Here is a 114080-nt window from a genome sequence, read left to right on the forward strand (position 1 = left end):
GCGGAAGCGGTGGTAGTGGTCGCAGGCGACCGCTCCGTCGCTGCCGTCGGCGATGCGGCTGTGGTCCTCGCAGAAAGCGTCCCAGATGCCGGCGGTGCGCCCGTCCTCGAGGGCCGCGCCCTCAATCTGGTAGGAGGAGGTCGCGACGCCCCACTCAAAGTTCTTTGGAAAGAGATTGGTCATGTGACACCTCGCCTTTCACGGCGCTCGGCCGAACTGGTATTGTCACCCAGTAGCATTGCCATTTGGACCCTACTTATTACTATTACCGCGTATCGCATCGTGTGACGGCCGCCGCGTAAACCGCGCAAAAAAGGGACTGCCCTGCGGCAGTCCCCACTTGAATGGGAAAGAAAAACATCAGCTTCTGTGATTTTGAATGGTGATCCAGAGGTGACCGGCCGCGAAGACGGCGGCTGCCAGAGCCAGCAGCCAGTGCCGCAGCGCCAGAGCACTGAGCGAGAAGATGGCCGCTGGAAGAACGGCGAGCGCCAGAGCCCGCGGCAGTGTCTGTGCCCTGAAATAGAGCACCCAGACGACGAGGTAGGCGAGCAGCAGACCGGCGACTGCGAACAGGTAGAAAAGAAAGCCGGCCACGCTGAAAAAGCCGAATTCCCCCACGCCCAGAGGCAGAATCATCAGGGCCATACAGGCGCAGCGCCCCACCTGTTCGGCCGCGGCGGCCACCCGTGGGACACGCCGGCTCTGCGCTGTCCCCGCGCCCCTCGCGGCCCAGAGAAGATTGGGCACGAGCATCACAGCGACGACTGCAAGGCCCATCCAGCTGATCCAGTTTAACTGCATAAGTATCCTCCCGTGTCGGGGCGTCGGCGGCGCTACTCGCCGACGATGCGGCGGATCTGCTCGACGCGCTCGTCGAAATGCTCCGCGCGAAAGAGCGCCCGGCCGACGACAAACCGGTCGGCGCCGGCCTCTTTGACCAGCGGCAGCTCCTCGAGGCCGACGTTTCCGTCGACGAGGATGTGGGCGCTGTCGCCGAAGATCTCGCGCGCCTCGCGGATGCGCTCGAGCGTGTAGCGGTTGAATTCAAACTGGCCGTTGTCAGGCTCGCCCGTCATGATCTGCAGATAGTCGATCTTGCCGACGTAGTAGCGCATCTCGTGCAGAGATTCCAGCGGGAAGAGCGCGATGCCGGGGGAGGAGCCCATGGCGCGAATCTGCTGAATGAACTGGCTCGGATAGAGCACGTGGCGCGGGTGGAAGAGAACGCTGTGGATGTTGCCGATCTGTCCGAGACGGTCGATGTAGTACGAGGGATTTTGCACCATCACATGGACGTTGAAGCCGATGTCGGAGTACCGGCGCATCCCCTCGAGCACTTTCATTCCAAAGGAGATGTTCGGGAAAAAGTTGCCGTCCTGCACATCCACGTGCATGGTCTCGAAGCCGGCGCGGTCGACTTTCATCAGCTCGTCGTGCAAAAAGAGATGGTCGGCTGAATTGATGGATGGAAAGACTGTTTTCATGATGACTCCCTCTGTTTTAGACGATGATTGCTACTCGGCGAGCACATAGGGGCGCAGCATCTCGTAGACGCGCGCAGGGTCGTGCTCGGCGCGCAGCGCCGAGATGGTCTCGGGGCTCTGCACGATCTTCATGAGATTCTGCAGCATGGTCAGGTGCATCTTGCCGTTTTGCAGCACCAGAATGAACACGAGCCCCACGCCGATCTTCTGCTCCTTGTCAACCATACTTGAAAAGGGCACGAGCTCTTTGAGCGTGATGGCGAGAACGGCCGAGGCGTTTACATGGCTGCTCTCGACGTGGGGAATGGCCACATTGACCTCGCCCACCGGCACGCCGGTGGGGTAGCTCTGCTCCCTCTCGCAGATCGCGTCAAAGAAGCTGTCTTTGACAAGCCCACGTTCGCGCAGCAGCGCCGCCGCCCTCTCAAAGATCTCCGTGTCGCTCGACGCCTCCATATCACAGACGACGAGATCGCGGTCAAACAGTATCGCCTCGCCCATGGCAGTTGCCCTCCCAAACATTGATTTTGTCGGAATATTCGAGTTCAGTCCTATAGTATCATCATATGGAATCATTCGTCAATTCCATACCGGCGTATTATTACAGTTGTCTTACAAATCCCAAAAAATCTGGATTTTGGCGTGAGGGCTATTATAATAGAGACGTAGAAATCTGTTATTTTGAGGGAGCGTCTCATGCGAAGAAAACTCTGCGCGCTTGCGCTGACTGTTCTGCTGCTTGTGCTGTCTGTCTGCCCGGCCTCGGCCGACGGCGGGTGGAGAGTTCTCTTTGACGACGAATTTTATACCGTCCCGGACACCACTCCCATGGTGGTGCAGGACGGCGTGGTCTACTTTCCCATTGACGAGTTTCTCGAGAAGTTCTCGGCGACCTACATCTACGAGGTCTACTCGGGGAGCCTCACCATCTTCCGCGACAAGCAGATATTGACCATGAACATCTACAGCGGCCGTGTTGTGACCGATGACAAGCGCGTTCTCTACGCGAAGACCTTTTTCACAAACGGCACGTTCTATGTGCCGGTGGAGTTCCTCTGCGGCGAGTTCGGCGCGTCGTTTTCGCTGCTGTCGGACGGCACGCCCCGCATCGTCACCAAAAGTACGCTGACAAATCTGCAATTTGAGCTGATTCAAAGCACCATGACAAGCGAGAATCCCGGCTCGAAGAGCGAGCCGTCGGTCTATGTGTCGCTGCGCGAACTGACGCCCGCCCGCGTCAGCGAGGCCATGGGCGTTCTGGAGGACAGCGGGCTCAAGGGCGCGTTCTTCTTCAGTGAGATCACCATCAAGCGCTACCCCGCGACGGTGCGCCGCGTACTCGCGCGGGGCCACACGGTGGGGCTCACGCTGTCCGACAGCCAGCTTGCGCGCGGTCTGTCGGCCTCGTCGGTCGCCGCCGCAATCGAGAGCGCCAACGACGCCTACCAGAAGATCACAAAGCAGCGCGCCACTCTCGTCTACATCGACACGGGGGGCAGTTTCTCCGCCCAGGCGCGCAACAGACTCTACCAGAACGGCTACCGCATGTGGGGCGTGAATCTGCCTCTGCCGTCGTCGGTCGGCGGGACAAAGGCGAGCTCGGCGGACATTCTCACCGTGCTCGGCCGTGTGCGCTGGGACATCTGCATCGGCGTGACAAACAGCGCGGAGTCGGTCTCCATGCTCGATGCGGTGCTGCAGGGCGGCGGTTCCTACCGGCTGCGCCCGCTGACACAGACGGCCACTCCGATTAATTACCAGCAGGATATCAGATAGTAAAAATACTCATTGTAAAGGAGCTTCCCATGTATTGCAGAGTGTGTGGAGAACAGTATGAGACCGGCAAGCCGAACTGCCCGAGGTGCAAGGCCGCTGCGGGCGTGGGTACGAACTATTGCTACAACTGCGGCGAGAGGACGGTGCCGGGCTCGGCGGTCTGCCCGAAGTGCGGCGCGGTGCTCTATGTCAACAGCGGCTACCAGCCGGGCGCCGGGCAGAGTTACCAGAACACAAACCAGGGCCCCTGGCAGCAGCCCTACTACGGCGCGCCGAGCGGCTACAGTCAGAAGTCGAAGCTGGTCGCGGGACTGCTGGGCATCTTTCTCGGCTACATCGGCATTCACAACTTCTACCTGGGCTTTACCAGCCGCGCGGTGCTCCAGATTGTGGTGACGGTTCTCACCTGCGGCATCGGCGGGCTGTGGGGCTTCATCGAGGGAATTCTCATCATCGCGGGCAACATTCAGACCGACGCCAACGGCGTGCCGCTGAGGGATTGAAAAGAAACCGCCAAAAAGGGAGGGAACCCCCTCCTTTTTTTGCGTCTGGAGACGTTTGCGGGGTTGCGAAACGGCAAAATATTTGATATTATTTTCACGATATGGGTTTTTCCCATTCCTCTGGAAAGAATATGGAAATACTGAAATATTTTATGAGGTGAAAGAGATGTTAAACAAGAAGACCATCGAAGACATTGACGTAAAGGGCAAACGCGTATTTGTGCGCTGCGACTTCAACGTCCCGCTGAATGCCGACGGTGTCATCACCGACGACAAGAGAATCCGCGAGTCGCTCAAGACCATCAAGTATCTGATGGACCACGGCGCGAGAGTCATCCTGTCCTCCCATCTCGGCCGCCCGAAAGGCGAGTTCAACATGAAGTACTCCCTGGCGCCGGTCGCCGCCCGTCTGTCTGAGCTGCTGGGCGTCGAGGTGAAGATGGCAAAGGACGTCGTCGGCGAGAGCGCCAAGAGTCTTGCCGCCTCTCTCAAAGACGGCGAGGCAATGCTCATTGAAAACGTCCGCTTCCACAAGGAGGAGGAGAAAAACGACCCCGCATTTGCCAAGGAGCTCGCCTCCATGGCCGACATCTATGTCAACGACGCGTTCGGGACCTCCCACCGCGCCCACGCCTCCACCGAGGGCGTTGCGCAGTATCTGCCGGCTGTCTGCGGCTACCTGATCCAAAAGGAGATCGAGGTCATGGGCAAGGCCCTGTCCGATCCGGCCCGCCCGTTTGCGGCGATTCTCGGCGGCGCAAAAGTCTCCGACAAGATCGGCGTCATCAACAACCTGCTTGACAAGGTCGACATTCTCATCGTCGGCGGCGGCATGGCCTACACGTTCATCAAGGCGCAGGGCGGCGAAATCGGCACATCCCTGTGTGAGGAAGACAAGCTCGACCTCGCCCGCGAGATGATCAAAAAAGCGCAGGATAAGGGCGTGAAGTTCCTGCTGCCGGTCGACACCGTGGTTGCGCAGGAGTTCAAGGCTGACGCCGAGGCCAAGACGGTCCGCGCGGGCGAAGTTCCGGCCGGCTGGATGGGTCTTGACATCGGCGAAGAGACCATCAAGCTCTTCTCCGACGCGGTCAAATCGGCCAAGACTGTTGTCTGGAACGGACCGATGGGCGTGTTTGAGTTTGAGCGCTTCGCCAAGGGCACCAAGGAGATCGCCAAGGCCGTGGCCGAGTCCGGCGCCATCTCCATCATCGGCGGCGGCGACTCTGCCGCGGCGGTCGAGCAGCTCGGCTTTGCCGACAAGATGACCCACATCTCCACCGGCGGCGGCGCCTCTCTCGAGTTCCTCGAGGGCAGAGAGCTGCCCGGCATTGCCGCGCTCAACGACAGATAAACCACTGACACTCATTGACGGTGCGGGTTCCGCGCCGTCAATGTTCATGAGAGGAGAATATGGAATGAACAAGTCCCTGCGCCCGGCCATCATCGCCGGCAACTGGAAGATGAATAAGCTCTCGATGGACACCATGTCCTTTTTCTACGATCTCAAGCCCCTGATCAAAGAGGCCAAATGCGACGTCGTCGTCTGCGTGCCGTTCACGGACATCGCGACCGCGGCGGTCGCCTCCAAGGGCGCCAAGTGCAAGCTCGGCGCGCAGAACTGCCACTTTGAGCCCAAGGGCGCTTTCACCGGCGAGGTGTCGGTCGACATGCTGCGTGACGCCCAGGTCGAATATGTCATCATCGGCCACAGCGAGCGCCGCCAGTACTTCGCCGAGACCGACGAGACGGTCAACAAAAAGCTCAAGGCGGCTCTTGCGGGCGGCCTGATTCCGATTCTCTGCGTGGGCGAGTCGCTCGAGCAGAGGGAAAACGGCGAGACGCTGGCCCTGCTTGAGAGCCAGATCAAAAAGGCCTATGAGGGAATCGACGCGAAAGACGCGAAGAAGATAGTCGTCGCCTATGAGCCCATCTGGGCCATCGGTACGGGCAAGACCGCCACGGCCGACGAGGCGGAAGAGGCGATCGCCCACATCCGCGGCGTGCTCGCCTCGCTCTACGGCGACACAGCGCAGAACATCTCCATTCTCTACGGCGGCTCGATGAACGCGAAGAACGCGGCCGAGCTCGTCGCGAAGCCCAACATCGACGGCGGGCTCATCGGCGGCGCTTCGCTGGTCGTCGACGACTTTGTCACCATCATCAACGCTGCGAGCGCGCAGAACTGATTCGCGAAAGGACTTGCACATGAAAAGACCAGTTACGCTCATCATCATGGATGGCTTTGGCTACCCGAGAGAGGGTTACAAGTCAGCCATTCTCCCCGAGAATACGCCGAACATCACCGAGTATCTCAAAACTTACCCCCACACCACCATGTACGCTTCGGGCCTCGCGGTGGGCCTGCCTGACGGCCAGATGGGCAACAGTGAGGTCGGCCACACCAACATCGGCGCGGGCCGTGTGGTCTACCAGGAGCTCACCCGCATCACAAAATCCATTCAGGAGGGGGACTTCTTTGAAAATGAGGCGTTCCTCGGCGCGGTGGAAAACTGCAAAAAGAACGGCACCGCGCTGCATCTGATCGGGCTTCTCTCCGACGGCGGCGTGCACAGCCACAACACCCACCTCTACGCGCTTTTGGAGCTCGCGAAGAAGCAGGGACTCGAGAAAGTTTATGTCCACTGCCTGCTCGACGGGCGCGACGTCGCCCCGACTTCGGGCGCCGACTTTGTCGCCGAACTCGAGAAAAAGATGGCCGAGATCGGCGTTGGCAAAATTGCGACTGTCATGGGCCGCTACTATGCCATGGACCGCGACAACCGCTGGGAGCGCGTCGAGAAAGCCTATGCCGCAATGGTGTACGGCGAGGGCGTTGAAAACGCCGACGCGGTGGCCGCCGTACGCGAGTCGTATGAAAAAGAGGTGACCGACGAGTTCGTACTGCCGACCGTGGTCGCGAAGAACGCGCAGATCGGCCCGAACGACTCGGTGATTTTCTTCAACTTCCGCCCCGACCGGGCGCGCGAGATCACAAGAACATTCGTCGACCCCGCGTTCGAGGGTTTTGCCCGCAGAAAGGGCGTCTTCCCGCTGGCCTATGTCTGCATGACGCAGTACGACGCGACCATGCCGAACGTGACGGTCGCGTTCAAGCCGCAGTCGCTGAAGAACACGTTCGGCGAGATTCTGGCAAACCACCACATGACTCAGCTTCGCATCGCCGAGACTGAGAAGTACGCCCATGTGACGTTCTTCTTCAACGGCGGCGTCGAGCAGGTCTACGAGGGCGAGGACCGGGCGCTGATCGCGTCGCCGAAAGTGGCGACTTATGATCTGCAGCCCGAGATGAGCGCGCTCGAGGTGACCGATACCGTCATTGCGCGCATCGAGAGCGGCAAATACGACGCCATCATTTTAAACTTCGCCAACTGCGACATGGTCGGTCACACCGGTGTGTACGAGGCGGCCTACAAGGCGGTTGAGACGGTGGACAGCTGTGTGCGCCGCGTGGTCGACGCCGTGGCAAAGCAGGGCGGCGTGTCGCTGATCACCGCCGACCACGGCAACGCCGAGCAGATGGCCGAGCCCGACGGTTCGCCTTTCACGGCCCATACGACGAATCCCGTGCCTTTCATTGTGGTTGGCTGCGGCGACGTCAAGCTGCGCGAGAGCGGCAAGCTCGCTGACATCGCGCCCACCATGCTCGACATCATGGGCCTTGAGCGCCCCGCGGAAATGGACGGCGAAAGCCTGATTGTTCACTGATAGACAGCAAGAGAGCCTGTGTCTCACGACACAGGCTCTCTTTTTGTGTTCAGTTCTGCCGGGCGGCACGAACGACGGCATCGACCGCGTCGAGCAGCAGCGCGAACAGAATGAGCCCCAGAAAGAAGTACGGAAAGTTTGAAAACAGATTGACAAGAAAGGTGTTCTGCGCGCCGAAGAGGATGGGGACCTCCGCCTGAAAGGCGGGATTTACAAGGCCCGGCGTTGTCAGCCAGAGCACCGAGAGAACGGCCGACACGGCGTCGGCCGCGAGGGTGGTGAGCATGACCTTTTGGTCGTAGCGCCCGCGCATGAGCTTGACAGTCTCGCGCACGATGCCGGCCGCGCTGAAGAGCGCGATGAAATACCAGGTGGCGCGCACGGCCGCGGTGTCAAAGATGGGTACGAACCGGCCCGACGAGTAGATGCAGAAAATCTGCGGCGCCGAGAGAAACACGGCCAGAAAGAGAACCGATATGCCAATGCCGAACAGACACTCCCACCGTGAGACGCTCTGGCGCTTCTTCGGCACAGGCGGCAGATCGTCGAGGTTCAGCCCGTCGCCGAGGTCGACGTCCCTGTGATGGAACACGGCGAAGAGAACGGTCACAAAGGCAAAGGCGTACACCAGAGCAGAGATCAGAATGCCGAGCCACTCAAACAGAATCGCATACCACGGCCCGGTGGGAGAGACGAGCTGCGACACGAGGCAGGCGACCGTCATGCCAAAGACCACGCAGGCGAGCACGATGCCCAGCACCAGCCGGTAGACGGCGTAGTGGGGCGCGCCGATCAGGCAGTTCTTGCGGCCCTCGGTGTATTTTTCGCGCAGTTCGCCCGGACTGCCGAGCTCGGTGAGCACCACCCGCACATCCCGGTCGGCCGGGACGAGCTCGCCGCAGCGCTCGGCGAGCATATCGTCGATCAGGCCGTACAGCTCGCGCGACACGTCGGCGCGCAGCTTTGCGGGCAGGCGCTTTGTCACGGCGTAGACATACCGCTCAATCAGATCATTTGGCTGTTTCATCTCTCAAATCCTCCACCAGTCTGTTGACGTTTTCGGAAAAGCTGCGCCAGTGCGCCGCGACCCTTTCCAGAACAATCCGCCCGTCGGCGGTGATGACGTAGTACTTTCGCGGCTTCGGCCCGTTGGTCTCCCACTCGCTTTTCAAAAGTCCCTGCGCCTCGAGCCGCCGCATCAGCGGGTAGAGCGTGTTCGCCTCCATGGGAATGCCGTTGTCCTTGAGCTTCCTGACGAGGCTGTAACCGTACATGGGCTCTCGAAGCTGGCTGAGCACCAGAAGAATCAGCGTGCCGCGGCGCAGCTCCAGCACGAGACCGCTGACGATTTCATCGTGGTTCACGGAACTCCTCCTCATACGATATTGTGTAAAAACATTATAGTGTATGATGCACACTATGTCAAGCGAATCAGAAAAACAGCTGCCTGAAACGCAGCGCTCCCATGTCTGTGGGATTCGCAGACTGGCAGTACATCCATCGCCATATACGCCGCCTCTGAAAAATCATGGCAATTTTACTATCAAACGATAGTGTAGTTAATACTATTGTATGATAGTAAATTAAGATGCCTCTTAAGAGGTGAGCGATATGCCATATCCGCGTCTCAGAGATTTGAGAGAGGACCGGGAGTTCATGCAGAAACAGGTTGCGGCGGTCCTTGGCATTGACCAGCGCACATACAGCAACTACGAGACGGGCAAGCGGAGCATTCCGGTGAGCCTGCTCTGCCGGCTTGCCGATCTCTACGGCACAAGTACCGACTATATCCTCGGCAGAACCAATGTACTCGAGCCATACCCCAAGCGGTGAAAAAAGGAAAGACAGCCCCCGCGGCAGACGCCGCGGGGGCTGTCTTTTTTTGCGGCCACTTTGTTTTTTGAAATAATTTCCTCTCAAAGCGGCAATACTACAGATATCTGTCAGAAAATACGCGAATGGGAGTGCTTTCTTTGAAGGGAATCATCATGGCGGGCGGCGCGGGCTCGCGCCTGCGCCCGCTCACCTGTAAGCTGCCAAAGCCCATGGTGCGGGTGGTCGACCGGCCGGTCATGCAGTACAGCGTCGATCTGCTGCGCCGGGGCGGCATCACCGATATCGGTGTGACGACTCAGTATCTGCCGCGCAAGATCGAACAGTACTTTGGCAGCGGAGAGAAGTTCGGCGTGTCGCTTCGCTACTTTGAAGAGCGCTCGCCGCTCGGCACGGCAGGCAGTGTGAAAAACGCGCAGGAATTTCTCGACGAGAGCTTTCTGGTCATCAGCGGCGACGCGCTCTGCGATTTTGATTTGACGGCGGCCGTGCGCTTTCACAGGGAGCGTAAAGCCGATGTCACGCTCGTTCTCGCGCGCGTCGATACGCCGCTTGACTACGGGGTGGTCATGACCGACCGGCAGGGGCGCGTCACCCGCTTTCTGGAGAAGCCCGGCTGGGACGGCGTGTTCGCCGACACCGCTAACACCGGCATCTACCTCATGGAACCCCATGTGCTCGACGAGATTCCCGAGGGGCGCATGTTCGACTTTTCAAAGGACCTCTTCCCCAAACTTCTCGCGCGGGGCGCGAAACTCTACGGTTTTCTCGCCGACGGCTACTGGTGCGACATCGGCGACGTCGAGGTCTACCGGCGCGCAAACGCCGATGTGCTGCGCGGCGCGACCCGCTTTCCGGCGCCCGCTGCTGCGCCGTCGCCTGTCGGTGTCACGGTACACGGCCCCTGCTGCATCGCGCCGGACTGCGAGATCGGCGAGGGGGCCGTCATCGGGCCGCTCACCGTTCTCTCAGCGGGCTGCCGCGTGGGGGCCGGCTGTGTGGTCGAGAGAAGTCTGGTCGGCGCAGGCTGTGTGATCGGGGCGGACTGCGAGCTCCGGGGCGCCATTCTCTGCGACGGGGCACGTCTCGGCGAGCGCGTTGGCTTACAGCCGGGCGCGGTCGTCGGCGAGAGCTGCGCCGTGGGCGACGACGCCGTACTCCGCGAGAATGTGAAAATCTGGGCCGGGCTTACGCTCCCGCAGGGGGCCTGTGTGCGGGAAAATCTCGTCCGGGGCGGCCCGCGCGCCTGTCTGTTTGAGCAACAGTGTCCCTCGGGTCGCTTCGGCGAGGAGATCACCCCGGAGTTTGCAAGCCGCCTCGGCGCGTCCTTTGCGGGCGTCGAAAAGGGGCTGCGCCTGGCGGTGCAGCACGACGGCTCGGCTGCCTGCGCCATGCTCGCGCAGAGTCTGCTCGCGGGCATTCGGTCGGCGGGCGGCGAGGCGCTCGATCTCGAGAGTGGCTTTGACGGGGCGCTGCGCCAGAGCGTGTGCGATCTGCACTGTGACGGCGGCGTCTTCCTCGCAGCCGCCGCCGGGGAGATCCGCTTTTCCCTCTGCGACCGCTACGGTCTGACGCTGCCGCGCGAGTGGGAGCGAAAGATCGACATGGCTTTCTCACGGGAGGACTTTGAGCGCGCGGGGCTCGACGGTCTGCAGCCCGCGGCGCGCTACAGCGGCTCGGTGCAGGACTACGAGCGGGGACTTGCGGGCCTCGTGGATCCGCTGACGGGACTGTGCTGCCGGATTGAGTGCAAGAACACGGCGCTCTTCAAGAGCCTCGTGCGTGCGCTCTCCCGGCTCGGGGTGTCGATTGGCGCCCGCGGAGAGCAGGCCCCGGGCTTTGCCGTCGGGGAGGACGGCTCGCTCACCCTCACTGATGAGACCGGCCGCACGCTCTCGCCCGGCGAGCGCGACGCCGCCCTCTTTCTGGCGGCCGCCGCGCGGACGGCGGAGGTTGCGGCCTTCTACCAGGCGCCGGTCTGCCTCGACGCGCTCGCGCACGAGTGCGGCGTCACGCTGCGCCGGGTGCTCATGACGCCGGCCGACCGCGGTGACGAGGCGGCGCGCGCTCTCATGGCGGCCCAGCGCGTCTACAAGGATGCGGGCGCGGGGATCGTGGTGCTTTTGGACTATTTGCACCGGGAGGGCAAGACGCTCTCACAGCTGCGCGCGCAGCTGCCGGGCAGAGGGTATGCCGCGCGTGAGGTCCCGGTCGACGGGCGGCGTAAGTCGGCCGCCATGCGTGCGCTCATTGAGAGCTGCGCCGGTCCGTGTGAACTGGTCGAGGGGGCGCGCTTTCAGTCGGGCGACGCGGTTGTCGTGGTGGTGCCCCAGCGCGCCGGACGCTTCACTGTGCGGGTCGAGGCGCCCGACAGCGAGCTCGCCGAGGAGCTCTGCGGCTTCTACTGCGGCGAGCTTGCGCGCTTCGCCGAGGACGGTCCGCTTGACAAGGGAGGGCAACAGGGTTAAAATAAAAACAATGTATGTGATCGGATGAGGAGTCCGCCCGGGCGGACTCCTCGCTTTCAGTTTTGCGGCCGGGAACGTCCCGGCGCGGAGGACATGTCTCCCATACCGCGAAGGAACGGAATCTTCTTCGTACAGGGTGGGAACGTCAAATCGGGGGGACAACTCCCTGTTTGATGCCTTCGGAGAGAAGGCTTTCTTTTGGTGTGTAAAAACGCCGCTGTGAACGGACATACATAGAGAAAAACCATCGATTGAAATATGGAGGTACTTTTGTGGCAGAAGAAAAAAAGAATAAGACAATGAAAAAACAGGCGGGTGAGCCCAAGACGAACGATAAGGCCCAGACAAACGGCCAGCGGCGCTCCCCGAAGAAACAGGCGCAGATCACCGAGCAGCCGGCGCCGTCCGGCAGCCCGCGCGCGCCGAAGAAAAAGAAGACGGCGTCCGACGAGGCGGCCGTCTCCAGAACCAGAAGTGTGACAGAGAAACTCGCGGGCATTCTGCCCGGCGAGCGCAAGAAGAGCAAAAAGAAGAGCGAATACGACCGCGCGGTGGATGAGATGAAGCCGAAACTCAAGATCATCCCCCTCGGCGGGCTCAACGAGATCGGGAAGAACATGACCGTTCTCGAGTATGGCGACGACATCATGCTCATCGACGCGGGCATCGCGTTTCCCGACGATGAGATGCTCGGCATCGACCTTGTGATACCGGATTTCAGCTACCTGACGAAAAATGCCTCGAAATTTCGCGGCGTGGTGCTGACCCATGGCCATGAGGACCACATCGGAGCGCTCCCCTATCTGCTGCGGCAGTTCAAGGTGCCGGTCTACGGCACGCGGCTCACACTGGGGCTCGTGCGCTACCGGCTTGAGGAACACCGCATTCTCAACAGCTGCAAGCTCAACACCGTCGTGCCCGGGCAGAAAGTCAAGCTCGGCTGCTTCGAGGTGGAGTTCATCCGCAGCAACCACTCGATTCCGGACGCTGTGATGCTCGCCATCCGCACGCCGGTCGGCAACATCATCCACACCGGCGACTTCAAGATTGACACCACCCCCATCTCGGGCGAGATGGTCGATCTCGCACGGCTCGGCGACTATGCCCGCGAGGGCGTTCTGGCGCTGATGGCCGATTCCACCAACGCCGACCGGCCGGGCATGTCCATGTCGGAGCGCAAGGTGGGCGAGGCGTTTGACGCGCTCTTCAAAAAGAGCGACAGCCGCATCATCATCGCCACATTCTCGAGCAATGTCCACAGAATCCAGCAGATTCTCGACGCGGCCGAGCGCTATGGGCGCAAGGTCGCCATCTCCGGGCGCAGTATGGAGAACACGTTCAAGGTGGCCACCGAGCTCGGCGTCGTCAAGGCCAAGGACGGCCTGGTCGTCAGCCTTGACGCGATCAAGAACCTGCCCAAGGACAAGATCGTGGTCATCACCACCGGCAGCCAGGGCGAGCCGATGAGCGCGCTCTACCGCATGGCGTTCTCCGATCACCGCAAGGTCGAGATCATGCCGGGCGACATGGTCATCCTCTCGGCGACGCCGATCCCGGGCAACGAAAAGCTCGTCTCGCGGGTCGTCAACGAGCTGATCAAGCTCAAGGCTGAGGTCGTCTACAAGTCCCTCGCGGGCGTCCATGTCTCGGGCCACGCCTGCCAGGAGGAGCAGAAGCTCATGCTCGCGCTCATCAAGCCGAAGTTCTTCATCCCTGTGCACGGCGAGTACCGCCATCTCAGGGCCCACGCCGATCTGGCCGAGTCGGTCGGCATGGAGTCGAAGAACATCCTCATCCCCGACATCGGCCGGGTCATTGAGCTCACCGAAAACAGCGCGCGCTTCAACGGCACCGTGCCCTCGGGCCGCGTGCTCATCGACGGGCTCGGCGTGGGCGATGTGGGAAACATCGTGCTGCGCGACCGCAAACACCTCGCGCAGGACGGGCTGATTGTGGTGGTGGCGACCATCGACAGCATGGGCAACCTCGCGGCGGGCCCCGACATTGTCTCGCGCGGGTTCGTGTATGTGCGCGAGTCGGAAAAGCTCATGGACGAGATTCAGCATGTGGCCGAACAGTCGCTTCAGCGCTGCCGGGAGAACCACATCACCGAGTGGGGAACGCTCAAGACCAACCTGCGCGATGACCTCGCCGACTATCTTTTCAACAAGACCAGACGGCAGCCCATGATCCTGCCGGTCATCATGGAAGTTTGACAATGCAAACGGGTATGGCGTTTCCGCCATACCCGTTTTTGTGCCGGTGGACGGGTGAAATCGCGCTTTTCTCTTTTCTCTCACCGTTATTTATAGTATAATAGCCGCATGTACGGCTGTGATGCTGCGCTTGAGCGTCCCTGCGGGAGGCAAGTCCCTGCGGGACCGTAAGCTCCTGCGGGACGACCAAATGCGGCCATAGGGATACCATGCGGCTTTGCCGCATGGTATCCTGGATTCTCCCATGATATTTTCTCACAGAGTGGAGGCGTATCGATTGATCAAACGCGAGGGGACGCCGTCAAACGGCTTTCTCATCCTGATCAACATACTGGTTGTCGTCTTTTCCATGGTGATTCATGTGTCGCCGGGGCTCTCGGTTGCCGCGGTGTTCGCCGCGGCCGGCTCCTACGGCTGCCTCGTGGTGACGGCTCCTGTCTATATGGCGGTGCTCACGCCGGCTGTGGCCGGCGTCTGCGCGGCGCTTCTGACGCGGGATGTGCTCGCCGCTGCCGTGACGCTGGCGCTCTTTGTGCCGGCGGGCCTCGTGATCGGCCTTGCGCTGCGCCGGGGGCTGCCCTTTAAGACGGCGGCGCTCTATGCCTGCTCGGTGCTGGCGGTCGTATTCGCAGCGTCGCTGCTTCTGAATGCCTGGTTTGCAACCGGGACGTTCGGTGTTGAGTCAGTCATAACCTATCTTGACATGATTTTTACCGAGTTTCAGCAGGCCTATGACGAGCTCATCGAGAGCGCGCGTCAGATGCTCTCGAGCGAGCAGATTGCCTATATGCGCGACTATGTCGGGCAGATGACCCAGATGCTTCGCAATCTCATGGCGGGACTGCTGCTGGCGGCGGCAGTGGGGCTCGGCGGCCTTGCGACTCTGCTGGCGCAGAAGCTCTCTGAGCGGGGGCTAGCTCTGCCGAAGAGCTCCGTTCTCGACAGCTTTCGCGTGTCGCGCGTGGGCGGCGTGGTGTACCTTGCCGCGTCGCTTGTCGCCATGGTGGCGCCCGGTGTGCCCGGTACGGTTGCCATGAACCTCATGATGGTGCTTTTGTGCCCCTTTCTCCTCGAGGGAGTCGGCACGCTGCGCCGCCTGGGGCGCCGCATCCGCCTGAGCCCGGTCAAAGTGATGCTGATTTTGGTGCTGATGCTGTTTTTATTCTCCCCGTCGGGCATTGTGATGTTTTTGAGCTTCGCGGGGGCGTTTGACGCGGTGACCGGCGAGAAAAAACCGCCGCTGCTGCGCTAGGGGGACAACATGAAAGGTGAACACAGGGCGAAAAGAAGACGCGCCTACTTCGGAAAAAATGACAGAAAAGTGCTCTTGAGCTTTGTCGTGCTGCTCGCGGTGGCGGGCGTCACGGCGCTGTTTGACCGGCGCTTTGCCGTCGGCCAGCTCATTCTGATTGCGCTGATGTATGTGTTCACGCTCTTTTTGAGCGTGAAACGCCGGCGCCGCCTGTCGCGCTTTATCACTCTGCCGAGCGACGCCGGGCAGGTGCCGGGCATCGTCAACTTCATCAACATGCCCATTCCGGTCATGGTGGTCAAGCGCTCGGGCGAGGTCGTGTGGCACAACGACGCTTTCTCGGATCTCATTGAGGGCAAGTTTGTCTTCGGCGAGTATCTCGACGAGGCGGTGCCGACGCTCGAGATGGGCAAGGTCTCAAAGGCCGACCTCAGGCGCGGCGTGCGCATCCCGTTTCGCGAGCGGATGGTGGACGTCTACGGCTCGCAGATTCAGGAGAACCTCAAGGATGAAAACGAGCGCCTGCAGGTGCTCTACTTTATCGACGTGACCGAGGGGGCGAAGCTTGAGAGCGCCTACGTCAAGTCCCGCCCGATTGTCGCGACCATCATCATCGACAGCTATGAGGAGATCTACCAGAACGCCAGAGAGAGCGACAAGGCCGCCATCATCGCAGCCATTGACAACATGCTCACCGAGTGGGCGAGCGGAACCCACGGCATCCTGCGCATGACCGAGCGGGGCAAGTACCTGTTCGTCTTTGAGGCGCAGTATCTCGAGGGCTTCATCGGCGCCAAGTTCGACATCCTCGACCGCGTGCGCGGCATCTCCATCGGCAACCGGCTGCCCGTGACCATCTCCATCGGCATCGGCAGCGGCGGCGCGACCTACGCCGAGAACGAGGAGTACGCAAAGCAGGCCATCGACATGGCCCTCGGCCGCGGCGGCGACCAGGCGGTCATCAAGACCAAGCACAACTTTGAGTTCTTCGGCGGCAAGTCCAAGGGCGTGGAAAAGCGCACCAAGGTCAAGTCCCGCGTGATCGCCTCAGCCTTTGCTGAGCTTCTCGACGGCGCTGACAACGTGCTCGTCATGGGCCACAAATTCGCCGACTTTGACGCCGTGGGCGCCTGCGTCGGTGTGGCGCGCATGGCGATGGTGCGCGGCAAAAAGGTCAACATCATCAACAACAACAAGACGACGCTCGCGGCCCCGGTGGTCGAGAGCCTCGAAAAGCTGACCGAGTACCACAATGTCTTTGTCAACGCCCTGACCGGGCTTGACCTTGTGGGGCGAAAGACGCTGCTTGTCATCTGCGACACCCACAGCGCAACCTACGTCGAGTCGATGGACATCTACAAAAACTGCGAGACGGTGGTTGTATTCGACCACCACCGCAAGATGGCCGACTACATTGAGAACACCGCCCTCTCCTACCATGAGCCCTACGCCTCGTCGGCAAGCGAGATCGTCTCAGAGCTTCTGCAGTACATCGACGGCGCGGGCACCTGCACCAAGGAGGAGGCCGAGGCGCTGCTCGCGGGCATCGTGCTCGACACCAAGAACTTCTACTTCAAGACCGGCTCGCGCACCTTTGAGGCCGCGGCCTATCTCAAGAAGATGGGGGCCGACCCCATCGAGGTGAAAAAGCTCTTCAAGAGCGACTACGACAGCTACATCCGCCGGGTGGAGTTCATCGCCTCGGCGCAGTTCTACCGCGAGTCGGTGGCCATCTCCAAGTGGGACGGCCCGCCGCTTGAGGACGCGAAAGTCATCATGAGCCAGGCGGCCGACGAGCTTCTCAACATCGAGGGGGTCGAGGCGTCGTTCGTGCTCTACGCCTTTGGCGACAGCGTTCACATCTCGGCGCGGTCGCTGGGGCAGTACAACGTACAGGTGATACTCGAAAAGCTCGGCGGCGGCGGCCACCTCACCACAGCGGGCGCCCAGGTGGCGGCCAACATGGAGGACGCCGAGGCCCAGCTCAAAAAGGCCATAGACGAATACATGCAGGAATATATGACCGACGCGCCGCAGCAGGGCGCATAAATCAGCGAGGAGGACAGCATATGAAAGTGATTTTACAGGCCGATCTCAAGGGGACCGGCAAGAAAGGCGAGCTCATCACCGTCAGCGACGGCTACGCGAGAAACTATCTCTTCCCGCGCAAGCTCGCCGTTGAGGCAAACAAGGAGAATATGACCGTCTACACCGCGCAGGAGGCCGCCAAGGCCCGCCGTCTCGCCGAGGAGAGAAAAGCCGCCGAGGCGCTCGCGGCCGAGCTCTCGGGCGTGACGGTCAAGGTGAGCGCCAAGGGCGGCGCCTCGGGCAAGCTCTTCGGCTCGATCACCACCAAGGAGATTGCCGAGGCGCTCAAGGCCCAAAAGGGCATTGAGCTCGACAAGAAGAAAATTGTCACCGACGACATCAAGACGTTCGGCACGGTTGAGGTCGAGGCGAAAATCTACCCCGAGGTCTCGGCGAAATTCTATGTCGCGGTGTCGCAGGAGTAACGCCGCAGTATTGTAACGCGTGAGGGGAACTTCTTATGGCAGACAATCTCGATCTATTCGCCCCACAGCTTCCGCACAGCATGGAGGCCGAGCAGTCCGTGCTCGGCTCGATTCTGCTCGACCCGGAGTGCATCTCTGAGGTCGCGCAGGCCATTCGCACGGAGGACTTCTATCTCAAAAAGAACGCCGACATCTACGACGTCATGCTCGACATGTTCAACACCGCCACGCCCATCGACGCGGTGACGCTCATCGACCGCATGAAGATTGCGGGCGTCTACGACGAGGCGGAGAGCCGCGACTACATTTTGCAGCTGGTCGACTTCGTGCCCACCACGGCGAACGTTATGAAGTACGCCAAAATCATCGAAGAGAAAGCCTGTCTGCGCCGCCTGATCGAGGCCTCGCAGGAGATCAGCGAGACCTGTTACAGCGAGGCCGACGAGCTCAAGGTCATTGTCGACAGCGCCGAGCAGAAGATCTTTGACATCGCTCAGGGCCGCCGCACCAAGGAACTGACGCCCATCATCGAGGTCGTCACCGACGCCTACGAGACCCTAAACCAGCTCGCCGGCGGCAACCGGGAGGACTATCTCGGCGTGCCGACCCACTTCGACGATGTGGACAAGATCATGGGCGGGCTCAACAAGTCCGATCTCATCATACTCGCCGCGCGCCCCGGCATGGGAAAGACCAGCTTCGCGATCAACATCGCGACGAATGTGGCGCTGCTCTCAAAGAAGATGGTCGCCATCTTTTCGCTCGAGATGTCCAAAGAGCAGCTCGTGATGCGCATGCTCTCGGGCGAGGCGCTCGTCGACAGCTACCGGCTGCGCACGGGCGAGATTCACGACGACGAGTGGACAAAGCTCGCCACCGCGGCGAGCGCCCTGTCCACAAGTCCGATCAAAATTGACGACAACTCTGCGATCACGGTCACCGAGATGAAAGGCAAGCTCCGCCGCGAGAAGAATCTCGGGCTCGTGGTCATTGACTACTTGCAGCTGCTCCACTCGGGCCGCCGCACCGAAAACCGCGTGCAGGAGGTCTCGGAGATCACCCGCTCGCTTAAGATCATGGCAAAGGAACTCAACGTGCCGGTGCTCGTTTTGTCGCAGCTCTCGCGTGCGACCGAGGGGCGCAGCGAAAAGATTCCCATGCTCTCGGATCTGCGTGAGTCGGGCTCGGTCGAGCAGGACGCCGACATCGTGCTCTTTCTCTACCGCGACGACTACTACACCAAGGAGACCGAGCAGAAGAACATGGCCAAGTGCATCATCGCGAAGAACCGGCACGGCCGCACCGACACGGTCGACTTGATCTGGAACGCGCAGTACACCAAGTTCCGCACGGTCGACCGGGTACACACCTATGAACCGGGCAGCTGAGGCCATCAGGAAGTACCGTCTGCTCGACGGGGTCAGGACCGTGACGGTCGGCCTGTCGGGCGGCGCCGACTCGGTGGCGCTGCTGCACTTTCTCAAGAGCCGCGAGCGGCTCTACCGCATTGAGGTGCGCGCCGTCCATGTCGACCACGGTCTGCGCGGGGAGGAATCCGCGCGCGACGCGGCCTTTGCCGGGGAGCTCTGCGGGCGTCTCGGCGTACCCTTTGCCCTGCGCCGCGTGGAGGTGCGTGCCGAGGCGGCGCGCACGGGCGAGTCGACTGAGCTCTGTGCGCGGCGGCTGCGCTACGGGGCCTTTGCCGAATTTCTCGGGGAGGGCGCGGCGGTCGCAACGGCTCACACCGCAAGCGACAACGCTGAGACCATGCTCTTCCAGCTCGCACGCGGCAGTGGCTCACGGGGGCTCGCGGGTATTCCGCCGCGGCGCGGCGGCTACATCCGCCCGCTGATTCTCTGTCCGCGCGCCGAAATCGAGACCTACTGCGCGAGAGAGCATCTCCCCTTTGTCACCGACAGTACGAATGCCGACGAAGCGTATACCCGAAACTACATCCGCCACACGCTCATCCCGGGGCTTCGCAGCGTGAACCCGGATCTGGAGGGGGCGCTCGGCCGCCTGGCGGACAGCCTGCGCGAGGACGACGACGCGCTCACCGAAATGGCCCGCGCCGCGCTCGACGAGGCCCGCCGCGAGGACGGTTACGACCGGCGGCGGCTCGCCGCGCTGCCCGACGCTCTGCTGCACAGGGCGCTTCGCCTGGCGGCGGAGCAGGCCGATTCTCTGACGCCGCCGCGCCGGCGCATGGAGCAGATGGCAGCTCTCGTCAGAAGCCGCCGCGCTTCGGGGGAGATCGACGGAAAAAAAGGGACTGTTTTGCGCGCTGAGTATGATACAATCGCCTTTGCCCGCGGCGGCGCGGCGCAGGGCTTTGCCCCGGTTGAGCTCCACGAGGGGGAAAATCCCCTGCCGGACGGGGGAATGCTCCTGCTGCGGCGCGGCGGACCGGCAAACGTTCACGATTTATTCAACAAAATATGGCTCGATTGTGATAAAATAGCTTCCAATTTGTGGGCCCGCTCCCGGCGCGAGGGCGACGCGCTCTGTCTGCGCGAGGGCGGCGGCACCAGAAGCGTGAAGAAATGGATGATAGACAACAAGATTCCGCGGGGCAGACGCGAGAGGCTGCCGGTGATTCTGTCCGACGGGCAGGTCGCGGCGGTCATCGGCATCGGAACGGCGCTTGCTTTCCGGCCCGACAGTGGAACAAAAAAAACAGTGGAACTGGAATATCGGGAGTGACAACGATGAAAAATGATATCGAGCGCATTCTGCTCTCCAAGGAGGAAATCGACGCCAAGGTGGCCGAGCTCGGCCGGCAGATCTCGCGCGACTACGCGGATAAAAATCTGCTTCTGGTCGGCGTTCTCAAGGGCTCGGTCGTGTTTATGAGCGATCTGCTGCGCCAGATCACGGTGCCGGCGGCCATCGACTTCATGTCGGTCTCCAGCTACGGCGCGGGCACCCAGTCGAGCGGCGTGGTCAAGATCATCAAGGATCTCGACATTCCGCTGGAGAACTACGATCTTCTGATTGTGGAGGACATTCTCGACAGCGGCCTGACGCTGCACTACATCATGGAGATGATGCAGTCGAGAAACCCGCGCAGCATCCGTCTGTGCACGCTTCTCAACAAGCCCGAGCGGCGCCGCGCGCCGGTCACGGTCGACTACGAGGGCTTTCAGATTCCCGATGAATTTGTGGTCGGCTATGGGCTCGACTACGCGGAAAAGTACCGCAATCTGCCCTACATTGGCATTCTCAAGCCCGAAATCTATTCCAAATAGCGCCGGCGCCGCTCAGCGGCCCGTAAGGAGTGAAAAGAACTTTGAAGAAAAAGAGTAGTTTCAAGGGCATCGGCTTCTATCTCATCATTCTTCTGGTGCTCGTGGTGGCGGTCACGCTGCTCTACGACACCAAAAGCGAGAAGACCCTCACCTACAGCGAGGTGCTCAACTATTTTGATGAGGAAAAGGTCGAGGCCTTTGTCGTCGACAACAACCTGCTCACGCTCAAGCTGCGCGGGGAGGAACAGGAGATTCAGTTCAAGCTGCCGAGTCTCGATCTGTTCATTCTCGACATGGGCGAGAAGATCAACGAGCAGCGGCGCAGCGGTATTCTGACCACCTACAACTACGAGCCGCCCTATGTCGCGCCGTGGTGGATGAGTCTTCTGCCCTATCTGGGGCTGATCGTCGTGATGGTGCTGCTGTGGCTGTTTCTGGCGAACCAGTCGGGCGCAGGCGGCGGCGGTAAAATGGCCTCGTTCGGCAAGGCCAAGGCCAAGATGGCGACGGAGAACCAGAAAAAAGTGACCTTTGCCGACGTCGCGGGCGCCGACGAGGAGAAAGAGGAGCTCAAAGAGGTCGTCGACTTCCTCAAGGATCCGCGCAAATATGTGGCGCTCGGCGCGCGCATCCCGCGCGGCATTCTGCTGGTGGGCCCTCCCGGAACCGGTAAGACGCTGCTTGCGAAATCGGTCGCGGGCGAGGCGGGCGTGCCCTTTTTCTCCATTTCGGGCTCCGACTTTGTCGAGATGTTCGTCGGCGTCGGCGCGTCCCGCGTGAGAGATCTATTTGAACAGGCCAAAAAGAACGCGCCGGCCATCATCTTCATCGACGAGATCGACGCGGTGGGCCGCCACAGAGGCGCGGGCCTCGGCGGCGGGCACGACGAGCGCGAGCAGACCTTAAACCAGCTGCTCGTCGAAATGGACGGCTTCGGCGTCAACGAGGGCGTCATCATCATCGCGGCGACCAACCGCCCCGACATTCTCGATCCGGCGCTGCTGCGCCCGGGCCGCTTCGACCGCCAGGTGACGGTCAATGTGCCCGACATCAAGGGCCGCGAGGACATTTTGAGAGTCCACGCGCGCGGAAAGCCCCTCGACGCGGGAGTGAACCTCTCGACCATCGCCAAGAGCACGCCCGGCTTCACCGGCGCGGACCTTGCGAATCTGCTCAACGAGGCGGCGCTGCTCGCGGCGAGAAAGAACGCGCGCCAGATCACCATGGTTGACATCGAGGAGGCGACCATCAAGGTCATTGCCGGCCCCGAGAAGAAGTCGCGCGTCATCAGCGAAAAAGAGCGCAAGCTCACCGCCTATCACGAGGGCGGCCATGCCATTGTCACGCGCTTTCTGCCGACCCAGAACCCGGTGCACCAGATTTCCATCATCCCGCGCGGGCGCATGGGCGGCTACACCATGAGTCTGCCGAAAGAGGATAAGTACTACTCGAGCCGCGACGAGATGATGGATGAGATCGTCTCGCTGCTCGGCGGCCGCGCGGCGGAGCGCCTGGCGCTGACCGACATCTCGACCGGCGCGTCGAACGACATTGAGCGGGCGACCGCCATCGCCAGAAAGATGGTCACCAAATACGGCATGAGCGACAAGCTCGGCCCGATGGTCTTCGGCAACGACAACGAGGAGGTCTTCCTCGGGCGCGACTTTGCCACGTCGCGCAACTTCTCCGAGGGGGTCGCCGAGCAGATCGACGACGAGATCATGGGCATCATCGACGCCTGCTACAAAAAGGCGATTGACATTCTCACCGAGCACATGGATAAGCTGCACGAGGTCGCGCGCATCCTCTATCTCAACGAGAAGATGGACGGCGACGAGTTCGAGGCCCTGTTCGCAAAGGAGCCTGTGCCGATTGAGAGCGCGGACATCGTCGCCGACAAGCAGGCCGAGACCCGCGCCGACGAGGAGATCAAACGGGACGATATTGACGTCCCTCCCCCGAGAGACGGGCAGGAGTAATACAAACAGACACTTTACATCCGGTTACCCGCGGCGTTATAATGCTGTGAGTAACCGGATGAATACTATGGGAAAGAAATCACGGCCGCCGTACAATTTGCCGCACTACGGGTCAATTGTATTAGAGCCGCGAAGGAGGTAGCACAAATGGACGAAAAGAGCGTACAGGACGCCATCATGGACAAGAAGGAGCAGGCGATTCGCGCCCACCTCGAATGGGCGGGGAAAATCGAAATTGCGCCGCGCGTGAAAGTCGAGACCAGGGAGGATCTGGCCGTCGCCTACACGCCGGGCGTCGCGGAGCCCTGTCTGAAGATCAAAGAGGACAAGAATCTCTCCTACGCGTATACGCGCCGCCACAATCTGGTGGCGGTCATCACCGACGGCAGCGCCGTTCTGGGGCTCGGCGATATCGGCCCCGAAGCGGGTATGCCGGTCATGGAGGGCAAGTGTGTGCTCTTCAAGGAGTTTGCCGGCGTCGACGCTTTCCCGCTCTGCGTGGGCACCAAGGATGTCGAGGAGTTTGTGCGCACCGTAAAACTGCTCGAGGGCAGCTTCGGCGGCATCAACCTTGAGGACATCTCGGCGCCGCGCTGCTTTGAGATTGAGCGCGAGCTCAAAAAGGTCTGCGACATTCCGGTCTTCCACGACGACCAGCACGGCACCGCCGTGGTGGTGCTCGCGGCCGTGCTCAACGCCCTGAAAGTTGTGGGCAAGGACATCGCCGAAATCAAGGCCGTGGTCAACGGCGCGGGCGCAGCAGGCTGTGCCATCACGAATCTGCTGCTCTCCGCAGGGCTCAAAAACATTCTGCTCTGCGACAAGGTGGGCATTCTCGACGCCGACACCGAGGGCCTTGACGACGAGCGCGCCAAATACGCGGCCATGACCAATCCCGAGCACGTCAGTGGCACGCTCGCCGACGCGCTGGTCGGGGCCGACCTATTCATCGGCGTCTCCGCACCGAATATTGTCACCGGCGAGATGGTCTCCAAAATGGCGAAAGACGCCATTCTCTTCGCTATGGCAAACCCCGTGCCCGAGATCATGCCCGATGTCGCAAAGGCCGCGGGTGCGCGCGTTGTCGGCACCGGTCGCAGTGACTTCCCGAATCAGATCAACAACGTCTGCTGCTTCCCGGGGATTTTCCGCGGCGCGCTCGATGTGCGTGCGAGAGAGATCAACGATGCGATGAAGATCGCGGCCGCAAAGGCCATTGCCGGCCTGATTCCCGATGAGGAGCTGAGCGACGAGAACATCATCCCGACGCCGCTTGACAAGCGGGTCGCCAAGGCCGTCGCCGAGGCGGTGGCCGAGGCCGCGGTCATGACCGGCCAGGCCCGCGCGTAGTAGTAAAGAAGCAAAAAAGAGGTTCCCCTGGGGGAACCTCTTTTTCCATGTTGTTACTCTCCGGCAGGAGCCTCCGGTTCGGCTTCGTCCGGCTGCTCAACCGGTACGCGGCGCACCGACGCGACGGTCGTCAGCAGATAGGGCAGCAGTGCCACAAGTACCAAATGCTGGAGTCCAAACGGCTCGACAAAAATGGGCCGCTCCTGGAAGAAGAGCTGGCAGATGAGCTTCGGCACCGAAGAGGCGCAGATGAAAAAAGTCGCGCCGAACGCGGTGGCGAGAAGCGGGTTGCTGTTTGGCAGATCGGCTTTCGCCACGCCGTCATAGTAGAAGAAGAGCACCAGAAACGACAGCGCTGCCGTATCGAGCAGATACTCGGAGATGGTGGCGACCGTCGTAAAATTCAGGAATGTGACAAAGAGCGTAAAAGCCGCCCAGGCGGTGGGGGCAATGGTGAAGTAGCACAGCCCGCCCGGATTTTTGCCGGTTGCAAACGAGGGGATGTAGAGCACAAAGCAGAACGCTGAGAGCAGCGCGAGCACTGCCGTCACCCAGGAGGTGACGCCGAGAGGCCCCGTGCGCGCATGGAAGAGCGGAGCCACCGCCGCGACAAAAAAGCCCGCCGCCACGACGGCATAGGTGACGATGGCGGCCGTTTTCGGCGGGCGAACGACGGTGCGGACCTTTCTGTCCCGCACCCAGACAAAGCAGACCAGTGCCACCGCGGCGAGCATGACGATCAGCGCGGCATTGAACCAGAGCGGCGCTTTCGCCCCCGTGATATAAAAACCGGTCTGCTGCTCGACCGAGGTGAGAATGACATAGGTGCGAAAGACGGCAATGGCAACCGACGCCGCCAGAATGGACAGCATGCGTTTCATGGAACAAATCCTTTCAACGGTTATTTGATGGAGATGAGAACCTGCTGCGGCGTGCGCTTGGGGACTTTGAACGCGCCGTCTTCGTCGTAGTAGTACTTTGTGTCGCCCGCAAAGGGCACGGCCTGAGCCGTCATGGCGGGGTAGCCGAGCGCCACAATGGAGTTGAGCTTCAAATGCTCCGGCAGGCCGAACAGGGCGCTCAGAGCCTCGTAGTCAATCGCCCCGAGCTGGCAGCCGCCGACGCCCTGTTCGAGCGCGGTCAGCAGAATGTTCTGTACACTCGCGCCGACGTCCGCATTGAGCCAGGGGGTGTCGAGATTCCGGTCGGCGAGCACGGCAATGTAGGCCGTGGGAGCCTCCTGCTGCGTGGGCCGCGCGGCCGGCAGAGACCCGGCGAAGCGAATCAGGGAAAAGACCTTTTTGCACAGCTCAGGCTCCTCGATGAGAGCGTATTTGAGCGGCTGGCGGTTCATGGCGCTCGGCGCCATACAGGCCGCTTCAATGGTCCGCATCAGCAGATCATGGGGCACGGGCTCCTGGCGGAATTTGCGTATGGTGCGCCGCGCGCAGATCAGATCGAATGTACTCATGACAACGCCCCTCTCATGGATTTCTGTTACCCCCTATTATATAGAATGGGGCCGGCGGATTCAAGGGAGAAAAAGAGCGCCGCATATGCGGCGCTCTGCCTATGTAGCGGGGGTAACGGAACTTTCACCCTGCTGCGGGACCTCGGGGAGAATGGGCGCCGGCTCGGACGGCTCGGCGGAACCACTGTTGCCGCCGCCCTGGATACCGGCATCGCCGCCGGACTGAGTGGTGCCAGGATCAGCGGGTTCCGTCACTGTGCCAGGCTCTGTCACTGTGCCAGGCTCTGTCACCGTACCGGGTTCTGTCACCGTGCCGGGTTCTGTCACTGTGCCGGGATCCGAATCGTCGGGTTTTGTATCGGTGCCGGTAGCCGTGCTGCCGCCGGGGTTCTCCTCTTTGGAGGGCTCGACCGACTCGGTTTTTTCCTCCTCCTGATCGTCGGTGTCCTCATCCTTGGGCTTTGTGGTCTTTCCGATGGGAGGCGACCCGGTGGTGTCGGTGTAGACCTTTTCCGCGGGTGCGCCAGTTCCCATGAAATATGTCTCAAACAGATCGTAAGACTCGTCGTAATCGGGCAGGAAATAGGACACGCTGCCGACGTAGTCGCCAACCCCGGGGAATGTGTGGGTTGCGATGCCCTCCGCCGAGAAAGAGGTGAGAATGTCGAGGTTGTTCATCACGTCCGTGAGGGTGAAGTTGGTCTTGACGTACTCACTGAGCTCACGGAAGATATCGGGGGCTTTGAGCGCGTACTTCGCATCGAGCTTCTGCTGGAAGAGGGCGGCCATAAAGTCGCGCTGTACTTTCGTGCGGGTGATGTCGCCGAGCGGGTAGCGCCGAAAGCGCACGAGCTGTTCGGCCTTGTCGCCGTCGAGCAGCTGAAGCCCCGGCTGCAAGTCGATGTAGAGATCCTGCGCCGGGTCGGAGTACTTCATGCGCTGGGGCACGTCGAATTCCACGCCGCCGAGAATGTCAATGATGTTTTTGAAGCCCTCAAAGTTGACCAGTGCGTAGTAGTGTACCGGCGAACCAGTCAGCTCTTTGATGACGTCGATGAGTTTGTCCATATTCTTGCCGGCGTAGACGGAGTTGAGTTTGCGCCACTTGCCGTTCACCTTGATGCGGGTATCGCGCGGCAGAGAGGTCAGATTGATGGTCTTGTTCTCCTTGTTGACGTTGACGAGCATCATCACGTCGGTGCGTGTGCCGTCCTTGTCCACTCCGAGCAGAAGCACATTGTAGCTGCCCTTCTGGTAGGTCGGCTCCACCTTGGAGATATTATCCGGCGGCGGGATATCGTTCATCTTGTCAAAGGTCGGCTTGATCATGCCAAAATAGATGCCCGCAACCGCCGCTGCGAGCAGCGCCACAACGGCGATTGCAACACGCAGCGCAATCTGGCGCTTTTTGAGTTTACGCTTTCTGCTTGCCGGCTTCGCCGGTTTCTTCTGTTCCATATCCGTCCACCTTATGATTGCCCATGGCTTTTCCTATAGCTTGCGCATTTTGGCGCGCAATATTTGATGTTTAGACGCTCGAGGAGCCGCTCATGTTTCACCGTTCACAAAAAATTCACGAAAAAAGGTGACGGCGTCTGCCGTCACCTTTGTCGGTGCAACTCAGTCGAAGTCGATGCGCGCGAGCAGCTCTTTCATGGTCTTCATCTCGTCGATGGACAGTGTGATGCCCTTGCCCATTTTGGAGTGATCCGGCGACCAGTCGCGAATGTCGAACTTGGGGTCGCGGTCGTTCCAGCTGACCATGTTGAGCTCCTTGGTCCAACCGGAGCGCTCAGAGAGAATGCCGATTTCCTCGGTGATTTCATATTTGATTTCCGCCATGCCGGAGTGCCTCCTTACGAGCTTTTTTACTGAAAGAAAAACCGCAGGCCAAGCGCTGCGGTTTTATGGTGGGGAGAGATGGATTCGAACCATCGAAGCGAAACGCAACAGATTTACAGTCTGCCCCCTTTGGCCACTCGGGAATCTCCCCATAAATGGAGCTGATGAACGGAATCGAACCATCAACCTGCTGATTACAAATCAGCTGCTCTGCCAGTTGAGCTACATCAGCATGTCTGTCTTCAGGTAAATCAGCGAGTTGTAGTATACCATAGAATAGTTGTAGTGTCAACCATTTTTCCAGCGGCGAACTCAGGCCGTCAGGATCCCCGGCGGTAAGGGACGTGGAGTGCAATTCGGAGCCCCGGTGAAACCGCAGTTTCGCCGGGGAAAAGCAGGAACAAGGGAGAACAATGGGAAAGTGCCGCCCGAATGGGCGGCACTTTCGAGTGGAGCGGACTTTGCTCCGACATGGAAGGGGCGGTTAAAACCGATATTTTCTCGTGATGAGAAAAACCGCCGCGCAGCGGCGGCCCCAACTGCGAGCCCAGCGCAGCGGGTCGCGGTTGGAAAGGAGGAGCAAGGGAGCGGGCGGATGACGTCTTTTTTGCCTCGGGCATAAAAAGACGTCGGAGCAAAGCGGACTTTGCTCCGACGTGGTCCGAGTGACAGGATTTGAACCTGCGGCATCGTGGTCCCAAACCACGCGCGCTACCAGCTGCGCTACACCCGGAAATGGGCGCCTTTTGGCGCGCTAATCAGTATAGTATAGATCAAAAACCTTGTCAAGGCGGACTCACCAGGCCATCACGGGCGTAACGCCGTCAGTCGGCATTCCGTCGAGAGCCGCGCGGATGCGCGCCGCGTGAGGGTCGTTGGGGCGCAGGACCTCCGCGAGCGGGACGAGCACAAAGGCGCGCTTGAGATACTCCGGGTGGGGCAGGGTGAGCCGCTCGTCGCACAGTGTGACAGTGCCGTAGAGAATCAGATCGATGTCGAGCGTGCGCGGACCCCAGTGGATGGTGCGCTCGCGCCCGTTTTCAAGCTCGATGCGCTGGGTCTCCCGCAGCAGCTCGTGGGGCTCAAGCCCGGTCTCGAGGCGTACGGCAATGTTGTAGAACGCCCCCTGCTCAAGATAGCCGTAGGGCGCGGTCTCATAGATGCCCGAGACCGCCTCGACGCGGGTGCCGGGCAGCTCGCGCAGCGACTGCACGGCGGTGTGCAGGTAGTTTGCCCGGTCGCCGAGGTTGGAGCCGAGCGAGAGATAGCAGGTTGCCATGGTCAGCCGTCCTTTCTGCGCTGTGACAGCGTGACGCTCACATCCGAAAACTCCCCCTGCAGAGGGGCCTCGGGCTTGTGGACGGTCACGCTCACGAGCATGATGCGGGTGTCGAGCGCGAGAATCCGCTCACAGAGCAGACCCGCGAGCCGCTCAATGAGATTGCAGCACTCCTCGCGCGCCGTTTTGACCACAGTGCGAAACACGTCCGAATAGCTCACGGTATCGCGCAGATCGTCGCTGCGCCCGGCGGCTGCAAGGTCGACGCCGAGCTCCACATCGAAGACAAAGGGGTGCGCCTCGCTCTTCTCATAGTCGTGCACTCCGTGGCAGGCGCGCACGGTGATGCCGGTCAGATTGATTCTGTCCACGTCACACCTCCCGCAGCGCGGCGGCCACCTGCGCGCCCGCGCGGCCCGCGCGCACATTGTGTACCCGGATGATCGACGCGCCGTTGAGGATGGAGACCGTATCGGCTGCCACGGTGGCGTCGTCGCGCTCGGCGGGGACAAGGCCGGTCAGGTTCCCGAGAAAGGTCTTGCGCGACAGTCCCATCAGTACGGGCAGACCGAACTGGCACAGCTGCCGCAGGCCGCGGATGATGGCGATGTTCTGCTCGTGGGTCTTGGCAAAGCCGATGCCGGGGTCGAGTACAATCTGCTCGGGCGAGAGCCCGGCGGCCGAAGCGTCCTCAAGGGCTGCTTTGAAATATTCCGCCATGCGCTCCACCGCCCGCTCGGGCGCGACGGCGAGAAAGTCCGGCTCGTTGTGGGTGAGTACAAAGCCCGCCTGCGCCTCGGCGGCCACGCGGTAGAGATCTCCGTTTTCCTCCCTGGGCGCGACGGAGTTGACGATTGCGGCGCCTGCCTCGAGCGCCTTGTGGGCGACCTCGGCCTTGAGCGTGTCGATGGAGAGGGGGACCTTGAGCTCGGGCATGAGCCGCTTGATAACCGGCATCACCCGCACAATCTCAATGTAGGCGGGCACAGGCTCGTGGCCCGGCCGGGTGGACTCGCCGCCGAGATCGAGAATGTCCGCTCCCTCGCTGACAAGGCGCAGACCCTTTTCGGCCGCCTCCTCCACGCCGGTGAGCATGCCACCGTCCGAGAAGGAGTCGGGGGTGACGTTTAAAATACCCATGACAAGCGGCTCGCCGGAGCAGTCGAGCGTGTAGCCGCGGCACTTCCAGACCATCAGCGCAGCGCCCCCTTTGTGATCAGCGCGAGCGCCTCGGCGCGGGTCTTGGCGTTGGTTTTGAACGCCCCGCGCAGCGCGGAGGTCTGGGTGCGCGCGCCGGGCTTGCGGATGCCGCGCATGGTCATGCACAGATGCTCGGCCTCGACCACGACGGCGACACCGAGGGGGTCTGCCTGCTCCATGATGAAGTTTGCAATTTGGGAGGTCAGGCGCTCCTGCAGCTGGGGGCGCTTGGCGAAGCCGTCGACGATGCGCGCCACTTTCGAGAGCCCCAGCACCCGCCCGCCTTTCGGGATGTAACACACATGCGCCACGCCGAAAAAGGGCAGCAGATGGTGTTCGCAGACCGAGTAGAACGGGATGTCCTTAATCAGGATCATGTCGTCGTTCTCGTCTTCGACAAAGATTTTGACGTCGTCCGCCGGGTCGCGGTGAAGACCGGCAAATATTTCCTCATACATGCGCGCGACCCGCTGCGGCGTCTCGCGAAGCCCCTCGCGGTCGGGGTTCTCGCCGACGGCGAGGAGAAGCTCGCGCACCGCGGCCTCAGCGCGTTTTCTATCGATCATGGATACCACCTGCTTTGACTGTAATGATGTACGTTATCATTATACTGTTGGGGAAATAAAAGGTCAATTGACCATTTGTTTGGCAGATACGGCCAATATTCACAAAAATTTGATGACAAATTGACAATTATCGAATATAATAGCAATAACCATCCAAATCGGCCGATGGGATGAGACGAAAGGGGGAGGTGAGAGACCGACCGGTGAAAAAAAGGTGAATAGCTCGAAAGCGCCAGGACCGGCATGGCCGGTTGACGAGGAGAGGGACATTCGAAAGATTCGGCGGGTACCCTCCGGCTGTTAGCGTGACGGCCGTCAGATTTCTCCCAAAACCCACGGGCAACCGTGAAACAAAGGAGCAATCATGCAGCGCTATTTTTATGCCCAAAAACAGAAACTTACTGAAAATTTGAGAGCAGAGAGGAATCTTACATATGTGTGGAATTGTTGGATTTACCGGCGCGGGCAGCGCGACCGATATTCTGATCAGAGGCCTGAAAAAACTGGAGTACCGCGGCTATGACTCGGCCGGCATCGCGGTCTTTCACGACGGGGACATCCGCATCGTCAAGGCCAAGGGGCGCCTTGCGAATCTCGAGGAGAAGATCAAGGGCGACAGCACGCTCACATCGACCTGCGGCATCGGTCACACCCGCTGGGCCACCCACGGCGAGCCGAGCGATGTGAACAGCCACCCGCACGACAGCCACAGGATCACCGTCGTGCACAACGGCATCATTGAGAACTACATGCGCCTGAAAGAATTTCTCACCGGCAAGGGCTACGAGTTCAAGAGCGAGACCGACACCGAAGTCGTCGCCCACCTGATCGACTACTACTACAAGGGCGACCTGCTCGACGCGGTCATCACCGCCGCCGGCAAGCTCAGGGGCTCCTATGCGCTCGGCATCCTCTGCCGGGACGACCCGACGCGCATCGTGGCGCTGCGCAAGGACAGCCCGCTGATCGTCGGCCTCGGCAAAGACGGCAACTTCATCGCCAGCGACATCCCCGCCATTCTCGAGCACACCAAGGACTACTACCTGCTCGACGAGGGCGACATCGCCGTACTCGAGCCGGGCGGCGTGACGGTCTACAACATGGAGCGCGAGATCGTACAGAAAGAGAAGCTCACCGCGACCTGGGACGTCGCAGCGGCGGAGAAGGGCGGCTATGCCCACTTCATGCTTAAGGAGATCATGGAGACGCCGAAAGTGCTCGCGGACACCATAAACCCCCGCGTGGAAAACGGCGAAATTCACCTCGAGCACGAGGCGGAGCTCGACGAGCTGTTCCGCTCGGTGAAAAAGGTCATGATCGTGGCCTGCGGCAGCGCAAGCCACGTCGGCTACGCGGCGAAGTACGTCATCGAGCGGCTCGCGCGGGTTCCCACCGAGGTCGACATCGCCTCGGAGTACCGCTACCGCGACCCGATTGTCGAGCCGGGCGATCTGGTGCTCGTGATCTCCCAGTCAGGCGAGACGGCCGACACCCTCGCGGCGCTGCGCCTGGCGAAGTCCAGAGGCGCTAAGGTCGCCTGCATCGTCAACGTCGTCGGCTCGTCCATCGCGCGCGAGTCGGACTATGTGCTCTACACCTGGGCGGGCCCGGAGATCGCCGTTGCGACCACCAAGGCGTTCTCGGCCCAGCTTGCGGTGATCGACCTGTTCGCGGTGCGCCTGGCGCTCGTGCGCGGCGCGATTGACGAGGCCCATGCACGGGAGCTGACCGCGGCCATCGCCGCGCTGCCCGAGCAGGCAAAGGCGCTTCTCGCCCGCGAGGAGGAGTGCAAGCGCCTCGCCGCGCGGTACCAGAACGCAAAGGACCTCTTCTTCATCGGCCGCGGGCTCGACTACGCCATTGCGATGGAGGGCTCGCTCAAGCTCAAGGAGATCTCCTACATCCACAGCGAGGTCTACGCCGCCGGCGAGCTCAAGCACGGCACCATCTCGCTGGTGGTGGACGACACGCCGGTCATCGCCATTGCGACCCAGAGCCATCTCATCGAGAAGACGGTCAGCAACATCAAGGAGGTCAAGGCGCGCCACGCAAAGGTGCTCGCGGTCTGCCGCGAGGGGGCGCTCGACGGCGACGTCGCCGACGACATCTTCACCATCCCCGACGGAGAGGACCTGTTCGTGCCGTCGCTGGATGTGATTCCGCTTCAGCTTCTGAGCTACTACATCGCGGTTCTGCGCGGGTGCGACGTCGACAAGCCGAGAAACCTTGCAAAGTCGGTCACCGTGGAATAGACAACATACAAAAGAGAGCAGCGGCCGCTCGCCGCTGCTCTCTTTTTGTAAGCTCATGGGGTTTTGGAAGCGCCGCGGTACTGCCTTGGGGTGAGCTGGGTGTGGCGCTTGAACGTCTTGCCAAAGTAGGCGCTGTTGTTGAACCCCGTCTGAAAGGCGATGTCGGTGACCGGCTCCGATGTCTGTGCGAGCAGGTGCTTTGCCTGCTCGATTCGGTAGCCGACAAGGTACTCGATGGGGGTCTGGTGGAATGTGGTCTTAAAGCAGCGGATACACTCCTTTTCGCTGACGCCGACATGACGCGCCACGTCGCGCAGCGTGATCTTCTCGGCGTAGTGCTTGTGCAGAAAGTTCAAAATGTTCTTGACGGGCTCGTGCGTGTGAGGCGACTGGGTCAGGGCGCCCTGCTTCTGCGCGCGAATTTCACGCATCAGAACGAGCCACGCCTCGGAGAGCAGATTCCGAATTTGAAACTCCTGATCTGTCTCGGCGTGCAGCCGGGTGAGCGTGTGCAGAATCCTCAGAAACTCCCGGCCGGACGCTGTGCCCTCGCCGATCACGACAACCTCGATGGACTGGTTTTTCAGAATGGGGCTCAGGTACTTTGTCTCAAAGATACTCCGGTAGGAGCCCGCGAGCAGCGTGGGGTGGAACAGGTGCGCGTGCTCGATGGCGACCGGTTCGCCCTCGGCCTTGCGCTTGGTCTTCATCACGTTGGTGTTGATGAAATAGGCCTCGCCCTGGCGGATGGGGTAGGTCTTCGCCATGGTCTCGATAACCAGAGAGCCGCGGTGGGCATAGTCAAACTCCAGCTCCTCGTGCCAGTGCCACGGAACGATGAAATCGCTCAGATCCCGCTCGTGCATGGTGTAGGGGAACTCGTAGGTGATGCCATCTATGAGCTCGACCCCGTTTTCGTCCTGAATAAAGGAGAGATTCATCCCCGCACTCCCTTTCGGAAAATAATGCTAAAAAATTCTCTATTTTGTCTCTATTCTTATACTATAAGGGTAAAAACATATAGTTTCAAGACAAAAAATTTGCTATGATACGGGTGAGAGGAAAACATTGCTCCGCTCTGCCTTTGTCGGTTCTCACCAGTTTTTGATGGGATTTTTCGGCGCCGGGGCGCCCGGTTTCGCTTGCGCCCGCGCCCGGCGGCCGCTATGATAGAGGTAGACGGAGAAAAAATAAGGAGGTCACTATGGAAAACTACACGCTCAAAAACGGTTTTACCCTGCCCGCACTCGCCTACGGCACCTGGCAGGTATTCGGCGACGAGCTGAGTACCGGCGTCAACACCGCGCTTGACAGCGGCTACACGAGCATCGACACCGCTTTTGTCTACGAGAACGAAGAGCAGATCGGCAAGATTCTCGCGCAGCGCGGACAAAACCTCGATGAGATCACCATCACCACCAAGGTCTGGAACGAGGACCAGGGTTACGACAAGACCATGGCCTCCTACGAGCGCAGCCTCAAATGGCTCGGCAAGATCGACATGCTGCTCATCCACTGGCCCGGCCCGGACGCCGCGCGCTTTGCGGACACCTGGCGCGCCTTTGAAAAGCTCTATGAGGACGGAAAGCTCAAGGCCATCGGCGTTTGCAACTTCAAAAAGCACCACCTCGAGACGCTGCTCAAGACGGCGAAGATCGTCCCCATGGTCAATCAGATCGAGACCAACCCCTACATGGTCGACGAGGAGACCATCGCGTTCTGCAAGGAGCACGGCATTCTCGTGGAGGCGTGGAGCCCGCTGGCCCACGGCGCGAAAGTCTTCACCGACCCCGTGATCGGCGAGATTGCGGCCGCCCACGGCAAGACCAACGCCCAGGTGGTCATACGCTTTCTGCTCGAGATGGGGCTTCGGGTTCTGCCGAAGTCCAAGACCCCGCAGTACATCAGAGAAAATCTGGCGATCTTTGACTTCTCGCTGACGGACGACGAGACCGCAAAGCTCCGGGCGCTCAACGTCATGGAGCGCGTCGGCCCCGATCCGGATACATTTTTCTAAGGGGGACTTGAAATGGGAAAGAAGAAGTATGTGCTCTGCTACGGCGACTCGAACACCTGGGGAGTGACCCCGGACCGAAACGGCTTTTACAACTTTTTGCGCCGCGTCCCCGAGGACGAGCGCTGGACCGGTATCGCGCAGAATCTGCTCGGCGATGAATACAAGCTGCTCGTCGACGGAAACTGCGGGCGCACCACCGTCTGGGAGGACCCGATCGAGGGCGACAAGAACGGCAACCTCTATCTCAAGCCCTGCCTCTGGGCTCAGATGCCGCTCGACCTGGTCGTCATCATGCTCGGCACCAATGACCTCAAGCCCCGCTTCGCGGTGAATGCCTGGGATGTGGCGCTCGGCGTGGAGGTGCTCATCAACACGGTTCTCAAATCCGGCTGCGGCGAGGGCGGTACCACGCCGCCGATTCTGATCATGTCGCCGATTCTCGTCGGTGAGAACATCGGCGAGACCTGGCTCGACGGCATGTTCGGCGGCTGGGAGCGCGGCAAGCTGAGCCTCGACTTCGCGCGGCACTTTAAGACCGTGGCCGACAAGTACCACTGCCACTTCCTCGATGCGGCGCAGTACGCCCGCCCGTCGGATGAGGACTGCATCCACATCCGCCTGGAGGACCACAGGCCCCTCGGTGAGGCCGTGGCCGCCAAAATCAGAGAGATTCTCGGTTGATTCAGACAGGCGCCCGCAGAAAACTGCGGGCGCCTTTTTGTATAAAAGTTAGTGAAAACTACCTAAAATGAAAGAAAAATGTATCAAATGATACGATTTTTGGGGATTTTCTATTGAAATGGCCGCAGCGCTGTGCTACAATGGGCAGGCGACAGGAGGCGAGAATATGCCGGCAGCACTCACCAAGCGCCGCGAGCGCCAAAACGGAGCGCTTGCGGAAAATGAGCTCTTTCGCCGCTGCGACCCGCGCACGCTCCACTACACCGCGTGCCGCTTTCGCCGCGGGGAGAGCGTGCCGGACAGCCTCAATGGGCTGCCCTGCGTCGGCGTGGTCAGCGAGGGGAGCGTCGAGGTGTACTCAGTCGCCGGTGACGGCGGCGAACTCAACGTCAAAACACTCGTGCGCGGCGACATGTTCGGCATCTGCAACATCTTTGCGCGTTCGCCGCTGCCGACTGCTCTGCGCGCGGGGGCAAGGTGCGAGGTGCTCTACATCGCCAAGGACGAATTCGCGCGGCAGCTCACGGGCAGCCCCGAGCTCTTTCTCGAATATGCGGCGCTGCTCAATGAGAAGATCCAGTTTCTAAGCCTCAAGCTCGAGCTCGGCGCGGCCTCGACCTGCCGGGGGAGACTCGCCTGCTACCTGCTGCAGGCCGCGCAGGGGGACACGGTCCGCCTGACGGGGAGCAAGCAGCAGCTCGCAAGCCGGCTCGGCGTGAGCCGGGCAAGCCTGTTTCGCGAACTGGCTGCTCTCGAGCGGCAGGGAGCCATTGCGGTGCGCGGAGCGGAGATCACCATTTTGAACAGAGGCGCCCTTGAGCCGGACGGCTCGCCGACGCATCTTGTATAACAGCACAAAAAGGAGAAGAGAAATGAAAAAATTGCTTTCGCTGCTGCTTGCGGCAGTGTTGTGCCTCGCGATGTTCGCGGGGTGCGCCCCCAAGGAGACCACCGACCCCGATACGACTGACCCCGGTACGACCGACCCCGGGGCAGCGGATCCCGGTACGCAGGAGCCTGACGGCGAGGCGGCGCCGAAGACGACGTTTCGCATTGCATCTCTCAAGGGCCCGACGACCATGGGACTTGTCAAGCTCATGGACGACTCCGACAAGGGACAGGCGCGCCACGACTACCAGGTGACCATGCACGGCACCGCCGACGAGATTGTCCCTCTGCTCGCCAAGGGTGAGATCGATGTGGCGTTTGTGCCGTGCAACCTCGCGGCCGTCCTCTACCAGAAGACAGAGAAGGGCATTCAGATCGCGGGCATCAACTCGCTCGGCGTGCTCTACACCGTCGATACCGGCGACGAGGTGCATTCGGTGGCCGATCTCAAGGGCAAGACCATCTACACCGTCGGCAAGGGCACGACGCCCGAATTTTCGCTCAACTACATTCTGAGCCAGAACGGTCTCGAGCCGGGCAAGGATGTCACGGTGGAGTTCAAGTCCGAGGCGACGGAGGTCGCCGCCATGATCGCGCAGGGCCAGCAGGTCATCGCCATGCTGCCGCAGCCCTTTGTCGCAACGGCCATGGCCAAAAATGAGAATCTGCGCATCGCCCTTGACATGACCGAGGAGTGGGACAAAGTCGTCACCGACGGCAGCAGCCTCATCACCGGCGTCATCGTGGCGCGCCGGGAATTCATCGAGCAGAACGGGGCGGCCTTTGACGAGTTCCTCGAGGACTATGCGGCGTCGGTTTCGTTCGTCAACGGCGACGTCGATGCGGGCGCCGCGCTCGTGGGCGGATACGACATTGTGCCCGAGGCGATTGCAAAGACGGCGCTGCCGCTGTGCAACATCGTGAGCATCACAGGCAGCGAGATGAAAGACAAGGTCTCGGGCTACCTGAACGTGCTCTATGAGCAGAACGCCGAATCGGTGGGCGGAACCCTGCCGGACGACGGCTTCTACTATGTGAAATAGAAGAGTGGCGGCGCGCTCGGCGCGCCGTATGAGGTGAGGATATGAGCGCTCACGGCGCTGGCAGAGAAAAGCTCATAAAGACGGCGGCGGCCCTCTTCTGGGTCGCCGTCTGGCAGCTGGCGAGCATGGCGCTCGGAAGCGATTTGCTGCTCGCGTCGCCCGTCGCGGTGGCGCAGTCTCTCGTGCGCATGATGGGCGAGAGCGCGTTCTGGTCGGCGGTCGCCTTTTCCTCGGCGCGCATTGTGGGGGGCTTTGCCCTCGCGGTTGCGGTGGGCTGCCTCGCCGCAGTGCTCGCGGCGGCGTCGCGCGTGGCGCGCGCACTCATTGAGCCGCTGACGGCGGTGATTCAGTCGACGCCGGTCGCCTCGTTTATCATTCTGGCGCTGCTCTGGATCAGCTCGAGGAATCTCGCGGTCTTCATCGCCTTTCTGATGGTCTTTCCGGTCGTTTACCGCAATGTGCTCGAGGGCATCGTGCAGGTCGACGGCAAGCTGCTGCAGATGGCCCGTGTATTCCGGGTGCGCCCCGGCAAGCGCATGCGCTGCATCTATCTGCCGGCGGTGCTGCCCTATTTCACGTCGGCCTGCTCGGTGGGGCTTGGGCTGTGCTGGAAGTCGGGCATCGCCGCCGAGGTCATCGGTCTGCCCACGGGCTCCATCGGCGAGCGGCTCTATCAGGCGAAGATCTATCTGAGCACGGGCGAGCTCTTTGCGTGGACCGTGGCCATCATCGCGGTGAGCGTGGCCTTTGAAAAGCTCTTTTTGTACGCGCTTCGCGCAGCGGGGCGGCGCATTGTGACAGGAGGTGGCGCGCGTGGACATTGAGGTGAGAGATCTCACCAAGAGCTATGGCGGGCGCGTGGCGCTGCGCCCGGTGAGCTTTTGTCTGCCGCAGGGGGGCGTGCTCTACGTGATGGGCGCGTCCGGCGGCGGAAAGACGACGCTGCTGCACCTGATGATGGGCCTTGTGCGCCCCGACGGGGGAACGCTCACGGGCCTTTCGGGCAGACGCCTCGGCGCCGTGTTTCAGGAGAACCGCCTGTGTGAGCAGCTCGACGCGCCGGAGAATGTGGCGCTCGTACCGGGGGGAGACCGCCCGCGCAGGGAGCTGCTCGGACACTTCGCGCGAGTCGGTCTCACCGAGGCCGACTGCAAAAAGCCGGTCTCGCAGCTCTCGGGCGGCCAGAAGCGGCGCGTTGCTATTGTGCGCGCGCTTCTCTCGGACGCCGAGGTGCTCTTTTTCGACGAGCCTTTCAAGGGGCTTGACGCCGAGACCCGCCGCCGGGTCGTCTCATACACGGCGCAGGAGAGACGCGCGCGCAGCATGGTGATCGTCACCCACGACGGGGGGGACCGGGACCTGCTGCCGGGGGCGGAGCTTGTGCTCTCGGGAAATGTGAATAATCCGTGAAAAACCGCAAATTCTGTGGACAAGGCCGCCGCGCGGCGGTATAATAAGAGCCGTTACCCGGCTCTTACGGGTGATTCCGCCGGCAGGCGGACCGGTTCGCAAGTCTGCGGTTTTTTGCTGCGCGGCCGGCTGCCCGCCAAACGTTAGGAGGAAAGACCTTGAAACGCATCAAAAAGGCGCTTGCCGTACTACTCTCTGCCGGTCTGCTGCTCGGGCTCTTCGCGGGATGTTCCTCGAAAGACCCGGTGGTCGCGACCGTGCTCGGGCTCGACATCACCGCCTCGGAATACCGCTACTACCTGAATTTGCAGCGCAGCAGCTACATTGAGGCCACGGGCCTTACCTACGACCAGATCGGGAATGTCGCCATGGACGAAGAGGGAACCACTGTCGAGGAGTTCTCGCGCCAGACGGCGCTGAACCTCTGCGCGGTCAACCGTGTGCTCGACTGGAAGTTTGACGATCTCGGCCTCAAGCTCACCGATGAGGACAACAACACCGTTGAGACCCAGATTGCCAGCCTCAAGAGCTACTATGGCAGCGAGTCCAATTTCAAAAAAATGCTCAAGACCAACAATCTCACCGAGCAGGCGTTTCGCAACGTGCTGATGGCTTCAGTCAAGAGCCAGCGCATCGCGAACTATCTCTACGATGTGGACGGCCCGCAGGAGATCAGCGAGGATGAGATGCGCGAGTATTTCAACGACCAGTTTGTGCGCGTCAAGCAGATTGCCATCAAGACGGTCAACGACGCGGGCGGCGCGCTCGACGAGGAGACCATGAAAGCGCAGGAGCAGCTGTGCTACGACACCATCGACCGCATTCAGAAAAACGGCGAGGACTTTGAGACCGTCATGAGCGAGGTCAGCGAAGACACCGAGATGAAAGACGACCCGGACGGCTACATCTTTGACATCAACGCCGAATACGACGAGCAGTTCATGGAGCTTGCGTTTGGCCTGAAAGAGGGCTACGTGGGTATGGCACAGACCTCGTGGGGCTACTCGATCATCAAGAAGTATCCGCTCGACGACGAGAAGTACTTTGAGGACAACCGCGACTATGTGCTCACCATGATGAAAGGCAAGCGCATCGACGAGCTGGTCGGTCAGCTTGTCGTCGACAACCAGCCGGTGGTCGACGAGGCCGCCCTCGAGGAGGCATCGAAGCTGCCCAGCGAGCTGGCAAAGGCAAATTCATAAGCGATCAAGCCGCGTTTCGACGCGGCTTTTTCACATAATTTGACGCCCGGCGTATACAATGACATTACCCGCGTAACAGGGAGCGATACGGTTTTTCTGGGCAAAGTCAGAGCCCGGCTGTCCCGTCTGCCCTGCCAGACGCTGATTTCGCTCAGGAAAAATTTTGGCGGATCTGCAAATGTGAGAAATTGGCGCTGGCGCCGAGGCGGATTTCCTGCAGACGGACTGCCCCCTGTCCACGCGTGGCAGCGAAAAGAAGGAGTGTGTGACCATGAAACCGATTCTCTATTTCAAAATGGCGAGCTGTCCCTACTGCCGCGAGGCCGACCGCTTTCTCGAGGAACTCAAGGGTGAAAACCCCGCCTACCGGGACATCCCGATGCAGGTGGTGTTTGAGGAGCGCGAACCCGCGCTCGCCGAGCAGTACGACTACTACTATGTGCCGACGTTCTATGTCGACGGCGTCAAGCGCCATGAGGGCGCGCTGACCAGAGAAAAGCTCAAAGCCGTGCTCGACGAGGCTCTCGGCTGAGCCGACTTTTTTCCATTTGCCACTGCATAATTGTTCCAGACTTTACAAATAATATGGCAGGACGAACAAGACCGGCGGGGCGTGGCCCTCAGGGTTGTTGAGACGAAATAAGCCATTATTTGTATTGGAGGAACGACAGGGTTATGAAAGCGACAGGAATTGTCAGGAGAATTGACGATCTGGGGCGCGTCGTCATTCCCAAGGAGATCCGGCGCACCATGCGGATCCGTGAGGGAGCGCCCCTTGAGATCTACACCGACCGCGACGGCGAGGTGATCTTCAAAAAATACTCGCCCGTGGGCGAGCTCTCGGGCTTCTCGGCACAGTATGCCGAGGCCATCAACAAGACGCTGGGGCTGCCGGTGGTCATCACCGACCGCGACGCCACCATTGCGACGGCCGGCGTGCCCAAGCGCGACTACGCCGAGAAGCCGGTGACCACCGCGCTCGACAACGTCATGGAGCGCCGCGCGCTCTACTCCTACAAAAAGGAGGATCTCACCCCCATCCACGTCGTGGACGGGCAGGAGCGCGAGACCGTGCTCGTCGCGGCGCCGGTGCTCGCCGAGGGCGACGTGATCGGCTGCGTGACCATTCTCAGCGGCGAGCAGGCCGCGCGAGCGGGCGAGGTGGAGATCAAAATGGCCCAGGCGGCGGCGCTGTTTCTGGGCAAGCAGCTCGAGGAGTAGCTTTTTGCGCCGGGACACTTGCATTTTCGGCAGCGCTGTGCTATTATGATAACAATAGTTTAGGATGAAAGAGTGGGGTTTCCCACTCTTTCATTGCTGATAGGACGTTTTAGGAGGGGTGGCCTTGCCAAAGCATGCGAACATCCCCGAGCTTGTCACGGGGCTGTGCGAGCCCATCGCGCAGGAGCTCGGCGTGGAGCTGTGGGACGTGGAATTCAAAAAAGAGGGCTCGGACTACTTTCTGAGAATCTACCTCGACCGCGAGGGCGGCATCGACATCGACACCTGCGAGGCGTTCAGCCGGCGCATCAGCGACCTGCTCGACGAGGTCGACCCCATCGAGCAGGGCTACTACCTCGAGGTGTCGTCGGCCGGGCTCGACCGCACTCTCAAACGCGAGCGCGACTTCGAGCGCTTTCTCGGGGCCGTGGTCGACGTAGGGCTCTACCGCAAGTGGGAGAACAGCAAGCAGGTTCAGGGGGAGCTTGCGGCCTTTGACGCAGACAGCATCACCATCCGCCTGGACGAAAAGCCCCCGCGCGAGGTCCGCTTTGAGCGCAGGGACGTCGCGATCGTCAAACTCGCGGTGATCTTTTAAAACAACTTTTTTGACAGAATAGTAACGGAGGAGACAACCATGATTAACAGCGAGCTTTTTGAGGCTCTGGAGCTGCTGGCCAAGGAGACGGGGATCCCCAAGGACTACCTGATGTCGAAGATCGAGGCGGCGCTGCTCTCGGCCTACCGGCGCGACTACGGCGCGCAGGAGAACGTCTCGGTGACGATGAATCCCGAGAAAAACGAGATCAAGCTCATGCAGCGCCGCACGGCCGTGGAAGAGGTCACCGACCCCATCACGGAGATCCAGATCGACGAGGCGCGCAAGATCTCCAAGCGCACGCAGATCGGCGACGAGGTCGAGACCGAGCTCAAGACCAAAAACTTCGGGCGCATCTCGGCTCAGACCGCAAAGCAGGTCATCATTCAGGGCATCCGCGAGGCGGAGCGCGGGCTTGTGTACCAGGAGTTTGTCAGCAAGGAGCAGGAGATTCTCACCGGCGTCGTGCAGCGCGTCGACCCGCGCAGCGTGGTCATCGAGGTCGGCAAGACCGAGCTGTTTTTGATGAGCGGCGAGCAGATTCCCGGCGAGAGCTTCCGCGAGGGGCAGCGTGTGCGCGTGTATGTGGTGGAGGTCAAGTCCACCACCAAGGGGCCGCAGATCATCATCTCGCGCACCCACCCGGGCTTTGTCAAGCGCCTCTTTGAGCTCGAGGTGCCCGAGATCTACGACGGCGTGGTGGAGATTCGCTCCATCTCGCGCGAGGCGGGCTCGCGCACCAAGATCGCCGTCTACTCCAGCGACGAAAACGTCGATCCCATCGGCGCCTGCATCGGGCCGAAGGGCGCACGCGTGTCGAGCATCGTCAGCGAGCTCGGCGGCGAGAAGATCGACATTCTCAAATACAGCGACGACCCGACCGAGTTCATCGCCCAGGCGCTCTCCCCGGCGGAGGTCATCCAGGTGATCCCGCTCGAGGGCGAGAAGAACTGCCGCGTCATCGTGCCGGACGACCAGCTGTCGCTCGCGATCGGCAAGGAGGGGCAGAACGCCCGCCTCGCCGCCAAGCTGACCGGGTACAAAATCGACATCCGCCCGCTGTCGAACGCCGAGTTTTAAACCGCCGAGCGGGAAAGTGAGGCCATCGGATTGAAGACAAAAAAAATACCGCTGAGAATGTGTCTCGGCTGCGGCGAGATGCTCCCGAAGAGAGAGCTCATCCGCGTGGTGAAGTCCAGCGAGGGGGAGATCTCACTCGACGTCACCGGCAAGAAGCCCGGCCGCGGCGCCTACGTCTGCAAAAAGAGCGAGTGCTTCGCCAAAATGCGAAAGTCGAGGCGGCTTGAGTCCAAGCTCGCGGGCGCGATTCCACCCGAGGTCTATGAGAAGCTGGAGGAGGAATTGCAGCAGTATGAATAACCGGTTTTTGTCGCTGCTCGGGCTCGCCTACAAGGCGGGACGGGTCAAGGTCGGCATGGAGGCAGCGCGCAGCGCCCTGGGCCAGAACGAGGCCTGGCTGGTCGTGGCCGCGGCCGATATCACCGAGAAGAACAATCTGAAGCTGCACAACATGCTGCGAAGCGTGGAAGAGCCGCGGGGGGCTGTCATTCGCTGCCCCAACACGGCGGCTGAAGTCGGCGCCGCGCTCGGAAAGCCGCCGGTCATGGCGGCCGCTGTCACCGATCGGGGATTTTCCGAGGCGCTGCGCAAACTGTTGGAAACAGGCACTGGAGGAGGGGACATATGAGTAACATCATCAAATACAGGGTCCACGAGGTCGGCAAGGACTTTGAGCGGACCAGCAAGGAAATCATTGAGACCATCGCCCCGTATTACCCGGGGAACAAAAATCACATGACGTCTCTGGAGGATGCCGAACTCGACATCGTCTTTGAGAAGTTCACGCAGGACAACGCGGTGGAGAGCTTCGAGAAGTACTTTGCCGACACCGAGAAGCCGCCGGAGGAGAAGAAGCCCGCGCCGGCGGCACAAGCCGCGCCGCAGGCGCCGGCAGCCGCGCAGCCTCAGACACAGGCGGCGCCGCAGGCTCCTGCCTCGCCACAAGCGCAAGCCGTGCCGCAGGCACCGGCAGCGCCCCGCCCGCAGGCGGGGCCGCAGCGTCCTCCCATGCAGGGGGCGCCGCGCCCGGCGCAGCAGGGTCAGGGCCGCCCGATGCAGCAGGGTCAGAGACCCGGCGGCCCGCGTCCGGGTCAGCAGGGACAGCGCCCGGGTCAGCCCATGCAGGGCCAGAACCGCCCGCCGATGCGCCCGGGTCAGGCTCCCGCACAGGGGCAGCGTCCGATGGGCGGCCAGCCGCCGCGCCCGGCACAGCCCCAGCGTCCGCAGCAGCCGAGAGTTCAGACCCGCCGCGAGGGCAGCCAGATTGTCGACACCCGCGGCAGCAACGTCGATCTGTCGCGCTACGATGAGAGAATCGACGCGCTGGTACCGGACCGCGTCAAGAATGTGGGCCCGGGCAAGCAGAAGTTTAAAAAGAACAACAACCGCCGCCCGGCGGGCGTGCGCCCGAAAGTGGAGACCGAGGCGGAAAAGCTCAAGCGTCTGGAGCTTGAGAAGGCGAGAAAGGCCACGCTCAAGATCACCATTCCCGACGAGATCGTCGTCAGCGAGCTCGCGACCAGGCTCAAGAAGACCAATGCCGACGTCGTCAAAAAGCTCATGCTGCTCGGCGTGATGGCGAATGCCAACCAGGTCGTCGACTTTGACACGGCGGCGCTCGTCTGCGAGGAGTTCAAGGTTAAATACGAGAGAGAGATTGTTGTCACCATCGAGGAGAGACTGATCGACGACAGTGACGACGCCGATGAGAATCTCGAGCCGAGAAGCCCGGTCGTGGTGGTCATGGGCCACGTCGACCACGGCAAGACCTCGCTGCTCGATGCCATCCGTGACGCGCATGTCACCGCCACCGAGGCGGGCGGCATCACCCAGCACATCGGCGCATACAAGGTCAACAAAAACGGCCGCGACATCACATTCCTCGACACCCCCGGCCACGCCGCTTTCACCGCCATGCGCGCGCGCGGCGCGAACATCACCGACATTGCGATTCTGGTCGTCGCGGCGGACGACGGCATCATGCCGCAGACCGTCGAGGCCATCAACCACGCAAAGGCCGCCGGCGTGTCAATCATCGTGGCCATCAACAAGATGGATAAGCCCGAGGCGAACCCCGAGCGCGTCAAGCAGGCACTCACCGAGCACGGTCTGGTGCCGGAGGAGTGGGGCGGCGACGTGATCTGCGTGCCGGTCTCGGCGCTCAAGCACGAGGGCATTGAAGAGCTGCTCGAGATGGTGCTGCTCACCGCCGACATGCTCGACCTCAAGGCGAACCCGAACCGCGCGGCCAAGGGAACGGTCGTCGAAGCCAAGCTCGACAAGGGCCGCGGCCCGGTCGCGACTCTGCTGGTGCAAAACGGCACGCTCCATGCGGGCGACGTCATCATCGCGGGCACGGTCGTGGGCCGTGTGCGCGCCATGACCGACGACAAGGGCCGCAAGATCACCGACGCGCCGCCCTCCACGCCGGTGGAGATCATCGGTCTGTCCGACGTGCCGGCGGCGGGCGACATCTTCCACGCGGTGGCGGACGAGAAGATGGCGCGCGAGCTCGCTGAGCAGCGCCGCCAGGAGGAGAAGGAGAAACAGTTCAAGTCGACGCAGAAAGTGTCGCTCGACGATCTGTTCAGCCAGATTCAGCAGGGCGAGATCAAGGATCTCAACATCATCGTCAAGGCTGACGTACAGGGCTCGGTGGAGGCCGTGAAGACCTCGCTTGAGCGCCTGTCGAACGACGAGGTGCGCGTGCGGGTCATCCACGGCGGCGTGGGCGCCATCACCGATTCCGACCTGATGCTCGCCAACGCCTCGAACGCCATCATCGTGGGCTTCAACGTGCGCCCCGACGCGCAGACGCGTGAAAACGCCCACGCGCAGAACGTCGACATCCGCACCTACCGCGTCATCTACGAGTGCATCGAGGAGATCGAGACTGCCATGAAGGGCATGCTCGCGCCGAAGTACCGCGAGAATGTCCTCGGCCACGCCGAGGTGCGCCAGACGTTCAAGGTGTCGGGCATCGGCACCATCGCGGGCTGCTACGTCACCGACGGCAAGATCGTGCGAAACGCCAAGGTGCGCGTGCTGCGCGACAGCGTGGTCATCGCCGAGACCGAGCTCGACTCGCTCAAGCGCTTCAAGGACGACGCCAAGGAAGTGGCCCAGGGTTACGAGTGCGGTATGGGCCTTGTGCGCTACAACGACATCAAGGAGGGCGACGTGATCGAGGCCTACGTGATGGAGGAGTACCGCGAGTAACGAAAACTTTTCAAACCCGCCCGGAGAACTTCGGGCGGGTTTGGGGCATCTTAATAGAGAAATTTGATAAGGAGGTGCGCCCTATGGCAAAATACCGCAGCGGCAGGATTGACGAGGAGGTCAAACGGGAGCTTGCGGCTGTCATCCGCGAGCTCAAGGATCCGCGCATTCCGCTGATGACGAGCGTGGTCAAGGTCCATGTGACGCCCGACCTGAAATTTGCCAAGGCCTATGTCAGCATCATGGGCGACGACGAAGCCGTCCGCGAGGCTGTGAAAGGACTTCAGAGCGCGGCGGGCTTTGTGCGCCGCGAGATCGGCGCGCGGCTCGCTCTGCGCTACACGCCGCAGTTTACCTTTGTGGCGGACGATTCCATCGCGCACGGCGCACACATCGCAAAGCTCCTGCGGGAGATTGACACAGACGGAGGTGACCAGAGTGGAGAGGACAGCAGCATTCTGGAGGAATAGGCAGCTCGCGGCCGAGCTTTTGAAAGCGGCCGACGACATTCTGCTCATCACGCACCGCAGGCCGGACGGCGACACGCTCGGCTCCGCCGTCGCGCTCGCCGACGCTCTGCGTCAGAGGGGAAAGCTCGTCCAGGTAGTCTGCTCGGATGAGGTGACACCGAAGTACCGCTTTCTCACCGGCGGTGAGAGCGCTCTGCGCCAGAGCATTGCCCCGCGCTTTGTGGTGGCGGTCGATGTGGCCGACGAGAGCATGTTCGGCGGGGAGCTTGCCCGCTTTGCGGGGCAGGTGGACCTTGTGATCGACCACCACGGCTCAAATGCCGGCTACGGCAGGCGCTGCAATCTGATTGAACCGGGCTATGCCGCGACGGGCGAGCTCGTCTATGAGCTCATCGGCGAGCTCGGCGCGACGCTGACGACTGAGATGGCACGCGCTCTCTACACCGCGATTTCGACCGACACCGGCTGTTTTCGCTTTGCGAACACCACGGCGAACACCCATGCGGTGGCGGCCGCTCTCATGGAGACCGGCTTTGACCCGGGCGAGCTCAACTACGAGCTCTTCATGGTGAAGAGCCGCACCCGCATTCAGGTGGAGGCCGCCGCATATAAGACGCTTCGCTTTTACCACGGCGGGCGCGTCGCAGGCACCCATATCACAGCGCAGCAGATGGCGGCGCTCGGAGCGAACGAGGACGACGTGGACAATCTTGTGGCCATTCCGCGGGCGGTCGAGGGCGTTGTGATCGGCTTTTCGCTCAGAGAGTGCGGCCCGGACGAGTACAAGGTCTCGGTGCGCACAAATGCCCCGGTAGACGCCGCACGGCTCTGCATGCGCTTCGGCGGCGGCGGGCATCTGCGCGCCGCGGGCTGCACACTGCACGCGCCGCTCGACGAGGCGCTGCGCCTGTTTGTCGAGGCGGCGGGCGGGGAGCTTGCCGCCTGCGGGGAGTAGGTGGCGCGGTGGCGGAACTCTGCGGACTTTTAAATCTCAACAAGCCCGCCGGCATCTCCTCCTTTTTTGCCGCGCGCAAGGCGGCGAGAATCGTGGGAGCCCGGAAGTGCGGTCACACGGGCACACTCGATCCGGCGGCGGACGGCGTGCTCGTCGTGCTGCTCGGGCGGGCGACCAAATTTTCCGAATACATCATGGCGGCGCGCAAGACCTACCGCGCGGCCTTTCAGCTCGGCGTTGCGACCGATACGCTCGATTTGACGGGCGAGGTGACGGCCCGCGGGGCGTTCGCCCACCTCACGGCGGGGGACATCGAGGCGCTGCTGCCGCGCTTTCGGGGGACTATCACCCAGACGCCGCCGATGTACTCGGCCGTTCAGGTCGACGGGCGGCGGCTCTACGATCTGGCGCGGCAGGGAGTTGAAGTGGAGCGCGAGGCGCGAGAAGTCGAGGTGGAGGAGCTCACGCTTCTCAGCTACGACGCGGCCTCGGGCAGCGGAGAGCTGCGCATCGCCTGCGGCAAGGGCACCTATGTGCGCACGCTGATCGACGATCTCGGGCGTGCGCTCGGCTGCGGCGCCGCGATGGGGCGGCTGACCCGCGAGCGAAACGGCGCATTTTCTCTTGAGGACGCCGTCGGCTTTGACGAGCTTGAGGCGCTGGTCAAAGACGGCGGTCTCGGGCGGCACATTGTGAGCATTGAGAGCTATTTCTCCGAACTGCCCCGCTTCGCGCCGGACGATTTTTTCGCAAGGCTTCTGCAAAATGGCCTCTCGGTTGCGCAGCGCAAAATGGGCACCGCCGTCCCCGAGGGGGAGCTGTGCAACCTCTACGACCGCGCGGGGCGCTATTACGGCCTTGCAAAGGGCGTCGTGCGCGGGGGCGAGCTCTGCCTCTATCTCGAAAAACGGGTGTGATTATGGAGCGAATCAAACTGACTGACAACCGGGTGAGCGGCCCCGTGGTCGTGGCCCTCGGAAATTTTGACGGGCTGCACCTCGGCCACAGAGAGCTGATTGAAAGAGCCGTGGGCGAGGCGCGCCGACGGGGCGGGCGAAGCGTGGTGTACACCTTTGACCGGCACCCCGAGAATGTGCTCACCGGGCGCACGGTGACGCCCTACCTGATGACGCGCGAGCAGAAGATCGCGCGCCTGCGCGAATTCGGGGTGGACGAGGTCTGCTTTGAGCACTTCACCCGCGCGTTTGCCGATATGAGCCCCGCGGAATTTGTCGAATCGGTTCTGGTGGACGCGCTCGGAGCGGCCTGCGCCGTAGTCGGCTTCAACTACCACTTCGGCAGCCGGGGCAGCGGCGACGCGGCGGCTCTGCGGCAGCTCTGCGCGGCGCACGGGATGGACTGCGAGATCGTCGACGGACTCACCCGCGACGGCATTGTCATCAGCTCCTCGCACATCCGCACGCTGATTCTCGCGGGGGATGTGGCGGGGGCAAACGAGCTTCTGGGCTACCCTTTTACGCTGACGGGGCCTGTGCTCCACGGAAAGAAGCTCGGGCGCACGCTCGGCGCGCCGACCATCAACCAGCGCTTTCACGAGGGGTCGATCACCCCGGCCTACGGCGTCTACGTGACGACGGCCGAGATCGGCGGCGCGCTCTACCGCGGGGTCACCAACGTCGGCATCCGCCCGACGGTGGAGGACACGCAGCAACTCAACGCCGAGACCTACGTCATGGACTTTGAGCGGGAGATCTACGGCGAGAGCGTCACCGTGCGCTTTCTCGAGGCCATCCGGCCGGAGCGGCGCTTTGCGTCGATCGAGGCGCTTCGCGAACAGCTCATGCGCGACATCGAGACGGCCCGGCAGTACTTTGCGAAAAACGCTCTGTAGAAAGCGCGCCAGGGGCTTTACAAACAGCGACAGGCCTGATATAATTTATAAGCACATCTGTGCCCATAGAATACTCACGGCGCGGTCTGCGGGATATGTCCTGTCATTACAGGGTCTCCCGCCGCAGACTATGTCGCGAGCGAATGAAAACGGAGGAACGAACATGTTAAAAGAGCAGAAGACCCAGATCATCGAGCAAAACCGCATCCACGAGACCGACACCGGCTCGCCCGAGGTTCAGATCGCCATTCTCACCGAGAAGATCAACCACTTAAACGAGCACCTCAAAATCAACAAGAAAGACCATCATTCCAGAAGAGGTCTGCTCAAAATGGTCGGTAAGAGAAGAAGCCTTCTCAACTACCTCATGAAGAAGGACATCAACCGCTATCGCGCCATCATCGAGAAGCTCGGCATCAGAAAGTAATAGGTGAAAGAGGGACTTTTTGTATAAAAAGTCCCTTTCGCATATGCCCCCGCGGGCGCCGGCCGCCCGCGGGTCACTCACAAAAAAGACGGGATGACGGCACATTTAGCAATTACACAAGCCCCCGCACGGCGGGAATTTGTGTAAATGCTAACTGCGTCGGTCCCGCGCAATGGAGGGAAATTCATGTTATTTGAAAACGCAAGAAAATTTGAGACAACCATCGCCGGGCGGCCCTTTGTGGTGGAAACCGGCAAGCTCGCGCAGCTCGCAAACGGCTCCTGCCTTGTGCGCTACGGCGAGACCGTCGTGCTCGCGACGGCGACCGCCTCGGCAAAGCCGCGCGACGGCATCGACTTCTTCCCCATGTCGGTCGACTATGAGGAGAAGCTCTACGCCGCGGGCAAAATCCCCGGCTCGTTTATGAAGCGTGAGGGAAAGCCCAGCGAGAAGGCGATTCTGACCAGCCGCGTCATCGACCGCCCGATTCGCCCGCTCTTCCCGAAAGACATGAGAAACGACGTCACCATCGTGACGACCGTCATGTCGGTCGACCCCGACTGCTCGCCCGAAATCACGGCCATGATCGGCGCGTCAATTGCCATCTCCATCTCGGACATCCCGTGGAACGGCCCGATTTCCGGCGTGTCGGTGGGTCTGGTCGACGGTCAGATCGTCATCAACCCGACGGCGGAGCAGAAAGGGAAAAACGATCTGCAGATGACAGTCGCGAGCTCCGCCCAAAAGGTGGTCATGATCGAGGCGGGCGCGAACGAAGTGCCCGAGGACAAGGTCTACGAGGCCATTATGGAGGGCCACAGGGCCAACATTGAAATCGTCAAATTCATCGAGGACATCAAGGCCCAGATCGGCAAGCCGAAATTCGACTACCAGTCGATGGAAGTGCCGGCCGACATGTATGAGGAGCTCAAGGACTTTGTACTCGACGATCTGAAAAAGGCGCTCGACACCGACGACAAGGAGACCCGCGAGAACGGTCTCAAAGAGGTCTACGACAAGGTCTTTGAAGCCTTTGGCGAGAAGTACACCGACGCCGCGGTGGTCAACGAGTGCCTCTACAAGCTGCAGAAATATGTGGTGCGCCGCTGGCTGCTCGACGAGCAGAAGCGCGTCGACGGCCGCGACATGGATCAGATTCGTCCGCTCGCGGCCGAAGTGGGGCTGCTGCCCCGCGTTCACGGCTCGGGCCTGTTTACCAGAGGCCAGACCCAGGTGCTGACCATTGCGACGCTCGCGCCCCTGTCGGAGAAACAGAGAATCGACGGCATCGACGACGAGACCGAGAAGCGCTACATGCACCACTACAACTTCCCGAGCTACTCGGTCGGTGAGACCAAGCCCTCGCGCGGCCCCGGCCGCCGCGAGATCGGCCACGGCGCCCTCGCCGAGCGCGCGCTCGTGCCGGTGATTCCGTCGGACGAGGAGTTCCCCTACACCATCCGCCTGGTCAGCGAGGTGCTCTCGTCGAACGGCTCGACGTCGCAGGGCTCCATCTGCGGCTCGACGCTCGCGCTGATGGACGCCGGTGTGCCGATCAAAAAGCCGGTCGCGGGCATCTCCTGCGGCCTTGTCACCGAGGGCGAGCGCTGGCTGACTTTCACCGACATTCAGGGCATTGAGGACTTCTTCGGCGACATGGACTTCAAGGTCGCCGGTACGAAAGACGGCATCACGGCCATCCAGATGGACCTCAAGATCGACGGCCTGACGCCCGAGATCATCCAGAGCGCCTTTGAGCGCACCCACAAGGCGAGAATGTACATTCTCGACGAAGTCATGCTCAAGGCCATCGACAAGCCCCGCGAGGAGCTCTCGAAGTATGCGCCCAAGATGACCACGCTCTACATCGACCCCGAAAAGATCCGCGACGTCATCGGCTCGGGCGGCAAGGTCATTCAGAAGATCGTGGCCGACACCGGCGCGAAGATCGACATCGAGGATTCCGGCCGCGTCATGATCGCCGCCGTGGATCAGGAGAGCGGCAAGATGGCCGAGCGCATCATCCGCTCCATCGTGGACGATCCCGAGGTGGGCGCCGTCTACATGGGCAAGGTCACGCGGCTGATGACTTTCGGTGCGTTTGTGGAGATCGCCCCCGGCAAGGAGGGCCTCGTGCACATCAGCAAGCTCGACAACCACCGTGTGGAGAAAGTCGAGGACGTGGTGTCTGTGGGCGACGAGATCATGGTCAAAGTCACCGAGATCGACGACAAGGGCCGCATCAACCTCTCGCGCAAGGACGCCCTGCCGAAGAACTGAGAAAACCGAACAGATCACAAAAGCGGGTTTGGGCAACTGAACCCGCTTTTCTAAAGAGGGGCATATGATAGAGAAAATCACACTGGACAATGGACTGACGGTCGTACTCGAGCGTATGCAGAACGTGGGCAGCGCCTCGGTCGGCATCTTCGTCAAGAGCGGCTCGCTGCACGAGACCAAAGAGGAACTCGGCATCGCCCACTTCATCGAGCACATGCTCTTCAAGGGCACCGAGACCCGCTCGGCGCGCCAAATTGCCGAGGAGTTTGACGACATCGGCGGCCAGGTAAACGCCTTTACCTCGAAAGAGCTCACCTGTTTCTACGCAAAGGTGCTCGGCTACTCGCTGCCCAAGGCCATTTTGATTCTCTCGGATATGCTCACCCACTCGAAATTTGACCCCGCAAACATCAAAACCGAGCGAAACGTCGTACGCGAGGAGCTCTCGATGTACGAGGACTCGCCGGAGGACCTGGTGTGCGACAGCCTGCTCGAAAAAGTCTGGAGCGGCTCGAAGCTCGCCTACAATATCCTCGGCACGGCGGGCTCCATCCGCAGCTTCAACCGCGAGATGGCGCTCGGCTATATGCGCCGCAACTACACGCCGTCGAACATGGTGGTCTCCATCGCGGGGAGCTTTGAGCGCGACGAGGTGCTCGCGGCGCTGCGCGGGGCGCTCGGCTTCGACTGCCCGCCGCCGCCCGTTCGCGAGGAGTATGAGGTGCACTACGAGCCCTCGCTCGTGGTGCGCAAAAAGGACATTGAGCAGAATCACCTCTGCCTTGGCGTGCCGGGACTGCCGCTCGGCCACCCGAAGCGCTTTGAGTTGGCGGTGCTCAGCAACATCCTCGGTGAGGGCATGTCGAGCCGTCTCTTTCAGAGACTGCGCGAGGAGATGGGGCTTGTGTACACGGTCTACACCTTTTTGGCAAACCACGAAAAGGCGGGCTTTTTCGGCATCTACTCGGCCCAGACGGCCGAGGCCGAGAGCCAGGCGATCGAGCTGATCAGAGGGGAGCTTGAGAGCGTTGCGCGCGACGGCGTGACCGACGAGGAGGTGCGCCGCGCAAAAGAGCTTTTGAAGACCAACATCGTCATGGGCTACGAGAGCAGCTTCAACCGCATGAACCGAAACGCCCGCGACGAGATCTTCCGCGGCCGCTTTGTCAAGGCAAAGGAGATCACCGCGCTGATCGACGCGGTGGACACCGCCGCCGTCAGCGAGCGGGCGGGCGCGCTCTTTGAGCCGGACAAGTTCTCTCTCGGCGTGGTCGGCAGAACAAGGCCGCGCGAGGAGTACCGCCGGGAGCTGGCGTGAGGTCTTTTCAAAGGGCGAAACTTGCGCTATACTAAAAGGGGAAACGGAAGCTTGAAGAGGGGCGCCGGTATAAAGGGCGCCGCAGTGGTATAAGATATTGTTGACAGTCCGTGGAAAGGAGAGTCGATGGTATGAAAAACCCGATTGAGCATCCTCTGAACGACGAGAAAGTCTATGACGCAATTTTTGACGACCCGTTTGAGCTGAGCATTGAGGACGACCCGGGCGGGCCCGAGGAGAATCCCCTGCAGAGAGTGAGCTATCCAAAGCGGGCCGAGCCCTATGAGCCAAACCCCGTGATACGAAACTTCAACGCGGCCGACGATCCCGACGGGCCGCTGTGAGAACGGCATGGCCGGCGAGTGACACTCGCCGGCTTTTTTTGCGCATGAACCGACGCTTTCCCGTCCATACTCAAAAGTGAGAACAGTTTGAAGGTGGAATGAAAGCGTGAATCGATTTTCTCCCAGGGCGCAGCACGCGCTCAACGAGGCGCTCGCCTCGGCGCAGCGGGCGGGACACAGCTATGTCGGCAGCGAGCATCTGCTCTTGTCGCTCGCGCGCGAGAAAGGCTCGAGCGCGGCAGACGCACTGCGCCGTGCCGGGCTGGACGACAAGAAAATTCAGCTTCAGATCGAGCTGCTTGTCGGGCAGGGCACGCCCTCGCGGCTGCTGCCGTCGGATATGACCCCCAGTCTCAAGCAGATCATCGAGCTGTCGCTTCTGGAGTCGCGCAGTCAGGGCCAGAGTGTGATCGGCAGCGAGCATCTGCTGCTCGCCCTGCTCAAGCAGCCCGGCTGCCGGGCGCGCAGCATTCTCACGCGGCTCGGCGCGGATGTGGATCTGATCTGCGGGGAGCTGACCCACTGGACCGGCGACGGCCTGCCGCTCGAATTCGGCGGGGACGAGTCGCCGCTTTTGAAGACCCAGACGCTCAAGAACTTCGGCGTGGATCTGACGGCCCAGGCCCGCTTCGGGCGCATTGACCCGCTCATCGGCCGCGACGGGGAGATTCGCCGGCTCACCCAGATTCTCTGCCGGCGGCAGAAGAACAACCCCGTTCTCATCGGCGAGCCGGGCGTCGGCAAGACAGCCATCGCCGAGGGACTGGCGCTTCTCATCGCGAAAAACCGCGTGCCCGAGGGACTTCGCGGCAAGCGGGTGGTGATGCTCGATCTCGCGGGCATGATCGCGGGTGCCAAGTACCGCGGCGAGTTTGAGGAGCGGCTCAAGAACACGCTCGCCGAGGTCAAGAAGATCGGCAATCTCATTTTGTTCATTGACGAGATCCACATCATTGTCGGCGCGGGCGCGGCCGAGGGGGCGGTGGACGCGGCCAACATCTTAAAGCCCTCGCTCGCGCGCGGCGAGTTTCAGGTGATCGGCGCGACCACCACCGAGGAGTACCGCCGTTACATTGAAAAGGACTCGGCGCTCTCGCGGCGCTTTCAGCCGATCATGGTTGAGGAGCCGGACTGTGAGCGCAGCATCGAGATTCTCAAGGGCGTGCGACCGCGCTATGAGCAGTTTCACCGGGTGAAGATCGACGACGAGGCCATTGAGGCCGCGGTGCGGCTCTCCAAGCGCTACCTGCCCGAGCGGCGGCTGCCCGACAAGGCCATTGACCTGATCGACGAGGCGGCGGCCAAGCTGCGCATTGCAGCCGCCGACCGGCCGCCCGCGCTGCCCGCCGAGCCGCCCCGTGTGAGCGAGGAGCGCGTGCGCGCCCTGCTCGGGGAGATCACGGGCATTCCGATCAGCGAACCGGGCGGCGGGGCCGGGCGGGAATTTGTAGAGCTTGAGCAGATTCTCGAGCAGTCGGTCATCGGCCAGAGCGAGGCGGTGAAGAAAGTGGCGGGCGTCATCCGCCGCAGCAGGGCGGGGCTCGCCGACGAGCGCCGGCCGACGGGCTCGTTTCTCTTTCTCGGGCCGACGGGCGTCGGCAAGACGGAACTTGCGCGAGCTCTTGCGCGGGCGCTCTTTCAGAGTGAGGAGGCGGTTATCCGCCTCGATATGGCCGAGTACATGGAGAAGAACAGCGTCTCCAAGCTCATCGGTTCGCCGCCGGGCTATGTCGGCTACGAGGAGGGCGGCCAGCTGACCGAGAAAGTGCGCCGGCACCCCTACTCCATCATTCTGCTCGACGAGATTGAAAAGGCCCACCCCGAGGTCTTCTCCATGCTGCTGGCCGTTCTCGAGGACGGCAGGCTCACCGACTCGTCGGGTCGCACGGTGGACTTCTGCAACACCGTGATCATCATGACCTCGAACATCGGCGCGCGCAGCATGGCGGCGGGAAGCCAGCCGCTCGGCTTCGCGGCGGCGGACGGCGCGGATACGGGCCGCCGCGAGCGGGCGCTCGAGGAGCTCAAGCGGGTGTGCAGCCCGGAGTTTCTCAACCGCATCGACGAGATTGTGGTCTTCTCGCCGCTCTGTGAGCGCGACTGCGCGGTGATCGCGCGGCGGCTGCTCGGCGAGCTCAAAGACCGGCTCGCCCGCCAGCAGGTTCACCTCGAGATGGATGAGAGCCTCGCGCAGCACATCGCAAGCCGTGGCTACTCGGCGCGCTACGGTGCGCGGGCGCTGCGGCGGCTGACCCAGTCGGAGATCGCCGACGAGCTTGCGACGATGATTCTGCGCGGCGAGCTCACACCGGGCGAGCGCGGCGTGCTCGAGATGCGCGAGGGCAAACTCACCGTGCGCCGCAAGGCGCTGATTCCCTGACCGGGCGGGGCACAGGCGCTTGACATCGGCGGCCGCTTTCACTAGAATAGAACAATAGACACCCCAATGAAAGCAGGTCCCCGTGCGGGACGGATAGGAGCAGGACATGGACAACACGAACAAGACGATGGAAAAAATCGTAGGCCTCTGCAAGAACAGAGGCTTTGTATACAGCGGCTCGGAGATCTACGGCGGCCTTGCCAACACCTGGGACTACGGCCCGCTCGGGGTGGAGTTCAAAAACAACGTCAAGCGCGCCTGGTGGAAGAAGTTTGTGCAGGAGTCGAAGTACAACGTCGGACTTGACAGCGCCATTTTGATGAACCCGCAGGTCTGGGTGGCGAGCGGCCATGTAGGCGGCTTTTCCGACCCGCTGATGGACTGCAGGGACTGCAAGACCCGCCACCGCGCCGACCAGCTCATCGAGGACGCCGTGCCCGGCGTGAGCACCGCCGGCTGGTCGAACGAGCAGATGCTCGACTACATCCGCGACAACGGCATCAAGTGCCCGAACTGCGGCTCGGCGAACTTCACCGACATCCGCAAGTTCAATCTGATGTTCAAGACTTTTCAGGGTGTCACCGAGGACAGCAAAAATGAGATCTACCTGCGCCCAGAGACCGCGCAGGGCATCTTCGTCAACTTCAAAAACGTCGCGCGCACCACGCGCAAGAAGATCCCCTTCGGCATCGGTCAGGTGGGCAAGTCCTTCCGAAACGAGATCACGCCCGGCAACTTCACGTTCCGCACCCGCGAGTTTGAGCAGATGGAGCTGGAGTTCTTCTGCAAGCCCGGCACCGATCTCGAGTGGTTTCGCTACTGGAAAGACGCCTGCGAGAACTTTTTGTACTCGCTCGGCATGAAGAAGGAGAATCTGCGCCTGCGCGACCACGAGAAAGAGGAGCTGTCGCACTACTCGAACGCGACGACCGACATCGAGTATCTCTTCCCGTTCGGCTGGGGCGAGCTGTGGGGCATCGCCGACCGCACGGACTTTGATCTCAAGCAGCACCAGAACACCTCCGGCGAGTCGATGGAGTACTTTGACGCCGAGACCAATGAGAAATACATCCCCTACTGCGTCGAGCCGTCTCTCGGCGCGGACCGTGTGGCGCTCGCGTTCCTGGTCGACGCCTACGACGAGGAGGAGGTCGGCGAGGGCGACACCCGCGTGGTGCTGCGCCTACACCCCTGTCTCGCACCTTTCAAGGCGGCGGTCCTGCCGCTGTCGAAAAAGCTCGCGGGCCCGGCCGGCGAGCTCCACGAGAGCCTCGCGAAGAGATTTCCGGTCGACTACGACGACGCCGGCTCCATCGGCAAGCGCTACCGCCGCGAGGATGAGATCGGCACGCCTCTGTGCATCACCTACGACTTTGACAGCGAGACCGACGGCTGCGTGACCGTGCGCGACCGCGACACCATGCAGCAGGTGCGCATTCCGATCGCCGAGGTGGCGGACTACATCGACGCAAAGCTCACATTCTGATTTTCCGGCGGCGCGCTGTTCGGCGCGCCGCTTTTCTATTGCGAAAGCCGCGCAAATCCTGTAAGATAGACATACAAAGACAAGACCGGGGAGGAGAATGGGACTTTGAGAATCGACAAGGAGAACTACTACCTCGACATTGCCGAGACCGTTTTGGAGCGGGGCACCTGCCTGCGGCGCAACTACGGCGCCATCATTGTCAAAAACGACGAGATCATCTCGACCGGCTACTCCGGCGCGCCGCGCGGGCGAAAGAACTGCACGTCGCTGAAATTCTGCATGCGCGACAAGCTCAATATCCCGTCCGGGCAGCGCTACGAGCTCTGCCGCTCGGTGCACGCCGAGGCGAACGCCATCATTTCAGCCCCGCGCCACAACATGATCGGCGCGACGCTCTACCTCGTCGGGCGTGACGCCAAGACCGGGGAGATCAACCCGGACTCCGATTCCTGCTCCATGTGCAAGCGGCTCATCATCAACGCGGGCATCACCAAGGTGGTCATCCGCCGCACCAAAACGACCTACTCGGCCATCGACGTGCGCGACTGGATTTTCAACGACGACTCACTGCAGGAGGAATTTTGATTTTGAGGGCGGGGCCGATGCCCCGCCCTTTGACTGGGGGAACCGATATGCAGAAAGTGGCGCTTGTCACCGGAGCGTCCGGCGGCATCGGCGCGGCGGCAGCGCGCCGCCTCGCCCGGGACGGGTGCGCGGTGGCGCTGCACTACCACAGAGGGCGGGAACGCGCCGAGGCGCTCGCGGACGAGCTCTCGCGCGAGGGGCTGCGGGTGTGCGCGGCGGGAGCGGATCTTCGCGACGGCGCGCAGATCGCCGCTCTCTTTGCGCAGGTCGAACGGGAGCTCGGGCCGGTCGACATTCTCGTCAACAACGCGGGTGTCGCGCGCATCCAGATGCTCTGCGACGCGAGCGAGGGGGATTTTGACGAGCTCTTCGGCGTCAATGTGAGAGCGGCTTTCCTCTGCATCCGCGCGGCGCTTTCGCACATGGTGCACGAGAAGTGGGGGCGCATTGTCAACGTCTGTTCCATGTGGGGCGAGGTGGGCGCCTCCTGCGAGGCGCTCTACTCGGCGTCAAAGGCGGCGCTCATCGGGCTGACGAGGGCGCTTGCCAAGGAGCTCGGCCCGAGCGGCATCACGGTGAATGCCGTCTCGCCCGGCGTGATCGACACGGCGATGAACGCCTCGCTCGACGCGGCGGCGCTCGCGGCGCTGTGTGAGGAGACGCCCGTCGGCCGCCTGGGCACGCCCGACGAGGTCGCCGAAGCCATCGCCTTTCTCGCGGGGGAGGGCGCCGCCTTTGTCACGGGGCAGGTGCTCGGTGTCAACGGCGGGATGGTCGTCTAATTGTGAAAATCGCGACAATTTGCCGTTTGGCTCTTCCCCTTTGTCCCAATTTGCGGTAAAATAAAAGAAAGCTTCGCCAGTGCGGAGAATTCAATGAAGATGGGAGAGATACCAGTGCCTTTAGTCAATACAGTCGAAATGTTCAAAAAGGCCTACGAGGGCGGCTACGCCATCGGCGCGTTCAACGTCAACAATATGGAGATTGTGCAGGGCATCACCGAGGCCTGCCAGGAGCTCAAGAGCCCGGTCATTCTTCAGGTGTCGGGCGGCGCGCGCAAGTACGCGAACCACACCTACCTTACCAAGCTCGTTGAGGCGGCGGTCATCGAGACCGATGTGCCGATCGCGCTGCACCTCGACCACGGCAATTCCTTTGAGCTGTGCAAGAGCTGCATCGACGGAGGCTTTACCTCGGTCATGATCGACGGCAGCCACCTGTCCTTTGAGGAGAATGTGGCTCTCGCCAAGCAGGTCGCCGACTATGCCCACCAGTTCAATGTCACCGTTGAGGCCGAGCTCGGCCGCCTCGCCGGTATTGAGGACGCTGTCAACGTCAGCGCAGAGGATGCGTCCTACACGAACCCTGCCGAGGTGCAGGAGTTTGTCGAGCGCACGGGCGTCGACTCGCTCGCCATTGCCATCGGCACCAGCCACGGCGCCTACAAGTTCAAGCCCGGCCAGAAGCCCCAGCTGCGCTTTGACATCCTCGAGGAGGTCGCCCGGCGCCTGCCCGGCTTCCCGATCGTGCTGCACGGCGCGTCCTCGGTTGTGCCGGAGTTTGTGGAGATGATCAACAAATTCGGCGGCCAGATGCCCGACGCGATTGGCATCCCGGAGGACATGCTCCGCCAGGCGGCCAAAATGGCGGTGTGCAAGATCAACGTCGACAGCGACCTGAGACTTGCCATGACGGCCACCATCCGCAAGTACCTCGCCGAGAACCCGTCCCACTTTGATCCGCGCCAGTATCTCGCCCCGGCGCGCACCGCGATCAAGGACATGGTCGCACACAAGATCAACACGGTCATGGGCTCCGCAGGAAAGGCCTGATTACCGCAATACAGAGGAGCTCCGCCAGCGGCGGAGCTCCTTTTTTGAAAGGGAGGACGAAGATGAAAATCGGTTTTATCGGAACGGGCGTCATGGGCGCCGCCATGGCGCGAAATCTCATGCGCGCCGGCCACACGCTCGCGGTCTACAACCGCACAAAGAGCAAGGCCCTGCCTCTGGTCGAAGAGGGGGCCGAGCTCTGTGAGACGGTCGCCGCCTGCGCCGCCGGGCGGGATATGGTCATCACCATTGTCGGCATGCCGGCCGATGTGGAGCAGGTCTACTTTGCGCCGGACGGCATTCTTGAGAACGCCGACAGGGGCACGCTTCTCGTCGACATGACGACGACCGAGCCGTCGCTTTCCGTGCGCATCCATGCGGCGGCGGTGAGCCGCGGTCTGCGGGCGATCGACGCGCCGGTCTCGGGCGGCGACGTCGGCGCGCGCGAGGGCACGCTCTCCATCATGGCGGGCGGCGATGAGGAGGACTTTGAGGCCGCGCAGCCTGTTCTCGCGTGCATGGGCAGCCTCGTGGTCTACGAGGGGCCGGCGGGCAGCGGCCAGCACACCAAGATGGCGAATCAGATCGCCATTGCCGGCGCCGTCGCGGGCGTCGGTGAAGCGCTGAGCTACGCGCGGCGCATGGGGCTCGATCTCGAGCGGACGATTCAGACTCTTTCTGCGGGCGCGGCGCGCAGCTTTCAGCTCGAGAGCAACGGCGCGAAGATGGTCTCGGGCGACATGGCGCCCGGCTTCTTCATCAAGCACTTTGTCAAGGATATGGGCATCGCCGAGCGGGAGGCGTCTGACGCCGGGCTGTCGCTCGAAGTGCTCGCGCAGGTGCTCGAGATGTACCGCAGCCTCGAGGCGCGCGGACTCGGCGAGCTCGGCACGCAGGCGATCTGCAAATACTACGAGTGACGCGGGGCGTGAAGCTCTGTTACAGGGGGCTCGGCGCGGATGAGATTTGCCGCGAGCTGTTTTACGGCTTTGTCAGACGCCAGGTAGTGACCGACTGTTGGCGCCGGGAGGAGGGCCGCTGGGTCATACGGGAGGACGGCTTTGTCGACGACTGGGCAGAAGAGGACTATCGAGAGCTCATCACCTCACTCAAAAGCACGGCGGCGCGGAGTGGTCTTGTGTACGCCTGCTTCTGTGACGGGGCGCTCAAGGGCTTTGTGTCGGTCGAGCCGGAGCGCTTTGGCGCGCGGCGGGAGTATCTGGATTTGACCAATCTCCATGTCAGCGAGGACATGCGCGGCAGGGGGATTGGCACGGTGCTCTTTCGAGCCGCAAGACAGTGGGCGCGGCGCGAGGGGGCGTCAAAGCTCTATCTCTCGGCACACTCCGCGGTGGAGACTCAGGCCTTTTACCGGGCCAGGGGGTGCGTAGAGGCCCGGGAGTACAGCAGAGAGCATGTTGAGCGGGAGCCCTTTGACTGCCAGCTCGAGTGTTCCTGTGAGCCCTGACGAAGAAACAGGGGACTGCATTTTCAAAGCAGTCCCCTGTCTTTTGCCGGTTTGTGTCTCAGGCTGGGAAGAAGAGCCGCACGAACACACACGCGAGCAGAATCACAGACACGTCCGCGACGAGGGCGGCCGCCAGGGTGTGACGGGTGCGCTTGACGCCTGCCGACGCGTAGTAGAGTGTGAACGTGTAGAATGTGGTCTCGGTCGAGGCGAGCATGACGCAGGCCACCCGCCCGGCAAAGCTGTCGGGTCCGACGCTCGCGAGCAGCGTGTCGAGAAGCGAGATGGAACCGCTGCCCGACACCGGGCGCAGGATGGCGAGGGGTACGAGCTCGCTCGGGATGTGCAGCAGGTCCGTCAGCGGGCGGACAGCCGCGCCGATGATCTCGAGTGCGCCCGAGGCCTCAAAGAGGCTGACCGCCGTGAGCAGCGCGATGAGCGTGGGCAGGATACGGTAGACCACTTTGAGCCCCTCGACCGCCCCCTCGATGAAGCAGTCGAACACCGCGACACCCCGGACAAGGCCGAAGAGCACCACGCCCGCGATGATGGCGGGCGTGATGACGGCCGACAGGGCAGCCACTACCTGCGCCGCGCCGGCGAGGCGCTCTCACAGAGAAAGCAGACCGCAAGGCCGATTGCAAGCGAACAGGCCGAGGTCAGCCAGATGGCGGGCAGCAGATCAAAGGGCGCTGACGACCCGCGCGCAAGGCGCATGGCCGCGATGGTAGTCGGCACCAGCTGGAGCGACGCCGTGTTGATGAGCACAAAGCGAATCATGCTCTTCGAGGCCACGCCCTTCTCGGGGGAGAGAGCCGAGAGTTCCCGCATGGCGGCGAGCCCCATGGGGGTCGCGGCGTTGCCGAGACCGAAGAGATTGGCCGTCATGTTCATGGATATGTAGCGCTCGGCGGCGCTCTTTTTTTTGACGTCGCCGAAGAGCAGCCGGATGACCGGGCGCAGGAGTTTTGCAAAGAGCTCGATCAGGCCGCTGCGCTCGGCGATTTTCATCACGCCGCTCCAAAGGCACATCACCCCGCCGATGGACAGCACGAGCTGCACCGCCCGCGTTCCGCCCGACAGGGCGGCGGCCGAGAGCTCGGCTGTGCGGCCGGTGAGCACGCCGAAGAGCAGGGCCACAACGATCATGCCGGCCCAGAGATAGTTCAACATGGCGATCCTCTTTTCTTCTCTTCTGGAATAAAAAGACAAATTGTTTCGAGTCTATGAACAATTTGCTAAATCTAGTAGAAATTACCAATATTTATTGACTTAATTTTGTATTAATGTTATAGTGAAAAAGAAGTAAATTCGACAATTTTTGGTAATGTAAGGAGGATGGAACGTGAAATCAACAGGAATCGTCAGAAGAATTGATGAATTAGGTAGATTCGTGTTGCCGATCGAGCTTCGCAGAACGCTTGATCTCACAGAACGGGACGCAGTAGAAATTTATGTCGATGAAGATACGATTATTCTCAAAAAGTACGAACCAGCCTGCACCTTTTGCGGAAGTACCAAAGGAATCATCAGCTACAAAGGCAAAAACATCTGCTCCCAGTGCATTGAGGAGCTGAAAAAATAAACGTCTCTTCCGGGGCCGGCGAAGCAATTCGCCGGCCCTTTTTCTCTGTCATAAGAACCAAATCTGTGAAATATATTTATCTAAAATGACGTTTTTTGAAAGATTAAAATAAAAATAATTGCAAAATATTTCACATTAGCTTACAATGAATTTGGAAAGAGAGGGAAACCATATGTCACATCCTGCCATACCGGCCCAGCGCCAGAAGCAGATTTTGGAATACATCAAAGACACCGGCAGCGGCCAGATTCGCGAGCTTGCCGCCTACACCGGCGTTAGCGAGGCGACCATCCGCCGCGACCTTGACGCGCTCGACCGGGCCGGGCTCATCGAACGCAAGCACGGCGGCGCAGTGACGCAGGGGCTGAGCACCTCGTTTGAGCAGATACACAGCGAGAAGATGAAGCTGATGCTCGATGAGAAGCGCCGCATTGCCCGGCGCGCGGCCCACCGCATCAAAGACGGCGAGAGCGTCTTTCTCGACTCTGGCACGACCTCGTTTTTTGTGGGCGCCAATCTCAAACACCACCGAAATCTGACCATTGTCACCCACAATCTGCAGATCGCCGCGAACATTGAAATCGACCGGACCTCTTCGGTGATTGTCACCGGCGGCATCCGCCGCGACGAGTACAGTGTGCTCGCGGGGGCCATTGCGGAGGACTTTGTGCGCGATCTGTCGGTCGACCGGGTGATTCTCGGAGCCGACGCGGTGGACGCGGCGCTCGGCGTGTACAACAGCAACTTTGTCGAGATCGGCATGAAAAAGTTGCTTGTGCGCTGCGGCCGGCAGACCATTCTCACCTGCGACAGCAGCAAATTCACCGGGACGGCGCTGGCGAAGATCTGCGACATCGGTGAGATCGACACCATCATCACCGACACCGGTCTCGATGAGGAGAAGCGCCGGGAGCTGCTCTCATCGGGCGTGGAACTGATTCTCGTATAGGACAGACTGCAAAGTCAATATACATAACAAGTGACGGAGAGGAGAATTGTCATGCGTACACGCGAGGAACTGTACCAGAGCTGCCTGAACACCTTTGCAAACGAGGCCCACGCGGTGGCGGAGCTCGCAAACACGGTCGACCGGGAGAAACTGGTCGATCTCGTCGAGATGATCGCCGCCTGCAAGGGGCACATCATCATGACCGGCTGCGGCACTTCGGGCGCGGCGAGCCGGAAAATCTCGCAGGTCTTCAACTGCGTCGACCGCGCGTCGATGTACCTGAATCCCGCCGACGCTCCCCACGGGGACTACGGCGTCATCCGCCCGGAGGACATTGTCATCATCATCACCAAGTCCGGCAAGTCCAAGGAGATGATCGACCTGATTCCGGTTGCCAAAATGCGCGGGGCAAAGGTGGTCGCTGTGACCGAGAATCCTGACTCCGCCGTCGCGCGGGAGAGCGACCTTGCCATCATTCTGAGTACGGGGCTCGAGGCCTGTCCCTACCAGTGCCTGTCGACCACCTCGGTCACGGCGGTCTTTGCGCTGTTTGATGCGGTATCCATCGGCGTGATGCTGCAAAACGACATCACCACCGAGTACTTCAAACAGGTGCACCCGTCGGGCGGCGTCGGCGAGATGCTGCGCGGCAAATAGATGGGAGGCGCGACGTGAAACTCATTGTCACCGGGAGCTTTGACGAGAGCAGCCGCCATGTGGCCGCGCGCTTTGCCGAGGTGATCCGTGAGAAGCCGGACGCTTTGATCGGCTGTGCGACCGGCAGCTCCACCGTCGGCATCTACCGGCATCTGGCGGCACAGTATGAGGCGGGAACACTCGACTTTGCGAAAGTGCGCACGGTCAATGTCGATGAGTACATGGGCATCGGGCCGGGCCACGGGCAGTCCTTTGCCCACTTCATGGCAGAGCACTTCTTCACCCGCGTGAATCTCGCGCCCGAGAACTGCTACCTGGTCGACGGAGCGGGAGACCCCGCCGGGGAGACGGCGCGCTTTCGCGCCTTTCTCGGGGGCAACCGCATGGACATTCTGATGCTCGGCATCGGCACAAACGGGCATGTCGGCTTCAATGAGCCGGCGCCGGTCTTCACCGCCGGGGCCCATGTGGTCGCTCTCGCCGAGGACACCATCCGCGCGAACAGCCGCTTCTTTCAGGACGAGAGCGAGGTGCCGCGCCACGCTATGACCATGGGCATCGGCGACATTGCAAAGGCGCGCCGGGTCTGTCTGATTGCCTCGGGCGCGGCAAAGGCCGACGCCGTGCGCCGGCTCTTTGCGGACGACAACATCGACCCCCGGCTGCCCTGCACCATTTTGAAAGCCTGCCCCGACGCAGAGGTGGTCATCGACCGCGAACTCGCGCAGGCCGCAGGACTCATCCAAACACAGGAGGAATCAAATTGAAAGACATGAAAACGCTGACCCACGAGCTGTCGGATCTCTACGGCATCTGCTCGCGGGAGGATCGTGTGATCGACTATATGAGCGAGCACTTCGCCCCGCTCGGCGGCGAGGTCTCGGTCGATACGCTCGGCAATGTCACCTGCGCGTTTTCCTGCGGCAGGGAAAACGCCCGCAGACTGCTGGTTTTTGCCCACACCGATGAGATTGGCTTTGTCGTCACCAAAGTGGAGCAAAACGGCTTTTTGCGCATTCAGCGCATGGGCGGCGTCAACACGAGCGTACTCGCGGGCATCCGCGTGACCATTCTCGGCGAGAGGGGCGACGTGACGGGGAACCTCGGCGTCTGCAGCCACCATGTGATGCCGCCGGAGCTCAAGGGCGTCATTCCCGATGTGTCGAAGCTCTACATCGACATCGGCGCGGCGAGCGCCGAGGAGGTCTACGAGCGCGGCGTCGACGTAGGCTGCTTTGTGACCTATGAGAAGAACTTCACCGAGCTGTCGGAGCATCTTGTCTCCGGCAAGGCGCTCGACGACCGTGCGGGGTGCGCCATTCTGCTGCACTACGCCGAGCGGATCGCCGCGCTCAGACAGGCGGGGCAGCTGCACTGGGACGTCTACGTGGTCGCCTGCGTCCAGGAGGAGTTCAACGTGCGCGGCATTTTGCCGCGGGTGCGTGAGATCCGTCCCGACGCCTCCATCGGCATCGACATCTGCGTGGCCCACGACACGCCCGAGCTCGAGGGCAAGGCGCCCATCCGCCTCGGAGGCGGGCCGGCGGTCACCTTTGTCAACTTCCACGGCCGGGGCACGCTCGCGGGCGTTCTGCCCGACGAGAAGCTCCAGCGGGCGCTGCTCGACACCTGCCGGCGGGAGAAGATTCCGTTCCAGCGTGAGGTCGTCATCGGGCTGATCACCGAAAACGCCTTCATCGGCTTTGAGAACGCGGGCGTCGCGGTGGCAAACGTCAGCTACCCCTGCCGCTACAGCCACAGTCCCATTGAGACGGTGGATCTGCGCGACCTCGAGGGGATGGTCTCGCTTCTCGCGGGCTTCACCGCGGGGCTCACTGAGCAGACCGCCTTTGGAAAACAGAAATAAATTTTTTTCATTAAACAAGAAAGGAGGAATCGTCTTGAAGACAGTAGTGGTCGCCTGCGGGGTCGGCTTTGCCTCCTCCACCATCATGGGCGAGCGGCTTAAAGGTCTCTTCGAGCAGGAGGGCATGGAGGATGAGATCCGTCTGATCCAGTGTACGCTCAACGAGGTGCCGGGGTATCTCGACAGTGCGGATGTGATTCTCACCTCGTCTCCGATGGAGGGCGACTTCCCGATTCCGGTGCTCAGCGGCGTGCCGTTCATCTCCGGCATCGGGATGGAGGAGCTCAAGGAGCAGGTGCTCGACATTCTCAGGCAGTAGGCAGTCACGGAATCCGGCCGCGGCGGCGGGCGGCCGGAGGCGGGAAGTCCGCCGCAAGGGGAAAGGAGTGACCATGCAGTATATTGTTAACTTCTTTGAGATGATCAAGGGCCTCGGCTCCAACGTCATGGTGCCGCTGACCATCATGATCATTGCGCTCATCTTCCGGCTCAACTGGGTCAAGGCCATCAAAGCGGGCCTGACCGTCGGCGTCGGCTTCATCGGCATGAACCTGATTCTCAACATCCTGTGGGATTTCATGATTCCGGTCTCAGACATTCTGCTTGAGAGATTCGGACTCAACCGCCCCTATGTGGACGCGGGCGGCGGCGCGGCGGGCGTCATCGCATTCGGCACGACCGTCGGCACCATCATCATCCCGTTTATTCTGGTGATCAACATCCTCATGCTCGTCACCAGAACCACAAAGACCATCAACATTGACATCTGGAACTTCTGGCATCTGGCATTTACCGGTTCGGTCATCACGCTCGTCGCCGAGAAGAGCGGCGCAAGCCCGACCGAGGCCATTGTCTACGGTCTGATCGGCGCGGCGACCCACTCGATTCTGGCGCTGCTCATCGCAGACCTGACCGCCAAGCGCATCCAGGAGGAATTTCGGATGCCCGGCGTGTCCATCTCGCAGGGCTTTGCGATCACAACAGTGCCGATTGTGCTGCTGCTCGACAAGCTCTACAACCTGATCAAGCCCCCCAAAAAGGCGGTCGAGGGGGAGAAAAAGGCCGTCAAACGGCCGTCGGCGGTGGCGTCTCTGTTCGGCGAGCCGATCATCATCGGCGCGCTGCTCGGCATTGTGCTGGGCGTCGCCGTGGGCTACAGCTTCCAGCAGACGGCGGAGCTCGCCGTTCAGCTCGCGGCGCTGATGCTCCTGCTGCCGCGCATGATCAAGATCATTGTCGAGGGTCTGCTGCCCGTGTCCGACGCGGCGCGCGCGTTCATGAGCAAGCGCTACGGCGACCGGGAATTCTACATCGGCCTCGACTCGGCGGTTCTGCTCGGCCATCCGACCACTCTCATCGCGTCCATCATCCTCATTCCGATCGTGCTGGTGCTCGCGATGGTGCTGCCGTGGAACACCACTCTGCCTGTTGCAGATCTCGCGGCGACGGCGTTCTTCGTCTCCATGGCGACCCCGATTCACAAGAACAGTCTAGTCAAGACCGTCATCTCCGGCACGGTGATCTTCACCATCGTGCTGTCCATCTCGAGCTACTTCGGCCCGATGATCACCGAGGTCGCGCGCGCCACCGGCTACGCGTTCCCCGAGGGGGCGACGGGCGTCACCGCCATGTCGGCGGGCAACTGGTTCGCGTGGGTCATCTCCATGATCATGCGCCTGAAGTGGTTCGGCGCCATCCTCTGCGCCATCATCATCGGCGGTGCGATCTACCTGATCAACGTCGTGGCTCTCAAGGTCTACACCCATGGGAAAAAGAAGCCCGCCGAGGAGAAGGCAAACGTCTGATGTTTCAAAGCGTGCAGCGGCCGCCGGGCATCCGGCGGCCGCTCTTGCGTTGAACGCATGGAAGCGGAGAAACTGGTCGGGTTTTGCACTGCAAAAAAGAAAAAATATCTCTTTTAAAACGATGAATAGTGTGATATAAAGAAATAGAAGATAGCCTGACAGAAAAAAACGATGGGAGGGGAAACGAGTGGGAATATGGGATTCCATCAGAGCGCACGCCCGGCCGCCTCAGGAGCGTCGGGCAGAAAACAACCGCATCCTCAAGGGGATGGGCATAGCCTGTTTCGATGAGCTGCCGGTCAGAGAGTCGGGCGAACAGGTGAGCGTGCGGAGCTTGGATGATATCTGCAGGAGAACAATTGCCGGACTGCTCTCGATTCAGCTTGCCTGCGACATCGCGCAGCAGAACGACTACGACGAGTCTCGTGAGCTGTTTTACGAGATGATGGGGAAATATGGCGTCACGGCTTGCCTGCTGGAGAAAGAGAAAAGGCTCTTTGCGGGGACCTACACCGAGCAGGATGTGGTCGACGTCGCCTGGACCTATGAGACGGTGTGGAGCCTGCTGTGGGCGCTGGGTAGGATTGAGCGGCTCGACCCGCCGGATCAGCTGTGCGACTGTGAGCGCGCCATTGACACCGTTGTCGACTGTGACAGCTTTGATGATTTTAAACAGGGGTGCCGTCTGCGAAACAAAGAGAAAATACTCGATATGCTGGACCTGTTCTACCGCTATCACTGGGCCTGTGAGGAAAAGCGCCTGAGACCTCAGACAAGCATTGGCAGCTTGAATCCCGAGGTGGTGGTTGAGAGAAGACGAGGCCTCGAATGGCTCGTGGGCGAATGGGACGACTGGAATGACATACCCCTTGACACCTGAAAAAGACAGCGTGCACCACTGTGGTACACGCTGTCTTTTTCTTTAGAACAAATATTCAGGCGGCTTTGAATCCCATTTTTTCACGCATCAGGTCGATGGCGTAGTCGGTCTGAATGTCCTCCTCGTAGGTGATGTTCTTGAGGTGGTTGATGTAGTCGGTGATGTACTCGAGCGTCTCGCGGTCGAGCGTGCCCGTGACGGTGAGACCGCTGTTTCGCTGCAGCGTCTCGAGGGCGAGCTTTGTCGCAGTGTCAAAGGTCTCGTCCGCCTGGGTCATGTAGCCGAGAAACTTCAGGCGCTGCTCAAGTGCGAGCACCGTCTCGTTTTTGGCCCCGAGCACGGCGCTGTGGTAATTCTGGTGGTTGAAAGCGCCGAGGGCGGGAAGTTCCAGCTTCTTTCTCGGGTTTTCAACCACGAGATCGGGGGTGATGCCCTCGCCGTCGTAGTGCACGCCGCCGGGCAGCAGCACCTCAAAGACCGTAAAGGCGGCCATGGTCTCGTCGGAGAGCTCAAAGTAGCCCTGGCCGACGCCCTTGCCGTAGGTCTTCTCACCGATGACGGTGGCGAGATCGTACTCCTTGAGCACACCCGCGAAGATCTCGGCGCCCGAGGCCGAGTTCCGGTTGCACAGCACAAAGATGTTGTCGTAGTCGAGCGCGCGGTCGGTGGTGCGGTAGGTCTCATCGTACTGCCCGCCGCGGCCCTTGATGGAGAGAATCTCTCTGCCCTCGCCGGGAATGAGGAAGTTGAGAATCTCAAGCACAATGGTCAGATCGCCGCCGGGGTTGTTGCGCACGTCGAAGATGACGTTTTTCACGCCGAGGTCCAGAAGCTCGTTTTTAACGGTAATCCACTCATAGTAGGTCAGCATGCCCGAGAAGTCCTTGATGGTGATCATCGCGGCCTCGTAGTTGCACGCGGGGATGAGCTCGTAGGTGATGGTCTGCTCGGAGAGGGCCTCACGCGTCATGGTGAACGAGAGATTCTCGCCGGTCGACGGCCGGTGGATGGAGTAGGTGACGGACGACCCCTCCTCGCCGCGCGCGAGATCCGAGATGGTCGTGAGCGCGAGGCCGCTGACCGTCTGGCCGTCGATGGCGAGCAGATAGTCGCCCGCCTCGATGCCCGCGATGGCGGCGGGGCCGCCGGCGGTAACTTCGCTGATGAGCACCGACTCCCCGTCGAGGGTGATGGTCAGGCCCACGCCGGCATACTCCTTGTAGTGAAAGGCATTGTTGACGCCCTCGGCGTCGAGATAGCGGCCGTAGGCGTCATCGGCGCTGAGCATGGCGTTTAAGAGGTCTTTTGCCTGCTCGGGGTGGTCGGTGAGAAATTGCCGGATGGCGTCGGTGAGAATCTGCTCGGTGGTCTTGTCCTTGTAGAATTTCTCTCGGTAGAGCTCCAGAACCTCGAGGAAGAGATCGTAGCCCTCGTTGGGCTGCGTTTCCTGCTCGTCGGCGGCCAGAGCCGGTACGAGCAGACTCATGACAAGGCAGAGCACGAGCAGAAGACTGAGGGCCGTTTTTTTCATCTGTTTCATTTTCAAACCTCCTGGCGCCTCGAAGCGCCGGTTGGGCGGGCATGCCGCGGGGTGTCACATCAGCTCGGGGGCTGAAATCTTCAAGAGGGACAGGACGTTTCGCAGCACCTGCCGGGTTGCGCCGCAGAGCGCGAGCCGCGCAGCGCACAGCCCGCTGTCGTCGCACTTGACGCGGCAGGCGTTGTAGAAGCGGTGGAACGCGCTCGAGAGCTCCATGGCGTAGTGGGTCATGCGAGACGGGTCGTAGGCGCGCGCCGCGATGACGATCTCCTCCGGGTAGGAGCCGAGCAGCCGGATGAGATCGAGCTCCTCCGCGGTTGTCAGAAGAGAGAGGTCGACCTCGGCCGCAGGCTTCTCGCGGATTCCCTCGGCGGCGAGATTCTTGAGGATGCTGCAGATGCGCGCGTGGGCGTACTGCACATAGTAGACGGGGTTGTCGCTCGACTGCTTCACGGCGAGATCGAGATCAAAGTCCATCTGGCTGTCGGCCTGGCGCATGTTGAAGAAGAAGCGCGCCGCGTCGATGGGGATGTCGTCGAGCAGGTCATTGAGGGAAATGGCCTTGCCGGTGCGCTTGGACATGCGCACTACCTCGCCGTCCTGAATCAGGCGCACGAGCTGCATGAGCACAAAGTCGAGGCGGCCCGGGTCGATGCCGAGAGCCTCGAGCCCCGCGCGAAAGCGCAGGGTGTGGCCGTGGTGATCCGCGCCGAAGACGTCGATGACCCGGTCAAAGCCGCGCGCCTCGAACTTGTTGCGGTGGTAGGCGATGTCGACGGCGTAGTAGGTGTAAAAGCCGTTGCTCTTTTTCATGACCTCGTCCTTTTCCAGGCCGAAGTCGGTGGCGCGAAACCAGAGCGCGCCGTCTTTCTCATAGATGTGGCCGCGGCGCTCGAGAAGATCGATGGTGTCTTTGACGTAGCCGGATTTGTGAAGCTCGCTCTCAAAGAACCACCGGTCGAAGACAATCTTGTAGCGGCCGAGGTCGCGCTGCATGTTCTCGATGTTCTTCTGAAGACCGTACTCGACGAGCTTTTCGCGGCGCTCCTGCGAGGGGGCGTCGACCAGGCTGTCGCCGTGAAGCGCGGCGTACTCCTTTGCGCGCTCGCGCACGTCGTCGCCGTGGTATCCCTCCTCGGGGAACGCTACGGCGTCCTCACCGAGGTAGAGCTGCAGATAGCGCGCCTCGAGGGACTTCGCAAGGTTGTCGACCTGGTTGCCCGCGTCGTTGACATAGAATTCACGGGTCACGTCGTAGCCGCAGGCGTCGAGAATCGAGGCGAGCGAGTCGCCGATCGCGCCGCCGCGGGCGTTGCCCATGTGCATGGGGCCGGTGGGATTGGCGGAGATGAATTCGACCATGACCTTCTGGCCGCGGCCGCCCTCGGTGCGGCCGTACCGCTCGCCGAGCTCGTCGATCAGGCGCACCACGTTCTCGTAGTAGGCGTGGCCGACGCGGAAGTTGACAAAGCCGGGGCCCGCAATCTCGGCGCTCTCGACCGCCGTGCCGGTGAGGTCGAGCTCGTCGAGCACCGCCTGCGCCACGGCGCGGGGGGCTTGTCCCTGCGCTTTGGCGCACTGCATGGCGAAGTTTGACGCAAAGTCGCCGTGGGCCTTTTCGCGGCAGGGGGTGATCTCAAAGCCGGGGGCGAGGGGCTCGCGCAGCCGGCCCTGGCGTACCGCCCGCTCGGAGGCCTCGATGAGCGCTTTTGCGATGGAGTCTTTGACAAGTTGAATCGGATTCATGGCCTGTGCTCCTTACCTGTTAGTTTGCAAGGCCCGGGGCGAGCAGGCCCGCCGCCTTGACCTCGATGTAAAAGATGTTGTCGCTGACCTGGGCGTTGTCGACCTCGAGCGAATACTCGATGTTGAGCGACCCGCCGTCCGGTGTGATCGCGTTTTCGATGGTGTCGGTGCAGATGCTCAGCAGAAAGGTGCCGTAGCCGGTGTCGTAGTGGCACATGTTGCGGTTGCCCTTTTCGAAGACCATCTGGTAGTGGACGCCGCCGGTGCGGTCGACCACGATTTTGGAGGGCTCGACCAGGATGCTGGTGGTGACACCCTCCATCTCGGTCATCTCGCTCTCCTCATAGGTGATGCGAAAGCCGTCTCCGAGCGGCTCAAAGGTGCCCTCGGTCACAAGCTCGATGGTTTCGTTGTTGTCGTCATAGAGCTGGTTGCTCTTGATGGTGATGATGGCGTTCATGCGGTTTACTCCGTCTCTCTGTTTTCGTATTTCTCAATCTCAATGCGCGTCAGCTCCCCCTCGAGCGGGCAGCCGAGAAACATCTCGGCCGAACGGGCAAAGCCGACCGTGTTGTCGCTGACAAAATAGCTTGACTGGCGCCGCCGGCCCGAGGTGTTCAAAAGCCCCTGCTCGAGCAGCAGCGCCTTTGTGTCGGCCGCGGCGGTCGCGCCGGGGCTGATGAGGGCGACGTCCGGCCCGCAGACGTCCCGGAAGACGTCGGTGAGCAGCGGGTAGTGGGTGCAGCCGAGAATCAGTGTGTCGATGCCGCGCTCGAGCAGCGGCGCGAGATACTCGCGCACGAGAAGCTGCGCCACGGTGTCGCCGCGGGCAAAGCGCCCGTCCTCCACCAGGGGGACGAGCAGCGCACAGGGGTTTGAGACGACCTGAAGCGCGGGGTCGAGCGCGTGCAGCGCGCGGCGGTAGGCGTCGCTCTTAATGGTCGCGGGGGTGCCGATGACGCCGATGCGGCCGTTTCGCGTCGCGTCGCGCGCGGCGCGTGCCGCGCAGTCGATCACGCCTACCATGGGCACGGGAAACTCCCCGCGCACCACGGGCAGGGCGATGGAGCTCGCCGTGCCGCAGGCGACGACCGCGGCCTTGATGTTGTAGGTCATCAGAAAATTCAGGTCGCACCGGGTGTATTTGATGATGGTCTCGCGGCTGCGCGTGCCGTAGGGCACGCGGCCGGTGTCGCCGAAGTAGACCAGGTTCTCGCCGGGGAGCACCCGCATGATCTCGCGAACTGCGGTCAGTCCCCCGAGCCCCGAGTCGAAAATGCCGATCGGGCGAAGATCCAAAGAGCGCACCTCCCACAAAAAAATGGGGCCTGGCGTCAACGCCTGGATGTCCCCTCATTGTAACATATTGGCGGGATCAATACAATATTCGCACCTGTGTCAGCCGAACTTGCCGTGGGTGAGAAGCCCGGGGTACCGCCACTGGCGAAGAACCTCATAGGCCATGACCGCCACGGTGTTCGACAGGTTCAGCGACCGGGCGTCCGGAATCATCGGCAGGCGCACGGCCCGCTCGAGATTGGCCTCGATGAGCGCCTCGGGCAGCCCGCGCGTCTCGCGCCCGAAGAGCAGATACCCGCCCCTCTCGTAGCGCATGTCGGTGTGGATGCGGGCGGCCTTGGTGGAGGTCGGGTAGTAGACGCCGCCGGCTGTCTTCTCGAGAAAGTCGTCGAGGCTGTCGTAGAGGGTGACGTCGAGCAGATGCCAGTAGTCGAGCCCGGCGCGCCGGAGCTTGCGGTCGGTGATCTCAAAGCCGAGCGGGCGCACAAGGTGCAGCGACGCTCCGGTGGCGGCGCAAGTGCGCGCGATGTTTCCGGTGTTCTGCGGAATTTCCGGCTCGACGAGCACGATGTTGAGCTCTCCCATGCGTTTTCCCCCTCTGGCGCCGCGTCAGCGGCGAACTTCCTCTATTTTACCCACTTGCCCGTCAGATGGCAACCGCCGGGCGCGGCAAAACACAGAAAGTTTTTAAAATATTCATAAATATGGTTTGTTTTGTGCTATAATTCAAAATGATTTACTGCGTAACGACACAGGACGGAGGAAAGAATCTTGGGACTGTTTGATAAATTGTTCGGCACCTACAGCGAGCGCGAGCTCAAAAAGATCGAGCCCATCGTGGCGCGCGTCGAGGCACTGGAGCAGGAGTACCGCGGCCTCTCTGACGCCGAGCTCAAGGCGAAGACGCCGGCTTTCCGGCAGCGCCTCGCTGGGGGCGAGACGCTCGACGATCTGCTGCCCGAGGCGTTCGCCGCGGTGCGCGAGGCGTCCGACCGGGTCATCGGCCTGCGCCACTACCATGTGCAGCTCATCGGCGGCGTGGTGCTCCACCAGGGGCGCATTGCCGAGATGAGAACCGGCGAGGGCAAGACGCTCGTCGCCACGCTGCCCGCCTACCTCAACGCCCTCACCGGAAAGGGCGTGCACATCGTCACGGTCAACGACTACCTCGCGCGCCGCGACAGCGAGTGGATGGGCAAGATCTACCGCTTTCTGGGGCTTAAGGTGGGCCTTGTGGTACACGGGCTGACCAACGCCGAGCGGCGCGAGGCCTACGCCGCAGACATCACCTACGGCACCAACAACGAGCTGGGCTTCGACTACCTGCGCGACAACATGGTCATCTACAAGCAGGACATGGTGCAGCGCGGGCATGTGTTCGCCATCGTCGACGAGGTCGACTCCATTCTCATCGACGAGGCGAGAACGCCGCTGATCATCTCGGGCCAGGGCGACAAGTCGACCGATCTCTACCGCGAGGCCGACCGCTTTGTGCGGGGGCTGCGCCTGACGAAAGTGCTCGAGCTCGACTCGAAAGAGCTCGCCGAGGAGGCCGAGGGCGACTACGTCGTCGACGAGAAGGAGAAGAGCGCCACCCTCACGAAAGAGGGCATTCGCAAGGCCGAGGCGTTCTTCAAGCTCGAGAACCTCTCAGACCCCGAGAACACCACCATTGTGCACCACATCAACCAGGCTCTCAAGGCCCACGGCGTGATGAAGCGCGATGTGGACTATGTGGTCAAAGAGGGGCAGGTCATCATCGTCGACGAGTTCACCGGCCGCCTCATGTTCGGCCGCCGCTACAACCAGGGTCTGCACCAGGCCATCGAGGCCAAGGAGAAAGTCAACGTGCAAAACGAGTCGCGCACCCTCGCGACCATCACCTTTCAGAACTACTTTCGCCTCTACGGCAAGCTCTCGGGCATGACGGGAACCGCCCTGACCGAGGAGAACGAGTTCCGCGAGATCTACAGTCTCGACGTCGTCGAGATTCCGACGAACAAGCCCATGATCCGCCGGGACTATCCGGACGTCGTCTACCGCACGGAGCGGGGCAAGTTCGGCGCCGTCATCGACCAGATCGTCGAGTGCCACAAAAAGGGGCAGCCGGTGCTTGTGGGCACGGTCTCCATTGAGAAGTCGGAGCACCTGTCAGCCCTTTTGAAAAAGCAGGGAATCCCCCACGAGGTGCTAAACGCCAAGTACCACGAGAAAGAGGCCCAGATCATCGCCCAGGCCGGCAAGCGGGGCGCTGTGACCATCGCGACCAACATGGCCGGGCGCGGCACCGACATCATCCTCGGCGGCAACGCCGAGTACATGGCCAAGGACGAGATGAGGCGCCGCGGCGTGGAGGAGGCGCTCATCGCCGAGTCGACCGCTTTCGGTGAGACCGACAACCAGGAGATTCTCGACGCGCGGGCACTCTTCTCGCAGCTTGAGGCCGAGTACAAAAAAGAGGTCGACGTCGAGGCGAAAGACGTCATCGCGGCGGGCGGCCTCTTCATCGTGGGCACCGAGCGCCACGAGAGCCGCCGCGTCGACAACCAGCTGCGCGGGCGCGCGGGCCGTCAGGGAGACCCCGGCGAATCGCGTTTCTACCTGTCGCTTGAGGACGACCTGATGCGCCTGTTCGGCAGCGACCGCATGGCGGGGCTCGTCGACTCGCTCGGCATGGACGAGAACACGCCCATCGAGGCGAAGATCCTCTCGAACACCATTGAGTCGGCCCAGCGGCGTGTCGAGGGCCGAAACTTTGACACCCGCAAGCACGTGCTCAGATACGACGATGTGATGAACAAGCAGCGCGAAACCATCTACGCCGAGCGGCTGCGGGTTCTCAACGGCGAAAACCTGCGCGAGAGCATCGTCAAGATGATCCGCGAGACCATCGGCAAGGCCGTCGAGGAGCATACCGACGACAACAATTTCACCGACGACTGGGACTTCGACGGCCTCAAGGCGGAATTTCTCGGCTACTTCCTCACGCCGGACGACATGGCCTTTACGAAAGACGAGCGCGAGGATATGACCAGAGAGAAGCTCCGGGAGCTGCTCTTTGAGCGGGCGATGAGCGTCTATGAGGCCAAGGAGCAGCGCTACGGCGAGCTCATGCGCGAGCTTGAGCGCGTGGTGCTGCTGCAGGTGGTCGACCGCCACTGGATGGATCACATCGACGCCATGGATGAGCTGCGCCGCGGCGTGTCGCTGCGCGGCTACGGCCAGCAGGATCCGGTCATCGCCTACCAGAACGAGGGCTTTGACATGTTTGAGCAGATGACCATCGACATCCGGGAGGAGACGGTGCGCCTGCTGTTCCGCGCCGAGATCAAAAGCGGCGACGAGCCGAAGCGCCAGCAGGTGGCAAAGGCGACCGAGGAAAATCTCGGCGAGGACGGAAAGCAAAAGCCCGTGCGCCGCGAGGGCGCCAAGGTCGGGCGCAACGACCCCTGCCCCTGCGGCAGCGGTCTGAAGTATAAGAAGTGCTGCGGGAAGTGAGGTAGAGGGGGGACCCGGTCCCCCCTCTAACACCCCCGGCAAAAGCCCCCGCTCACACCGCGGGGGCTTTTGAGAGGAGTCGCTGCGGCGGAATGAATCCGCCTACGCGACGGGATTGGATTACGAAGGGGGCAAGCCCCCTTCGAGCTACCCCCGGGAAGAGGAATCGCGTCGGCGCTTCGCGCCTCGCGATGAAAAGAGGAAACGGACTGTCTATAAAATCCATTGGGCTGACAATACTATGGTTGTCAGCTTTTTTTGAGAGAGGAAGCAGTAAATGGCGAAAATAAAAAAGAGAAAACAAAGGCAGCCCGAGCGGCGTGACCGGCTGATCGAGGGGACCTTTGAGGCGACGCCACGCGGCTTTGGCTTCGTTGTGCCCGACGAGCCGGACGGGGAGCGCCTCTTTGTGCCCGGCGCGGGCACCCACGGCGCCATGCACACCGACCGCGTCGAGGCGCGCGTGGTGAAGCCCAAAACCGAGGAGCGCAGCGCCGAGGGCGAGATCACGCGCGTTTTGCAGCGCAACGTCACGTCCGTCACCGGCACTCTTGAGTCCGACCGGGGCCGCCGCTTCTATGCCGTGCCGGACGATCCGCGCTACGGCGAGGAGATCGAGATCAAAAAGGGCGAGCTCATGGGCGCGAAGCGCCGCGACAAGGTGCTCGTGGCACTTGACGGCTACAACAGCCGCGACAACCGCTACCAGCGCGGGCGCGTCACAGCGAATTTCGGCCCCGCCGACACCCTCGGCGCGAACTACCGCTCGGTGCTCCACGACCACAGCGTGCGAATGGAATTTCCCGATGAGGTCAAAGCGGAGGCCGCGCGGCTGTTCTCGCGCGGCGTGCCCGAGTCGGAGCTTGAGGGCCGGCTCGATCTGCGCGGCGAGACCGTCTTCACCATCGACGGCGCGGACGCCAAGGACTTTGACGACGCCATATCCATCGAAAAAACCGCCGAGGGCTATACCCTCGGCGTGCACATCGCGGATGTGAGCCACTATGTCACAAAGAACAGCGCCATCGATGCCGAGGCCTTTGCCCGCGGCACCTCGATCTACTTCACCGACCAGGTGGTACCCATGCTGCCCTTTGAGCTGTCAAACGAGCTGTGCTCGCTCAAGCCCGGCGTCGACCGGCTCACGCTCTCCTGCATCATGCAGCTCGACGCGGCGGGCAAGGTCGTAGGCCACACTATACGAAAGAGCGTCATCCGCTCGGTGAAGCGCTGTGTGTACGGCGAAGTCAACGCCGTGCTCGGTGGCACGGCCGATGAGCCGACCGCCGGCAGCTATGAGAGCATCCGCGGCGAGCTTCTGCTCATGCGGGAGCTCGCGGGGCTTCTCACCGCGCGCCGCCGCCGGCGCGGCGCGCTGAACTTTGAGACGGTCGAGAGCCAGATCGTCGTCGATGAAAACGCCGAACCCGTCGACATCGTGCCGCGCGAGCGCGGCGAGAGCGAGCGGATCATCGAGGAGTTCATGCTGCTGGCCAACGAAACGGTTGCAGAGCACCTCTGCCGCCGCCGTCTGCCCTGCGTTTACCGCGTGCATGAGAAGCCCGACCCCGAGAAAGTGCAGAGTTTTCTGCGGGTGGCGGGCGCTCTGGGGCTCCACGCGCGGCTGGTGGGCGGCGAGCTGTGCCCGAAGGGCATGCAGTCCATGCTCGAGCAGGCCGCGGGCAAGCCCTTTGAGCGGGTGATCTCGAATCTCCTCATCCGCTCGATGATGAAAGCGAAGTACAGCGCCGAGAATCTCGGCCACTTCGGCATTGCGGCGAAGTACTACTGTCACTTTACCTCGCCGATTCGCCGTTACCCCGACCTTGCAGTGCACCGCATTCTCACCGCGATGGAGACGGGCGGGCTCGACGGGCGAAAGGCCGCCTTTGAGCGCTTTGCCGAGGCGGCGGCCGAACAGTCGACCGAGTGCGAGATCCGCGCGCTCGAGGCCGAGCGCGACATCGAGGATCTCTACAAGGCGCTCTACATGGCGAAATTCGTCGGGGAGGAATTTGACGGCTTCGTTTCGTCGGTGACGGGCTTCGGCCTCTTTGTGGAGCTGCCGAACACCGTTGAGGGGCTGGTGCACATCAGCGACCTCGACGACGACTACTATGTCTTTGACGAAGAAAAACTCCGCCTGACCGGCGAGCGCGGCGGCAGAGTTTTTGCGCTGGGCGACCCGATTCGCGTGCGTCTGGTGCGAAGCGACATCACAGCAAGACAAATTGACTTTGTACCGGTCTGACCGGCCCTTCGTCCGAGGCGATGCCCAGACAGAGCGACGGACTGATCCACATGCTGCCGAGATAGTGATCCCGGCAGCATTTTTTTATCCGGCCGGCGTCGACCACCGAGAAACTTGCTAGCCCCCCCGCGATGCCGCGGCCGAGCAGTTTCAGATAGGCCTCCTTGAGCGTCCAGAGCGCGAAGAAGCCCCGCTCCCCCTCGCAGGTGACATAATCCTGTTCGGCAGGGGCAAAGCGGCGCGCGACCGCGAGATTGACGGGCCGGCGCTGCTCGATGTCGATGCCGACCGGCGCGGTGGACAGAGCCATGGCAAAGTAGGGGCCGCTGTGAGAGTAGCTCACGCAGATCTCCGGCGCCCCCTCCACCCCCGGCGCGCCGAGGGCGTTTTTGACAAGCCGCACCGCGAGAGGCGGCCGCCGGCAGCAGGCGCGCAGAAACGCCGCCGCGTCGCGCTTGACCTGCCGCTCCACCGCGGCGTAACTCGCGCGGCCCGGCGTCTGGTAGAAATAGTACTGTGTCATAGGTCCTCCCGTGTTGACATAAGGTGGCGATCAGACCGCCGATGCATAAAGAAAAAGGCTCATCTGACGGGCTTTTTTTCAAAAAATCAGCAGGTTTTCCACATTTTCAACAGCGTTATCAACAAATGTTATGTAAACTCCTGTAAAAAAAGAGTAAAATGCATAAAAACAACCTTGCCGTGCGGGGTGCCCTCTCAGGCGGCGGGGTGTGCAGGGAGCGGGCCGCCTCTCTACAGCTCGCCGAAGTACTTCCGGTCGAGGCTGCGGTAGGTGACGGCCTCGGCGACGTGCTCGGCCTCGATGCGCTCGCTGCCCGCGAGGTCGGCGATGGTGCGCGCTACCTTGAGAATGCGGTCGTAGCTTCGCGCGGTGAAACCGAGCGTCTCGTAGGAGGATTTCAGCAGCGCCGCCGCCTCGGCAGAGGGTGTGCAGTAGCGCGCGATTTCGGCGCGGCCCATCGCCGCGTTGCAGGTGAGCGCCTCACCGGCCATGCGGCGCTGCGCGATCTCGCGGGCGGCGACCACCCGCGCGCGCACGGCGGCCGAGGACTCGCCCGGAGCCCGGGACTCCATCTCGTCGTATCCCACGGGCTGCACGTCGACGTGAAGGTCGATGCGGTCGAGAAGCGGCCCCGAGATGCGCGAGCGGTACTGCGCGACCTGGGCGGGCGTGCAGGTACAGTGCCGGGTCGGGTGGCCGAGATAGCCGCACCGGCAGGGATTCATTGCGCAGACCAGCGTGATCCGGCAGGGGAAGCGCAGCGTGAAATTCGACCGGGTGATGCTGACCGTGTGGTCCTCGAGCGGCTGACGCAGCGCCTCGAGCGCGGCCTTTGAAAACTCGGGCAGCTCGTCGAGAAAGAGCACCCCGTTGTGGGCAAGCGAGATCTCGCCCGGCCGCGGCATCGACCCGCCGCCGGTCAGCCCCACGGAGGAGATGGTATGGTGGGGCGAGCGGAAAGGCCGCGCCGTGAGCAGACTCACGCCGTCGGGCAGCGCGTTTGCCACCGAGTAGACCTTGGTGGCCTCAAGCGCTTCGTCAAAGCTCATCGGCGGCAGAATGCCGGGCAGACGCTTTGCGAGCATGCTCTTGCCCGCACCCGGCGGGCCGATCATCAGGATGTTGTGCCCGCCGGCTGCGGCGATTTCAAGCGCGCGCTTGACATTCTGCTGCCCGCGCACATCGGCAAAGTCGGGAAGCCCCGTGAGGACTTCGCTTTCGCGGGCGGGGCAAAAGGGCACGACGCGCCGCTCCCGCTCGCCGCGCAGCATCTCGCAGAGCTCGGGCACCGAGCGCACCGCCACAATCTCAATGCCGCCGACCGCGGCGGCCGACTCGGCGTTCTCAGCCGGGAGATAGATCACCTTAAAACCCCGGTCGCGCGCGCCGATGGCCATGGCGAGCGCCCCGCGCGCGGGGCGCAGCTGCCCGCCGAGCGAGAGCTCGCCGAGAAAGGCCGCGTCCTGCGGCGGCGCGGGAATCTGCTTTGTCGCCGAGAGGATGCCGATGAGAATGGGCAGGTCGTAGACCGGCCCCTCCTTGTGGGTGTCAGCGGGGGCGAGGTTGACAGTGATGCGCGACACCGGGTACTGAAACCCGCAGTTTTTCAGCGCCGCGCGCACCCGGTCGCGCGACTCCTTGACGGCGGTGCCGGGCAGACCCACAATATCAAAGGCGGGCAGTCCCGTCGACACGTCGGTCTCCACCGTGACGGGATAGGCGTCGAGCCCGAAGAGCCCCATGCTCGCAACGGATGTGGTCATACAGCAACCCCCTCATGTCGTCCCCGATGAATGGAGGAGCCCGCCCGCAGGCGGCCGCATACCGGGGATATGTTTCCATTTTACACGCTTTTGTCGGGTCTGTACAGATGAAATGGGCGACGGGACCGTTTTTCCGCCGCGACGCGCGTTGTCTTGTGCCGCGGTTTGTTGTATAATAGCCGCAGAGCGGCTATTATATTAAATTTCAGGCCGTTTTGCCGCCCTCGCAGGGCGGCAAAACATGGCCACGTGATACCCTGACCGCTTCGCGCTCATGGTATCACAGCCGCAGAGCGGCTATTATATTGAATTTCAGGCCGTTTTTCCGCCCCCGCAGGACGGCAAAACATGGCCACGCGATACCCTGACCGCTTCGCGCTCATGGTATCACAGCCGCAGAGCGGCTATTATATTGAATTTCAGACCGTTTTTCCGCCCTTTGCAGGATGGCAAAATATGGCCGCGTGATACCCTGACCGCTTCGCGCTCATGGTATCACAGATGGATATACCCGCCGTGGAGCGCCGCGATTTGCGCGGCGCTTCGGTGAGGGGAAAGGGAGCAAAACATGGAACACTACCTCGACAACAGCGCGACCACCAAACCCTACCCGCAGGCGGTGTGGGCGATGACCGAGGTGCTCACGCGCGACTACGGCAACCCCTCGTCGGCGCACCGCAAGGGAGTCGAGAGCGAGGCGCATCTGCGCGCGGCACGCGAAACGGTGGCGAAGACGCTCGCCTGCGAGGCGGACGAGCTCTTTTTCACCTCGGGCGGCACCGAGGCGGACAATCTCGCAATTCTCGGCGGCGCGGCGGCCCGCAGCCGTGCGGGCCGCCATATCGTCACCACCGACTCGGAGCATCCGGCGGTGGAAAACGCCGTGGGCCGGCTCGAGGAGCGGGGCTTTACGGTCACCCGCCTGTCGACGCGCGGCGGCATGATTGACCCCGCCGCGCTCGAGGCCGCCCTGCGGCCGGACACCGCGCTTGTGAGCATGATGATGGTCAACAACGAGACCGGCGCCGTCTACCCGGTAAACCGGGTGCGCGAACTTCTTGAGCAGAGAAGCCCGAACGCCCTGTTTCACATCGACGCCGTACAGGGCTACGGCAAGCTGCCCTTTTCGGTGAAGAAGCTCGGGTGCGATCTGCTGACGGTCAGCGCCCACAAAATCGGCGGGCCAAAGGGCGTGGGCGCCCTCTATGTGCGCCGGGGCGTACACATCGAGAGCCTTGTGTGCGGCGGCGGGCAGGAGGGAAACCTGCGCTCGGGCACCGAAAATCTGCCCGGCATCGCGGGCTTTGCGGCGGCCTGCGAGGCGACGTTTGACGACCTGCCCAGGAAGCTTCAGGCTCTTCGCGCTCTGCGCGAGGAGCTCATATGCCGCCTCGGCGAACAGCTCCCGCAGGCGATTGTACATCTGCCGGCGCAGGCGGCGCCCCACATCGTCAACTTCTCTCTGCCGCCCTACAAGTCGGAGACGCTTGTGCACGCGCTCGAGCAGTATGACGTCTTTGTCTCGGGCGGTTCGGCCTGCAACGCAAAGAAGAAAGTGAGAAGCCGCGCGCTCACGGCTTTCGGTCTGCCGGACGAGCAGGTCGACAGCGCGCTTCGCGTGAGCTTCTGTTTTGAAAACACCCGCGAGGACATCGACGCGCTGCTCGATGCGCTGGGGGCCGCTGCGGCCTCGCTCGCCGCGGGAACAGTATAGGGGGATATTGGTGAAAGAGGTCATTCTGGTCAAATACGGCGAAATTGTGCTCAAGGGGCAAAACCGCCTCTACTTTGACAACATATTACAGCGAAACATCCGCTACCGGCTGAAAAGTCTGGGTGCGTTCCAGTACAAATTCGCCCAGTCGACGCTCTACATCACGCCGCCCGAGGCGGCCGACGACCCGTTCGGCTTTTCTGAGAGCGTGACCGATCAGGCCGTCGAGCGGCTCTTGAAGATCTTCGGCATCGCCTCGGTCTCGGTGGCGGCCGTCACCGAAAAGCAGCTCGCAGCCATCTCGCAGGCCGCCTGCGAGCGCTTTGGCGAGGTGCTGCGCGCGGCGCGCACGTTCAAGGTGGAGGCCAAGCGCAGCGACAAGACCTTTCCCATGACTTCGATGGAGCTCATGCGCGAGGTCGGCGGCGACATTCTCGAGCGCTTTCCCCATCTCAAGGTGGATGTGCACAACCCCGAGGTGACGGTGGTGGTCGAGATCCGCGACTTTGCGGCCTATGTACACGCGAAGAACCTCAGGGGCGCGGGGGGGCTGCCGGTCGGCTGCAACGGCATGGCGGCGCTGATGCTCTCGGGCGGCATCGACAGCCCGGTGGCGGGCCACATGATGGCAAAGCGCGGCATGAAGCTTGTGGGCGTGCACTTTCACTCCTACCCCTACACCAGCGACAAGGCCAAGGAGAAGGTGCTGCGCCTGGCAAAGGCCATGACCCCCTACTGCGGCGGATTCCCGGTTTTCGTGGTGCCCTTTACAAAGATCCAGGAGCAGATCAAGGCCCACTGTGACACCGAGAATTTCACCATTGTCATGCGCCGGCTCATGATGAAGATCACCGAGCGCATCGCGCTGCGCGAGGGCTGCCAGGCGATTGTCACCGGCGAGAGTCTCGGCCAGGTTGCGAGCCAGACCGTGCAGGGCATCGCGGTGTCGAACGCCGCGGCCGAGCGCCTGCCGGTGCTGCGCCCGCTGATCGGCATGGACAAGGACGAGATCATCGCCCTCTCGCGGCGCATCGGCACATTCGACATCTCCATCGAGCCGTATGAGGACTGCTGCGCGCTCTTCTCGCCGAAGCACCCGAACACAAAGCCGCTGCTCGAGGCCATTGAACGCGAGGAGCGCAAACTCCCGCTCGAGGAGCTCATCGACGAGGCGGTGCGCGGGGCCGAAATACACAACATCTCTCTGAAATAGACTACCAGGAAACCAGGTGAACCAATGAACGCGGAAATTCTTGCAGTGGGAACCGAGCTGCTGCTCGGCAACATCCTCAACACAAACGCCCGCTATCTCAGCGAGCGCCTGCCCGAGGCGGGCATCAACGTCTACTACCAGTCGGTCTGCGGGGACAACCCGCAGCGCCTGAAAGAGACCCTCTCGCTCGCCCTCTCGCGCAGCGACATGGTCATCACGACCGGCGGCCTCGGCCCGACCTACGACGATCTGACCAAGGAGACGGTCGCCGAGGCGCTGGGGCTGCGGCTCGTGCTGCACGAGCCGAGCCTGCGGCTCATCGAGCAGTACATGGCCTCCCTCGGGCGGGAGATGACCCCCATTCAGCGCAAACAGGCCATGCAGCCCGAGGGTGCGACGGTCTTTCGCAACGACTGGGGCACGGCGCCCGCCTGCGCGGTGGAGGCGAGGGGAAAGGTCGTCATCCTGCTGCCCGGGCCGCCGCGCGAGATGGAGCCTCTGTTTGAGCACTGCGTCTTGCCCTGGCTCGCCAAATTCTCCGAGGGGGTGCTCCTGTCCCACACGGTGCACATCTTCGGCGTGGGCGAGGCCGAGGTCGAGGAGAGACTCTCCCATCTGCTGCGCGACAGTGTGAATCCCACGGTCGCCCCCTACGCCAAGCAGGGCGAGGTGCAGCTGCGCGTGAGCGCCAAAGCCGGCACCCGCGAGGCCGCCGAGGCGCTGATCGCCCCGGCGATCGAAGCGGTGCGCGCCGAGCTCGGCGACCATGTCTACGGCATCGACGTCGGCAGTCTGCAGGCGGCGGTGGTCGCGCTTCTTCGCGAGCGCGGACTCAAGCTCGCGACCGCCGAGAGCTGCACGGCGGGGCTTCTCTCCAAGCGCATCACGGAGATCCCGGGCGCGTCGGAGGTCTTTGAGTGCGGTGTGACGAGCTACGCAAACCGCATCAAGCACGAGCTGCTCGGCGTGTCCGAGCAGACGCTGCGCGAGTTCGGCGCGGTGAGCGAGCCCGTGGCGTGTCAGATGGCCGAGGGGGTGCGCCGCCTTGCGGGCGCCGACATCGGCGTGGGCATCACGGGGCTCGCAGGGCCCGGCGGCGGCTCGACCGAAAAGCCGGTGGGGCTTGTGTATGTGGCGCTGAGCACCGCCGGGGGCACCGAGGCGAAGCGGCTCATGCTCGCGCGCGTGAACCCCGACCGGGAGAACATCCGCTATCTCGCCTCGTCAAACGCGCTCGACATGGTTCGCCGCGCGCTGATGAAACAAAACTGACAGGCCGCCGGCCGGGAGGACTATGGAAAACACACTGTGCAGTCTCAAGACCATACAGGACATCCGCGCGCGACACGGCTTTGCCTTTACAAAGTCGCTCGGGCAGAATTTTCTGATCAACCCCCAGATTCCCCGGCAGATCGCCGAGGGCGCGGGGATCGACGCGGACACCGGCGTCATCGAGGTGGGGCCGGGAATCGGCTGCCTGACATTCGAGCTTGCGCAGCGCGCGAAGAAAGTGGTGGCAGTCGAGCTCGACCGCTCGCTTCTGCCTGTGCTCGGCGAGACGCTCGCCGCGTTTGACAACGTGAGCGTCGTCAACGCCGATGTGCTGAAGCTCGACCTCGGCGAACTCATCGAGCGCGAATTCGCGGGTATGCGGGTCGTGGTCTGCGCCAATCTGCCCTACTACATCACGACGCCGGTCATCATGAAATTTCTGGAGGAGGGCCTTTCGGTCGACAGCCTCACAGTCATGGTGCAGCGCGAGGTGGCCGAGCGCTTTCTCGCCCCCGCCGGACAAAAGGAGTACGGCGCCATCTCCGTCGCGGTGCAGTACTACAGCGCTCCGCGGCTTTTGCTGCGGGTGGGAAGAGGGAATTTTCACCCGGCGCCAAAGGTCGACTCCGCGGTGATCCGAATGGACATTTTGCAGGATCGGGGAGCAAAAGTTGCAAATGAGGCATTTTTTCTGTCGGTGGTGCGCGCCGCTTTCGGCCAGCGCAGAAAGACGCTGCAAAACGCGCTGGCAAACGGCCTTGCGCAGATTGGCAAGCAGGATGTCGTCAAAGCCCTTACGGAAATGGGGCTTGACGCCGACATCCGCGGCGAGCGGCTGAGCCTTTCGGAGTTTGCGGCGCTCAGCGATTTGTTAATACAATATTTACACAATTGCGAGAAATTTCACAAATAATAAATTGCAAAATCAGCACCAATCGTTTATAATGATTCTTGATCGTTTTTTCTACAAATTCACGCAAGGAGGACGAGTAACATGACCAAAAATCAGCATGTACTCAAATGGGTCGACGAGATGACCGCTCTCGTGAAACCCGCCAAAGTTGTCTGGATCGACGGTTCCGAAGCCCAGCTCGAAGAGCTCAGAAAAGAGGGCACAAAGACCGGCGAGCTCATCAAACTCAACGAGGAGCTGCTTCCGGGCTGCTACTACCACAGATCCGCTCTCAACGACGTCGCGAGAGTTGAGAACAGAACGCTGATCTGCACCACCAGGAAAGAGGAGGCCGGCCCCACCAACAACTGGATGGAGAAAGACGAGGCCTACTCCATGCTGCGCAAGATCTTCGACGGCTGCATGGCCGGACGCACGATGTACGTCATCCCCTACTCGATGGGCATCGTCGGCTCGCCCTTTGCCAAGTACGGCGTTGAGATCACCGACAGCATCTACGTCGTCGTGAGCATGGCCATCATGACCCGTATGGGCAATGAGGTCTGGGACGCGCTCGGCGACAGCGACGACTGGGTCCGCGGCCTGCACTCCAAGTGCGAGCTCGACGAGGAGAAGAGATACATCGCCCACTTCCCGGAGGACAACACCATCTGGTCGTGCAACTCCGGCTACGGCGGCAACGTCCTGCTCGGCAAGAAGTGCTTCGCGCTGCGCATCGCCTCCGCGCAGGGCCGCAGAGAGGGCTGGATGGCTGAGCACATGCTCATCCTCGGCATTGAGAACCCGCAGGGTGAGACCAAGTACATCGCCGCTGCGTTCCCGTCTGCCTGCGGCAAGACCAACCTCGCCATGCTGATTCCGCCGGAGGGCTACCGCAAGGCCGGCTACAAGGTCTGGTGTGTCGGCGACGACATCGCCTGGCTGAGAATCGGACCGGACGGCCGCCTGTGGGCCATGAACCCCGAGAACGGCTTCTTCGGCGTCGCGCCCGGCACGAGTGAGAAGACCAACTTCAACGCTCTGCAGTCGACCAAGAAGAATTCCATCTTCACCAACGTCGTGCTCAATCTCGACAACAACACCGTCTGGTGGGAGGGCATGGACAAGAATCCGCCCGAGAACGCGCTCGACTGGAAAGGCAATCCCTGGAACGGCAAGACCTCGACCGAAAAGGGCGCCCATCCGAACAGCCGCTTCACCGCACCGGCGATCAACTGCCCCTGCATCTCCAAGGAGTTCAACAACCCCCAGGGTGTGCCGATCTCTGCGATCGTCTTCGGCGGCAGAAGAGCCAAGACCGCTCCCCTGGTCTACGAATCCCGCAACTGGCAGCACGGCGTCTTCGTCGGCTCCATCATGGCCTCTGAGACCACCGCTGCGGCGGCGGGCGCCGTCGGCGTTGTGCGCCGCGACCCGATGGCCATGATTCCGTTCTGCGGCTACAACATGGGCGACTACTTTGCCCACTGGCTCGAGATGGGCAAGAAGATTCCGAATCCGCCGAAGATCTTCAACGTCAACTGGTTCCGCCTCGACGACGAGGGTCACTTCATCTGGCCGGGCTTCGGCGACAACATGAGAGTTCTCATGTGGATGCTCGACCGCTGCGAGGGCAAGGTCGGCGCGGATGAGACCGCCATCGGCTTTGAGCCCAAGCCCGAGGACATCAACATCGAGGGCCTCGACGGCGTCACCATCGACACCATCAAGGAGCTTCTGTCGGTCGACAAGGAGCACTGGAAAGAGGACGTCAAGAACATCAAGGAGTTCTATGCGAAATTCGACCGTCTCCCCAAGGAGATGGAGGAGGAGCTCGCCATCCTCGAGAAGAACCTCGCCTAAGAGAAACCCGAAAGAGCGCGGCAGACGCCGCGCTCTTTTTTTCTTGCGCAAGAAAAGCAGCCCCACTCAGCGGGGCCGCCCGTAAGAGTATGCGGTTGGCAGACTGTTTCACCGCGCCTTGAGGCTCAGCCAGTATCAGCCCCTTATGGATTAGTTCAGACCACCCGTATAACGGGTGGTCTGAACTTTTCATTTATGCTATAATAGCAGATATGCCAATGCCGCGGGACTCTGCCGCCCGTGCGGGGCCGGAAAAGGCAACGCCCTGTGGCGCTCCGTTCGGGATTCATGCTATAATAGCCGCAGAGCGGCTATTATATGGAATTCAGGCCGTTTTTCTCGCCCCTTTCGGGGCAACCGAAAAACATGGCCACATGATACCATGATCGCTGCGCGCCCATGGTATCATAACCGCAGAGCGGCTATTATATGGAATTCAGGCCGTGCTCTCGCCCCTTTCGGGGCAAGTCCCTGCGGGACGGCAAGTCCCTGCGGGACGGCAAGTCCCTGCGGGACGGCAAGTCCCTGCGGGACGGCAAGTCCCTGCGGGACGGCAAGCCCCTGCGGGACGGCAAGTCCCTGCGGGACGGCAAATCCCTGCGGGACGGCAGGCCCCTGCGGGACGGCAAGCCCCTGCGGGACGGCAGGCCCCTGCGGGACGGCAAGCCCCTGCGGGCTGGCGAGAACATGGCCGCAGGGGATCATAACAGGAAAGCGGCTCACAGCCGCACAGCCCCGTGGCCGCCATGGGACACCGGAGCAAACAGAGAACAAGGGGTAGACAATGGGAATCCGATTCCGCTTTGAAAACAGAAACAACTTCTTTCTCGTGCCGAACGCCGTGGTCGACCGGCATCTGGGCGAGCTCACCCTCGGGGAGCTGCGGGTGCTTTTGTATCTGCTGCGCAATCCCGCCTGCACGGAGGAAAATGAGCTTTGCCGGGCGCTCTCCATGAGCCGGGAAGAGATCGGCCAGCAGGTCTGCGCGCTTGTGGAGCGGGAGATTTTCACCCTCACAGACGGCGTGGTGACCTTAAACCCGCTTCTGCCCTGCCAGGACGCGCCAACTGAGCGAAAGCCCGCGCGGCGCAGCTACACCCAGCGCGATATTGAGACCGCCATGGAGCGCGACCCCCATCTGCGCGGCGCGTTTCAGGAGATTCAGAAGAAATTTGACAAGCCCCTCTCGCCGACCGAGTGCGAGGTGCTCTACTCGGTGATGGACTACTACGGCTTTTCGCCGGAGCTTGTCTATGTGCTGGCGGACTATGTCGTCGGCGAGGGCAGGCGCAGCGTGCGGTATCTGGAGAAGGTGGCGGCCGACTGGAACGACCGGGGCATCCGAACGCTCGAGGCGGCCGAGGACTACATCGAGCAGCAGCACGCCCGCCGCTCCTACGAGGGCATGGTCAAGCGCGTGTTCGGCATCAGCGGGCGCAATCTGACGACCAGAGAGAAGAACTTCATCCGCCAGTGGAAAGACGAGTTCGGCTTCGGGGAGGAGATGATCCTCGCGGCCTTTGAAACCGGCGTGGACCGCACGGGAAAAATGGCCTTTGCCTACATCAACAAGATTCTCGCCAGCTGGCACGAAAAGGGCTACCGCACGCCCGACGACTGCAAAAAAGAGAAAAACCCCAGGCGCAAGGGGCCGCCCGAGACCGAGCACAGCTTTGACATGGATGAGCTTGAGCAGTGGGCGTTTCAGGTGACCTACGGATCGGAGAGTGAGAAGTAATGGCCTACCAGAGAGAGGTGTACCGCGCGGTCGAGGAGCAGTTCGCCGCCCGCCGCCGCGAGAATGAGAGCGAGCGCCAGCGCAGAAAGGACGAGGTCTACGCAAAGCTGCCCCGCCTGCGCGAGATTGAGCGGGAGATTGCGCAGACGTCGATTGCCCTGACGCGCACCATTCTGCGCGGCGGCCCCGTCAAGGAGACGGTCAAAAAGATCAAAGAGAGCAACATGGCGCTTCGCGCCGAGCGAACCGAGCTGCTCGCGGAGCTGTCGCTGCCCTACGACTACCTTGATGTAAAGCCCCACTGCCGCCGGTGCGGCGACGAGGGCTTTGTCGGGGGCAGGATGTGCGGCTGCTTTGCGCGCGAGCTCAAAAAGGCGGCCTATGAGATGTCGAACCTCGGCGGTGCGCTCAGGGACCAGAGCTTTAAAAATTTCAAGCTCGACTACTACTCGGATGAGGCCAAAGTCACCGACGGCAAGCTCACCGAGCGCGAGCTGATGAGCAAAAATTACGAGACGGTCAAAAAGTTTGCCGAGGGCTTTGACACCGACCGCATGCTCGGGCTGCTCTTCTTCGGCGGGCCGGGGCTCGGCAAGACCCACCTCTCGACCGCGGTGGCGCGCGAGCTGATCGACAGCGGCCACTCGGTGGTCTATGAGACCGCGCCCGACATCTTTGCAAAGTACGAGCGCGAGCGCTTCGGCCGCCTCGACCAGCCGGGGGATCTCGACCAGTACGAGCAGACCGATCTTCTGATTGTGGACGATCTCGGCACGGAGTTTTCGTCGCCCTTTGTGCAGTCGGTGTTCTTCTCGCTGGTAAACTCGCGCATGATTCACGGCAGGAAGACGATCGTCAGCACCAACCTCGCCCTCAAGGACCTGTCGGTGCGCTATGGGGAGAAGATCATCTCGCGCATCTTCGGGGAATTCGGCATGCTCCACTTCGTGGGCACGGATGTGCGCGCCCAGAAGCGGCGCGGCCAGACGAGGAGGTAGCGGCATGGCGACCATTGTGCTCAGAGGCCGCGGCGACCTGTCGCGAATTGCAGACGGTCTGCTGGAGGGTGTGCTTGCAAACGGCATGAGCTGTGAGCTCGTCGAACAGACCGAGCGGACCGTGGGCGACGCGCGCATCGCCTTTCTGGTCTTTGAAAAGTTCTACTACCGCGCCTCCAACCGCCTGAGCCTGTCGGCGCTGCTCATCGAGCAGGGCGGTGTGATCGACGCGACGCTCGTCGGCGCGGGCGGCGGCCAGGGGCCGCTGCTGCGATTCGACTGGGGCAGCGAGGAAAACTTCGCCGGCGTCGGCGCCGAGGTTCTCGAGGGCCTCGGCTTCACACGGGTTTAGGGGGCGGCGTATGAGAGTCAGCGTACTCATGGAGAATACAGCGGCCCGCGAGGGCTTTCTCACCGAGCACGGGCTGAGCCTCTTCCTCGAGGGGAACGGGCGGCGCGTGCTCTTTGACATGGGGGCGTCGGGCGGCTTTGCCGACAATGCGCGCCGGCTCGGCGTACCGCTCGACAGGGTGGATTTCGCCGTGCTCTCCCATGGGCACTACGACCACGGCGGCGGGCTTGCGCGCTTCTTTCAGGAGAATGCCGCAGCGCCGGTCTACGCAAACGAACACGCCTTTGAGCAGTACCGCTCGGGCAGCGGCCGCGACATCGGCGTGCCGCGGCCCCGGCAGGCGCACAGGGTGGTCCCCGTGGGCGACGACCGGGAGCTCGGGTATGGCTTTTCGCTTCACACCGGCAACCGGCTGCCGCGCGAATTTGAGACCGACGCCTTTGGGCTCTGTGCGGTGCGCGCGGGCGCGGTGGTGACCGACGACTTCTGTCACGAGCAGTACCTCGTCGTGGAGCAGGACGGCCGCCGCCTGGTGTTCAGCGGCTGCTCCCACAAGGGGGTCTTCAACATACTGCGCTGGTTTCAGCCCGACGTGTTTGTCGGGGGCTTTCACTTCATGGAGATCGACCCGGCGCAGGGGGTACAGCGGCTGGACGAGGCGGCGCGGCTTCTGCTGGAGTTTCCCACGGTCTACTACACCTGCCACTGCACGGGGCTCGCGCAGTATGACCGGCTGCGCGAGCGCATGGGAGAGCGGCTGCACTACCTCGCGGCGGGGGATGAGATCGCCGTCTGACTGGTAAAAGAAAAAGGGCCGGCCCCTCGGGGCCGGCCCTTTTGCGCTATTTTGTCTCGAGAATGGTCTGCCAGATGTTGTAGTAGATCGGGCGGGAGGCGGGGTCCTCGTACTGGGGCACAAGTCCCAGCCGCCAGACCGAGACGCCCGTCACGCCGAACATGCGCGCGAGCGCGAGCTTATCCGAGACGCTGCGGCTGTCCTCGTACCAGACGAGGTTGTCGGTGCTGTCGGTTGAATCGTAGTAGGTGATATAGGGGTTGCGGTAGCGCTCGGAGTAGTTCATCTGCGTGTTGGAGCTGATCAGGCGCGCGTAGAGATTGGCCGCGGTGGGGTGCATGGCCGTGTTGCGGATCACCTTGCCGTTTTGCAGCATCCAGCCGGTGGAGTCGATGCTCACGGCGAGCGCCACCTTGGAGATGTTGTCCGCCCCGACGCCGGTTTGGGGGTCGGTGATGGCCTTGAGGGCGTAGTAGACGTCGTCAAACGGGGTGACCGGCGTCGTGGTGTAGCCGGCCGCCATCAGCGAGCTGGACAGGGTGTCGGCGGCGTAGTCGTGCGCCATGAGAATGATGCGGTCGGCCACCGCGCCGATGGCGGGGTAGTCGTAGGCGTCGTAGTAGGCGAGATTGTTCTTCCAGACCGGGTGGACGGCGACGGTGAGCTGCAGATCACCCGGCTCGAGCGCCGCGTGAAGCTCCTGCAAAAAGAGGGTGAAGCCCTCTTTGAGGGCCGAGCCTTTCATCAGCTCAAAGTCGATGGTGACGCCGCCGTAGTAGGGCGCGCCCGCCGCCGTCCTGCGGCCGAGCTCCGAGAGAATGGCGTCTACCGCCTCGGTGCGGCGCTCGGCGCTGAGCAGAATCGCGGCGCAGGGGTTCGACGCGCTGCCGTCCTCGAGGGTGACCTTGGTGCCGGCGCTCATGTAGACGCTCAGATTGGCGAGCGCCCCGGCCCCGGCCGCGAGATCGACCGCTGTGTCGGCCGCGGCGGGAACGGCGAACTCGTTGCTGTTTTTGGTGGTGGTGTTGAGGCTGACGCCGTCGGCCGCGCTGAACTCGAGGCGGCTCCACCCGAACGAGACGGCGTCAAGATCGGCGATCAGCTCCCGCTGGGAGTAGGAGGACAGCGCGTAGAACGCATGCAGCCACTCGGTGTTGGAGTGGGTGCGGTCATACAGGCGCACCGCCATGGCCGCGGCCTCCTCGCGCCGCGCGTACCCGGCGGGCTGGAACGTGGTGGGGGTGACGCCGTTGATGATGCCGAAGTCGTAGGCGAGGGTGATGTGGCCCGGGTAATTTGTCACGTCGGTGAACGGGTGGCCGAACGAGACGGCGTTGCCGGCAAGGGTCTCATAGCCGAGCGCGCGCACGAGCATGACGGCCATCTCCTCGCGGGTGATGTACTCCTCGGGGCGAAACGAGGTCGAATCTCTGAGCACGGCGCCGTGGGCGACCGCGGTCTCGACGTCGTCGTAGTACCAGCTCGTCGGGCGGCAGTCGGCAAAGGAGGGGGTGACGACGATCTCGCGCTCCCAGCCGAACAGGCGCGTGAGCATGGCGACGAATTCGCTGCGCTTGACGTTCTGGCCGAAGCCGAACAGCTGCGCCTCGCTGTCGACGCCGTTGACAATCCCGAGAGCGGTTGCGCGCTCGATGACGTCGACCGCCCAGTTTCCGGCGGGCACATCCCGGTAGCTCGACTCGGCGACGGGGGGCTCGTCCGTATCCACGGCGAGCGCGCCGAGCGGCGGCAGAAGACCCGCGACAAGGCACAGGGCAAGACAGAGCGAAAAGAGACGTCGTTTCATAAAAATCCCTCCTGACAGATGATACTTCTTAGACGAGAGACGCCCACCGGTTTGTTGCGAAAGAGCACAAAATTCCGCAATTATTTCAGACCCTGCTCCCGGGCGTAGAAGAACAGGTACTGCTGCGCGATGCCGCCGTGGGGAGAGAAGCGGCCCGCGTCGATCTCGCCGCCGTAGAGGCGGTCGATGGCGCGGGCGATCCACACGTCGACGGGAAAGGCGTCGAGCCGGTTCGCGCCGAAGAGCAGCACGCAGTTTGCCACCTTTTCACCGACGCCGCGAATCTTCATCAGCTCCGCTTTGGCCTGCTCATAGGGGGCCTCGCGCACGAGCTCGAGCGACACCTCGCCGCGCGCGAGCTTTTCAACGGCATCGGCGACATAGCGCGCGCGAAAACCCGCGCGGAGAGGCTCGAGCTCCTGCGCCGTGACGCCCGCAAGCGCGCCGGGCGTCGGAAAGGCGTGATAGGGCCCGCACGGGCCCTCAAGGCGGGGGCCGAAGTGTTCGCACAGGGCCTCGACGATCTTTTTGATGCGGGGGATGTTGTTGTTCTGCGAGAGAATGAAAGTGACAAGCGCCTCGAAGAGGTCCTGGCGCAGCACCCGCACGCCGCCCGCGCAGCGGCAGGCCTCGGCCATGACCGGGTCGCCCGCCGAGAGCGCGCGCTTGATGGCGCCGTAGTCGCGCGCGAGATCGAAGTAGCGGGTGAGAAAGTCGATGTCCTGCGCCGCCGCCTCGCCGTGTAAAAAAAGACTGCTCCCCCGCTGGGAGAGCAGATAGCACCGCGCGCCCGCGCAGACGCGAAAGGCCCCGCCGCGCTCCTCAAAGCGGAAGCACTGGCCGGAGTGCAGCGTCTGCGCGAGGTCAAAATCGGCATACGAGCCGATACAGGTTGTATTTATTGCGATATTCATAACAGTTTGTATTACTTGCCCCGCTCGTTGATGCGGTAGCAGAGGGTCATGAGGCTGTCGCCGAGGTGGACGTTTTCCACCGGGATTTCGGTCTTGAGATGGATGTCGCCGTTGCTGAAGTTCCAGAGCCCCTCGATGCCGAGCGCCTCGAGACGGTCGGCGATGGGGCCGGCCTCGCTGCGCGGCACGGCGAGCACCGCGATCTTGGGCCTGTGGGTCTCAAAGAAGTGTTCGAGCTCGTCGATGTGCTGCACGGTGACGCCGGTGATGTTGAGCCCCACGAGGCTCGGCTTGACGTCGAAGATGCCCACGAGCTTGAAGCCGCGCTTTTCAAAGTTGAGATGCTGAATCAGCGCGGTGCCGAGGTTGCCCACGCCGATGACGATGGCGGGGTAGAAGTTCTGAAGCCCGAGGATGTTGCTGATTTCATCGTGAAGATAGCGCACATTGTAGCCGTAGCCCTGCTGGCCGAAGCCGCCGAAGCAGTTGAGGTCCTGCCGGATCTGCGAGGCGGTGATGCCCATGCGCGCCGAGAGCTCCTTTGAGGAGATCTTGTCAATATCGTTTGCGAGCAGCTCGCCGAGATAGCGGTAGTAGCGGGGCAGTCTGCGGATGACTGCCAGTGAGATCTTGTCTTTCATCTCGCGCCCCCTGAATGTTCGTGTAAAGATACTGCTATTATACGATAAAAGGGCGCGGTCTGTCAATTAATTAACAAATTGCGGGCAGTGGAAACGGCGGCGGTACAAGCATGGACGCCTGCTGCGGTCGCGGCTCCGCGACAGGGCTTTGGCACGATCAGCCCGTTTGCCGCGCGCGAACACTCAAGCATTTTATGTGTCAATGATAACAGCGAATCAGTGTTGGAAAAAACGATTCTGCTGCGTTACGATGAATGCAAACAAAAAGCTCTGCCGAGAAAGGAAAATCGAAAAGCAGATGGTCATTTGGAAAAAAAGCTGCCAAAAGATGTCACGGTTACATGACCGTTGTTTCACGGTGGGCGTATCTTTTACATTTCGTATCTGATAGCATAACCATAGTAACCTGTCTGATATTAAACGGGGGAATTGCCATGTTGACCGATATTCCATACAGTACACTCGCGCAGGACAGCGCCTATGAGATCATGCTGCTGCGTGACCAGGAGAACGCCGCGTTCGCCGAGATCGCGCGGCGCACCGGCAGATCGGCGGGGGGCGCCGCGCAGCTCTACAACAGGGTGAAAGTGAAGCAGATTCGCCTCTACCTCAACCACATCGCGTGCTGGCTCGGCCATGAGACCGCCGCCGAGGTCACAAAGTTCTACTACAGCATCTACGAGTGCTATCAGGACCGCCGCTGCGCCTGCGCGTATCTGGAAAAGAGCTGGCAGGAGCTTCTCGACAGATACCGGTGCGGCGAGCCGGGAATGCCGAAGTCTTTCGCCGAGAGTCTGCCGCCCCTGCTGCCGCCGCTGGGGGAAAAGACCGTCGCGCGCATTGTGAGCCTGCGCGAGGGCGGCACGTCGTTTCAGAAGATCGCGGGGGAGCTGAACCTGACTCCGGCCAAGGCGAAACACGTCTACAACAGCCACTACCACAAACTGGTGCTGGGGTATCTCGAGTCTCTGCCGGCCGCGGGGGACGGCGCCGGAGAGCGGCGGGCCCTCTGGGAGAGCTACCTGAATAAGAATGTCTCGCCCCAAAAATTCTACGACGAAATGAGACGCTGACGCAGAGAGGGGCCGCCCCACATCGGGGCGGCCCCTCTCTGTATATGCTGTGACGCCGGCGCGGCGTCACAGCCGGCATGTCCGGCGGCGCTGCGCGGCCGGGCGTCAGCTGTCCTGCTGAAGAGCTTCCCACTCGGCGTAGAGAGCGTCGGTGCGCTCTCTGAGCTGCTGCTGCTCGTCGAGCAGGGTCTGAAGCCTGTCGTAGTCGCTCGCCGCCTGCTCCATGGCCTGCGCGAGGGCCGCGGCCTGCTCCTCGAGCGCCTCGATCTCGCGCTCGACGGCGCGCGCGCGCCGGGCGGCGGCGCCCGTGTCGCGGCGGGGAGCCTGTCTGGGCGCGGGTTTCTTCGGCGCGGGCGCGCTCTGGGCGGTCTTCTCGAGCGCCGCGCGGTAGTGGGCGAACGTCCCCTCAAAGTCCGTCGCGGGGACGGCAGAGAGATCGAGAATGCGCCTGGCGAAGCGGTTTAGGAAGTAGCGGTCGTGCGAGACGAACAGCAGATTGCCGTCGAACTGCTCGATGGCCTCCTCCATCCACTCGCGCGAGTCGATGTCAAGGTGGTTGGTCGGCTCGTCGAGAATGAGAAGATTCACGTCGTCCTGCATGAGAAGACAGAGCTTCAGGCGGCTTCGCTCGCCGCCCGAGAGATCGCTGACCCGCTTGAACACGTCGTCGCCGACAAATTTGAACACGGCCAGGCGGTTTCGCGCCGTGGTGTTGGTGGTTTTGCGCTCCTCGGCGAAGAGCTCGAGAAGCGTGCGCTCGGGCCGCTCAAAGACGACCTGCTGGGGCAGATAGGCCGCCCGCACCGAGGGGCTTTTGGCGACGCTGCCCGCGTCGGGCGCGAGCTCGCCCGTCAGAATCTTCAAGAGCGTGCTCTTGCCGCAGCCGTTGTCGCCGATGATGCCGATGGCCTCGCCCCCTTTCATGGAGAACGTCAGCCCGCCGAGCAGCTCCCGCCCGCCGTAGCTCTTATAAAGCTCGCGCACGCGCAGCACATAGTCCGACGAGAACTCCCGCGCGACAAAGGCCGCGCGCAGGCGCTTCTCCTCGGTGGGGCGCTCGATTTTCTCCATGCGCTCGATGCGCTTTTCAATGGCCGAGGCGCGGTTGTCGAGATCGTGGCCGTGGGCCCAGATGCGGATTTTCTCGGCCGTCGCTTCGAGCTGGGCGATCTTCTTCTGCTGGGCGCGGTAGAGCTTGAGGCGCTCCTCGTAGCGCGCGCGCTTCTCGGTGACATAGAAGCTGTAGTTGCCGGTGTACTCCTCGGCGCTGCCGTCGAGAATCTCGACGACGCGCGTGATGGTGCGGTCGAGAAAATACCGGTCGTGCGACGTGATCAAAACCGTGCCGCGGTAGGCGCGAACGTAGTTTTCCAGCCACTCCACCGCGCTCATGTCGAGGTGGTTTGTGGGCTCGTCGAGCAGCAGAATGTCGGTCTTCTGCAAGATGAGCCGCGCGAGCAGAATGCGCGTCTTCTCGCCGCCCGACAGGTCGCCAAAGAGCATCCGCCGCTGCGCGGGGGTGATGCCGAGGCCGTTTGCGACTTTGTCGATCTCAAAGCCGAACTCATAGCCGCCGGCGGCCTCGAGGCGGGCGGCCGCCTCGGCGTAGCGGTTCATCACGCCGGGGGACTGGTCGTGCGCCATCGCGGCGGTGAGCTCGTCGAGCTCCCGGCGCAGACGGTGGTTCTCGGCAAAGGCGCTCTCGAGCACATCCTCCACCGTGTAGTGGGCCGGGTAGTCCGGCAGCTGCTCGACCATGCCGAGCCGCCGGCCGCGGGCGATGACGGCCGAGCCGCCGTCCGCCTCGAGCTCGCCCGTGAGAATCTTGAAGAGAGTCGACTTGCCCGCGCCGTTTTTGCCGAGCAGGCCGATCTTCTCGCCCTCGTAGACCTCAAAGCTCAGATCGTCGAGAATGACCGTCTCGCCGTAGGCCTTATGTAAATGCTGTACGCTGATGTCCGCCATGTTCTCTCCCTCATAAAAAGCAATAGTATAAAACTACCATGTTTTTTGCTTTTTTTCAAGAAAAGGCCCGCCGGACGGCGGGCCTTTCGGGGTCAATTACTTCTCGCCGACCATGACGAGCCGCGCCGCTGTGATGCGGTCGGGCAGGGTCACGCCGTCCGAGAGGCCGTAGTGGACCTCGACCGAGGAGTTCTCCATAAACAGGTCGTCCGACCACTGGTCGATCTTCGCGTTCATGGCGTCAAAGAGCTCGGTCACATCGTCGATGGCGACCGTGATGGTCTTCTCCACGCCGTTTTGCTCGTAGGAGCCGGTGAACTCCTTGCCCGGGGTGATCCACTTGACGATCTTCACGGGCTTGAGTACGTTGAGATCGGCGCTGTTGCCGGGGGTGACGTTGCTGTCGGGGTTCGGGGTGCTCGCGCCCGGGTCGTCGGGCACCTGGGGATTGTCCGCGTTTGGATTCTGGTTGCCCGCGTTCGGGTCGTCGGTGTTGTCTCTGGCGCAGCCGAGCAGCGCGAGGGACAGCACCATCGCCAGAACGAGCGCAATGCTCATAAAGCGTTTCATGGTACACTCTCCTTATTGTTTTTCAATTTGGCGGTACCCTGATAATTTTCCCGGCGCGCGGGCAAACTATTTGCAAAAGAGCGTGGCAAAAACAGACTTTTTTGCAAAAAAATGAGGGCGCGGAATGTTCCGCGCCCTCTGGCAGATGTTCTTACTTGTGGTCGACTTCGTACATATGGCCGATGAGGTCGACAACCTTGTTGGAATAGCCCCACTCGTTGTCATACCAGCTGACCAGCTTGACAAACTTGCTGTCGAGCATGATGCCGGCCTTGGCGTCGAAGATGGAGGTTCTGGGATCGGTGATGAAGTCGGAGGAGACAACCATGTCCTCGGTGTAGCCGAGAATGCCCTTCATCTTGCCCTCAGAGTACTCTTTGATCTTGGCGCAGATCTCGTCGTAGGTGGTCTCTTTGGCGAGGTTGACGGTGAGGTCAACAACCGAGACATCCAGCGTCGGAACGCGGAACGCCATACCGGTCAGCTTGCCCTTGAGCTCGGGGATGACAAGGCCCACAGCCTTGGCGGCGCCGGTCGAGGACGGGATGATGTTGCCCGCAGCGGCGCGGCCGCCTCTCCAGTCTTTCTTGGAGGGGCCGTCGACGGTCTTCTGGGTGGCGGTGGTGGAGTGAACGGTGGTCATGAGACCCGAGACAATGCCGAACTCGTCGTTGATGACTTTCGCGAGCGGAGCCAGGCAGTTCGTGGTGCAGGAGGCGTTGGAGACGACGACCATGTCCTTGGTGTACTTCTCCTGGTTGACGCCCATGACGAACGTGGGGGTCTCTTTGTCCTTCGCCGGAGCGGAGATGACGACTTTCTTCGCGCCGCCTTTCAGGTGGGCGGAAGCGGCCTCGGTGGTGGTGAAGACGCCGGTGGACTCGACGACGTACTCGGCGCCGCACTCGCTCCACGGAATCTCAGCGGGATCCTTGCAGGCGTAGACCGCGATCTTGTGGCCGTTGACGACGAACTTGTCGCCCTCAGCGCCGATGGAGCCCTGGAACTGGCCGTGGATCGAGTCGTACTTGAGCATGTACTGCATGTAGTCGAGATCGATGAAGGGGTCGTTGACGCCGACGACCTCGAACTTGTCGTTCGCCATCGCCGCGCGGAAGACCAGACGGCCGATGCGGCCAAATCCGTTGATGCCAATTTTGATTGCCATAGTTTTGTTCCTCCTGAATATAAATTTAAAATTTTAAAAATTTTAGCTGCGTGGAAAGCAGTTCTATTATAATAAAAAATCCGCCAAGATACAAGCCCACTTGTTATAAATGTATCAAAGATTTTCAGTTTTTTCACAATTGGCCCTCGCTTGTCAAACGCCGGGAATCTTGCTATACTGGTCAGCAAATGGACCGGGGTGCGCCCCGCTGGAGGGAACCGCTTGAAATTCTACTACATCATTGCCATTGCCGCGATGGTCTTCGCGGCGCTCGCCGCCACGAAAAAGGTCAACACCGTGCGCACGGTGCTGGTCTACACCTTTTTTCTCGCGGCGGTGTATCTGAAATTTTTCGACATGGATCTCAAGAATGACCTTGTGACCTTTGTTGTGTCGGGCGTGTGCCTTGCGGCGCTCGGGGCGGTGCTGCTCGCGGCGCAGCGGGCGAGAAACACGGCCTACTTCGTCTTCAATCTGCCGCCCGCGCGCGTGGACGACGTGCGGCAGATTCTCTCGGGCGCCATGCCCATGGCGCGCGAGGGCAGCGAGCCGAGTGCGACGATCGAGCCGTTTTGGTTTTTTCACCGGCTCGTCTTTCACAACGTCGACCGCGACGGGGTCACCGCCTACAGCCGGGAGATCAACGCCTACATCGCGGCGAACGGGAGCATCCACATTCCGACGGCTGCGCTGCTCTTTGTGCTGGCGGCGGCGCTGTGCGCGCTGACGCTCATCTGACACATACGGACATCGGTGGCGCCCGGCCGGGCGCCGGGAGATTGACAACATGGAAAACGGACGGAAACTGGAACGGGCGGCTCAGTGGGCCGCCGAAATTTACGGGCCGTCGGACACGCCGGCGGTGGTCATGGCGGCCGACACGCGCATCTTCTACTGCACCGACGCCGCAAGGCGTCTGCTCGGTACGGCCGAGGGGAGTCTCGAGGAGCTTCTGCCGAGCATGATGTGGCCGCAGGTGAGACGCCGGCTTGAGGAGTGCGCGCCGGTCTCGCTGCGCGTACAGGCGCCGCAGGGCGACACGCTGACTCTCAGCGCGGTTCCGATACCGGACGGGGAGGCGTGCTGCGGCGCGCTGTGCCTGCTCTGCAGCCGCCAGCGCCCCTTTGAGGACCCGGCGTTCTCGGCCGCGGTACACGATCTCAAATCGCCGCTCGCCATTCTGCGCTCCACGCTCTTTTTGCTGCGCAGAAAGTGCGCCCTCGGCGATGAGGCTGCGGGCTATCTCGACATGATCGAGCGCAACGCCGACCGGGCCATGGCCGTGGTGAGCAACCTGTCGGCCGAGAGCGGCGGCGGGGACCACGGCTTTCAGCTGAATACGCGTCAGATTGACCTCTCCGGCAGCCTTGAGACGCTCTTCGCCGACGTGTCGGCGGCCTGCGCCGCGCGGGACATCCGGGTCGAGAGCCGGGTGGAGCCGGGGCTCACGGTTCAGGCGGACTGGCCGCTGCTCGAGCGGGCGGTCATGAATCTGGTCAGCAACGCCGTCAAGTTCTGCCGCGGCAGCATCCGCCTGACGGCCTTTGGCGGGGAGGACGAGGTCTTTCTCGAGGTGGCTGACGACGGCGAGGGGATGGACGAGGCGACACGGCGCTCGCTCTTCGTGCCCTATGCGCACGGGGAGGACCGCAGCGACGCCCGCACCGGCAGCGGCCTTGGGCTCTTCATTGCAAAGAGCGTGGTCGAACAGCACCGCGGCCGCATCGAGGTCGAGAGCAGCCCCGGCGGGGGCACGCGCTTTGTGATCGCCCTGCGGCGCTGCCCGGCGCTGCTCACACTCGCGGCGCCCGCGACGATGCTGCGCCGCCGCGACGGGCTCGATGCGGCGGTTCGCGACGCCCTGTGGCGCCGCGGGGAATATTTGCAACAGAGAAGGAGTAGGCACACACATGCACCAGATTAGAAAAGCGACGCCGAACGACGCGCACGAGGCGGTGCGCCTGCTGCGCGACGCGGCGGATGAAATTCTGCTCTTTCACACGGGCAGCGACACCTACGAGGGGGCCTACCCCGTGCTCGAGCAGTTCTACCGGCTTGAGCGGGGGCGCTACAGCTACAAGAACTTTCTCGTCTGCGAGGACGCGGGGCGGGTGGTCGGCGTGCTGCTGAGCTACGGCTCGCAGAACCCGCAGGAGTTCGACGAGCCGATCACGGCCCATCTGCGGGCGCGGGGCCTTGACACCGAGGTCGTCACCGAGGCGCGTCCGGGGGAGCTCTACATCGACACCTGCGCCGTCGCGCCCGAGTACCGCGGGCAGAAGATCGGCAAGTCGCTCTTCGCCGCCGCCCATGAGCGCGCGCAGGAGATGGGGCTTGGCGTGCTCTCGCTTCTCGTCGACTGCAACAAGAGACGAAACCACGACATCTATCAGAGGTGGGGCTTTGCGGACGGGGCGACCATTCGCTTTTACGGCCACGAGTACCAATATATGACCAAAGAGGTGTGACCCTGGCGCCGGGAGCGTTCCCGGCGCCCACTTTTTTTGCATTTTATGGCAGTTTCTTCTTGAACTTGTCCGCCCGTTTGTTTAAAATGAACCTATCTTCTTTGGCTGGGCCGGCTTGACCGGCCCTTTCGGCAGCAAACGAGTAGGGGGGAAAACCATGAAAAAACGCAATGCCATTGCGGCCGCCTGCCTGATCGTCTTCTTTCTGGCGGTGATACTCATCTACATGGGCGCAGGCAGCGCCAAAATTGACGCCATCAACGCGCGCGCGGACGAATACCTGACAGCCGCGGGCGGCGACGAGGCCCAGGCGGCGCGCAACATGAACGCGGATGCGCTCGGTGTTCTGACCGTTCTGCCGCCGCTGATCGCGATTCTGCTCGCCTTTCTGACCAAGAATGTGGTCATCTCGCTGTTCGCGGGCATCGTGTTCGGCGCCGTGCTCATGCAGGTCACGGGCGGCACGCTGGTGCAGTCGGGCTTCGGCTTCATCAGCATCGTCACGGGCATGATGAACTCGCTCGGCGACAGCTGGAACGCGGGCGTGGTCATGCAGTGCCTCGTCATCGGCGGCACCATTGCGCTGATCACCAAGATGGGCGGCGCCCGGGCCATCGCGGACGCGCTGGCAAAGCGCGCAAAGACCGCCAAGAGCTCACAGTTCATCACATGGCTGATGGGCATTTTCATCTTCTTTGACGACTACGCAAACTCGCTCATCGTCGGCCCGGTCATGCGCCCGGTCACCGATAAGATGCGCATTTCGCGCGAGAAGCTCTCGTTCATCGTCGACTCTACCGCGGCGCCCATCGCGGGCATCGCGCTGATTTCGACCTGGATTGCGACGGAGCTGACCTCCATCCGCGACGGCTTCGCCAACATCGGCGTGACCGAGGGCGTGGACTTCTACGGCACCTTTGTCAGAACCATTCCCTACCGCTTTTACAACATCTTCATTCTGGTGTTCATACTCTTTACGATCTACCTCTCGCGGGAGTTTGGCCCCATGCTCAAAGCCGAGCGCCGCGCGCGCAAGTTCGGCAAGGTGGTCGCCGACGGCTCGACGCCGCTCATGAGCGACGAGGCGGCCGATCTCGAGCCCGCGGAGGGGGCGAAGACCAGCATCTGGAGCGCGATTCTGCCCATCGGCACGCTGATCGTGTCGGCGTTTGTGCTCTTCTACTACATCGGCTACCAGTATGCGCTGGCCGACGGCGTTGCGGTCATGCGCACAGCGCCTTTCTCCTGGGAGGGAATCAAGGAGGCATTTTCGGCCACCGACGCGGCGCTGGCTCTGCTCGGCAGCGCCATTCTCGCGACGATTGTCGCGCTCGTCTACGGCGTGTGCAAAAAGCACTTCAACCTCATTGAGGGCATCGACATCTGGATCAAGGGCCTCAAGTCCCTGTTCATCACGGCGGTCATCCTCGTGCTCGCATGGACGCTCAACGGCACCATCAAAGAGATCGGCACGAGCATGTTCCTTGTCAACACCATCTCGGGCAGTCTGCCGGCTTTCCTGCTGCCGTCGCTGATCTTCGTCATGGGGTCGCTCATCTCGTTCTCGACGGGCACCTCCTACGGCACGATGCTCATTCTGACGCCGCTGACCATTCCGCTTGCAAACGCGCTCAAGCCCGGCAACGAGACCTTTATGCTCGCGGCGATCGGCGCGGTGCTCACCGGGGCCATCTTCGGCGACCACTGCTCGCCGATTTCGGACACGACGATTCTCTCCTCCATGGGCGCGGGCTGCGACCACCTCGACCACACCAAGACCCAGATGGTCTATGCTCTGGCGGTTGCGGGCGTGTCGATCGTGGGCGGCTATCTGCTCGTCGGGCTGGGTCTTCCGGTCTGGGCGTCGCTCATCATCGGCATCGTGCTCACGGGTGTGATGGTGGCCGTTGTGGGCAAGAACCCCGACAAACCTCTGCCCGGCAAACTGGAGCCGACCGAATAAAAGACAGCGCTGCCTTGCACAGGGCGTCCCCGCGGGGACGCCCTGTTTCGCGCCCTGTCCGCTTTTTTTGCAGGCTGAAGTGTGATATAATAGCCGCAGAACGGCTATTATATGGAACTCAGGCCGTTTTTCTCGCCCCTTGCGGGGCAGCCGAAAAACATGGCCACATTATAGCATGATCGCTTCGCGCTCATGCTATAATAGCCGCAGAGCAGCTATTATATGGAACTCAGGACGTGCTCTTGCCCCTTGCGGGGCAAGTCCCTGCGGGACGGCTGAAAACATGGCCACATCGCTTCGCGATCATGATATAATAGCCAAAAAGCGATTGCAGTTGATTTTGGTTTTCGCCCTGCTGAAACGGCTGGAGAGTACGGCCGGGGCAGAGAGGGGCATACCGCAAACAGGGAGGCTTTCATGAGGAAAAACTGGACAGAGATGATCGCGCTGCTGCTTGTCGCGGCGCTTTTGACAATGGGCTTTTCGGGCTGTGCGCCCGCGAGCGAGCCGGTGGGCCCCGGCCCCGGTGTGGACGAGCCGGTCGACCCCATCGAACCGACCCCGCCCGAGCCGCCGGCGCTCGAGCTGACCGTCTTCGGCGACTCGACCTACCCGGGCGACGCGTTCGGCGTTGAGATCAAAAATTCGGGCGATGAGCTGCCGGTTGTGAGCTTTACCCTCGATGAGGACACCTACGAGGTGCCGGTCTTCCGCGATGGGGAGCGCGTGCTCGCGCTCGTGCCGGTCAAGCTGCGCGCAACGACGCCCATTCAGGGCGTGGTGTCCGCCTCGCGCGAGCGCGGCGCCGTGGCGCAGGCCACTGCCGAAATCACGGTCATGACAAAGGAGTTTCCTGAGGTGCAGCAGTTTGTTGAGACCGATGAGATGAGAGAGATCAAAGAGGGCGAGAAAGAGCCCATCGACGGCGAGCGCACGGCCGCGGCTCTGTCGAACCCGTCGGCGGACAGGCTCTTTGAGGGGCGCTTCGATCTGCCGCTCGAGGGGCGCATCACCACGGAGTTCGGCCAGCAGCGCTACCGCAACGGCGAGTACTACTACACCCACACCGGCATCGACCTCGGCGCGCGCCAGGGCCGCGAGGTCGCGGCGCCGAACAGCGGCGTGGTCGTACTCGCTGAGAAGCTCGACGTGGGCGGCAATGTCATCATCATTGACCACGGCTTTCACATCTTCTCGTACTACATGCACCTCTCGGAGTTCAAAGTCGAAGTGGGCGACAGCGTGGCAAAGGGCGATGTGATCGGACTTGTCGGCTCGACCGGCTACTCGACGGGGCCCCATCTGCACTATGCGCTCTCGGTCGACGACTATCCCATCGACCCCTATTTCTTCAACGACCAGGACCCGATGGAGCTGTTTTCCTAGGGCACATGTTACAAAATTCACAAAAACTTTGTCCATACGCTTGCGCGGGTGGACGGACCTGATTTATAATGAGAGGGATATCGCGCAATCTTGATTCCAATGAGTCAAATGTAATATTTTTGAGAGGAGTAACACCTATGAACTACACTCATGAAGTAGAGCAAATGTGCTGTGTAGCCAAGGGCCCGAAACACGGACCCGCCCCGATCCCCGAAGAGGGGAAATGGGTCAAGGCCAAACAGATCACCGACATCTCCGGCCTCTCCCACGGCGTGGGCTGGTGCGCCCCGCAGCAGGGCGCCTGCAAGCTGACGCTCAACGTCAAGGACGGCATCATCGAGGAGGCCCTCGTTGAGACGCTGGGCTGCTCGGGCATGACCCACTCCGCTGCGATGGCGGCCGAGGTGCTTCAGGGCAAGACCCTGCTCGAGGCGCTCAACACCGACCTCGTCTGCGACGCGATCAACGTCGCCATGCGCGAGATCTTCCTGCAGCTCGTCTACGGCAGAAGCCAGACCGCGTTCTCCGAGGGCGGCCTGCCGGTCGGCGCCTCGCTCGAGGATCTCGGCAAGGGCCTGCGCTCGCAGGTCGGCACCATGTTCGCCACCCACGACAAGGGCGTTCGCTATCTTGAGATGGCCGAGGGCTATGTGCTGAGCATCGCGCTCGATGAGAACGACGAGGTCACCGGCTACAAGTTTGTGCACCTGGGCAAGATGATGGAGGCCATCCGCAAGGGCGTCGACCCCAAGGAGGCCTATGACAAGAATGTGGGCACATACGGCCGGTACGAGGGTGCGGCCAAATATGTCGACCCGCGCAAAGAATAATTGGAAGGAGGAGTACAAATGGCTCACTTTGAAGGATATGAGAGAAGAATCCCGCAGATAGAGAAATTCTGCAAGGACTATCAGTTCGCCACCATCGACGGGGCGAAAGAGCTGTGCCTGTCGAAGGGCATTGACGTCGAGGCCATTGTCAAGGGCGTTCAGCCCATTGCGTTTGAGAACGCCTGCTGGGCATACACGCTCGGCGCTGCCGTCGCCATTGAAAAGGGCGCGAAAAACGCCGCCGATGCGGCCGAGGCCATCGGTCTCGGGCTTCAGGCTTTCTGCATTCCCGGCTCGGTCGCCGAGGCGAGAAACGTCGGCATCGGCCACGGCAATCTCGCCGCCATGCTTCTGCGTGAGGAGACCGACTGCTTCTGCTTCCTCGCGGGTCACGAGTCCTTTGCCGCGGCGGAGGGCGCCATCGGCATCGCGCGCACCGCGAACAAGGTCAGAAAGACCCCGCTGCGCGTTATCCTCAACGGCCTCGGCAAGGACGCGGCCTACATCATCTCGCGCATCAACGGCTTCACCTATGTGGAGACCGAGTTCGACTACACCTCCCACACGCTCAAGATCGTCGAGGAGAAAGCGTTCTCCGACGGCGACAAGGCGAAAGTCAAGGTCTACGGCGCGGACGATGTCATGGAGGGCGTCGCGATCATGCAGCATGAGAAAGTCGACGTCTCCATCACCGGCAACTCCACCAACCCCACCCGCTTCCAGCACCTGGTGGCGGGCACCTACAAGAAATGGGCCACCGAGAACGGCAAGAAGTACTTCTCGGTCGCGTCCGGCGGCGGCACGGGCAGAACGCTGCACCCCGACAACGTCGCGGCGGGCCCTGCGAGCTACGGCCTGACCGACTCCATGGGCCGCATGCACGGCGACGCCCAGTTCGCCGGTTCCTCCTCGGTTCCGGCGCACGTTGAGATGATGGGTCTCATCGGCATGGGCAACAACCCCATGGTCGGCGCGACGGTCGCCGTCGCGGTTGCCATCGAGGAAGCCTGCAAGTAAGAACCGGCTTAAGCGGCCGTGTCCACCGGGACACGGCCGCTTTTCTCTGTTTACTTGGCGCGCCGCTCATGATAGAATGGGGGCGAACGGAGGATGAGACAGTGGAAAAGAGAATTTTAGTGCTGCTCCCGGTTCGCGAGGAGCACCGCGAGCTTCTGGAGAACGCGGCGCCGCAGGCGCGCATCACATTCTGCCGCCCGGCGGAGCTGACCGGGCAGATCGCGGCGTCTGCGCAGGGTGTCATCGGCAACATCGACCCAAAATTCCTGCCGGACATGGCGGCGCTCGAGTGGCTTCAGCTCAACAGCGCGGGCGCCGACGCCTACCTGAAGCCGGGCGTTCTCCCCGCGGGTACGGTGCTGACCAACGCCACCGGCGCGTATGGCCTCGCCATCGGCGAGTATCTTGTGGGCATGCTGCTCGCGCTCTATAAGAAACTGCCGCTCTACCGTGACCAGCAGTTTGAGGGCCGCTGGGAAAACCGCGGCCAGGTGCGCTCCATCTTCGGCGCGCGGGTGCTGATTGTGGGGCTCGGCGACATCGGCTCGGAGTTTGCCCGGCGGCTGCGCCCCTTTGGCGCGACGCTCATCGGCGTGCGCCGCCACGAGGGGCCCTGTCCTGCGTACGTCGATGAGATTCACACCGTCGGTGAACTCGACCGTCTGCTGCCGCAGGCGGATGTCGTGGCGCTCTGTCTGCCCGGGACGGCTGAGACGAGGGGCCTGCTTGACCGGCGGCGCCTGTCGCTGCTCCGGCGCGATGCGGTGCTGCTCAATGTGGGCCGGGGAAACGCGGTTGACCTCGACGCGCTCTGCGAGCTGCTCGAGCGGGGTGAGCTGTGGGGCGCGGGTCTCGACGTGACCGATCCCGAGCCGCTGCCGGCCGGACATCCCATCTGGCGGCAGGAGCGCGCGCTGATCACACCACATGTGTCAGGCGGCTACCAGCTTCCCGAGACCTTTGAGCGGATCGTGCGCATTGCGGCGGAGAATCTGCGGCGCTTCTGCAACGGGGAGGAGCTGCTCAACCAGGTGGATTTTTCGACCGGCTACCGAAGAAAAATCTGACAGCCGGGCGCTTGACAAAGCCACCGGGCCGGTGTACAATTGAGATGATAATAAGAATGATTATCATTTTGGTAATCACAAGAAAAAGAAAAGGAGAGTGTATCAGATGAATCTGAAAGGATCGAAGACCGAGGCCAACCTGCTGGCCGCTTTCGCGGGCGAGAGCCAGGCGAGAAACAAGTACACCTACTATGCTTCCAAGGCGAAGAGCGAGGGCTATGTGCAGATCGCCGCGCTCTTTGAGGAGACTGCCAACAACGAGAAAGAGCATGCGAAGATCTGGTTTAAGCTGCTGCATGACGGCGCCGTGCCCGGCACCGAGGCGAACCTCAAAGACGCTGCCGCCGGTGAGAACTACGAGTGGACCGACATGTACGCCGGTTTTGCCAAGACGGCGAAAGAAGAGGGCTTTGACCACATCGCCTATCTGTTTGAAGAGGTCGGCAAAATTGAAAAAGAGCACGAGGAGAGATACCTTGCGCTTCTCAAGAACGTCGAGGATGGCACTGTCTTCAAGAAAGGCAGCATCGTGATCTGGAAGTGCGCCAACTGCGGCCACATCCATGTCGGCGAGGAGGCCCCGGAGGTCTGCCCGGTCTGCGCGCATCCGAGAGCGTACTTTGAGATTCAGGCGAAGAACTACTAAGAGGCCTGGGAGGGGGGACCCAGTCCCCCCTTCCCAACCTCCCCCCGGCAAAAGCCCCCGCTCACCGCGGGGGCTTTTGGAGTGAGCGCGCAGCGCGAACTGGCGCGGTAGCAGCCCAGGCGGCACGGGTTCCCCGGGTCGGGCGCGACGCCCGCAGGCTAGTCCCCGAGGCGGTGTAGAGCTGCGAAGCAGCGACCCGCCGAGTGGGGCACATTCAAATTTCTGGGGCCCCCAAACGCAACGGCGTTTGGGGGGCTCGCTGCGGCGGAATGAATCCGCCTACGCGACGAAATTGAATTACGAAGGGGGCAGGCCCCCTTCGAGCTACCCCCGGGAAGAGGAATCGCTTGGCGCTTTGCGCCTCGCGATGATTAAGAAAAACTTGCGAGGGGGTTGTTGTGTTGAGTGATCGCGGCCGCAGCCGCATTTCGGAGGCCAACCGCCACGAAGTGGCGGCTCCATGCGGGGCGGCAAATGGGGCCCCCGCGAAAACTGCGGTTTTCGTGGGGAGGAGGAGCAGTCGCGAAATGGACGAGACCGGCGACAGGCCGGTTGAGGGAATGGAGCGCACTGCGACGAAGCGCCCAGGAAGCCCGAATTGATTTCGGGGTGCCGCGACGGCCCGCAGGCCTAGTCCCGTAGGCGGTGTAAGCGGCGAAGCCGCCCCGCCGGAGGGGCACATTCAAATAAAGGGGTCCCCAAGCGAACTACAGTTCGCTGAGTGAGCGCGCAGCGCGAACTGGCGCGATAGCGCCCAGGAAGCCCGAATTGATTTCGGGCTTCCGCATATTCAAATTTCTGGGGCCCCCAAGCGAACTACAGTTCGCTTGGGGGATTTCTTTTTTTGTGTTTTCTGTGATATACTAAGTCCGCAGAAACAAACGAAAAATTGATTTTGGAGGCTGTTATGGACGCGCACGAACCGAGACCCGGCCGATACCGCCACTTCAAGGGAAAGGAATATGAGGTGCTCGGTGTGGTACGCCACAGCGAGACACTCGAAGAGCTTGTGCTCTACCGTGCGCTCTACGGGGAGCGGGGGCTCTGGGTGCGCCCACGGGAGATGTTTTTACAGACCGTAGAGCGCGACGGCTACCGGGGACCGCGCTTTGCCTGGCTCGGCCCGGTGCAGGAGGTGTCGACAAATGGGTAAGGACCCGAGAATCGTCAAACCTGTCTACCACCAGATTGCGGTTGATATCGCCGCCAAAATTGTCAACGGCCGCTACAAGGAGGGCGAGCGCCTGCATGGCCGCTCCACCCTCGCGAGCCAGTACAACGTCTCGCCCGAGACCATCCGCAAGGCCGTCTTCCTGCTGCAGGATATGGGCATCGTGGAAGTGGCGCAGGGTGTCGGCATCCACATCGAGTCGGTGCAGAAAGCCGTCGAGTTCATTGACAAATTCCGCAGCATCGAGTCGCTCACCGATATCAACCAGAAAATTCTCACCCTTGTCAGCGATGTCAATGAGAAAAATGCCCAGCTCGCCGAGACCGTGCGCACCCTGCTGGAATACAGTGACCGCTACAGCTCCATCAACCCCTTTACCCCCTTTGAACTCCCGGTGGGCGAGCAGTCGCCGCTGCTCGGCAAAAATGCCTCCGAGACCAATTTCTGGCACAACACGGGCGCTACCATCATCGCCATCAAAAAGGGCGAAGAGATTTTGCTCTCCCCCGGGCCCTACACGACCTTTGAGCCGAACGACATCGTCGTCATCGTCGGGGACGAGGAGAGCTACCACCGGGCACAGCAGTTTATTTCGCCCGAACAGAACTGAACAGAGCGGGCCGGAAACGGCCCGCTCTGTTATTTTGAAAGGGGGATTGACGAAACTGACAACTCTGTATTATAATTAAGTTGTCAGTAGAGGGCAAGCAGCAGCCCACCCTCAGAGGGCGGCGGCTGGCCAGACCCGGTTTTTTCATTTCATTCCTCCTGAACAATTTAGACAAAAGCCCGCCGTCAGGCGGGCTTTTGTCATGCCGAATTCAGTCGGTTTTTCTCAGATAGACATTACTCGTCGGAAAGGGAATCTCAATGCCCTCCTCGTCGAAGCGGCGCTTGACGCCCTCTCGCACATCCCCGATCAGACCGTAGCTTGAGGGGCGGTCGGCACACCAGATACCGGTGCGCAGCGTCACGGCGTAGTCGCCGAGCGACGACACGCGAATGGTCAGAGGCGGCGCGCCGTCGGCGCGCTCCTGCTCGGTGCGGTTGTCGAGAAACGCGGGGTGAGAGGTGATGACCTCGGTCATGACCGCTCGCGCCCGGTCAATGTCGGCCGAGTAGGCGATGGACACCTCAAAGAACGTACAGATCCGGTGGTCGCCGAAGTCGCAGTTTTCAAGAACTGCGCCGTTGACCACACTGTTCGGCAGAATGATGCGGCTGTTTTCAAAGGTGCGTATGACCGTGTGGCGCAGGTTGATGTCCTCGACGGTGCCGTCGATGTTCTTGTCGGGCAGTCGGATGTAGTCGCCGATGCCAAAGGGGCGAAACATGGTGATGAACATGCCGCTGACGATGTTGGCCACCGCCTCCTGCGAGGCGAAGCCCACAATGAGAACCACCAGACTGGAGCCGGCGACCATGGCCGTGACCATGCTCTGCAGAGGTTTTATCTGCATCACCGCTCCGTAGGCGGCCACAATGAGCAGCAGCGCCCAGATGATGCGCATGGCGAAGCGCACCGCGGTCGCGTCGAGCTTGCCGCGGGCGACCAGGCGCGAGAGTATTCTCGAGATGATCTTTTTGAGAACAAACGCCACCGCAAACAGAATGACGATTGTGATCAGCGACCCGATCAGGCCCGAGGCGAAATACTTGTCGAGCTTGTCGAGAAATGTTTCAAAGGCGCTCAGCTGCTGTTCTACCACTTCCGGCATGACAATCCTCCCTTTTTGAGTCGGTTTCTCTCTATTATACGGGATTGACGAATGAAAATCCAGCCCCAAGCCGTGTTGTTACAATAATACATTTTTAATACAATCTATTGACACCCCACAGGGCGGGCAGTATAATGAAAACAACAATAGAATTGGGAGGCTAAGTGCATTGATCAGGAATTTCAACTATTTTATCCCAACCAGAGTGGTGTTTGGCCCCGGCTGCCTTGAACAGCTCGCAACGATCGCAATGCCCGGTAAAAAGGCCATTCTTGTGACCTTTGCGGATCTGTCGATGAGCAGGCTCGGCTATGTCGAGCGCATCGTGGGGCTTCTCAAAAAGCAGAATATCGACGTTGTGGTCTTTGAAAAAGTGCTCACCAATCCCCTGACGGGCACGGTGGACGAGGGTGTGGCGCTGATGAAGCAGGAGGGCTGCGATTTCATCATCGCGCTCGGCGGCGGCAGCCCGATTGACACCTCCAAGGCCATGTCGGTGGCCGCGGCGAACGGCGGCCGGTACTGGGACTATGTGCCCGCCGGAACCGGCGGCAGAAAGCCGGTTGAGAAGAGCCCCCTGCCGGTGGTCGCCATCAACACGACGGCGGGCACGGGCAGCGAGGTCACGCCCATCGCGGTCATCACGAACCCCGACACAAACGAAAAGGTCTCTCTTCGCATCGACGAGCTCTACCCGCGCATGTCCTTCATTGACCCGGAGCTGATGCTCTCGCTGCCAAAGGGGCTGACCGCGT

The 114080-nt window shown here is 61.8% G+C and carries 111 protein-coding genes and 3 tRNA genes (2 of these 114 running past the window's edge); 80 read left to right on the forward strand and 34 right to left on the reverse strand.

Going from position 1 to position 114080, the window contains the following annotated elements; all coding sequences use genetic code 11:
- From H8695_RS07840 to H8695_RS07855, 4 genes are all read right to left on the reverse strand, one after another.
- A protein-coding gene (locus H8695_RS07840) for a GH1 family beta-glucosidase (protein ID WP_249300437.1) crosses the window boundary here: on the reverse strand, window positions 1-183 show its beginning. Its footprint begins 1155 nt before the window's first position; only the first 183 of its 1338 coding nucleotides appear in the window; the start codon lies at window positions 181-183; the stop codon falls past the left edge of the window.
- A 177-nt stretch (window positions 184-360) separates the two neighbouring features.
- On the reverse strand, window positions 361-804 hold the full coding sequence (locus H8695_RS07845; protein WP_249300438.1) for a hypothetical protein: 444 nt from the start codon (window positions 802-804) through the stop codon (window positions 361-363).
- A 32-nt stretch (window positions 805-836) separates the two neighbouring features.
- Window positions 837-1487: a ribulose-phosphate 3-epimerase gene (locus tag H8695_RS07850; RefSeq protein ID WP_249300439.1), complete on the reverse strand. Its 651-nt coding sequence runs from the start codon at window positions 1485-1487 to the stop codon at window positions 837-839.
- A 30-nt stretch (window positions 1488-1517) separates the two neighbouring features.
- The gene (locus H8695_RS07855; RefSeq protein ID WP_249300440.1) at window positions 1518-1988 is read right to left on the reverse strand and encodes a PTS sugar transporter subunit IIA; all 471 of its coding nucleotides are present in this window, start codon (window positions 1986-1988) and stop codon (window positions 1518-1520) included.
- Window positions 1989-2183: 195 nt separating this feature from the next.
- Here H8695_RS07855 and H8695_RS07860 point away from each other — a divergent pair, with 195 nt between their 5' ends.
- The 5 genes from H8695_RS07860 (at window position 2184) to gpmI (ending at window position 7495) form a co-directional block, all read left to right on the forward strand.
- Window positions 2184-3263 carry a polysaccharide deacetylase family protein gene (locus H8695_RS07860; RefSeq protein WP_249300441.1) on the forward strand — a complete coding sequence of 360 codons (1080 nt, stop codon included), beginning with the start codon at window positions 2184-2186 and terminating at the stop codon, window positions 3261-3263.
- Window positions 3264-3292: 29 nt separating this feature from the next.
- Window positions 3293-3766 carry a TM2 domain-containing protein gene (locus H8695_RS07865; protein WP_249300442.1) on the forward strand — a complete coding sequence of 158 codons (474 nt, stop codon included), beginning with the start codon at window positions 3293-3295 and terminating at the stop codon, window positions 3764-3766.
- 166 nt (window positions 3767-3932) lie between these two features.
- On the forward strand, window positions 3933-5120 hold the full coding sequence (locus H8695_RS07870; protein WP_249300443.1) for a phosphoglycerate kinase: 1188 nt from the start codon (window positions 3933-3935) through the stop codon (window positions 5118-5120).
- Window positions 5121-5184: 64 nt separating this feature from the next.
- Entirely contained in the window at window positions 5185-5955 is a 771-nt protein-coding gene (tpiA, locus tag H8695_RS07875) for a triose-phosphate isomerase (protein ID WP_249300444.1), read from the forward strand.
- A 19-nt stretch (window positions 5956-5974) separates the two neighbouring features.
- On the forward strand, window positions 5975-7495 hold the full coding sequence (gpmI, locus tag H8695_RS07880; protein ID WP_249300445.1) for a 2,3-bisphosphoglycerate-independent phosphoglycerate mutase: 1521 nt from the start codon (window positions 5975-5977) through the stop codon (window positions 7493-7495).
- A gap of 49 nt (window positions 7496-7544) precedes the next feature.
- Here the strand turns inward: gpmI and H8695_RS07885 are convergent, their stop codons facing one another.
- Complete coding sequence (locus H8695_RS07885; RefSeq protein WP_249300446.1) at window positions 7545-8522, reverse strand: hypothetical protein; 978 nt, start codon at window positions 8520-8522, stop codon at window positions 7545-7547.
- Complete coding sequence (locus H8695_RS07890; RefSeq protein WP_249300447.1) at window positions 8506-8859, reverse strand: helix-turn-helix transcriptional regulator; 354 nt, start codon at window positions 8857-8859, stop codon at window positions 8506-8508. Before H8695_RS07890 ends, H8695_RS07885 begins: the two co-directional genes overlap by 17 nt.
- A gap of 247 nt (window positions 8860-9106) precedes the next feature.
- On the opposite strand from H8695_RS07890, the gene H8695_RS07895 reads away from it, so the two are divergent.
- The 11 genes from H8695_RS07895 (at window position 9107) to H8695_RS07945 (ending at window position 24354) form a co-directional block, all read left to right on the forward strand.
- The gene (locus H8695_RS07895) at window positions 9107-9328 is read left to right on the forward strand and encodes a helix-turn-helix domain-containing protein (protein WP_249300448.1); all 222 of its coding nucleotides are present in this window, start codon (window positions 9107-9109) and stop codon (window positions 9326-9328) included.
- Between the two features lie 140 nt (window positions 9329-9468).
- Window positions 9469-11796 (forward strand): sugar phosphate nucleotidyltransferase, encoded by a 2328-nt coding sequence (locus H8695_RS07900; protein WP_249300449.1) that lies wholly within the window; start codon window positions 9469-9471, stop codon window positions 11794-11796.
- Window positions 11797-12347: 551 nt separating this feature from the next.
- Window positions 12348-14012, forward strand: coding sequence for a ribonuclease J (locus tag H8695_RS07905; protein WP_346726809.1), 1665 nt, complete (start codon window positions 12348-12350; stop codon window positions 14010-14012).
- 277 nt (window positions 14013-14289) lie between these two features.
- A complete protein-coding gene (locus H8695_RS07910) occupies window positions 14290-15264 on the forward strand; it encodes a DUF2232 domain-containing protein (protein WP_249300450.1) in 975 nt (324 codons plus the stop codon).
- A 9-nt stretch (window positions 15265-15273) separates the two neighbouring features.
- Complete coding sequence (locus H8695_RS07915) at window positions 15274-17313, forward strand: DHH family phosphoesterase (RefSeq protein WP_249300451.1); 2040 nt, start codon at window positions 15274-15276, stop codon at window positions 17311-17313.
- A 20-nt stretch (window positions 17314-17333) separates the two neighbouring features.
- Entirely contained in the window at window positions 17334-17777 is a 444-nt protein-coding gene (gene rplI, locus H8695_RS07920; RefSeq protein ID WP_249300452.1) for a 50S ribosomal protein L9, read from the forward strand.
- A 35-nt stretch (window positions 17778-17812) separates the two neighbouring features.
- Window positions 17813-19165 carry a replicative DNA helicase gene (gene dnaB / locus H8695_RS07925; protein ID WP_249300453.1) on the forward strand — a complete coding sequence of 451 codons (1353 nt, stop codon included), beginning with the start codon at window positions 17813-17815 and terminating at the stop codon, window positions 19163-19165.
- Window positions 19149-20480, forward strand: coding sequence for a tRNA lysidine(34) synthetase TilS (tilS, locus tag H8695_RS07930; RefSeq protein ID WP_249300454.1), 1332 nt, complete (start codon window positions 19149-19151; stop codon window positions 20478-20480). The genes dnaB and tilS overlap by 17 nt, the downstream gene beginning before the upstream one ends.
- A 5-nt stretch (window positions 20481-20485) precedes the next feature.
- On the forward strand, window positions 20486-21025 hold the full coding sequence (gene hpt, locus H8695_RS07935; RefSeq protein ID WP_249300455.1) for a hypoxanthine phosphoribosyltransferase: 540 nt from the start codon (window positions 20486-20488) through the stop codon (window positions 21023-21025).
- Between the two features lie 41 nt (window positions 21026-21066).
- On the forward strand, window positions 21067-23004 hold the full coding sequence (gene ftsH, locus H8695_RS07940; RefSeq protein ID WP_249300456.1) for an ATP-dependent zinc metalloprotease FtsH: 1938 nt from the start codon (window positions 21067-21069) through the stop codon (window positions 23002-23004).
- 177 nt (window positions 23005-23181) lie between these two features.
- Window positions 23182-24354: an NAD(P)-dependent malic enzyme gene (locus H8695_RS07945; RefSeq protein WP_249300795.1), complete on the forward strand. Its 1173-nt coding sequence runs from the start codon at window positions 23182-23184 to the stop codon at window positions 24352-24354.
- 53 nt (window positions 24355-24407) lie between these two features.
- On the opposite strand, the gene H8695_RS07950 is transcribed toward H8695_RS07945, so the two are convergent.
- The 11 genes from H8695_RS07950 to folE form a co-directional block, all read right to left on the reverse strand.
- Entirely contained in the window at window positions 24408-25235 is an 828-nt protein-coding gene (locus tag H8695_RS07950) for a hypothetical protein (RefSeq protein WP_249300457.1), read from the reverse strand.
- A gap of 20 nt (window positions 25236-25255) precedes the next feature.
- Window positions 25256-25825: a nitroreductase family protein gene (locus H8695_RS07955; RefSeq protein ID WP_249300458.1), complete on the reverse strand. Its 570-nt coding sequence runs from the start codon at window positions 25823-25825 to the stop codon at window positions 25256-25258.
- 99 nt (window positions 25826-25924) lie between these two features.
- Window positions 25925-27283 carry an LCP family protein gene (locus tag H8695_RS07960; protein ID WP_249300459.1) on the reverse strand — a complete coding sequence of 453 codons (1359 nt, stop codon included), beginning with the start codon at window positions 27281-27283 and terminating at the stop codon, window positions 25925-25927.
- Window positions 27284-27445: 162 nt separating this feature from the next.
- Window positions 27446-27667, reverse strand: coding sequence for a YdbC family protein (locus H8695_RS07965; RefSeq protein WP_249300460.1), 222 nt, complete (start codon window positions 27665-27667; stop codon window positions 27446-27448).
- 66 nt (window positions 27668-27733) lie between these two features.
- Window positions 27734-27818 (reverse strand) — tRNA-Tyr (locus H8695_RS07970).
- Window positions 27819-27823: 5 nt separating this feature from the next.
- Window positions 27824-27899 (reverse strand) — tRNA-Thr (locus tag H8695_RS07975).
- A 425-nt stretch (window positions 27900-28324) separates the two neighbouring features.
- Window positions 28325-28400: transfer RNA gene (locus H8695_RS07980), tRNA-Pro, on the reverse strand.
- A gap of 63 nt (window positions 28401-28463) precedes the next feature.
- Window positions 28464-28946, reverse strand: coding sequence for a 2-amino-4-hydroxy-6-hydroxymethyldihydropteridine diphosphokinase (gene folK / locus H8695_RS07985; RefSeq protein ID WP_249300461.1), 483 nt, complete (start codon window positions 28944-28946; stop codon window positions 28464-28466).
- Between the two features lie 2 nt (window positions 28947-28948).
- Window positions 28949-29317, reverse strand: coding sequence for a dihydroneopterin aldolase (gene folB, locus H8695_RS07990; RefSeq protein WP_249300462.1), 369 nt, complete (start codon window positions 29315-29317; stop codon window positions 28949-28951).
- A 1-nt stretch (window position 29318) separates the two neighbouring features.
- Window positions 29319-30140 carry a dihydropteroate synthase gene (gene folP / locus H8695_RS07995; protein ID WP_249300463.1) on the reverse strand — a complete coding sequence of 274 codons (822 nt, stop codon included), beginning with the start codon at window positions 30138-30140 and terminating at the stop codon, window positions 29319-29321.
- Window positions 30140-30712, reverse strand: coding sequence for a GTP cyclohydrolase I FolE (gene folE, locus H8695_RS08000; RefSeq protein WP_249300464.1), 573 nt, complete (start codon window positions 30710-30712; stop codon window positions 30140-30142). The genes folP and folE overlap by 1 nt, the downstream gene beginning before the upstream one ends.
- 434 nt (window positions 30713-31146) lie before the next feature.
- Here folE and glmS point away from each other — a divergent pair, with 434 nt between their 5' ends.
- Window positions 31147-32964, forward strand: a complete 1818-nt coding sequence (gene glmS / locus H8695_RS08005; RefSeq protein WP_249300465.1) for a glutamine--fructose-6-phosphate transaminase (isomerizing) — start codon at window positions 31147-31149, stop codon at window positions 32962-32964.
- Window positions 32965-33017: 53 nt separating this feature from the next.
- Here the strand turns inward: glmS and H8695_RS08010 are convergent, their stop codons facing one another.
- Window positions 33018-33905, reverse strand: a complete 888-nt coding sequence (locus H8695_RS08010; RefSeq protein WP_249300466.1) for an AraC family transcriptional regulator — start codon at window positions 33903-33905, stop codon at window positions 33018-33020.
- 263 nt (window positions 33906-34168) lie between these two features.
- Between H8695_RS08010 and H8695_RS08015 the strand changes: the two genes are divergently transcribed.
- The 29 genes from H8695_RS08015 to H8695_RS08155 all read left to right on the forward strand — a co-directional run bounded on the left by H8695_RS08015 (window position 34169) and on the right by H8695_RS08155 (window position 61720).
- The gene (locus H8695_RS08015; protein ID WP_249300467.1) at window positions 34169-34981 is read left to right on the forward strand and encodes an aldo/keto reductase; all 813 of its coding nucleotides are present in this window, start codon (window positions 34169-34171) and stop codon (window positions 34979-34981) included.
- A gap of 12 nt (window positions 34982-34993) precedes the next feature.
- Window positions 34994-35662 (forward strand): SGNH/GDSL hydrolase family protein, encoded by a 669-nt coding sequence (locus H8695_RS08020; RefSeq protein ID WP_249300468.1) that lies wholly within the window; start codon window positions 34994-34996, stop codon window positions 35660-35662.
- A gap of 166 nt (window positions 35663-35828) precedes the next feature.
- On the forward strand, window positions 35829-36512 hold the full coding sequence (locus tag H8695_RS08025) for a Crp/Fnr family transcriptional regulator (RefSeq protein ID WP_249300469.1): 684 nt from the start codon (window positions 35829-35831) through the stop codon (window positions 36510-36512).
- Window positions 36513-36534: 22 nt separating this feature from the next.
- Entirely contained in the window at window positions 36535-37593 is a 1059-nt protein-coding gene (locus tag H8695_RS08030; RefSeq protein ID WP_249300470.1) for an ABC transporter substrate-binding protein, read from the forward strand.
- A 41-nt stretch (window positions 37594-37634) separates the two neighbouring features.
- Entirely contained in the window at window positions 37635-38417 is a 783-nt protein-coding gene (locus H8695_RS08035; RefSeq protein WP_249300471.1) for an ABC transporter permease, read from the forward strand.
- Entirely contained in the window at window positions 38407-39003 is a 597-nt protein-coding gene (locus tag H8695_RS08040; protein WP_249300472.1) for an ATP-binding cassette domain-containing protein, read from the forward strand. Before H8695_RS08035 ends, H8695_RS08040 begins: the two co-directional genes overlap by 11 nt.
- A gap of 158 nt (window positions 39004-39161) precedes the next feature.
- Entirely contained in the window at window positions 39162-40205 is a 1044-nt protein-coding gene (locus tag H8695_RS08045) for a SurA N-terminal domain-containing protein (protein WP_249300473.1), read from the forward strand.
- 271 nt (window positions 40206-40476) lie between these two features.
- Window positions 40477-40737, forward strand: a complete 261-nt coding sequence (locus H8695_RS08050; RefSeq protein ID WP_249300474.1) for a thioredoxin family protein — start codon at window positions 40477-40479, stop codon at window positions 40735-40737.
- Between the two features lie 143 nt (window positions 40738-40880).
- A complete protein-coding gene (locus H8695_RS08055; protein WP_249300475.1) occupies window positions 40881-41426 on the forward strand; it encodes a stage V sporulation T C-terminal domain-containing protein in 546 nt (181 codons plus the stop codon).
- Window positions 41427-41550: 124 nt separating this feature from the next.
- Entirely contained in the window at window positions 41551-42024 is a 474-nt protein-coding gene (locus H8695_RS08060) for a ribosome maturation factor RimP (RefSeq protein ID WP_283243649.1), read from the forward strand.
- Between the two features lie 39 nt (window positions 42025-42063).
- Window positions 42064-43104, forward strand: a complete 1041-nt coding sequence (nusA, locus tag H8695_RS08065) for a transcription termination factor NusA (RefSeq protein ID WP_249300477.1) — start codon at window positions 42064-42066, stop codon at window positions 43102-43104.
- Between the two features lie 30 nt (window positions 43105-43134).
- Complete coding sequence (gene rnpM / locus H8695_RS08070; RefSeq protein ID WP_283243650.1) at window positions 43135-43404, forward strand: RNase P modulator RnpM; 270 nt, start codon at window positions 43135-43137, stop codon at window positions 43402-43404.
- Window positions 43397-43732, forward strand: coding sequence for a L7Ae/L30e/S12e/Gadd45 family ribosomal protein (locus H8695_RS08075; RefSeq protein WP_249300478.1), 336 nt, complete (start codon window positions 43397-43399; stop codon window positions 43730-43732). Before rnpM ends, H8695_RS08075 begins: the two co-directional genes overlap by 8 nt.
- Window positions 43729-46323, forward strand: coding sequence for a translation initiation factor IF-2 (infB, locus tag H8695_RS08080; protein ID WP_249300479.1), 2595 nt, complete (start codon window positions 43729-43731; stop codon window positions 46321-46323). Before H8695_RS08075 ends, infB begins: the two co-directional genes overlap by 4 nt.
- Before the next feature lie 83 nt (window positions 46324-46406).
- On the forward strand, window positions 46407-46793 hold the full coding sequence (rbfA, locus tag H8695_RS08085) for a 30S ribosome-binding factor RbfA (protein ID WP_249300480.1): 387 nt from the start codon (window positions 46407-46409) through the stop codon (window positions 46791-46793).
- On the forward strand, window positions 46762-47748 hold the full coding sequence (locus tag H8695_RS08090; protein ID WP_249300481.1) for a DHH family phosphoesterase: 987 nt from the start codon (window positions 46762-46764) through the stop codon (window positions 47746-47748). Before rbfA ends, H8695_RS08090 begins: the two co-directional genes overlap by 32 nt.
- An 8-nt stretch (window positions 47749-47756) precedes the next feature.
- Window positions 47757-48665, forward strand: coding sequence for a tRNA pseudouridine(55) synthase TruB (gene truB, locus H8695_RS08095; protein ID WP_249300482.1), 909 nt, complete (start codon window positions 47757-47759; stop codon window positions 48663-48665).
- Between the two features lie 2 nt (window positions 48666-48667).
- A complete protein-coding gene (locus H8695_RS08100) occupies window positions 48668-49600 on the forward strand; it encodes a bifunctional riboflavin kinase/FAD synthetase (RefSeq protein WP_249300483.1) in 933 nt (310 codons plus the stop codon).
- Window positions 49601-49763: 163 nt separating this feature from the next.
- Window positions 49764-50027, forward strand: coding sequence for a 30S ribosomal protein S15 (gene rpsO, locus H8695_RS08105; protein WP_249300484.1), 264 nt, complete (start codon window positions 49764-49766; stop codon window positions 50025-50027).
- Window positions 50028-50213: 186 nt separating this feature from the next.
- On the forward strand, window positions 50214-52307 hold the full coding sequence (locus H8695_RS08110) for a polyribonucleotide nucleotidyltransferase (RefSeq protein WP_249300485.1): 2094 nt from the start codon (window positions 50214-50216) through the stop codon (window positions 52305-52307).
- A gap of 64 nt (window positions 52308-52371) precedes the next feature.
- Window positions 52372-53625, forward strand: a complete 1254-nt coding sequence (locus H8695_RS08115) for a M16 family metallopeptidase (RefSeq protein WP_249300486.1) — start codon at window positions 52372-52374, stop codon at window positions 53623-53625.
- 131 nt (window positions 53626-53756) lie between these two features.
- Window positions 53757-53969 carry a hypothetical protein gene (locus H8695_RS08120; protein WP_249300487.1) on the forward strand — a complete coding sequence of 71 codons (213 nt, stop codon included), beginning with the start codon at window positions 53757-53759 and terminating at the stop codon, window positions 53967-53969.
- Between the two features lie 106 nt (window positions 53970-54075).
- The gene (locus tag H8695_RS08125) at window positions 54076-56349 is read left to right on the forward strand and encodes an AAA family ATPase (RefSeq protein ID WP_249300488.1); all 2274 of its coding nucleotides are present in this window, start codon (window positions 54076-54078) and stop codon (window positions 56347-56349) included.
- Window positions 56350-56455: 106 nt separating this feature from the next.
- Window positions 56456-57835, forward strand: a complete 1380-nt coding sequence (locus H8695_RS08130) for a glycine--tRNA ligase (protein WP_249300489.1) — start codon at window positions 56456-56458, stop codon at window positions 57833-57835.
- A 105-nt stretch (window positions 57836-57940) separates the two neighbouring features.
- On the forward strand, window positions 57941-58420 hold the full coding sequence (locus H8695_RS08135; protein WP_249300490.1) for a deoxycytidylate deaminase: 480 nt from the start codon (window positions 57941-57943) through the stop codon (window positions 58418-58420).
- A gap of 47 nt (window positions 58421-58467) precedes the next feature.
- Window positions 58468-59202, forward strand: a complete 735-nt coding sequence (gene ymfI / locus H8695_RS08140; protein ID WP_249300491.1) for an elongation factor P 5-aminopentanone reductase — start codon at window positions 58468-58470, stop codon at window positions 59200-59202.
- Between the two features lie 114 nt (window positions 59203-59316).
- Window positions 59317-60252, forward strand: a complete 936-nt coding sequence (fba, locus tag H8695_RS08145; RefSeq protein ID WP_249300492.1) for a class II fructose-1,6-bisphosphate aldolase — start codon at window positions 59317-59319, stop codon at window positions 60250-60252.
- Between the two features lie 62 nt (window positions 60253-60314).
- On the forward strand, window positions 60315-61172 hold the full coding sequence (locus tag H8695_RS08150; RefSeq protein ID WP_249300493.1) for an NAD(P)-dependent oxidoreductase: 858 nt from the start codon (window positions 60315-60317) through the stop codon (window positions 61170-61172).
- Window positions 61169-61720, forward strand: coding sequence for a GNAT family N-acetyltransferase (locus H8695_RS08155; RefSeq protein ID WP_249300494.1), 552 nt, complete (start codon window positions 61169-61171; stop codon window positions 61718-61720). Before H8695_RS08150 ends, H8695_RS08155 begins: the two co-directional genes overlap by 4 nt.
- A gap of 58 nt (window positions 61721-61778) precedes the next feature.
- Here H8695_RS08155 and H8695_RS08160 read toward each other — a convergent pair whose 3' ends face one another.
- Together H8695_RS08160 and H8695_RS08165 are read right to left on the reverse strand one after the other, a co-directional pair.
- Window positions 61779-62303, reverse strand: a complete 525-nt coding sequence (locus H8695_RS08160) for a nucleoside recognition domain-containing protein (protein ID WP_249300495.1) — start codon at window positions 62301-62303, stop codon at window positions 61779-61781.
- Window positions 62303-62893, reverse strand: coding sequence for a nucleoside recognition domain-containing protein (locus H8695_RS08165; RefSeq protein ID WP_249300496.1), 591 nt, complete (start codon window positions 62891-62893; stop codon window positions 62303-62305). Before H8695_RS08165 ends, H8695_RS08160 begins: the two co-directional genes overlap by 1 nt.
- A gap of 172 nt (window positions 62894-63065) precedes the next feature.
- Between H8695_RS08165 and H8695_RS08170 the strand changes: the two genes are divergently transcribed.
- The 8 genes from H8695_RS08170 to H8695_RS08205 all read left to right on the forward strand — a co-directional run bounded on the left by H8695_RS08170 (window position 63066) and on the right by H8695_RS08205 (window position 69463).
- Window positions 63066-63305, forward strand: a complete 240-nt coding sequence (locus H8695_RS08170; RefSeq protein WP_249300497.1) for an AbrB/MazE/SpoVT family DNA-binding domain-containing protein — start codon at window positions 63066-63068, stop codon at window positions 63303-63305.
- Window positions 63306-63477: 172 nt separating this feature from the next.
- The gene (locus tag H8695_RS08175; protein WP_249300498.1) at window positions 63478-64254 is read left to right on the forward strand and encodes a DeoR/GlpR family DNA-binding transcription regulator; all 777 of its coding nucleotides are present in this window, start codon (window positions 63478-63480) and stop codon (window positions 64252-64254) included.
- A gap of 51 nt (window positions 64255-64305) precedes the next feature.
- The gene (locus H8695_RS08180) at window positions 64306-64911 is read left to right on the forward strand and encodes a KpsF/GutQ family sugar-phosphate isomerase (protein WP_249300499.1); all 606 of its coding nucleotides are present in this window, start codon (window positions 64306-64308) and stop codon (window positions 64909-64911) included.
- Window positions 64912-64925: 14 nt separating this feature from the next.
- On the forward strand, window positions 64926-65678 hold the full coding sequence (locus H8695_RS08185; protein WP_249300500.1) for a 6-phosphogluconolactonase: 753 nt from the start codon (window positions 64926-64928) through the stop codon (window positions 65676-65678).
- Between the two features lie 5 nt (window positions 65679-65683).
- Window positions 65684-66778 carry a M42 family metallopeptidase gene (locus H8695_RS08190; protein ID WP_249300800.1) on the forward strand — a complete coding sequence of 365 codons (1095 nt, stop codon included), beginning with the start codon at window positions 65684-65686 and terminating at the stop codon, window positions 66776-66778.
- A 34-nt stretch (window positions 66779-66812) separates the two neighbouring features.
- Complete coding sequence (locus H8695_RS08195; RefSeq protein WP_249300501.1) at window positions 66813-67097, forward strand: PTS sugar transporter subunit IIB; 285 nt, start codon at window positions 66813-66815, stop codon at window positions 67095-67097.
- A gap of 73 nt (window positions 67098-67170) precedes the next feature.
- Window positions 67171-68583, forward strand: a complete 1413-nt coding sequence (locus H8695_RS08200; protein WP_249300502.1) for a PTS galactitol transporter subunit IIC — start codon at window positions 67171-67173, stop codon at window positions 68581-68583.
- Window positions 68584-68770: 187 nt separating this feature from the next.
- On the forward strand, window positions 68771-69463 hold the full coding sequence (locus tag H8695_RS08205; RefSeq protein WP_249300503.1) for a DUF4272 domain-containing protein: 693 nt from the start codon (window positions 68771-68773) through the stop codon (window positions 69461-69463).
- A gap of 55 nt (window positions 69464-69518) precedes the next feature.
- Here the strand turns inward: H8695_RS08205 and H8695_RS08210 are convergent, their stop codons facing one another.
- The 5 genes from H8695_RS08210 to H8695_RS08230 form a co-directional block, all read right to left on the reverse strand.
- Complete coding sequence (locus H8695_RS08210) at window positions 69519-71003, reverse strand: S41 family peptidase (protein WP_249300504.1); 1485 nt, start codon at window positions 71001-71003, stop codon at window positions 69519-69521.
- A 54-nt stretch (window positions 71004-71057) separates the two neighbouring features.
- On the reverse strand, window positions 71058-72749 hold the full coding sequence (gene argS / locus H8695_RS08215; RefSeq protein ID WP_249300505.1) for an arginine--tRNA ligase: 1692 nt from the start codon (window positions 72747-72749) through the stop codon (window positions 71058-71060).
- 19 nt (window positions 72750-72768) lie between these two features.
- Window positions 72769-73209, reverse strand: coding sequence for a YwiB family protein (locus H8695_RS08220; protein ID WP_249300506.1), 441 nt, complete (start codon window positions 73207-73209; stop codon window positions 72769-72771).
- 5 nt (window positions 73210-73214) lie between these two features.
- Window positions 73215-74048, reverse strand: a complete 834-nt coding sequence (gene murI, locus H8695_RS08225; protein ID WP_249300507.1) for a glutamate racemase — start codon at window positions 74046-74048, stop codon at window positions 73215-73217.
- Between the two features lie 99 nt (window positions 74049-74147).
- Entirely contained in the window at window positions 74148-74633 is a 486-nt protein-coding gene (locus H8695_RS08230) for a tRNA (cytidine(34)-2'-O)-methyltransferase (protein ID WP_249300508.1), read from the reverse strand.
- A 186-nt stretch (window positions 74634-74819) separates the two neighbouring features.
- Between H8695_RS08230 and secA the strand changes: the two genes are divergently transcribed.
- Together secA and rnr are read left to right on the forward strand one after the other, a co-directional pair.
- Window positions 74820-77546 (forward strand): preprotein translocase subunit SecA, encoded by a 2727-nt coding sequence (secA, locus tag H8695_RS08235; protein WP_283243652.1) that lies wholly within the window; start codon window positions 74820-74822, stop codon window positions 77544-77546.
- Window positions 77547-77823: 277 nt separating this feature from the next.
- A complete protein-coding gene (gene rnr, locus H8695_RS08240; RefSeq protein WP_249300509.1) occupies window positions 77824-79797 on the forward strand; it encodes a ribonuclease R in 1974 nt (657 codons plus the stop codon).
- Here rnr and H8695_RS08245 read toward each other — a convergent pair.
- Window positions 79763-80320, reverse strand: a complete 558-nt coding sequence (locus H8695_RS08245; RefSeq protein WP_249300510.1) for a 4'-phosphopantetheinyl transferase family protein — start codon at window positions 80318-80320, stop codon at window positions 79763-79765. The genes rnr and H8695_RS08245 overlap by 35 nt on opposite strands.
- 230 nt (window positions 80321-80550) lie before the next feature.
- On the reverse strand, window positions 80551-82083 hold the full coding sequence (locus H8695_RS08250; protein WP_249300511.1) for a YifB family Mg chelatase-like AAA ATPase: 1533 nt from the start codon (window positions 82081-82083) through the stop codon (window positions 80551-80553).
- A 568-nt stretch (window positions 82084-82651) separates the two neighbouring features.
- Here H8695_RS08250 and H8695_RS08255 point away from each other — a divergent pair.
- From H8695_RS08255 to H8695_RS08300, 10 genes are all read left to right on the forward strand, one after another.
- Window positions 82652-83797, forward strand: coding sequence for a cysteine desulfurase family protein (locus tag H8695_RS08255; RefSeq protein ID WP_249300512.1), 1146 nt, complete (start codon window positions 82652-82654; stop codon window positions 83795-83797).
- A gap of 10 nt (window positions 83798-83807) precedes the next feature.
- Window positions 83808-85010 (forward strand): tRNA uracil 4-sulfurtransferase ThiI, encoded by a 1203-nt coding sequence (gene thiI, locus H8695_RS08260; RefSeq protein WP_249300513.1) that lies wholly within the window; start codon window positions 83808-83810, stop codon window positions 85008-85010.
- Window positions 85011-85034: 24 nt separating this feature from the next.
- The gene (locus H8695_RS08265; RefSeq protein WP_249300514.1) at window positions 85035-86282 is read left to right on the forward strand and encodes a competence/damage-inducible protein A; all 1248 of its coding nucleotides are present in this window, start codon (window positions 85035-85037) and stop codon (window positions 86280-86282) included.
- 22 nt (window positions 86283-86304) lie between these two features.
- Entirely contained in the window at window positions 86305-87195 is an 891-nt protein-coding gene (gene rsmA, locus H8695_RS08270) for a 16S rRNA (adenine(1518)-N(6)/adenine(1519)-N(6))-dimethyltransferase RsmA (RefSeq protein ID WP_249300515.1), read from the forward strand.
- 81 nt (window positions 87196-87276) lie between these two features.
- Window positions 87277-89037 carry a phosphoenolpyruvate carboxykinase (GTP) gene (locus tag H8695_RS08275; protein WP_249300516.1) on the forward strand — a complete coding sequence of 587 codons (1761 nt, stop codon included), beginning with the start codon at window positions 87277-87279 and terminating at the stop codon, window positions 89035-89037.
- A gap of 429 nt (window positions 89038-89466) precedes the next feature.
- Window positions 89467-89844: a hypothetical protein gene (locus H8695_RS08280; RefSeq protein WP_249300517.1), complete on the forward strand. Its 378-nt coding sequence runs from the start codon at window positions 89467-89469 to the stop codon at window positions 89842-89844.
- On the forward strand, window positions 89822-90775 hold the full coding sequence (locus tag H8695_RS08285; protein ID WP_249300518.1) for a DnaD domain protein: 954 nt from the start codon (window positions 89822-89824) through the stop codon (window positions 90773-90775). The genes H8695_RS08280 and H8695_RS08285 overlap by 23 nt, the downstream gene beginning before the upstream one ends.
- A complete protein-coding gene (locus H8695_RS08290; protein WP_249300519.1) occupies window positions 90775-91773 on the forward strand; it encodes an ATP-binding protein in 999 nt (332 codons plus the stop codon). Before H8695_RS08285 ends, H8695_RS08290 begins: the two co-directional genes overlap by 1 nt.
- 4 nt (window positions 91774-91777) lie before the next feature.
- Window positions 91778-92125: a DUF6054 family protein gene (locus tag H8695_RS08295; protein WP_249300520.1), complete on the forward strand. Its 348-nt coding sequence runs from the start codon at window positions 91778-91780 to the stop codon at window positions 92123-92125.
- Between the two features lie 10 nt (window positions 92126-92135).
- Window positions 92136-92921, forward strand: a complete 786-nt coding sequence (locus H8695_RS08300) for an MBL fold metallo-hydrolase (RefSeq protein WP_249300521.1) — start codon at window positions 92136-92138, stop codon at window positions 92919-92921.
- A gap of 46 nt (window positions 92922-92967) precedes the next feature.
- Here the strand turns inward: H8695_RS08300 and H8695_RS08305 are convergent, their stop codons facing one another.
- From H8695_RS08305 to H8695_RS08315, 3 genes are all read right to left on the reverse strand, one after another.
- Entirely contained in the window at window positions 92968-94728 is a 1761-nt protein-coding gene (locus H8695_RS08305) for an S-layer homology domain-containing protein (RefSeq protein WP_249300522.1), read from the reverse strand.
- An 80-nt stretch (window positions 94729-94808) separates the two neighbouring features.
- Window positions 94809-95642, reverse strand: coding sequence for a DNA-3-methyladenine glycosylase family protein (locus tag H8695_RS08310; RefSeq protein WP_249300523.1), 834 nt, complete (start codon window positions 95640-95642; stop codon window positions 94809-94811).
- 11 nt (window positions 95643-95653) lie between these two features.
- Entirely contained in the window at window positions 95654-96283 is a 630-nt protein-coding gene (locus H8695_RS08315; RefSeq protein WP_249300524.1) for a redox-sensing transcriptional repressor Rex, read from the reverse strand.
- 87 nt (window positions 96284-96370) lie between these two features.
- Between H8695_RS08315 and H8695_RS08320 the strand changes: the two genes are divergently transcribed.
- Both H8695_RS08320 and H8695_RS08325 read left to right on the forward strand, forming a co-directional pair.
- Window positions 96371-96628, forward strand: a complete 258-nt coding sequence (locus H8695_RS08320; RefSeq protein ID WP_249300525.1) for a hypothetical protein — start codon at window positions 96371-96373, stop codon at window positions 96626-96628.
- 89 nt (window positions 96629-96717) lie between these two features.
- The gene (locus tag H8695_RS08325; protein ID WP_249300526.1) at window positions 96718-97356 is read left to right on the forward strand and encodes a hypothetical protein; all 639 of its coding nucleotides are present in this window, start codon (window positions 96718-96720) and stop codon (window positions 97354-97356) included.
- A 105-nt stretch (window positions 97357-97461) separates the two neighbouring features.
- On the opposite strand, the gene H8695_RS08330 is transcribed toward H8695_RS08325, so the two are convergent.
- The 3 genes from H8695_RS08330 to gap all read right to left on the reverse strand — a co-directional run bounded on the left by H8695_RS08330 (window position 97462) and on the right by gap (window position 101059).
- On the reverse strand, window positions 97462-99321 hold the full coding sequence (locus H8695_RS08330; RefSeq protein WP_249300527.1) for an ABC-F family ATP-binding cassette domain-containing protein: 1860 nt from the start codon (window positions 99319-99321) through the stop codon (window positions 97462-97464).
- A gap of 96 nt (window positions 99322-99417) precedes the next feature.
- Window positions 99418-99891 (reverse strand): hypothetical protein, encoded by a 474-nt coding sequence (locus H8695_RS08335; RefSeq protein ID WP_249300528.1) that lies wholly within the window; start codon window positions 99889-99891, stop codon window positions 99418-99420.
- Window positions 99892-100042: 151 nt separating this feature from the next.
- Entirely contained in the window at window positions 100043-101059 is a 1017-nt protein-coding gene (gene gap, locus H8695_RS08340) for a type I glyceraldehyde-3-phosphate dehydrogenase (RefSeq protein ID WP_249300529.1), read from the reverse strand.
- Window positions 101060-101281: 222 nt separating this feature from the next.
- On the opposite strand from gap, the gene H8695_RS08345 reads away from it, so the two are divergent.
- The 11 genes from H8695_RS08345 (at window position 101282) to H8695_RS08395 (ending at window position 112217) form a co-directional block, all read left to right on the forward strand.
- Window positions 101282-101797 carry a hypothetical protein gene (locus H8695_RS08345; RefSeq protein WP_249300530.1) on the forward strand — a complete coding sequence of 172 codons (516 nt, stop codon included), beginning with the start codon at window positions 101282-101284 and terminating at the stop codon, window positions 101795-101797.
- A gap of 49 nt (window positions 101798-101846) precedes the next feature.
- On the forward strand, window positions 101847-102983 hold the full coding sequence (locus tag H8695_RS08350) for a sensor histidine kinase (RefSeq protein ID WP_249300531.1): 1137 nt from the start codon (window positions 101847-101849) through the stop codon (window positions 102981-102983).
- A complete protein-coding gene (locus H8695_RS08355; protein WP_249300532.1) occupies window positions 102970-103527 on the forward strand; it encodes a GNAT family N-acetyltransferase in 558 nt (185 codons plus the stop codon). Before H8695_RS08350 ends, H8695_RS08355 begins: the two co-directional genes overlap by 14 nt.
- A 157-nt stretch (window positions 103528-103684) precedes the next feature.
- Entirely contained in the window at window positions 103685-105490 is a 1806-nt protein-coding gene (locus tag H8695_RS08360; RefSeq protein ID WP_249300533.1) for a Na+/H+ antiporter NhaC family protein, read from the forward strand.
- Window positions 105491-105907: 417 nt separating this feature from the next.
- A complete protein-coding gene (locus H8695_RS11610; RefSeq protein ID WP_283243653.1) occupies window positions 105908-106876 on the forward strand; it encodes a M23 family metallopeptidase in 969 nt (322 codons plus the stop codon).
- A gap of 137 nt (window positions 106877-107013) precedes the next feature.
- The gene (locus tag H8695_RS08370) at window positions 107014-107706 is read left to right on the forward strand and encodes an iron-sulfur cluster assembly scaffold protein (protein ID WP_249300534.1); all 693 of its coding nucleotides are present in this window, start codon (window positions 107014-107016) and stop codon (window positions 107704-107706) included.
- A gap of 18 nt (window positions 107707-107724) precedes the next feature.
- A complete protein-coding gene (locus tag H8695_RS08375) occupies window positions 107725-108723 on the forward strand; it encodes a GGGtGRT protein (protein WP_249300535.1) in 999 nt (332 codons plus the stop codon).
- Window positions 108724-108824: 101 nt separating this feature from the next.
- Window positions 108825-109790: a D-2-hydroxyacid dehydrogenase gene (locus H8695_RS08380; RefSeq protein WP_249300536.1), complete on the forward strand. Its 966-nt coding sequence runs from the start codon at window positions 108825-108827 to the stop codon at window positions 109788-109790.
- A gap of 106 nt (window positions 109791-109896) precedes the next feature.
- Window positions 109897-110436, forward strand: coding sequence for a rubrerythrin (gene rbr, locus H8695_RS08385; protein WP_249300537.1), 540 nt, complete (start codon window positions 109897-109899; stop codon window positions 110434-110436).
- A gap of 907 nt (window positions 110437-111343) precedes the next feature.
- Window positions 111344-111589 carry a DUF1653 domain-containing protein gene (locus H8695_RS08390; protein WP_249300538.1) on the forward strand — a complete coding sequence of 82 codons (246 nt, stop codon included), beginning with the start codon at window positions 111344-111346 and terminating at the stop codon, window positions 111587-111589.
- Window positions 111582-112217 (forward strand): GntR family transcriptional regulator, encoded by a 636-nt coding sequence (locus tag H8695_RS08395; protein WP_249300539.1) that lies wholly within the window; start codon window positions 111582-111584, stop codon window positions 112215-112217. The genes H8695_RS08390 and H8695_RS08395 overlap by 8 nt, the downstream gene beginning before the upstream one ends.
- A 211-nt stretch (window positions 112218-112428) precedes the next feature.
- Here H8695_RS08395 and H8695_RS08400 read toward each other — a convergent pair whose 3' ends face one another.
- Window positions 112429-113325, reverse strand: a complete 897-nt coding sequence (locus H8695_RS08400; protein WP_249300540.1) for a mechanosensitive ion channel family protein — start codon at window positions 113323-113325, stop codon at window positions 112429-112431.
- Between the two features lie 169 nt (window positions 113326-113494).
- On the opposite strand from H8695_RS08400, the gene H8695_RS08405 reads away from it, so the two are divergent.
- Window positions 113495-114080: the start of an iron-containing alcohol dehydrogenase gene (locus tag H8695_RS08405; protein ID WP_249300541.1), read on the forward strand. The gene runs 614 nt beyond the window's last position; only the first 586 of its 1200 coding nucleotides appear in the window; the start codon lies at window positions 113495-113497; its stop codon lies beyond the right edge, outside the window.

Origin of the sequence: Feifania hominis, assembly GCF_014384765.1 — a bacterium.
Taxonomy (GTDB): domain Bacteria; phylum Bacillota; class Clostridia; order Oscillospirales; family Feifaniaceae; genus Feifania; species Feifania hominis.

Bases quoted from the DNA above. Each gene is read 5' to 3' on its own strand.
- H8695_RS08360 (WP_249300533.1), top strand. From the start codon at position 103,685: ATGAAAAAACGCAATGCCATTGCGGCCGCCTGCCTGATCGTCTTCTTT.
- gpmI (WP_249300445.1), top strand. From the start codon at position 5,975: ATGAAAAGACCAGTTACGCTCATCATCATGGATGGCTTTGGCTACCCG.
- H8695_RS11610 (WP_283243653.1), top strand. From the start codon at position 105,908: ATGAGGAAAAACTGGACAGAGATGATCGCGCTGCTGCTTGTCGCGGCG.
- nusA (WP_249300477.1), top strand. From the start codon at position 42,064: ATGATTAACAGCGAGCTTTTTGAGGCTCTGGAGCTGCTGGCCAAGGAG.
- H8695_RS07865 (WP_249300442.1), top strand. From the start codon at position 3,293: ATGTATTGCAGAGTGTGTGGAGAACAGTATGAGACCGGCAAGCCGAAC.
- H8695_RS07915 (WP_249300451.1), top strand. From the start codon at position 15,274: ATGAAAGGTGAACACAGGGCGAAAAGAAGACGCGCCTACTTCGGAAAA.
- H8695_RS08020 (WP_249300468.1), top strand. From the start codon at position 34,994: ATGGGAAAGAAGAAGTATGTGCTCTGCTACGGCGACTCGAACACCTGG.
- folK (WP_249300461.1), bottom strand. From the start codon at position 28,946: ATGGCAACCTGCTATCTCTCGCTCGGCTCCAACCTCGGCGACCGGGCA.
- dnaB (WP_249300453.1), top strand. From the start codon at position 17,813: ATGGCAGACAATCTCGATCTATTCGCCCCACAGCTTCCGCACAGCATG.
- H8695_RS08035 (WP_249300471.1), top strand. From the start codon at position 37,635: ATGAGCGCTCACGGCGCTGGCAGAGAAAAGCTCATAAAGACGGCGGCG.
- H8695_RS08250 (WP_249300511.1), bottom strand. From the start codon at position 82,083: ATGACCACATCCGTTGCGAGCATGGGGCTCTTCGGGCTCGACGCCTAT.
- H8695_RS08390 (WP_249300538.1), top strand. From the start codon at position 111,344: ATGGACGCGCACGAACCGAGACCCGGCCGATACCGCCACTTCAAGGGA.
- folP (WP_249300463.1), bottom strand. From the start codon at position 30,140: ATGGTCTGGAAGTGCCGCGGCTACACGCTCGACTGCTCCGGCGAGCCG.
- H8695_RS08175 (WP_249300498.1), top strand. From the start codon at position 63,478: ATGTCACATCCTGCCATACCGGCCCAGCGCCAGAAGCAGATTTTGGAA.
- rbr (WP_249300537.1), top strand. From the start codon at position 109,897: ATGAATCTGAAAGGATCGAAGACCGAGGCCAACCTGCTGGCCGCTTTC.
- H8695_RS08325 (WP_249300526.1), top strand. From the start codon at position 96,718: ATGTTGACCGATATTCCATACAGTACACTCGCGCAGGACAGCGCCTAT.
- H8695_RS07965 (WP_249300460.1), bottom strand. From the start codon at position 27,667: ATGGCGGAAATCAAATATGAAATCACCGAGGAAATCGGCATTCTCTCT.
- H8695_RS08030 (WP_249300470.1), top strand. From the start codon at position 36,535: ATGAAAAAATTGCTTTCGCTGCTGCTTGCGGCAGTGTTGTGCCTCGCG.
- H8695_RS08395 (WP_249300539.1), top strand. From the start codon at position 111,582: ATGGGTAAGGACCCGAGAATCGTCAAACCTGTCTACCACCAGATTGCG.
- H8695_RS08025 (WP_249300469.1), top strand. From the start codon at position 35,829: ATGCCGGCAGCACTCACCAAGCGCCGCGAGCGCCAAAACGGAGCGCTT.
- H8695_RS07870 (WP_249300443.1), top strand. From the start codon at position 3,933: ATGTTAAACAAGAAGACCATCGAAGACATTGACGTAAAGGGCAAACGC.
- H8695_RS08265 (WP_249300514.1), top strand. From the start codon at position 85,035: ATGAACGCGGAAATTCTTGCAGTGGGAACCGAGCTGCTGCTCGGCAAC.
- H8695_RS07945 (WP_249300795.1), top strand. From the start codon at position 23,182: ATGGACAAGAAGGAGCAGGCGATTCGCGCCCACCTCGAATGGGCGGGG.
- rsmA (WP_249300515.1), top strand. From the start codon at position 86,305: ATGGAAAACACACTGTGCAGTCTCAAGACCATACAGGACATCCGCGCG.
- H8695_RS08220 (WP_249300506.1), bottom strand. From the start codon at position 73,209: ATGAACGCCATCATCACCATCAAGAGCAACCAGCTCTATGACGACAAC.
- H8695_RS08200 (WP_249300502.1), top strand. From the start codon at position 67,171: ATGCAGTATATTGTTAACTTCTTTGAGATGATCAAGGGCCTCGGCTCC.
- H8695_RS07855 (WP_249300440.1), bottom strand. From the start codon at position 1,988: ATGGGCGAGGCGATACTGTTTGACCGCGATCTCGTCGTCTGTGATATG.
- rpsO (WP_249300484.1), top strand. From the start codon at position 49,764: ATGTTAAAAGAGCAGAAGACCCAGATCATCGAGCAAAACCGCATCCAC.
- H8695_RS08285 (WP_249300518.1), top strand. From the start codon at position 89,822: ATGGGAATCCGATTCCGCTTTGAAAACAGAAACAACTTCTTTCTCGTG.
- H8695_RS08300 (WP_249300521.1), top strand. From the start codon at position 92,136: ATGAGAGTCAGCGTACTCATGGAGAATACAGCGGCCCGCGAGGGCTTT.
- H8695_RS07860 (WP_249300441.1), top strand. From the start codon at position 2,184: ATGCGAAGAAAACTCTGCGCGCTTGCGCTGACTGTTCTGCTGCTTGTG.
- H8695_RS08400 (WP_249300540.1), bottom strand. From the start codon at position 113,325: ATGCCGGAAGTGGTAGAACAGCAGCTGAGCGCCTTTGAAACATTTCTC.
- H8695_RS08275 (WP_249300516.1), top strand. From the start codon at position 87,277: ATGACCAAAAATCAGCATGTACTCAAATGGGTCGACGAGATGACCGCT.
- H8695_RS08130 (WP_249300489.1), top strand. From the start codon at position 56,456: ATGGACAACACGAACAAGACGATGGAAAAAATCGTAGGCCTCTGCAAG.
- H8695_RS08210 (WP_249300504.1), bottom strand. From the start codon at position 71,003: ATGAAACAGATGAAAAAAACGGCCCTCAGTCTTCTGCTCGTGCTCTGC.
- H8695_RS08110 (WP_249300485.1), top strand. From the start codon at position 50,214: ATGTTATTTGAAAACGCAAGAAAATTTGAGACAACCATCGCCGGGCGG.
- H8695_RS08310 (WP_249300523.1), bottom strand. From the start codon at position 95,642: ATGAATATCGCAATAAATACAACCTGTATCGGCTCGTATGCCGATTTT.
- folE (WP_249300464.1), bottom strand. From the start codon at position 30,712: ATGATCGATAGAAAACGCGCTGAGGCCGCGGTGCGCGAGCTTCTCCTC.
- tpiA (WP_249300444.1), top strand. From the start codon at position 5,185: ATGAACAAGTCCCTGCGCCCGGCCATCATCGCCGGCAACTGGAAGATG.
- H8695_RS08350 (WP_249300531.1), top strand. From the start codon at position 101,847: ATGGAAAACGGACGGAAACTGGAACGGGCGGCTCAGTGGGCCGCCGAA.
- H8695_RS08150 (WP_249300493.1), top strand. From the start codon at position 60,315: ATGAAAATCGGTTTTATCGGAACGGGCGTCATGGGCGCCGCCATGGCG.
- H8695_RS08370 (WP_249300534.1), top strand. From the start codon at position 107,014: ATGAACTACACTCATGAAGTAGAGCAAATGTGCTGTGTAGCCAAGGGC.
- H8695_RS08375 (WP_249300535.1), top strand. From the start codon at position 107,725: ATGGCTCACTTTGAAGGATATGAGAGAAGAATCCCGCAGATAGAGAAA.
- H8695_RS08120 (WP_249300487.1), top strand. From the start codon at position 53,757: ATGAAAAACCCGATTGAGCATCCTCTGAACGACGAGAAAGTCTATGAC.
- infB (WP_249300479.1), top strand. From the start codon at position 43,729: ATGAGTAACATCATCAAATACAGGGTCCACGAGGTCGGCAAGGACTTT.
- H8695_RS07960 (WP_249300459.1), bottom strand. From the start codon at position 27,283: ATGGAACAGAAGAAACCGGCGAAGCCGGCAAGCAGAAAGCGTAAACTC.
- H8695_RS08245 (WP_249300510.1), bottom strand. From the start codon at position 80,320: ATGACACAGTACTATTTCTACCAGACGCCGGGCCGCGCGAGTTACGCC.
- H8695_RS08355 (WP_249300532.1), top strand. From the start codon at position 102,970: ATGCACCAGATTAGAAAAGCGACGCCGAACGACGCGCACGAGGCGGTG.
- H8695_RS08280 (WP_249300517.1), top strand. From the start codon at position 89,467: ATGGAATTCAGGCCGTGCTCTCGCCCCTTTCGGGGCAAGTCCCTGCGG.
- gap (WP_249300529.1), bottom strand. From the start codon at position 101,059: ATGGCAATCAAAATTGGCATCAACGGATTTGGCCGCATCGGCCGTCTG.
- H8695_RS07955 (WP_249300458.1), bottom strand. From the start codon at position 25,825: ATGAGTACATTCGATCTGATCTGCGCGCGGCGCACCATACGCAAATTC.
- H8695_RS08315 (WP_249300524.1), bottom strand. From the start codon at position 96,283: ATGAAAGACAAGATCTCACTGGCAGTCATCCGCAGACTGCCCCGCTAC.
- H8695_RS07850 (WP_249300439.1), bottom strand. From the start codon at position 1,487: ATGAAAACAGTCTTTCCATCCATCAATTCAGCCGACCATCTCTTTTTG.
- H8695_RS07950 (WP_249300457.1), bottom strand. From the start codon at position 25,235: ATGAAACGCATGCTGTCCATTCTGGCGGCGTCGGTTGCCATTGCCGTC.
- H8695_RS08305 (WP_249300522.1), bottom strand. From the start codon at position 94,728: ATGAAACGACGTCTCTTTTCGCTCTGTCTTGCCCTGTGCCTTGTCGCG.
- H8695_RS08055 (WP_249300475.1), top strand. From the start codon at position 40,881: ATGAAAGCGACAGGAATTGTCAGGAGAATTGACGATCTGGGGCGCGTC.
- H8695_RS08335 (WP_249300528.1), bottom strand. From the start codon at position 99,891: ATGAAACGCTTTATGAGCATTGCGCTCGTTCTGGCGATGGTGCTGTCC.
- tilS (WP_249300454.1), top strand. From the start codon at position 19,149: ATGAACCGGGCAGCTGAGGCCATCAGGAAGTACCGTCTGCTCGACGGG.
- H8695_RS08180 (WP_249300499.1), top strand. From the start codon at position 64,306: ATGCGTACACGCGAGGAACTGTACCAGAGCTGCCTGAACACCTTTGCA.
- H8695_RS08075 (WP_249300478.1), top strand. From the start codon at position 43,397: ATGAATAACCGGTTTTTGTCGCTGCTCGGGCTCGCCTACAAGGCGGGA.
- H8695_RS07895 (WP_249300448.1), top strand. From the start codon at position 9,107: ATGCCATATCCGCGTCTCAGAGATTTGAGAGAGGACCGGGAGTTCATG.
- ymfI (WP_249300491.1), top strand. From the start codon at position 58,468: ATGCAGAAAGTGGCGCTTGTCACCGGAGCGTCCGGCGGCATCGGCGCG.
- rplI (WP_249300452.1), top strand. From the start codon at position 17,334: ATGAAAGTGATTTTACAGGCCGATCTCAAGGGGACCGGCAAGAAAGGC.
- H8695_RS08330 (WP_249300527.1), bottom strand. From the start codon at position 99,321: ATGGCGGACATCAGCGTACAGCATTTACATAAGGCCTACGGCGAGACG.
- glmS (WP_249300465.1), top strand. From the start codon at position 31,147: ATGTGTGGAATTGTTGGATTTACCGGCGCGGGCAGCGCGACCGATATT.
- H8695_RS08165 (WP_249300496.1), bottom strand. From the start codon at position 62,893: ATGTTGAACTATCTCTGGGCCGGCATGATCGTTGTGGCCCTGCTCTTC.
- argS (WP_249300505.1), bottom strand. From the start codon at position 72,749: ATGAATCCGATTCAACTTGTCAAAGACTCCATCGCAAAAGCGCTCATC.
- H8695_RS07845 (WP_249300438.1), bottom strand. From the start codon at position 804: ATGCAGTTAAACTGGATCAGCTGGATGGGCCTTGCAGTCGTCGCTGTG.
- H8695_RS08010 (WP_249300466.1), bottom strand. From the start codon at position 33,905: ATGAATCTCTCCTTTATTCAGGACGAAAACGGGGTCGAGCTCATAGAT.
- hpt (WP_249300455.1), top strand. From the start codon at position 20,486: ATGAAAAATGATATCGAGCGCATTCTGCTCTCCAAGGAGGAAATCGAC.
- H8695_RS08230 (WP_249300508.1), bottom strand. From the start codon at position 74,633: ATGGGAGAGCTCAACATCGTGCTCGTCGAGCCGGAAATTCCGCAGAAC.
- H8695_RS08290 (WP_249300519.1), top strand. From the start codon at position 90,775: ATGGCCTACCAGAGAGAGGTGTACCGCGCGGTCGAGGAGCAGTTCGCC.
- H8695_RS08190 (WP_249300800.1), top strand. From the start codon at position 65,684: ATGAAAACGCTGACCCACGAGCTGTCGGATCTCTACGGCATCTGCTCG.
- H8695_RS08100 (WP_249300483.1), top strand. From the start codon at position 48,668: ATGGAGCGAATCAAACTGACTGACAACCGGGTGAGCGGCCCCGTGGTC.
- rnr (WP_249300509.1), top strand. From the start codon at position 77,824: ATGGCGAAAATAAAAAAGAGAAAACAAAGGCAGCCCGAGCGGCGTGAC.
- H8695_RS08115 (WP_249300486.1), top strand. From the start codon at position 52,372: ATGATAGAGAAAATCACACTGGACAATGGACTGACGGTCGTACTCGAG.
- H8695_RS08255 (WP_249300512.1), top strand. From the start codon at position 82,652: ATGGAACACTACCTCGACAACAGCGCGACCACCAAACCCTACCCGCAG.
- H8695_RS08295 (WP_249300520.1), top strand. From the start codon at position 91,778: ATGGCGACCATTGTGCTCAGAGGCCGCGGCGACCTGTCGCGAATTGCA.
- rbfA (WP_249300480.1), top strand. From the start codon at position 46,407: ATGGCAAAATACCGCAGCGGCAGGATTGACGAGGAGGTCAAACGGGAG.
- H8695_RS08050 (WP_249300474.1), top strand. From the start codon at position 40,477: ATGAAACCGATTCTCTATTTCAAAATGGCGAGCTGTCCCTACTGCCGC.
- H8695_RS08015 (WP_249300467.1), top strand. From the start codon at position 34,169: ATGGAAAACTACACGCTCAAAAACGGTTTTACCCTGCCCGCACTCGCC.
- H8695_RS07885 (WP_249300446.1), bottom strand. From the start codon at position 8,522: ATGAAACAGCCAAATGATCTGATTGAGCGGTATGTCTACGCCGTGACA.